A 111,824-nucleotide genomic window follows, 5' to 3' on the forward strand; every position below is an offset into this window, starting at 1 on the left:
TTAGTGCGCGATGCTTTAACGGCCCTCGCAAGAAAGCTTGCTCAAATGATTGTTCGCGATGGCGAGGGAGCAACTAAATTTATCACCATAGAAGTGGTGGGCGGCAAGACTGAATCTGAGTGCCGTTTGGTTGCTGAGGCGGTGGCTCATTCTCCGTTGGTAAAAACAGCGTTCTTTGCGAGTGATCCCAATTTAGGACGCATTTTAGCGGCCATCGGTTATGCCGGAATTACTGACTTAGATGTGAATCATGTGCAGATGTGGCTCGGAGATGTTTGGGTCGCCAAGGATGGAGGTCGCAATCCTGACTATCAAGAGGCTGATGGGCAGCGTGTCATGCAGGCAGCAGAAATTACTGTCAAGATTGATTTGGGAAGGGGTAGCGCTCAACAAACAATGTGGACCTGCGATCTATCCCATGACTACGTTTCAATTAATGCCGATTACCGCTCGTAGAAAAAGAATATATGAATGAAAAACTAGAGCAACTCCTTAGCCACCTTGAGACCTTTTTACCGAAGGTGCTCACGGAAGAACAATGGCAATCTACGACTGCGTTTAGATGGCGTCGCCGCGATAGTATTTTTGGGAGCATCGGTTTTTTACAACCTGTAAAGCATGTCTCTGATATTACCTTCGATGACTTGCAAAATATTGATCGTCAGCGTGATGCGATTCGGGACAATACGCGCCAGTTCATACAGAGCAAGCCGGCAAATAATATTTTGCTCACTGGCGCTCGCGGCACTGGAAAGTCCTCATTAATTAAAGCTAGCTTGCATGAGTTTGCCAGTCAGGGCTTGCGTTTGGTTGAAGTGGAGAAGGAGCATTTAGCGGATTTAGCGGATATAACCGAGCTCTTGGCTGATCGTCCCGAACATTTCATCATCTTTTGTGATGACCTTTCTTTTGAGGATGGCGAATCAGGCTACAAGGCTATGAAATCCGCTCTCGATGGATCGGTATCGGCACAGGTTGATAATATTTTAATTTATGCCACTTCAAATCGCCGCCACTTACTACCCGAGTATATGAAAGACAACGAGGGGTATGTCCATAGTGACGATGGTGAAATTCATCCAGGAGAAGTGGTTGAAGAGAAGATTTCGCTTTCTGAGCGCTTTGGATTGTGGCTCTCTTTTTACCCACCAAAGCAAGATGAATACTTGCATATCGTTGCGCATTGGTTACGCCATTTTGGCTTAAGTGATTCACAAATCGAAGCCGCTCGAGCGGAGGCTTTAGTCTGGGCCTTAGAGCGCGGCTCACGTTCGGGCCGAGTAGCATGGCAGTTTGCAAAGCACTGGGCTGGCACCAATTCTTAACTTGGTACATTGCAGATGAGTGAATCAAAACGACCAGTAGTTGAGGTCGCCGCCGGAATTCTGCTCGATGCACAGAATCGGTATCTTCTGGGGCAACGTCCAGAAGGGAAGCCCTATGCAGGTTACTGGGAAGTTCCCGGAGGCAAAATCGAATCTGGTGAAAGCGTATTTGCCGCATTAAAACGTGAGCTGCAAGAAGAGCTCGGCATCACGATTGATTCAAGTGAAGAGCTTACCGTGTTGGAACATGATTATCCTCACGCTTATGTAAGACTTCATGTCAGTATTGTGCGCTCTTGGCATGGCACTCCAATGGGGTGCGAGGGCCAACAACTTTCTTGGCAAGTGCTTTCAGATGATGGCCCTACAGTAACGCCCTTATTGCCCGCAGCCTGGCCAATGCTAGATGAACTTAAAGCTTTTCTTAGTTAAAGCTGACAAAGAGTAAGCCTGAAGGGCATATTCTCTGTAATGACTTGAGGTTTTTTGTCACGATCGGCTTTCATTAGACGAATCGATAGGAGATATTTATTTGCGCTGATTTCGGCGTAAATAGTATCGTCTTCTAACTCAATACGCATGAGTTGATATGTTTTGCCGGACGGTGCCTGCTGAAATGCGCCTTGATGTGCCAAAACGTCTCTGGGTTCTCCGGATTGACGAAGTAAACGCAAAAAGATTTGACATGCCTGGTGCCATGGCAAGAGGGGTGCAACGTAATTTTCCAGCAGTTCCCTACGCTGGGTAGAAGGACTATTTTTCCAGGCATGATAGCTTGGCAAATCAATCGGGCTTGTGCCCCCAGGAATATTTAAACGGGTTCGAATGGCATTGAGCCAGTCACTCTCAGTAATGATGGCATTCGGCTTGCCAACGGATTGGTTGATGCTAGCCGCCGCCGCGTCAATTTGCGACAGTGTGAGCGCAAGCGCCTCCTGATCCACCTTCTGTGAAGACTTTAAGCCATTTAAAGTGTATTTTTGCCTCTCAAACTCTTTGAGTAGCAACGATTTAATGTCGCCTCGCGAACCAATGTCGCCCAAATCAAACAATACCGCAATGGCATTGTGGTGGAGTTCAGGGTCGTCCGAGCGTAGAAAGTGATTAAAGCGGGCGAATAAATACTCCAGCCGAAGCATGCTTCGAACTAATTCATTGAAGGGATATTCGTAAACAATCACAAGACCATATTCTATGACGAACCGATCAGGTCTTCATGAATCTTCAGTAATTTTTGGTGTAACTGTAGGATTTGTGGCTCTAGATCCGCCACAGAGCCCTGATTATTAATGATGACATCCGCTGCCTCTAGGCGCACTTCTCGACTAGTTTGTGCCCGCAAAATACTTTCAACCTCTGCTTTACTGAGCTTGTTTCGCTGCATAACCCTTTGTATCTGGACCTCAACAGGGCAATCAACCACCACAATCAGGTCAAAGTGCTTTCGCCATACATCTGATTCCATGAGCAAAGGCACAACCACTATAAGGTAAGGCACCTTAGTTTCCGCTAAAGCCAAGGCCTGCTTCAAGGCCTCTTGCCTAATCAAGGGATGGACAATTCGCTCTAAAATTTGACGGCTTTCTGGGTTGTCAAAGACTAGATTGCGCATCTTCGCCCTATTCATCGCACCATCTGCCTCAATCAGCTCGGACCCAAAATTCTCCTTAATTTCTGGAATGGCGCTGCCACCCGATGCCGTAATTTGGTGGGAGATAAGATCCGTATCAATGACGCCTGCACCCAATTCAGATAGCAAATTGCTTGCGGCAGTTTTGCCCGAGCCAATGCCACCAGTCAAACCTATCAAGAGTAACTTACCCTTTAATGCACTGAAATCAGGCTGATCGACAGGAAGGGGGGAATGATTTGAGAACATAACAACTCAATAATGCCAGCAATAGCGAGAAAAGGTCCAAATGGAAAGGCCTGCTTGTAATTTTTTTTATTCAGTTTGAGCCAAAGAATGCCGCCTAATAAACCAATAATAGAGGCAAGAAAAAGAATTCTGGGCAGTGCAAGCCAGCCAAGCCACGCCCCTAGGCCCGCTAACAGCTTGGCGTCTCCCATGCCAATGCCATCCTGTTGCTTAAGTAAACGAAAGAGCTTATTTAATAGCCAGATAAAAGCGTATCCGAGGCTAGCGCCTAAAAGCGCAGCATCCAAGTCAGTTAGGCGGTAAGGCGAGAGGTAGTTAAAACTAATACCAGTTCCAATGAGGGGTATTGTCATTCGATCCGGCAGGCGAAAAGTACGCAAGTCTACGTAAGCTAGATAAGCCAATAAGGTAACCAAGAAAATGGCCGCTAGGAGTGCAGGGTATGGCAAGCCCATTAAACAATTTGCCCTAAATTAAAGATAGGAAGATACAAGATAATCACAATACTGCCAATAATCATCCCAACCAGCAGAATTAATAATGGCTCAAGGGTTTGGCTTAAGGTGTTGAGTTGATTACTCAGCTGTGAGCCCAAAATATCAGCCCGCTTGCAAAGCATGTCAGGCAAGGTGCCACTTTCTGAGCCAATAGATAGTAATTGTAGGGTTTCAATATCGAAGAGTTGATGAGCGGGGTCCACTCTAATAAGGGCCTCTCCAAATGGCCAGCCTCGAGTAAGTTGCTTAAAGATTTCAGCGCTAAAGTCATGACTCAGCCAATGATTTGAAGACTGTGCCGTCACCCTTAAGGCATCTGGAAGCGCTAGACCTGAATGCAGTAAGTGACCAAGGGTACGACACCAGTGGGTCAATGTAGCCATTCGTAATAAATTGCCCAAAATAGGAATGCGCAGACTAAAACGATCACACCTTTTTTGGAGCTGGTTTGATTTAGTCCATACAACAATAAAAAGGCCAAAACTGATTACCATGATCATAAGCATCTCCAAAAACCAGTGTTCAATCATGGTTGAGAAGGCAATCAAAATCTTTGTCGGCGTAGGCAGTTCAGCCTGAAATTGGCTAAAGACTTCTTTGAACACGGGCACGACCCACAACATCATGACGATCACTAGCAGGAAGGAGGTGCTCAGTGTAATGAGGGGATAGGCTAAAGCTTGTTGAATCTTTCGTTTCATCTCAATTTGCGCTTCTAATTGCTGACAGATCGTTCTTAGTGCGGAGATTAGATCACCAGTGCGTTCGCTAACCCTGATCAGATTAATTACTTCTGCGGAAAATTGATTTTGTGAGGCGCTCAGGCAATAAGAAAACCCATATCCTTTTTTTAGCAGGTCAAGCAAGCTCAGAAGCCAAGGTTGCCAAGAATTGGGTGCTGATTGAGTAAGCAAATTAAGTGCGTTCATTAAAGGAAGCCCAGCACGCATCAGAGAGAGTAGTTGCTGTGAAAAATGCAATTGCTCGACCGCACTTAGACTTCTTGAAGGTAAGAATGACTTTAGGAATGCCACGTACAAACCTCAGCCTCAAGCGAAACTTGATCAATTAAGCCGGTGGCTACGTAGCGCATCCCGGCCGAGTGCATATCAACAAAGTGCGAGTTTGCATTTAAGAATTGCTGTCTAGTCAGGACTTCATGAACGCCTATACGACCTTGATATTTTGATCCTTGGCAGTGGGTACAATGCCTATTGCTTGAGAGGGTACTGCAGGCGCTACAGCGTTTACGCACCAGTCGTTGAGAGCTTACGCAGAGTAGACAAGAGTCCAAGGCTTCATCATCAACTCCTAAGCTTTTTAAGCGCGCAAATGCTCCCATAGCATTTCTGGTGTGAAGCGTACTGAGAACAAGATGCCCGGTTTGAGATGCCTGAATAGCTAGTTCGGCTGTTGCCCGATCTCTAATTTCGCCAATCATGATGACGTCAGGGTCCTGACGCAGAAGGGCGCGAATAATCATCGAAAAATCTAATCCAGCACGGGGATGGTAGGCTACTTGATTGACTCCGGGAAGTCGTATCTCTATAGGGTCTTCAATAGAGCAGAGATTGCGCTTGATGTGATTGAGTGATCTTAGACAGCTGTACAAGGTTCTCGTTTTTCCACTTCCGGTAGGGCCTGTCACCAACAGCAATCCGTTAGGCTGGTTGAGGGCTCTTTGAAATACATCTAATTGCTCTGGAAGAAGTCCAATGTGATCAAGAGCTAAGTCATCTATCTGACTTGGAAGAATACGAACGACGACTTTTTCACCATAAAGAGTGGGTAAAACAGAAACACGGCAATCAATACTTGGTTTACTAAAGTCATAGCCGATGGTTAAGCGGCCATCTTGTGGCAGGCGCTTCTCCGCTATATCTAAGCGTGACAATACCTTAATGCGTGTGATGAGGCGCTCATGCAACTCGAGAGGATGTTTTCCTTGTAGCCGCAATAATCCATCCACTCGGATGCGCACAACGGTTTCTTGAGGATGAGCCTCAATGTGGATATCCGAAGCCCGAGAATTTAAAGCATGGACCGCAATTTCATGCCAGGTTCGGATAATAAGTGATTCATCATTTGAATTAGTCAAGCTTCGATATCAGGGCTATGAGGCCGATAAAGTTTGACTGTTTTCACGCCTTGATCATCAAACTGGACTATCTCCATTACCACTCCAGCAATGCGGATGCTGACATCGTGATCTGGAATAGCTTCTAACTTTTCAAGGATAAGGCCATTTAATGTTCGCGGACCATCCAATGGCAAGTTTAAGTTAAGGAGACGATTTAAGTCCCGCAGGGACGCACCCCCCGAAGCTAAATAGGTGCCGTCGGCTAGCCAACGTGGATCATTTGAGAGGTTGGAAAGAGAGGTGGTGAATTCACCAATCAGCTCTTCAACAATATCTTCAAAGGTTACTAAACCCAATACTTCGCCATACTCATTTACAACCAAACTCAAGCGTTGTTGGTTGTCTTGAAAAAATTGCATCTGTTGCGAAATCGGAGTTCCACTCGGGATGAAATAAGGTTCACTTACCAAAGAGCGAAAGTCTTGATGTTGCAGTTCAGAATCACCTAATAAAGAGAGTGTTTTCTTAACCGATAAGATGCCCACAATACGTTCTGAATCTCCGTCACAGACCGGCAACTTATTGTGATAACAGGTTTCAAGCTGTTCGATGACCTCTTCAATGGGTCTGGAAAGATCCAAAATTTCTATTTTTGAACGAGGTGTCATAACGTCGTCCACCAGGATATTTTCTAAATTGAAAAGATTGAGCAAAATATCACGATGTTGGTTGGAGAAGAAGCGGTTGGACTCCAACACTAAACTTCTTAACTCTTCTTTACTCATGGCCTGATGTTCTTGCGAGGCGCGCAACCCTGAAATTGCCATCAAGCCAGAAACAAAGCTATTGATTAGCCACAACAAAGGTTTAAGAACCAAGATGAGCGGGAGAATGAACCAGCCGACAGTGGAGGCAATTCTCTCGGGAAATGCGGCGCCAATCACTTTCGGGGTAATTTCACTAAAAATAATAATTAATAGTGCAGCTACCAACGTTGCAATCGTGAGAACCAGTCCGCTATCCCCGAAAATATGTAAGGCGATACCAGTTACTAAGATGGAAAGTACGGTATTGATTAAGCTGTTGGAAATCAGTAAAACTGAAAGAAGGGAATCTAGCCGCTTCAAGAGTCTTTCTGCTAACGCTGCACCAGCATTACCGTGCTTGGCCATTGCGCGTAAGCGGTGGCGATTGGAGGACACCATGCTCGTTTCAGCCATCGAAAAAAAGCCAGCCACTGCAAGTAAAAATAGGACGAGAGCAACTTGACCATAAAAGGGCCAATTGTCAAAAAAGTTGTCCATTGAGTGCGCCTAGGAAGAATAAAGAAGAATCAATATAGCAAAGTGCGATTTCACAAGCCATAGTCTGGGGAAAATTAGCCGCCAATTCCTTCCTCAAATTATGTAAGAATCATCCGTATGACCTATTTGTACCCCTCGAAAACATCGATAAAAGATCATTATTGCGTGATAACCGCAGCAATTTTTTCACTCGGAATAACAACAGAAGTAGTAGATGGCAGTCTCATGTTGGCAAAAATCGATTACTTGCCAACCTCAATTCCACCCATTAGCCCGCAAAACGCACTAGCTCAAGAAATTGCCAGGCAATGCAATAAGTATTTCACCGATTCCTCTCACATATTTGACCTGCCCTTAAAGCCAGTAGGCACACTCCACCAGCAAAAAGTGTGGAGAGCCATTGAGGCGATTCCAGTAGGGTCTACTCAAACCTATGGGGAGCTTGCCAAATACATTCGGAGTGGGGCTCAGGCGGTCGGCACGGCTTGCGGCGCAAATCCATATCCCCTGATAACACCTTGCCATCGTGTAGTTTCATCCCAAGGAATAGGTGGTTTTATGCAAGAAGACGCGCCAGGGCTTTTTCGCCAAATTAAACTATGGCTCTTGCAACATGAAGGAGCACTTCAATAAGGTCGTTTTTTAGAGTCTTCTTAAGTTTGAAGAGAAGGCATAAAAAAAGGATGAGACGAGCAAGTTGCTGCCAGCGCTAAGCTTTGTCCAAAGGTAAAAAGCCTCAACTGTTTTTCTGGTGAGCTTTACTTCTGAGTTATCAGGGGAAGACAGGTTGTGAGCCAACTTATTTAAGTTCAAGGTTGATAGACCAAAGGCCAAGAAACAAAATCGCCGAATCCCTATTTCTTCTTTGGGAATTAGCAAGATATAGGCTAAGGCATCTTGGAGTTTTTGATAGGCAATTTGGAGCAATTCTTTTTGGGAGAGTTGGGCTGGTTTCCAAGAGACGCCTCTAGCTTTGTCTTCTTCGGCATCCTTGAGAATATTAGTCATTTGTAATGCCTGACCAAAGGAGATGGCAAGCTGTTCATGGCCCTGAATACGCTGTTTAAATGCTGGTGAATAAGCGCTAAAAATCGCTGTCAATAACTCGCCAACAACGCCTGCCACGACATAGCAGTATTTTTCAAACTCCCGTAAATCTTCTAGCCCCTCTCGACCTTGCTTGCCATGAAAATAAGACATACCGGTCGACATGATGGTGATGCAGCGGTATACGGCAGCTTGCTCTTCGAGAGAGCAGCTATACAAAATCCTCAGAACTGTTGGAGTGTGCGCAATAAGATCAAGCTCATCTTGATTGGTGTGGTGCTTTAAAGACTGCAAACAAGTTTCTACAAATGCTTGATCAGGGCGCTTTGCTAGAACAGTATCCAAAAATAACTGCGAGAGATCTTGTTTTTCTGAGGGCGTTAATTCGGTAGCATCTTCGATCGTATCAATCGTGCGACAAAGCAAGTAAGTGTTGCCAATGACCTTTTCGATTTGCGGCGGCAATAAGGGAATCGTCAGGGCAAAAGTGCGAGATACAGAACTCAAAATGGCTTTTTGGTACGCCAAATCTGCGGTGGAGTCTGTTATTGAGGGTTTCACCGCTGAATTATCTCAGACCAGTCAACATAAAAGCGACTCCGATCCCTATATTGCTAGCGTAGATAGCCTTTAGCGAGGGTCTAAACGGGATGATCGCAGGACGGTAAATAATTTGTTGCACTGCAAAATAATCTCCTCTAATATGACAGTAATATATAAATAAATATTCTTTTAGGTGAGATTTCTATGAAAGTTTGCGTGATTGGTGGCGGTGGAGCTATCGGGGGTTATCTAGCGGTGATGTTGGCACGCGCCGGCAATGAAGTCACCATTGTGGCGCGTGGTGCAACGCTCGCTGCCGTGAAAGAGCGTGGACTTGCGCTGATCATGAGCGATCAACCCGAGCCTTTAGTAGCTCAGGTCAAGGCGGTTGGAAGTATTGCGGAAGCAGAGACCCCAGACGTCGTGATTTTGGCCGTTAAAGCCCATCAAGTCGAGCCGATTATTGATGAGTTGGCGGCCATCATGGGCCCTGAAACAATTCTGATTCCGATGCAAAACGGGATTCCATGGTGGTATTTCCAAAAACTCGCTGGTCAATATCAAGATCATGTAGTGGAAACAGTTGATGCTGGCGGACTTGCTAAGAAGGCCATTAATCCAGACAACATTATTGGATGCGTTGTTTATCCCGCAACCTACACTCAGGCCCCTGGCATCATTCGCCATGTGGAAGGCAATCGCTTTCCATTAGGCGAATTAGATGGCAGCACAAGTGAAAGAATTCAGAAGGTTTCTGAAATGATGAACACGGCTGGGTTTAAATCCCCCGTCCTAGAAGATATTCGCTCGGAAATTTGGTTAAAGCTTTGGGGCAACATGACCTTTAATCCGATTAGCTCTCTTACGCATGGCACTCTGGAAGGTATTTGCCAATATCCGCTGACTAAAGAATTGGCACGCAGCATGATGGCTGAAGCGCAAACGGTCGCTGAGAAATTGGGAGTGACATTTCGAGTGGATATCGAGCGTCGTATCGCTGGCGCAGAAAAAGTGGGCAAGCATAAGACATCCATGCTTCAAGACTTAGAGGCGGGCCGAAGTTTAGAGATTGATGCCTTATTGGGATCCGTGATTGAGCTGGGAAAAATTACCCAAACTCCGACACCTTGTTTAAATACAGTCTTCGCTCTGACAAAGTACTTAGATGAAAATGTACAAGCTGCAAAGAGCAGCTTGTCCTTGCCATCGGTGTCGGGTTACTAATAGTCTTTAAGTTTTATTCAAAGCGGTTATCAAGGCGTCCCACGCCTTCGATAACAATGCTGACCTGACTACCTGGTTTCATGGACCCTACGCCAACGGAAGTGCCGCAAGCAATAATGTCGCCTGCTTCAAGTGGCACGTCTTGCGAGATGAGGCTGACTAACTTGGCTGGCGGAAAAATCATGTCTGCTACAGGATAGTTCTGCCGCTCTTGATCATTCAAGATAGTTTTAATTACGAGTTTGCTTGGGTCAATATCAGTCGCAATATACGGGCCGAACACACCAAAGGTATCAAAGCTCTTTGAGCGAGTCCATTGCGGATACCCAGGATCACGATTAAGAATTTCAATTGCGGTGACATCATTAATGCAGGTGTAGCCAAAAATCGCTTCAGCCGCTTCTGCTTCGCTTGCTTCATGACAACGCTTACCAATCACGATACCCAATTCACCTTCGTAGACAATCTTTCCGGCATAAGACTTGGGTGTGCGAATAACTTGATTGGCGGCCAAGAAGGAATTATTTCCTTTTAAGAAGTACAGGGGTTCCGCGGGAACGGCATGTTCGAGTTTCGTTACCAAGGCATGAAAGTTATCTACCATGGCAATCATCTTTGAGGGGGTGCAGGGTGTATCTAAAGTGATCTCTGCCAAGTTGATGGTTTCACCGGTCGGCTGTGGACTGGCGAACAACTCGCCAGAATAAACTGCTACTTGCTCGTCATGAACCTGCCCAAAACCAGATTTACCTTGATGCTCAAATCGTACCCACTGTGCCATGAAATAATCTCCTAAAAATGAATTTTGTAGCTTAACTCGTTTTGATCGGTAAGACTTGGTCGGAATGAGAGAATTCGAACCTCCGACCCCCTCGTCCCGAACGAGGTACGCTACCGGGCTGCGCTACATTCCGCTTGCACCACTTTAGCAATGTTTAGGTCTGCCTAGCAAGAGAGTATTCGCATAAAGCGTGGAGCGCAGAGGTAGCACTATTTTGCGGAAAATCCTGAATGCATTCCAAAGCCAAAGCTACTTCCTTTTGCGCTGCGGTCTGAGTGTATTCAAGTGCGCCTGAGGTGTGCACCGCACTGAGGATTTGCGCAAACATATCCTCTGGCAAATCCTGACTTTGTTCAATTGCCATTCTGACGATCAGTCGTTCTTCAGGGCTGCCATGCTCTAAAAGATAAATGAGTGGCAAGGTGGGCTTACCTTCGCGCAAGTCATCCCCGGCATTCTTACCCATTTGAGCCGCGTCAGCGGTGTAATCCAGTAAATCATCCATCAACTGAAAAGCAGTGCCAATATGCCGGCCAAAAGCAGCTGCCTTTGCCCTTTGGGTATCTGTCGCCTCTGCCATGATGGCGCCTAACTCAGTAGAGGCCTCAAATAACTTCGCGGTTTTGTAGCGAATCACTTGTAGGTAGCTGGCCTCATCCACTTCGGGGTCATTTAAATTGAGCAGTTGCAGTACCTCGCCTTCGGCGATGGTATTGGTAGCGTCTGAGAGGATTTGCATCACCCGTAAATCTTGGGGCGCGGTCATCATCTGGAATGCACGTGAATATAGAAAATCCCCAACCAATACGCTGGCGGCATTACCAAAAGCAGCATTTGCAGTTTCTCGGCCGCGTCTCAAGCTGGATTCATCAACAACGTCGTCATGGAGCAGGGTTGCCGTATGGATAAATTCCACTACTGCTGCCAACTCTAAAGCATGAGGGGTTTCTTTACCCTGAGCAAGCGCTTTTGCTACCAGCATTAAGAGGGCGGGTCTGACCCGTTTTCCGCCAGCTTGGATGATATAAGTGGAGATTTGATCAATTAAAGCAACTTTTGAGGCCAGTCGAAGGCGAATAAGCGCGTCTAAGGCCTTGAAATCTAAGGAAATTGGGGCCAAAATTTGGCTTAACTGATAGTTTTTGACAGTGTCGGTCATGCAATATATAATAATGGGCTTGGCCTATCCACGGTGGATAAGCTTAAATGTAGACTTAAATTGAGGTTTCACACCATGTACGCGGTCATAAAAACCGGTGGCAAACAGTATAAAGTTGCTGCAGGCGAAAAATTGAAAATAGAACAGATACCAGCGGAAATCGGCAGCGAAATCACACTTGACCAAGTCCTCGCCGTAGGCGAAGGCGCGTCACTCGTTTTGGGTGAACCTTTGGTTAATGGTGCCGCTGTGATGGCCACTGTCATCTCCCAGGGACGTCACGATAAAGTGACAATCTTTAAGATGCGCCGTCGCAAGCATTATCAAAAGCACCAAGGCCATCGTCAGAATTTCACTGAAATTCTGATTAACACGATTAAAGCTTAATTCAGGCTTAAGGCTAATAGCAGGAGAAAGATATGGCACAGAAAAAAGGCGGCGGCTCAACACGAAATGGCCGCGACTCAGAATCGAAACGCTTAGGCGTTAAGGTATATGGCGGCGAGCAGATCAACGCTGGCAGCATCATTATTCGTCAACGTGGCACACGGGTTCACCCAGGTGCTAACGTTGGTATTGGTAAGGACCACACTTTGTTCGCTCTGATTGACGGACAAGTGGAATTTGGCGTCAAGGGTGCTTTGAAGAAGGCCCAGGTTTCAGTTTTGCCTCGTTCGTAAGGCGCCTGACTGAGACCCGTTTGATTCAGATTTTTTCCGAATTTAACTCTTAGGAACAGGCCTCGCTAGCGCGGGGCCTTTTTTATTCATGAAATTTATAGACGAAGCACGTATTGAAGTCATAGCCGGCCAAGGTGGCGCTGGAAGTGCGTCCATGCGTCGTGAAAAATTTATTGAATATGGTGGTCCCGATGGTGGGGACGGCGGTCGCGGCGGCAGCGTGTATGCGGTTGCGGATCGCAACATCAATACCTTAATTGACTATCGTTACGCTAAAACCCATACTGCAAAAAATGGCGAGCCTGGCCGTGGTGCTGACTGTTATGGCCGCGCAGGGGACGACATTGAATTGCGGATGCCTGTAGGCACGATCATCGCTGACTTTGATACAGGCGAACCGATTGCGGATTTAACAACGCACGGCGAGCGCCTTTGTTTGGCGCAAGGCGGAGTTGGTGGCTGGGGAAATATTCATTTCAAAAGCAGTACCAATCGCGCGCCACGTCAAAAGACCAACGGCAAGGATGGCGAGCGTCGCAAACTCAAGCTTGAGCTTAAAGTATTGGCAGATGTGGGTTTACTTGGAATGCCAAATGCAGGCAAGTCCACCTTAATCACCGCTGTTTCCAATGCGCGTCCAAAAATTGCAGACTATCCTTTCACCACTTTGCATCCCAATTTGGGTGTGGTACGTGTTGGTAGTGAACGCAGCTTTGTAATTGCTGATATTCCGGGGTTGATCGAAGGCGCGGCTGAAGGTGCCGGCTTAGGGCATCGCTTTTTAAGGCACTTACAGCGCACGGGTGTGTTGTTGCACCTAGTTGACATTGCTCCGTTTGATGCAAACGTAGACCCTGTTGCGGATGCTAAGGCGATCGTGAACGAGTTGCGTAAATATGATGAGGCTTTGGTTGAGAAGCCGCGTTGGTTAGTGCTCAATAAGATTGACATGATCCCTGAAGAGGATCGCAAAAAAGCAGTCGCGGACTTCATTAAGCAATTTAAGTGGAAAGGTCCCGTTTTTGAGATCTCCGCACTCACTGGTTTGGGTTGTAATCAACTTTGTTACGTATTACAAGATTATCTAGACTCAGTGCGTCGTGACCGCGATGACGCTGAAGAACGCGCCGCTGATCCGCGTTATCAGGATCAGGGTGAAGAGAAAAATCCCGACTAAATTATCTTGCCAGATGCATTAATTGAATATGAATTCTGATAAAGCAAAACGAATTGTTGTCAAAGTGGGTTCCAGTCTAGTCACCAATAACGGTGAGGGCTTGGATTACGCCGCCATTGCCCGCTGGGCGGAACAAATGGCGGGACTCTTGCATGCTGGACACGAGCTCTTGATGGTAAGCTCTGGCGCAATTGCTGAAGGGATGCAGCGCCTAGGTTGGACGCAGCGCCCGCAAGACATTCATCAGCTTCAGGCGGCGGCCGCAGTTGGTCAAATGGGTTTAGTCCAGGCTTATGAAAGCAGCTTCGCGCGTTTCCAGTTGCGTAGCGCGCAAATTCTTTTGACGAATGCAGACTTGGCTCATGCGGAGCGTAATGCCAACGCAAAGGGTACTCTTGAAACCTTGTTAAAGCTTGGTGTAGTGCCCATCATTAACGAGAATGACACCGTGGTCACCGATGAAATTAAATTTGGTGACAATGACAATCTAGCGGCTTTGGTAACCAATTTAATTCACGCGGACTTATTGATTATTCTCACCGACCAAGGCGGACTTTATACTGCCGATCCCCGCCATGATGCAGCAGCCACTTTGTTAGCTGATGCTGTTGCTGGTGATGCCTCTTTGGAGAAAATGGCAGGGGGTGCTGCTAGCCAGTTAAGTAAGGGCGGCATGCTCACCAAAGTGTTGGCTGCTAAAGTAGCCGCACAAACAGGTGCAGCTACTATCATTGCCTCTGGCCACGATGACAATGTGCTGACACGCCTCTTAAATGGCGAAAAACTGGGTACCTACCTGAGCGTTGCTTAAATCTACATTACGCCAAATGAATTAGTAGGTTTAGTTTGGCCGGTAAATCCATTGGGATTTAACGATTTCACAATAGCTTTGATACTTCTTTCCTGAGAATTAAAGTTACAAAGCGCTCCTTGAGCCAGTGCTGCCTGATAGCGATTGGCAGTGTTGTTTTTAATTTCGAGCCAAGTAGACAGCGGATTTTCTTTCCAAATGCCATTTTCAAGTGTGCCGTAAAGGCGCCATTGAAATGAATCGCAGCGGATTCCCTCATACTGAACCTGATCATTGCCATTCGGGCTGGTCAAAATCACGATGTACCGTGTTACACCATCTGCCCCTATCAGAATCGAGCTTGTGTCGATAGCAAACTTAAAAACCGTTTGCTGAGACACATAGAAGGGCACTGTTGTGGCTTTATTTGGTGGGTTTAAAGGCATAGTAGTTGCACCTTCCTTAAAGACGGATGGGGCAAATGGGTCTAACCCGCTCTGCATCTGATCACCTGCACAGGCCAATAAGACGCTACATGCACTCAAGACAAAAATATAGATGGCAATACGCTTGAATATCAGGGTCATCGAGTTATCTTAGCTAAGCTTTAGTTGTGGGTGATTTGTTATTGTGAGTGTCAGCCGTCATCAGGTCGAGAGGCGTACCCCACGCTGGAGTTTGCATGCGGAGATCGGTACATAAATACCGCGCCAATTCCGTGAGGGCAAGTTGATAGACCGCTTGCTTAAACTCAATCACTTCATCCAATGGTACCCAATATGGAATCCAACGCCAGTCGTCAAATTCAGGGTGTTCAGAGCTATCCAAGGAAATATCATGGTCCAAACCAACGAGACGCAGAAGAAACCAGATTTGTTTTTGGCCACGGTAACTGGGGCGGTGCACTCTGGTAGCGTGATGACGACGCAAGAACTCTTCTGGGACGTCGTAGCGCAACCAATCCCTAGTGCGTCCGATGATTTGGACGTGCTCTGGGTGTAAGCCCACTTCTTCGTGTAATTCGCGGAACATGGCCAACTCAGGACTTTCACCCTGCTGAATTCCACCCTGTGGAAACTGCCAAGAATGCTGCCCGACGCGCTTTCCCCAGAAAACCTCGTTTTGGCTATTCATGAGGATAATGCCGACATTAGATCTATACCCTTCACGGTCAAGCATGATCAAGCCTCAAATCCTTTAAAATCAATGATTTGATTATATCCATACATGAAAGCTTCACAATCATTTCTCGCCACGCTTAAAGAAGCCCCCGCTGATGCTGAGGTCGTCTCGCACAAACTCATGGTACGAGCCGGTTTAATTCGCAAACTTAGCGCGGGTATTTATAACTATTTACCGCTCGGTTTAAAGTCTATTCGCAAAGTAGAAAATATTATTCGCGAAGAAATGAATCGGGCGGGCGCAATCGAACTATTGATGCCGATGATTCAGCCGGCTGAGTTATGGCAAGAAACAGGCCGCTGGGAAAAAATGGGGCCTGAGTTACTTCGCATTAAAGATCGCCACGAGCGCGACTTTTTAATCCAGCCCACCTCTGAGGAAGTGGTGACGGATTTGGCGCGCAATGAAATTAAAAGTTACAAACAACTTCCCGTGAATTTTTATCAAATTCAGACGAAGTTTCGGGACGAGCGTCGTCCACGCTTTGGCATCATGCGGGGACGAGAGTTCAGCATGAAAGATGCGTACTCATTTGATCGTGACGTTGAAGGGATGAAGCAGTCTTACCAGATGATGTTTGATGCCTACACGCGCATCTTCAAGCGGATGGGTTTGAAATTTAGAGCCGTCACTGCGGATAACGGCGCTATTGGTGGTTCAGGTAGTCAAGAGTTTCATGTGATTGCAGATACAGGGGAAGATGCCATTGTGTATTGCCCTAACTCTGAGTACGCCGCAAACTTAGAGGCGGCGGAGTCGGCATCGGTCTTGGTCGAGCGCGGTGATGCTACTGAAGCGATGCAAAAAATCGCCACTCCCAATCAAACCAGTTGCGCTGACGTTGCCCAATTTCTCAATGTGTCCTTAGAAAAAACAGTGAAGTCATTGTTGTTTGCAGTGGATCAAGCGGAAGGACCTGCCAAGTTATTTATGCTGTTGATCCGCGGCGATCATGAGTTGAATGAAATCAAGGCAAGTAAGATACCGGGCATGGCTGAATCTCGATTTGCCACTGAGGCAGAAATTGTGCGTGCCTGCAATGCGCCAGCCGGTTATTTGGGCCCCGTAGGGCTGAGCGCTGAAGTCACAGTGGTTGCTGATCATACAGTTGCCAATATGGCAGATTTTGTCTGCGGCGCCAATGAAGCTGGTCACCACTTGACCGGTGTGAATTGGGTGCGGGACTTAGCAGAACCATTGGTAATGGATTTGCGTAATGCGATGGTGGGTGACCCCTCGCCTGATGGCAAAGGGTCTTTAGATATTTGTCGCGGGATTGAGGTTGGCCACGTCTTTCAATTGGGTACTCGCTACTCAGAAGCAATGGGCTGTACTTATTTAGACCAGCAGGGAAAATCACAGCCGATGGTGATGGGTTGTTACGGTATTGGCGTGACTCGATTATTGGGCGCTGCGATTGAGCAGGGTAATGATGAGCGGGGCATCGTTTGGCCTATTTCGATGGCACCGTTTGAAGTTGTCATTTGTCCGATGAACTACGATAAATCGGATGGTGTCAAAACTACTGCAGATCAATTACACGAGCAACTCATGGCCGCCGGTATAGACGTCGTGCTTGATGATCGCGGCGAGCGTCCAGGTGCGATGTTCGCCGATTGGGAGCTGATTGGCGTGCCTTTCAGAGTTGTCGTTGGTGATCGGGGGCTGGCTGACGGTCTGGTGGAATTCAAAGGCCGTACGGATGCGGAGTCACAAAATATTCCGCTGGCGCAAATTAAAGATAAGGTAATTGCTGAAGTCCAAAAGGCCAAGGAGCTCATGGCATAAAAGTTTTTACTTTTATCTTTGTGCCTTACTTTTTAAATAGCCCGCCGAGTCCTTTGGCCGCACCTTTTGCGGCCATGCTGGCCATGGTGCGCGCCATCTTGCCGCCTTTAAATTGCTTCATCATGGTTTGCATTTGATCGAATTGAGCTAACAGGCGGTTGACCTCTTGTACTTGCACTCCTGCGCCGGCGGCAATACGGCGCTTACGACTGGCTTTGAGTAATTCTGGTTTACTGCGCTCTCGGGGGGTCATGCTATCGATGATGCCCTGCATTCGCTTGGTCTGTTTATCCGCTGCGCTGAGATTCGTTTTGGATGCGGCTTGAGCCATATGGCTTGGTAATTTATCCATCAGGCTAGCCATGCCACCCATTTGCTGCATTTGCGACAACTGGTCTCTGAAGTCGCCAAGATCAAAACCACCTTTGGAGATCTTGCTTGCCAGTTTTTCAGCCTTAGCGACATCCACATTTTGGTGGGTTTGTTCGACTAAGGCCAGAATGTCGCCCATACCTAAAATACGGCTGGCCATGCGCTCGGCATCAAAGGCTTCAAGGCCATCCATTTTCTCGGCTACGCCAATAAATTTCAGGGGCACGCCGGTGATCTGACGAACCGAGAGAGCTGCACCGCCGCGAGAATCACCATCAAGCTTGGTCAGAATCACACCCGTGAGAGGAAGTGCCTCATGAAACGCCTTAGCGGTATTGACCGCATCTTGACCCAGCATGGCGTCAACCACGAACAAAGTTTCAATCGGGTGAAGACTGGCGTGTAAGGCCTGAATTTCTTCCATCAGCGCTGTATCGATACCAAGGCGTCCGGCTGTATCCACCAAGAGAACATCAAAGTAATGTCTGCGAGCCCAATCTAAAGCGGCTGCAGCGATTTCATTAGGCTTCTGATTAACGTTACTGGGGAAAAATTCTGCACCAACTTGTTTGGTTACCATTTCAAGTTGCTCAATGGCAGCAGGGCGGTACACGTCACAAGAAACCGTGAGCACTTTCTTTTTCTTTTTTTCTTGCAAGAATTTGGCGAGTTTACCGACCGACGTAGTTTTGCCCGCACCCTGTAGGCCAGCCATTAAAATTACGGCTGGGGGCTGGGTTGCAAGATTGAGTTCACCACTTTGGGCGGCATCACCCCGCATCACTTGTGCGAGCTCACGTTGCACAACACCAACCAAAGCTTGTCCTGGGCTAAGACTTCCAACCACGTCCTCACCAAGGGCTTTAAATTTAATTTGTTCTAGCAAGGACTTCACTACTGGAAGCGCGACATCGGCCTCCAGCAAGGCTAAACGGATCTCGCGCAGCATCTCCGCCGTATTACTTTCAGTAAGGCGAGCTTGGCCGCGCATCGTTTTAACTACACGAGATAGGCGATCGGTGAGGTTCTCTAGCATTTATCGATTAGACTTTCCACATGGATATTTTAGGTTACTCAAGCTATCGATGGCTGCCATCGACACTTTATCTGCTGCTTTTGCTGGTTTTGAGTCTCAAACCCAAGGCGCAAGAGGAGTCTTGGTCATTTACTGCCTTGGTTAAGGGGGTAGTATTTTTAATTTTGCTTGTGCATGGGGTAGTTTTATATGATTCCGTGTTTACTGAGCAAGGTTTTGTATTTGGCTTTGCGCAAGACCTCTCATTAGTTGCATGGGTTGGACTCACCTTTTATTGGTTTCAGTCTTGGTTTTTGCCTATTTCTAGTTTGCGTTGGTTGACCTTACTCTTTGCAATGATATGCGCCGTTTTGCCCTGCGTATTTTCTGGAGGGTTAATTTCTCCTAAAGCGGTTTCCGATCCCTGGTTCAAAGCGCATTTTGTCGTGGCGGCTGTTTCAGTAGGGCTGCTTAGCCTAGCTGCCATGCATGCTTTGCTCATGAGTCTGCAAGATAGCGCATTACACCGTCACCCATCCCAAGTTCCCACTGGCCGAGCTGCTCAATGGCTAGAAGAGTTACCGCCACTCATGACAATGGAAAGTCTTTTGTTTAATTTGTTGTACGCAGGCTTTACCCTATTAACTTTGACAGTCTTCTCCGGACTTTTCTTTTCACAGGCTTTATTTGATAGGCCGCTCGTATTCGATCACAAAACTATTTTTGCTTTAGTTTCCTGGTCTTTGTTCGCCGGACTTTTGGTGGCGCGCTGGCGCGTAGGTTTGCGCGGGCGCACAGCTTTGCGGTGGATTCTCAGTGCATATGTCGCCTTGCTCTTGGCATATGCAGGAAGTCGCTTCGTCATGGAAGTTATTCTGCACAGGACATAAAGTTTTGATTAAATGGCTTTTCTTAATCGTCGGCGCCTTCCTTTTTTATTATTGGCTGCAGGGAAAAAAACGGGTGAGTCAAAAAGCAGCAACTGCTCAGGTCAAAAAAAAGTCCGCGCAAATTGTTCGCTCTGAACCTATGGTGCAGTGTCAGGCCTGCCAGCTCCACTTGCCGCAATCGGCAGCGATTACCAGTGAGAATCGTTTTTATTGCTCCGAAGAACATCTACATGGCTTAGACAAGCAAGGTTGGCTAGGCTCAGCACAATGGCGTGTTTCACCAAACCAAGACCAGCGCCCAACAAGCGAGGTTCCGGATTTAGTGGTTTTACATCACATCAGCCTTCCTGCTGGGGGCTTTCAGAATGAGGATTGCACGCATTGGATCGTCGATTTCTTTCTAAATCAACTTAATCCCAATGCGCATCCGTATTTCAAAGAAATTGGGGGGCAGCGGGTATCAAGCCATTTTTTAATTTCGCGTAAGGGTCAGATCATTCAATTTGTATCCACGCAAAATAAGGCGTGGCATGCTGGCGCCTCATCCTTTTTCGGGCGCGAGAAATGCAATGACTTCTCTATCGGCATCGAGCTGGAGGGTGACAGTGACCATCCCTTTGAAGAAGTGCAGTACCAATCTTTGTTGCACTTAAACAACGCGCTTCGCACACTCAATCCCCATTTTCAATTTGCGGGTCATAGTGATATCGCGCCAAATCGGAAAACTGACCCAGGAATTCAATTTAATTGGTCTAAATTTCAGGCGGAAAGCGGAAATCCCGCAAATGATTTTCCCTACGGACTGAACTCGAGATAATCAATTTTTTAGTATGTAAGCGCTCGCTTATCTTCTTGTCATCCTGCTAGATGGAGGCAAAAGTCGTGCACCAAAACACCCCATTTTTGCATCAAAGCATAGGGAAAAATACTAATAAGAATTCATCAGAAATAACTTACTAAAGTCCCAATCTTTCCCTATACTTAGTATCAAATACACCTTTAGACACTAGATGTAGTGTTTGAAACGCGCTTTACCCTATTGTTTTACTTAAAATTTTTGTCCTAATAACTATATATAAGCAGGAAAAATATGACCTACGCCAACCCTCAGGCCCCTAACCAAGCTCTCGGAGCTGAAAACCTAGGTATGAGCCAAACTCCTTCTGCCGGTTTTATCGCCGGCGGTGTTGGTGGCGCGCAAGCCACCCAATTAACTGATTACAAAATCATTCGTCGTAACGGATCGGTAGTGTCCTTCGAGCCATCCAAAATTGCGATTGCGGTAACAAAAGCGTTTTTAGCGGTAAATGGCGGCCAGGGCGCGGCATCGGCACGGATCCGCGAGCAAGTTGAGCAATTAACGCATTCTGTAGTTCGCGCTTTATTGCGCAGTCGTCCCAACGGAGGAACATTCCACATTGAGGACATTCAAGATCAGGTTGAACTGGCTTTAATGCGTAGCGGTGAGCATAACGTTGCCCGCGCTTATGTTCTTTATCGTGAAAAGCGCAATCAAGAGCGTGCGGCTCAACATTCGGCTACACAGGAAGTAACTTCTTCAGCTCAAGCCACACAGTCGGGAATTAAAGTTACCGATAACGGTGTAGAGAAGTGGCTGGATATGGCTGCCTTACAAACTGTGATCGAAGCCGCATGTGAAGGATTGGGTAACCATATAGACGCAAGTCCAATCATTACCGAAACGATCAAAAATTTATACGATGGCGTGCCGATGGCTCAGGTTTACGATTCAGCCATTTTGGCTTCTCGTACATTAATTGAGAAAGATCCTGCTTATAGTCAAGTTACTGCGCGCATTTTGATGCACGTGATCCGCAAAGAAATTCTGGGTCATGAAGTCTTGCAAGGCAATATGCAGGCTGAGTACAGTACTTACTTCGCTAAATACATCAATGAGGGTATCGGCGCTGAACTGCTCGATCCCCGCATGCGTGAGTTTGATCTACCAAGATTAGCGGCAGCTTTGAATGCTAGTCGTGACTTGCAGTTCAACTATCTTGGACTGCAAACTCTGTATGACCGGTATTTTTTACACATCGAAGATCGCCGCATTGAAATGCCGCAGGCCTTCTTCATGCGCGTTGCCATGGGGTTGTCATTAAATGAGCTTGATCGGGAGCGTCGTGCGATTGAGTTTTATGAAATTCTGTCGACATTTGATTTCATGTCCAGCACGCCTACTTTGTTCAACTCGGCGACTACCCGTCCGCAGTTGTCCAGCTGCTACTTAACAACCGTAGCCGATGACCTAGATGGCATTTATGAGGCGCTCAAAGAGAATGCCTTGTTATCTAAATTTGCAGGTGGTTTAGGTAATGATTGGACTAATGTTCGCGCATTGGGAAGCCATATTAAGGGCACCAACGGCAAGTCACAGGGCGTAGTGCCCTTCTTAAAAGTGGTGAATGACACTGCTGTAGCAGTCAATCAAGGTGGTAAGCGTAAGGGTGCGGTTTGTGCGTATCTTGAAACATGGCACTTAGATATTGAGGAATTCTTAGAGTTGCGCAAGAACACCGGCGATGATCGCCGTCGCACGCACGATATGAATACTTCAAACTGGATTCCTGACTTGTTCATGAAGCGCGTGATGGAAGGTGCTGACTGGACTTTGTTCTCACCCTCAAATACGCCTGACTTACATGACAAGTATGGCAAAGCATTTGAAGAGGCTTATGTTGCTTATGAGCAAAAGGCAGACAGGGGTGAGTTAAAGCCTTTCCGCAGAATTCCTGCGCAACAACTCTGGCGCAAGATGCTGGGCATGTTGTTTGAAACAGGTCACCCATGGATCACATTTAAGGATCCTTGTAACATCCGCAGCCCACAACAGCATATCGGAGTTGTTCACTCCTCCAATTTATGTACTGAGATCACCCTCAATACCAATGAGGACGAAATTGCTGTCTGTAATTTGGGTTCAGTAAACCTTACGGCGCATATGACTACGGATGCTTCTGGAAAAATGATTCTGGATCATGAGAAGCTGCAAAAAACAGTTCGCACCGCAATGCGGATGCTGGACAACGTGATCGACATTAACTATTACGCAGTAGCTAAAGCACGTAATTCGAATTTGAAGCATCGTCCCGTTGGTATGGGCATCATGGGCTTTCAGGATTGCTTGCACATGCAGCGCATTCCCTATGCAAGCGATGAGGCAGTGAAATTTGCCGATTCTTCGATGGAGGCTGTTTGCTACTACGCCTACCAAGCATCTAATGAATTGGCTGAAGAGCGCGGTGTTTACAGTACCTATACAGGTTCATTATGGGATCGCGGCATTCTTCCACAGGACTCGGTACGCCTATTGGCAGAAGAGCGTGGCGGATATTTAGAAGTAGATAGCTCCTCCACAATGAACTGGGATGGTTTGCGCGCGCGCATTAAGCAATTCGGTATGCGCAACTCCAATTGCGTAGCTATCGCCCCTACCGCAACCATTTCCAACATTATTGGTGTGTCTGCCTGTATCGAACCCACTTTCCAGAATTTGTTTGTGAAATCCAATCTCTCTGGTGAGTTCACCGTGGTAAACGAGTACTTAGTGCGTGATTTGAAAGATCGCGGACTTTGGGATGAAGTGATGATTGCCGACTTGAAATACTTTGACGGCACCTTATCGAAGATTGATCGTGTGCCACAAGACTTACGAGATTTGTACGCCACCGCATTTGAAGTGGAACCAAGCTGGTTGGTTGAAGCAGCATCACGTCGTCAGAAATGGATTGATCAAGCTCAGTCACTCAATATTTACATGGGCGGAGCCTCGGGTAAAAAGTTAGATGACACTTACAAGCTCGCTTGGTTACGTGGCTTGAAGACCACTTATTACCTCCGCACTATGGCTGCAACCCACGTTGAGAAATCCACCGTAACAAGCAGCCAGTTAAACGCGGTATCGAGTGGCGGCGGTGTGAATGGCACAGATGCAGCCGCAGCCTCAGCGCAAGAAGCCGAAGGACCAGTTTGCACAATGCGTCCAGGCGATGATGGCTTTGAAGAATGTGAAGCATGTCAGTAAGTTTTTTCTTACTGATTTAAAATAAAGAGATTGAGGAGAATGTTATGTTGAATTGGGATGAAGAAGTTGCTCCGGCAATAGTGAAAGCGGGCCTTGCACCCCAACCCTTTCCTGTGGAGACACAACGTCCACAGCCAGAAGAAGTTGCAATGGCAACTCCGGTTGCTGCACCTGCACCATTAGAGGCTGCCAAGTTGACTGGTGGCGCTGCACTGCGTGTGAACGCAGCGGACAAGCGCGTAATTAATGCAAAGACTGATGTGAACCAGCTAGTTCCATTTAAATATAAGTGGGCGTGGGAGAAGTATTTAGCAGGTTGCGCAAACCATTGGATGCCACAAGAGATCAACATGAACCGCGATATCGCGCTTTGGAAAGATCCAAATGGTTTAACCGATGATGAGCGCAGAATCATTAAACGCAATCTGGGTTTCTTTACCACTGCGGATTCTTTAGCTGCAAATAACATTGTTTTGGGTACGTATCGTCACATTACTGCTCCAGAATGCCGTCAATATCTATTGCGTCAAGCTTTCGAAGAGGCAATTCATACGCACGCTTACCAATACATTGTTGAATCTTTGGGTTTAGACCAAAGCGAAATCTTCAATGCGTATAACGAAGTCGAGTCGATTCGCGCGAAGGACGAGTTCTTAATTCCTTACATCGACGTATTAACCAATCCTAATTTCAAGACTGGCACATTGGAGAGCGATCAAAAATTACTGCGCTCACTGATTGTTTTTGCTTGTGTGATGGAAGGTTTGTTCTTTTATGTTGGTTTTACGCAAATACTTGCAATGGGTCGCCAAAACAAAATGACGGGTGCTGCTGAGCAGTATCAATACATCTTGCGTGATGAGTCAATGCACTGTAATTTTGGTATCGATTTGATTAATCAAATTAAGCTGGAGAACCCGCAGTTATGGACTTCCGCGTTCAAAGACGAGATCAAATCCATCTTCGAAAAAGCAGTTGAATTAGAGTACCGTTATGCAGAAGATACGATGCCTCGCGGAGTACTCGGATTGAACGCGCCGATGTTCAAAGGTTACCTAAGATACATCTGTAATCGCAGATGTTTGCAAATAGGACTTGACGCCATGTTCCCAAATGAAGAGAATCCATTCCCATGGATGTCAGAAATGATTGATCTGAAAAAAGAACGTAACTTTTTTGAGACACGCGTTATTGAGTATCAAACTGGTGGTGCGCTAAGTTGGGAGTAATGCAGTAATCCAAAAGCGTGCGGCCGGCTAAATAGGAGATTAGACGGTTGGATAGTTTTAAAGGTCAGCAAAAACAGGCTCAAATTCGAAAACCCTTGCAAAAGGGCGCCTGGTCTACTCTCCCTGTTTTTTTCAGCAAATTTAAGAAGCCGTTGTCCTCTGGGACAACGGCTTTTTTTCCAAGATTCATTAGCGTGCAGCACTTAGCATCAAGCCGCGCGCCGATGAATGGCTCGCTCGTCGGATCCAACTCGTCGCAAGATGGGGTGGAAATGAATGGTCGGGTCTTCTTAATCGGAAGTTTGTACTAATCCTCACGTGAAGGAGCATTACTATGGCAATCGCCAAAAAGAAAGTTGCTGCAAAGAAGCCTGCTGCTAAAAAAGTAGCTGCTAAGAAGCCTGCTGCTAAAAAAGTAGCTGCTAAGAAGCCTGCTGCTAAGAAAGTTGCTGCTAAGAAGCCTGCTGCTAAGAAAGTTGCTGCTAAAAAGCCTGCTGCTAAAAAAGTAGCTGCTAAGAAGCCTGCTGCTAAGAAAGTTGCTGCTAAAAAGCCTGCTGCTAAAAAAGTAGCTGCTAAGAAGCGTCCTGCTGCAAAAAAAAAGTAAGTAAGCCTATTGCTAAGAAAGCGGGCCCTGCTGCTAAAAAGCCCGCGGCTAAAAAAGTAACTGCTTCAAAAACCTTGAATCCAGCTGCTGCTTGGCCCTTTCCAACAGGCACCCGTCCATAAGCTTTTAGTTATTGGCGAGTGGTTTGTAAAGGGGTCTCTCACGAGACCCCTTTTTTATTGCTTCATTCGGATTTCGGTGGGCTTGAGCGAGCCCTAAAAAGCAAAGCCAAACGCTGTCTTAAACTGATCAGCAATCTCTGTCTTGCTCACTTGATGATTTTGCGGCCCTTGATGGGTGATTTTGATGGAGCCCATTAAGCTTGCTAAGCGCCCAGTGGTCTCCCAATCCATATTGTTTTCTAATCCAAACAGTAGGCCCCCACGAAATGCATCACCGCAACCGGTAGGATCCTGAACCTTAGCTACTGAAACTGGTGGAATTGGAATGCACTTACCGTTAACGTAAATATCAGCCCCTTCGGCTCCTTTAGTAACAATTAAAGCTTTTACTCTCTCGGCAAGCTTCGACAGGCTCAAGCCAGTGCGTTGAGAAAGCATCTCGCCTTCATAGTCATTTACAGCGAGATAGGAGGCTAATTCAGTCAATTCAAGCAATTCTTCCCCATTAAACATGGGCAAACCTTGTCCCGGATCGAATACAAATGGAATGTGCGCTTCAGCAAGTTGGTGACAGTGCTCCCACATCCCTTGTCGACCATCTGGGGCAACGATTCCGAACTGAGCAAGTTTTTTATCGTTTTGAAGACGCTCTTCAACTACGGCGGAGACTAAATTGAGATGCGATTCATTCATAGCGCCAGGATGAAAGGCGGTAATTTGATTATTGGTTTGATCTGTAGTGATCATGGCTTGCGCTGTAAAGGCCTGATTAATTTGACGAATATGACTCACATCAATTTGAAGTTGCTGCAGTCTCGCCATGTATGGTGTGGCATCGCCACCAACGGTTGCCATGATGACGGGGTCACCGCCCAAGAGCTTGAGGTTGTAGGCAATATTGCCAGCACAGCCACCAAATTCACGACGCATCGTGGGAACTAAAAAGGCGACATTCAGTTTATGTATTTGCTCTGGAAGAATGTGATCAACAAATTGCCCCTCAAAATTCATGATGGTGTCGTAGGCTATAGAGCCACAAATCAAGCTGGACATAGATTGCTTTCTTTATAAAAAAGTAAATTAATTAATGAGAATAGAAGATTCTTACCCGATAGCCCGCAGTATTTTGGGGCATTACAAACGCTAGTTCCGAGTGAATACTTTCCCCAGACGGAGCACCTCGAAGTAAAAAAAGCGGATGCGAGTCTTGCCACGATATAGGCAACCACTCTTGCGGTGAAAATTGAATCGTTTTAATTTCTGATTCTTCCGCATCAGTAAGGGTAAGCTCTAGGTAAGGAAACAAAACAGGGATAGCTAGACGGTTTTGTATTTCAACTTGCAGCTTGGATTGATTTGCAGGGATTTTAAGGGGCTCTCCTGAGCTTTCTTGAGCAAGGCTGGCTGAGTTTATTTTCCAAGCAGTGAAATCGCTTACGGAGCGATTTATACACCTTAGTGAACGACAGAGTATTTCATCGGTTTTTTGTAATAAAGAAAAAGCACTGACTGCTATTGGAGATGATGTGCCATCAATTCGCGTTGCCAGCGTCGGCAATAAGGAATTTCTTGAGAGATGCTCGGCGAAAACTAGCAGCACAAGAAAAAAGAGACTGAGTAAAACTAACTTAAGTCTTTTTTTTTGAGGCGTAGCGATAGATTCAATATGGCTAGGGTTGCTTTGCTCGTTTGATATAGCTGAGAGAAGCTCACCGTGCAGACATACCCAACCTTCACTTTCTTGCCATACCGATAACTTTAGCCATTGGCTGTAAGTCGCAATCACTTCATCAGCCTGACGCGCAAGAACCCCTGATAGAACAATACGGCCACCAACGCGCATCTTATTCACTAGGGCTGGCGCAAGAACTTGAAGTGGATTAGCCAAAATATTGGCCATCACAATGTCGTACTTGGTATCCGCTGCCAGTTCAGGAGCATCTTCATTGGGCAAAATAAACTGAATCAGTGTGTGGTTGATTTCCGCGTTGCTGCGAGCGGCAACCATTGCTTGCGGATCGATATCGGTACCAACTACGGGATTGCAACCCAATTTAGCGGCAGCAATTGCCAAAATTCCAGAGCCGCAACCGTAGTCCAAGAGACTCTTATTTTCTAAATCACCATTTTGTTCGAGCCAAAGCAAGCAGAGATGCGTCGTGGGGTGACTGCCAGTGCCGAAAGCTAAACCCGGATCCACTGCCAGGCAAATGGCATTGGGATCGGTAGGTTTTTCATGCCAAGAGGGGACCACCCAAATGCGCTTCCCGATTTGAATCGGTGCAAACTGGCTTTGGGTAAGGCGCACCCAATCTTGCTCTTCAACTATTTTTTCACTGGGCTGAGCAAGATGAAAATCAGATTCTTTTAATGAGGCGAGTAATTCAGGGATGAAGTTAGCCTCACCTGAGTGATCTATTTCGGGATTAAACAGAGCGGTGACTGCAGATCGGTCCCATGCTTGCACCTCAGGAGAAAGCCCGGGTTCGCCATACAAAGGATTTTCATCGTAGCCGCCTGCCGCTGCATCCTCAACTGTGACGGATAGGGCACCCAATTCCAATAAAGCATCCCCGAGAGGTTCTGCGATTTCTGCGGGAACCGTGAAGATCAACTCACGATAAGACATATTGAATCCTATTGAAGTTAAACACGGCTTAGGCTTTGCCGCGAGTAAGGGCTTGAGCTTCTAAGCGCTGCTCTAAGTAGTGGATGCTAGTGCCGCCCTCAATAAATTTAGGGTCCATCATGAGTTCGCGATGCAAAGGGACATTGGTAGTAATGCCATCTATAGCTATTTCTGAAAGGGCAATTTGCATCCGTTTAATAGCCTGCTCACGAGTATTGCCATAAGCGATGAGTTTGCCGATCATGGAGTCATAATGGGCAGGAACCACATACCCACTGTAAGCGTGTGAATCCACGCGGATTCCGGGACCACCAGGCATATGCCACGAACCAATGCGACCCGGACTTGGAGTGAATTTGAAAGGGTCTTCAGCATTTAACCGGCACTCAATCGCATGGCCGCGGAAAATAATCTCTTTTTGGCGATAGGCAAGTTTTAAACCTGCGGCAATACGGATCTGTTCCTGAACGATATCGATGCCAGTGATCATTTCAGTAACAGGATGCTCAACTTGAACGCGAGTGTTCATTTCTATAAAGAAAAATTCACCATCTTCATACAAGAACTCAAATGTTCCAGCGCCTCGATAGCCAATTTTTCTGCAGGCTTCAGCACAGCGCTCACCAATCTTAGCGATCAAGCGTCGGTCAATTCCTGGGGCCGGAGCCTCTTCAATCACTTTTTGATGACGACGTTGCATGGAGCAATCTCTTTCGCCCAGCCAAACAGCATTGCCATGGGTATCAGCCAAAATCTGAATTTCTACATGGCGCGGCTTCTCAAGAAACTTCTCCATATAGACTTCAGGATTACCGAAGGCACGACCCGCCTCCTCTTTGGTCATATTGACCGCATTCAATAACGCTGCTTCGGTATGCACAACACGCATACCGCGACCACCACCACCTCCAGCAGCTTTAATGATGACGGGATAACCCACCCGTTTAGCGGTAGCGATGATCTCTTTGGGGTCATCGTTGGGTAATGCCCCTTCGGAGCCGGGTACACAAGGTACGCCTGCTTTGATCATGGCGCGTTTTGCAGACACCTTGTCACCCATGAGGCGAATGGACTCCGCTCTCGGGCCAATGAAAGCAAAGCCAGATTTTTCCACGCGTTCTGCAAAGTCCGCATTCTCAGAGAGAAATCCATAACCAGGATGAATTGCCTCCGCGTCAGTGACTTCAGCGGCAGAAATGATCGCGGGCATACTCAGGTAGCTCAGTGTGGAAGCAGGAGGGCCAATGCAAACGGCTTCATCGGCAAGCTTCACATATTTAGCTTCTTTATCGGCCGTAGAGTAAACCACCACGGTTTTAATCCCCATCTCGCGGCAAGCGCGTTGGATGCGAAGAGCAATTTCTCCCCGATTGGCAATCAGAATCTTAGTGAACATGGAGTAATTGCTTAAGTGATGATGAAAAGTGGCTGATCGTATTCAACACCTTGGCCGTTTTCACACAAGATTTGTTTAATGACACCCTCTTTTTCAGACTCAATTTCATTCAACAGCTTCATCGCTTCAATAATGCACAGCGTTTGACCAACTTCCACACTGTCGCCCACTTTGACAAAGTCGGGCGATTCGGGGTTGGGTGCCCGGTAGAAAGTGCCGACCATTGGGGAGCGCGCAATGAAGCCGGTTTCTTCAGTGGCAGCCGTTGCTGGAGCGAGAGTCGGAGGTGCTGAATCGTTCACTACGGCAGAATTTGGTGCCAAATTTTGTGTAGGGATTGGGTTGGCATAAAAGACTTGATTGCTCGATGCAGGGCCCGCATTAACAATGCGCACACGATCTTCCCCTTCATTCACTTCAAGTTCTGAAATTCCTGATTCTGAGACTAGGTCGATCAGTGTTTTAAGTTTTCTAAGATCCATGCGTAATACCTCTTTATATTCTTTTACAGTCTTTATTTATTCAGGCGGGCTGTGGCTGCTTCAAGTGCTAATTCATAACCCACAGGGCCTAAGCCGCAGATAACGCCTACCGCAATATCTGATAGATAGGAATGCTTGCGGAATTCTTCGCGTTGATGAATATTGGATAAATGTACTTCGATAAAGGGGATGGCGACACCAGCCAGTACATCTCGTAGCGCTACGCTCGTATGCGTGAAAGCGCCTGGATTGATGATGATGAAATCAACCATGTCTTGTTTGGCCTGCTGAATCCGGTCGATCAACTCACCCTCATGGTTACTTTGATAGGTGCTTAAATTGATTGATTGAGATTTGGCTAGCTCGCCCAGCTTTAGATGGATATCTTCCATAGTGGTGCTGCCATAAATCTGTGGCTCACGGCTGCCCAATAGATTCAGGTTAGGTCCCTGAATGACGAGAATTGAAATATTTTTTGACATAGTTCGATGTTTTTAGGGGCAGTTAGATGTTGTTGAAGAAGAAAGGCTTTTCTCTAAAACTGCTCATCGTGTGACGATATTCATCACTAAGCACCAGCAAAGTATACCCCTTGAAAGCTTTTAGGGAGGCTAAAAATAGATAAAATACCCACAAATTTCTGGGTTTTAAGCCTCTTTTAGCGACAATTGATGTTTATTAAATGGCGTCAAAATACTTTATAAAGCTGATTTAATAGCATTTCGTAGCTCATCTTCGCTTATTTCCCCTAACTTTGAGCTAATAACCTTGCCTTGAGGATTGATCACAACGGTATAGGGCAGCGCTCCTTGAGAATTTCCCAATAACTTCGAAATATTGCTGCCTTCAAGACCGCCAATCACAATGGGGTATGAAATAGGTGTTTTTTGTAAGAATTCGCGTATGTTAGTAGGTGAATCAATGCCAATGCCGACAAATATCACATTTTGCTGCTGATATTCTTTTTGCAAGAGATTCAATGTGGGCATCTCTTTCACACAGGGAGGGCACCAGGAAGCCCAAAAATTGACTACTAATAATTTGCCCTGCCATTCCTGTGTATTTGCTGAGTGACCGTCTGGCGTTTGCCACGAATTAGCAAAAAAGGCTTTTACGCCAGCTTCATCAACACGCTTCGCATTAGAAATCCATTGCGAGCTCAGCACCCCTGCAATGAGAGCCAAAAAGCTGATTCCAATAATGATGATCCATTGCTTGCGGTTCATTGCCACTCCTTCGTTAAAATTCATAGATGCATATTCATATCTTGGGCATTTGCGGTACTTTCATGGGCGGCATCGCTGCTATTGCTCGGCAGGCCGGACATCGTGTTTCTGGCTGTGATGCGAACGTCTATCCACCCATGAGTACACAGCTTGAATCCCAGGGTATTACGTTGATAGAGGGATTCTTGCCAGAACAATTATTGCAGTTTGAGACGATGCCTGATTTATTTGTCATTGGCAATGTCGTTTCTCGTGGCAATCCTTTGATGGAGGCGATTCTGAATCAAGGGTTGCCTTATATTTCTGGCCCCCAATGGCTTGGAGAGCAGGTGCTATTTGGTAGGCATGTATTGGCAGTGGCGGGTACGCATGGCAAAACAACTACCTGCGCTATGTTGACATGGATTTTAGAATTTAATGGCTTTAAACCAGGCTACCTCATCGGTGGAGTTCCACTCAATTTTTCAGTTTCAGCTCGCTTGGGTGAGGGCTCCTATTTTGTCATCGAGGCCGATGAATACGACACTGCGTTTTTTGATAAACGCAGTAAGTTTGTGCATTACCGTCCACGTACGGCCTTATTAAATAATTTGGAATTTGACCACGCCGATATTTTTAGTGATCTTGCTGCGATCGAAACACAATTTCATCACCTTGTGCGCACTGTGCCAAGTGAGGGCTTGCTTGTAGTTAATGGGGATGAGCCCGCCTTAGAGCGAGTAATTACTCGCGGCGTTTGGGCGCCTGTAGAGCAGTTTGGACAGAGCAAGGCAAATGCCTGGTCATTGATTGACCAAGAGGACGATGGTTTTATTGTGTTGCATCAAGGCAAAGAAGTGGCATCTGTAAAGTGGGCTCCAGATTCAGGGGTAATGGGCCGCCATAATCAACTCAATGCCTTGGCTGCGCTTGCGTGCGCGAATCATATTGGCATCTCTCCGATAGATGCAGCAAAGGCTTTGGGTGAATTCAAGAATGTGAAGCGTCGACTAGAAACCATTGGTATCGCCAATGGAGTCACGCTATACGATGACTTTGCACATCACCCCACTGCAATTACCACTACAGTAAACGGATTGAGACGCCGTGTGGGGAGGTCACGTATTTTGGCAGTGTTAGAGCCACGCTCTAACACGATGAAACTGGGCATTATGAAAGCGCAATTGCCGCAAAGCTTAATAGAAGCAGATAAGGTGTTTGCTTATGGCGCAAGTTCTGGCAAAGAGTCATTGGGCTGGGATTTGGCCGAGGTCCTCTCGCCCCTGAATGCTGACGAAGAAAACAAAGCGAGCGCCTTTGATATGCTCACTGCCTTAGTCGATGCCGTGGTCGCAGAAGCGCAAGCTGGAGACCATATTTTAGTGATGAGTAATGGTGGCTTCGGTGGGGTGCATCAAAAAATATTGACTGCACTTAAAGAAAAGGATGGCAGATGAGCAATAGATTGCAAGACAAGATTGCCCTCATTACTGGGGCGGCTAAGGGGATTGGTTTTGCCACTGCTCAACGTTTTTCCAAAGAGGGTGCCAAGGTAATGATTGCTGACCTTAGCAATGAAGCTGTCAATGCGGCAGTGGAGCAAGTTCCGAACGCCGAGGGTTGTGTCATGAATGTTACTGACCGCGCTAGTATTCAAATGGCGGTCGATCAAATTATGGAGCGCCACGGCCGCATCGATATTTTGATTAATAACGCTGGCATTACTAAGGATGCGCGTTTAATCAAGATGACAGAAGCGCAATTTGATGATGTGATCGATGTCAATCTCAAAGGTGTTTTTAATTGCACGCAATTGGTTGTACCTCATATGTTGACCGCGGGTTCTGGTGCCATAGTTAACGCTTCAAGCGTCGTGGGCATCTACGGAAATTTCGGCCAAACTAATTACTCTGCAACTAAATTTGGTGTCATTGGATTTACCAAAACATGGGCTCGAGAACTTGGTCCTAAAGGCATTCGGGTAAATGCGGTATGTCCTGGTTTTATCGCTACTGAAATGGTGACGGCAATGCCAGAAAATATTCTGCAAGAGATTGAGAAGCGCAGTTGGCTCGGCCGTCTTGGCACTCCAGCTGAAATAGCCAATGCCTATTTATTTTTAGCGAGCGATGAAGCTAGCTATGTCAACGGAATTGCCCTCGAGGCTAGTGGCGGGATCTCACTCTAAATATGCACCTTTTATATGAAGAAGGTGGCGACATCAAGATCGCTACAGTTCAGTCTGCATCAGGCTCAGGCGACACGGAATCATGGCAGGCTTCAAGCCTGACCGGAAAAAAGATTAAGCTCAAGGCCAAAGAGGTTTGGTTGCGCTTTGAGAAACCAGAGGCTCAACTCGTGATGGATGAGGGTCAAGTTTTATCTAAAGACATCGACTTGCAGTTGCTGTGGGACTGCGCTCCTGAAGAAGAGTTCAATTTGATAGAGGTTTCTCAAGAGTACTTTGGCGCTCAGGCCAGCATCACTCAACAAGTGGCTTTAGGAATTGCCTTGCAAGGTGCGCCCGTTTTTTTTCGTCGTAAGGGTCGGGGCCATTTTCAGAGGGCGCCATTAGAACAGCTACAAGCTGGTTTAGCCGCCTTAGAGCGCAAACAAAAAGAGCTCGAACAACAGGCCATTTGGCAACAAGAGCTGGTATCGGGCGTATTTCCAGCAACCCTTTTATCGAGCGCGCATCAACTCCTTTTTTCTCCCGATAAAAATACCTCCGCGTACAAGGCCCTGACCGCTGCTTGTAATGAAACAGGAGAATCACCAGCTCAATTGATGATTCGCTGTGGTGCGATTGAGTCGCCCTTGGCGTATCACCAAGGGATGTTTCTGAAGGCGCATTTTCCGCATGGAAGTGCCCACAGCGATGCAATTGGAGTGGAGCAGGGAGCCTACGATGCAGCGATTGCGGAACTCCCTTTGGCTGAGGTTGCGGCATTCTCAATCGATGACTCTGGAACCACAGAGATTGATGATGCGCTGTCAGTAACTGCTTTGGGAGAAGGTAAACATCGCATCGGCATCCACATTGCTGCTCCAGGTTTAGTGATTGCTAAGGATAATCCGCTGGATCACGTGGCACGCGCGCGCATGTCTACCGTGTATTTCCCTGGCAATAAAATCACTATGCTGCCGGACTCAGTAATCCAACAATTTTCTTTGGATGAAGGCCAGCCACGTCCAGCGCTCTCGATGTATGTTGATATTGATAGCGCAGGTCAGCTCGATCGGGAGTCAATCCAGTTGCGTGCAGAAATGGTGCCAATGGCAGCTAATTTACGCCTCGAAGATCTAGAGCACCAAGTAACTGAGGCGAGTTTGGCGGATGAAAACGCTAATTATGTTTATCGCCAGGAACTGAGTGTTTTATGGGCAGCAGCCAAGCTACTGCACGCCAGTCGCCAAGCGCAACGAGTTGTGAATGGCTTGCGGCCTGAGCAATTAGGGTTAACTGATCCGAATGCCCTAGCGAGGGATTTTCACTTTCAGATTAATGGTGCAGATGGTGAAGAGCGCGTGGAAATTACCCCTCGTCAGCGCGGATCGATTCTGGATACGATCGTGGCTGAGTGGATGATTTTTTGTAACAGTACTGCAGGCCGTATCTTGGCTGAGCAGGGTATACCTGGACTTTTCCGCACCCAAAAAGGTTGGGGTCCTTTGCGCACAAGGATGCAAACCACTCCTGGCCCGCATGAGGGTCTAGGCTTGGAGTTTTATGCTTGGAGCACTTCTCCATTGCGCCGTTATACCGATCTAGTAAATCAATGGCAGCTATTGGCCGTTGCTAAGCACGGTGTGACAGCCAAAATGGTGGCTCCGTTTCCGCCAAGGGATGCCACCTTAATGGGGATTGCTGCTGACTTTGAAAACGCGTACCAAGCTTATGGGGAATACCAAGATCGCTTAGAAAAATATTGGTGTTTGCGTTGGATAGCGCAAGACGGAGGTGCTAAAACGGTATTTGTCCGCCATTTAAAAGAAGGGATGTCGCGCGTTGAGCCTATTCCGCTGCAATTGCCCATCCCTGAATTAGCAAGTCATCCGCGCTTGACTCGAGCCGAAGTGAGTATTGCCGATGTCGATTTACTGCAATTAAGTGCTGGCGTGAGAGTGATACAAATTGAAGCAGCTGAAGTTGTTCAGACTGATGCAAGCCCTGACTAAATTTAAAGTAGCCCAACTGCAGCTTCAACAAGTTTGGCGGCGCCACCCATTTGCACTGGCATTGGGTGTTTCTTTGGTGCTGCACCTTATTTTTTTATCGATCCGCTGGGGAGTCGCTGAAGTGTCAAGCCGCAGACTCAATACTCCCTTGAGTGTGGTGCTGGTGAATGCCAGCAAGTCGACCCCTCCAAACAAGGCCAGTAAATTAGCGCAAGCTGACTTACAAGGTAGCGGCAATGTATCGACTCAAGATGCCACCGCAGTTCATCGTGCCAATTTAGGCGCTGAGGCTAGGCTAGAGCAACTAGAGAAGCAGCAAAAGCAATTGTTGACTCAGCTAGATGCCGCGGGCACTCTTGCTAAGGGGCGTAAAAGTGGGGAAGTCAACAAAACCCCTCCGCAGTTAAATTCGCTTGAGGCTGAATTGGCTAAACGTTTGCAGCAGATTGGCAAGGAGCCTAGGCGAAAAGTATTGACAGGCGCTAGCACTAAAGCGGTTGCATTTGCGAGTTACTACGATGCGATGCGCCAAAAAATCGAGGCCTATGGCAGCGCCTATTTTCCGCGTGCTAACAATCATCCTTTGTACGGCAGCTTGGTGATCGTGGTGAGTGTTGATGCGCAAGGCCGCATTGCGCGTAATTCACAAGGTAAGGATGGCCTGAGTATTGGCCGTAGTTCTGGTAATCCGGAATTAGACCGTCAAGCTATTGCCATTGTGCGAGCCTCAGCGCCTTTTGGAAATTTCCCGCCGCAAATGCGTGATCAAATTGATATTCTGGATTGGATTTCTACTTTTGAGTTCAGCCGTGAAGGCAGTGATCATCTTGAATTGCGACATTTACCCAATTAAAGAAATTCAAATATGAATTTCCCTTATCCTTGAGTCAATATGAGTCCATCCCCATCCCCCGAGTTCTTTACTGACCCACGTGACTTTCCGGGGTTAGATGTATATGCAGTTGCGGGCAATCCTATCGCCCATAGCAAGTCACCAACGATTCATCAGCTTTTTGCTAAACAGGCCGAGCAAAAAATGCATTACGGGCGCCTACAAATTGACTTGAATCATTTTGCAAATGCCGCCCAATCTTTTTTTGCTGCGGGTGGCAAGGGTATGAATGTAACTGTGCCGTTTAAATTAGATGCGCGGGATTTTGCGGATCTTCTATCACCGCGCGCGCAATTAGCCGGTGCTGTGAATACCTTAAGTATTCAAGAGGGCAAAATCTACGGTGACAATACCGATGGTGCTGGTCTAGTAAGGGATCTGCATGCACAGGGAATTGAGCTTCAGGGTAAACGCATTTTGATGTTGGGTGCAGGTGGCGCGGCTCGTGGGGTTTTGGGACCTTTGCTTGAGCAGTCACCCAAATGTATGACCGTAGCTAATCGCTCAAATGCTAAGGCTACTGAGCTTGTGGAGTTGTTTGGTGAGCTGGCAAAAAAATATCAAGTCACATTGGAATCTTGTACGCTAGCCCAATTGGAAGATTCTGGCACAACAAATTCGCCATGGGATCTGATTATTAATGCCACCGCGGCTAGCCTGGGTGATAGCTCGCCAATCGGCAGCCAAGCGGCCAGTAAGATTTTTTCGCCTGGCTCATTTGCCTATGACATGGTCTATGGCAAGCCCACTCTCTTTATGCAACAAGCCCTGCAAGGCGGCGCACGGGTTAGTGATGGTCTTGGCATGTTGGTGGAGCAAGCGGCAGATGCTTTTCTGATTTGGCGCGGTAGTAATCTAAGTCAAGCGATTGACCCCCGTGCCATACTGGTCGAACTGCGTAGCTAATTTCCGCATGTCTTGGCTTCGCTATTTTATAAAATGCTTACTTGGTGGCTTGCTCATCATGCAGGTGTATTTTGCGCTGCAAATTGCCCTATGGGCCACTGTAAATCCAAGTAGCACTGCATTTAAAAGAGCCGAGCAGTGGCGCCTATGCCACGGGCCAATTTCTTGCCTGACTCAGTCCCAATGGACTCCTTACCAGCAGATTACGAATAATCTTAAACGCGCGGTGCTGGTGAGTGAAGACGATATTTTTTTTCAGCATCGCGGTGTGCGAGTTGAGGATATGCAAAAAGCATGGGAAAAGAATCAAATAAAAAAGCATCAAACTGGGCGCACGACTAAAACGGCCTTACGGGGCGGCTCAACGATAACCCAACAGCTCGCTAAAAATTTGTTCTTATCCTCGGAGCAGAATTATTTACGTAAGGGTCAAGAGCTCGTTATTACCGGATTGCTCGAGGCTTTTTTGTCAAAGCAACGACTTTTTGAAATCTACCTTAATTCAGTGGAATGGGGAGAGGGTATCTTTGGGATTGGTGCAGCATCCAAACATTATTACGGCATTAGTCCTGCCGCTTTATCTAGAGAGCAGGCCGCGGCTTTGGCCTCGGCTTTGCCTGCGCCTAAATGTTTTGATAAAGCCTCTTATTGTCGCAAGGCTAATATTAATTTCCCGAACCGCCAAGAATTTATTTTGGAGAACTTGGACCGCGTCTCTTTACCACCAAGCCCTAAAAACACGCCCCATTAATTGAGCCACATACAAAATTATTTGAAGGCTGCCGCTCTTAATTGATCTCGGGTGACTTGAGCCACCTTTCTAGCGGCTTGCGCAAAATCACTTCCCGAGCTGGCATACAAAATCGCTCTGGAAGAGTTAATCATCATGCCGCTTCCCTGTTTTCCGGGAATGCTTCCAGCCTGCACTGTGGCTTCAATATCACCACCTTGAGCGCCAATACCTGGAATTAATAAGGGCATCTCGCCCACAATGGCCCTGACTTGGGCAATTTCTTCTGGAAAGGTAGCGCCAACAACCAAGCTAATTTGGCCCGTGGCATTCCATTGTTGGGCCGCCATTCTGGCAAGATGCAGATAGAGGGGTTCGCCACTGTGAGACACATTAAGCGACTGCAAATCTGAGCCGCCAGGATTCGAGGTGCGACAGAGAATAATTACCCCTTTTCCTTGGTGTTTTAGGTAGGGCTCAATCGAATCGAAGCCCATGTATGGATTGACAGTTACCGCATCAGCTCCGTAACGTTCAAAGGCTTCGGCGGCATATTGCTCGGCCGTGCTGCCAATATCGCCCCGCTTAGAATCCAATATCACCGGAAGATGGGGGTAAGTACTTTTAAGGTAGCCGATAAGCTTTTCTAACTGAGCTTCAGCCCGTTGGGCGGCAAAATAGGCAAATTGGGGTTTGAAGCAGCAGACTAAATCTGCTGTCGCATCGGCGATTTCCCGGCAGAATTCAAAAATACCGTCCGGCTTTCCTTGTAGTGCTTGGGGCAAGCGCTTGGAATCCGGATCAAAACCAACGCACAGTAGGCTGTCTTGAGAAGTCCATGCCAGTTGGATTTGCTGGTTAAAGCCATTGGTTTTTGTGTTCATTAGGTTTGAGCTTCATTTAGTGAAAATGTCATGATGCATAGGATAAACTAGCGCATTCCTTAGGAGTTCACCATGATCAACTTGTTCGTCCTGCAAAACGGCCGCCTCTCTCAAGAGCAAGTGGAAGATCGCAATGAATTATTGCAATATCAAAACCCGATCTGGATCGACGTTGTAGATCCCGAAGAGGAAGAGCTCATTTGGATTAAAGAGGCTTTTGGGGTCCTCCTACCTGAATTAGATGACTTAGGAGATTTAGAGGCGTCTGCCCGTTATTTTGAGGCTGACGACGGCCATCTGCACATCCGCACTGACTTTTTGCTGGATGAAGATGAAACCTCTCGTAACGTCCGAGTTGCGTTTGTCTTGACCAAGCAAGTTCTGTTCTCTATTCATGATGAAGATTTGCCAGTATTCCGCCTAGTGCGTTTAAGGGCGCGCTTGCGCCCTGGGTCAGTCAGCAATGCCAAAGATGTCTTGCTTGATCTGTACTCCACTGATGCTGAGTATTCTGCGGATGCCTTAGAAGAGGTATATGAAAATTTAGAGCAAGCAGGTAAACGCGTGCTATCCGATCAAATTACGGATGCGGATGCTGCCGAAGTACTGGAAACCATTGCCAAAGAGGAAGATACTAATGGGCGCATTCGTCGTAATGTGATGGATACACGCCGAGCCCTCTCTTTCTTGATGCGCAGCAAATTACTTTCGGATGAGCAACAAGAAGAGGCGCGGCAAATTTTGCGTGACATTGATTCTTTAGAGAACCACACCGCGTTTCTGTTCGATAAGATCAACTTTTTAATGGATGCGACTGTGGGTTTCATTAATTTGAATCAAAGTAAGATCATCAAGATCTTCTCCGTGGTTTCCGTTGCCTTAATGCCACCTACTTTGCTGGCTAGTATTTGGGGTATGAACTATCGCTACATGCCAGAATTGGACTGGGCTTGGGGTTATCCAATGGCAATTGTCATTATGGTTATTTCAGCCATTATTCCTTTGGGTTACTTCCGCCACAAAGGTTGGATGAATTAAGCTGTAATCATTATTTAACACTCTCAAGCAATGCAAGAAATTCAGAGAGCGCGTAATGACAAGCTTGCACTCTCACTGCTTGACGGTCTCCACCAAAGTGCATGGTTTTAGTCGTGGTGTTGACCGCGCTGCCATCGCCACTAACTGCCCAACCAAAACACACTGTCCCAACCGGTTTTTCTGGAGAGCCTCCAGTAGGTCCTGCCACACCGGTGATTGAAATTCCCGCGTTGACCGCGGCTTGCTCGCGGACACCCTCAGCCATCGCCCTGGCTACAGACTCGCTGACGGCACCAAATGATTCAATGAGCTCAACTGGCACGCCCAAGCACTCTGTCTTGGCTTGATTGCTGTAAGTAACATACCCCCGCTCAAACCAAGTGCTAGAGCCTGGCAAACCGGTCAAAGTTGCGCTGACTAGGCCGCCAGTACAGGATTCCGCTAAGGCAATAGTCCAGCCTTGCTTGATCAGTCTGCTGGCCACTTGCTCTGCCAAGTCGATGCTCACATCTGCGGGGTATTTCATAAGAAGGAGCTTATCAGCGTTTGTAAGAGAGCGATGCTCAGTAAGGTGAAAAAAGCGGCGGCAAGATCATCGGCAATGATGCCAAAACCACGCCATAGGATTTGCCTCAAACTTGACGGTGCAATTTCATCAATATTCTCGATTTGCTTAAAGTGGCGATCAATCATGCCAATAGGGCCAGGTTTGACGGCATCAAAAAAACGAAAGAGAGCAAACGCTAAAACTTGCAGAGGAATGTCTGCAGGCATGATGAAAATCAGTACAAGCCAGAAAGCGACGATTTCGTCCCACACAATTCCGCCATGATCTTTTTTACCCAATTCTTCGCTGACATGGCCGCAGATCCAGCAACCTAAAAGAATGCCACCGCCAATCATCCAAAAAATATCTTCGGTGGTAAGAAAAGACTCTGTGAGTAGGAATGCTGCCCAGGCCCAAAGGGTTCCTACGGTGCCAGGTGCTGTTGGGGCAAGCCCGCTGCCAAAGCCAAAGGCAACAATACGGCTCGCTTTGGCGAAAACCCATTTGAAGTTTGGGGTGACAGGCAGTGACTTAAGTGAGGAGGGGTTGTCTATAGGGTTCATGCAAAATGATCAAAAGATTGAAGTAACAATGCTGTCTGACTTTCATCGATAGGCATACCATCCGCGCTCAATACGGTCAAAACGGCTCTCTCGGATTGCATAGGCTTGATACGCCCAATTTGAGTTAAAGGTAACTGCAGAGTGCGACCGATCTCCTCAATTTTTGACCGAAGTCTTTGGGGTGCAGTAAAGCAGAGCTCGTAATCGTCGCCGCCGCTTGCGGCAAATTGATTTTGAAAGTGAATGGCTTGTTTTAAAAGAGTAGGAGACTTGGGTAGTCGATCTAAGTAAACCTCTGCATCTTTTTGAGAGCCTTCTAGGAGGTGCTTGAGGTCTCCTAATAAGCCATCCGAAATATCCAGTGCTGCATGGGCAACACCTCTCAAAGCAAGGCCTAGGGCAATTCTCGGGCTTGGCTGATGCATGCGATGTTGGATCGCTTCTAAATCCTGCGGATTTAAATCAAGCTCATGACGCAATGCAGCAAGAGTGAGGCGCGCATCACCTACGGTTCCAGATACCCAAATGTCATCTTCGACCTGGGCACCCGATCTTTTAATGGCGAGGCCCTTTGGAACGTTACCAAAAGCAGTAATGCAAATATTTAAGGGGCCTGCAGTGGTGTCACCCCCAACCAAGGGGCATTCAAAGGCTTGGGCAGCCGCGAAGAGCCCTTTAGAAAAAGACTGAAGCCAGTTAGCATCAGCCTCTGGCAGGGCGAGTGCGAGTGTAAACCCTAGGGGCTTAGCCCCCATTGCAGCTAAGTCTGATAGGTTGACGGCTAAGGCTTTATAGCCCAACCACTCTGGGTTGGCGTCGACAAAAAAATGCCTGCCCTCCACCAACATATCGCTAGTGATAGCCAGTTCATCTATCGGGGAAACCCTGAGTAGTGCGCAGTCATCTCCAATGCCCAGCGCCACTGAGTGAGGCTGCGCAGCAAGCATCGCTTCCGACGCCTCTTTGAAAAAGCGACCAATTAATGCGAATTCTCCGAGGGGGGTAACTGGGGATTTCATGCCTCATTTTATGGCTCTTGGAGATCTGTCACTCGAGAGGACTAGAATTATGTCTTTAATGCCTCTTAGTGATGAATTTAACCATGAGCAAACCAAGCGATAACAACAAAGAACAGCAAGCAGCAGATCTAAGAGCGGCTGCTCTCCACTATCACGAATTTCCTGTTCCGGGAAAGATTGAAATTGCGCCAACTAAGCAATTAATCAATCAGCGTGATTTAGCGCTTGCCTACACTCCTGGAGTCGCAGCGGCTTGCGAAGAAATCGCTAAAGATCCCGCGAATTCATTTCGCTATACGGCTAGAGGAAATCTAGTTGGCGTTATCACCAACGGTACCGCGGTATTGGGTTTAGGAAACATTGGGCCGCTCGCCAGTAAGCCAGTGATGGAAGGCAAGGCTGTTCTGTTTAAGAAATTTGCTGGTATTGATGTATTTGATATTGAGATTAATGAGAGCGATCCAGAAAAGTTAGTAGAAATCATTGCCTCTCTAGAGCCTACCTTTGGTGGCATCAACTTAGAAGATATTAAGGCGCCGGATTGTTTCTTGGTGGAACGCAAGCTACAAGCCCGTATGAAAATCCCTGTCTTCCATGATGATCAACATGGAACGGCAATTGTGGTGGCCGCAGCGATTCTGAACGGCTTGAAGGTGGTTGGCAAAACGGTATCGAATGTGAAGTTAGTGACTTCGGGAGCTGGCGCAGCTGCCTTGGCTTGCTTGGATTTGCTAGTCGACCTAGGCATACCTCGCAAAAATATTTGGGTTACCGATTTAGCAGGCGTGGCATACAAAGGTCGTACGGAATTAATGGATCCAGAAAAGGAGCCATTTTGCCAAGAGACCAATTTAAGAACCTTGGATGAAGCCATCGAAGGTGCGGACATTTTCTTGGGCCTTTCTGCAGGCGGCGTCCTCAAGCAAAGCATGGTCAAAAAGATGGCGCCTAAGCCATTGGTATTTGCTTTAGCGAACCCTACGCCAGAGATTCTTCCTGAAGAAGTAAAGGAAGTGCGTCCTGATGCCGTGATGGCGACTGGCCGAACAGATTACCCAAATCAGGTGAATAACGTCTTGTGCTTCCCCTTTATATTCCGTGGCGCCTTGGATGTTGGAGCCACGACGATTACGCGCGGCATGGAAGTGGCGGCCGTGAACGCGGTGGCCGAGCTGGCTCAAGCTGAGCAGAGTGAGGTGGTTACTTCTGTATACGGTATTGAGAATGTTTCGTTTGGCCCTGAATACCTCATCCCTAAACCATTTGATCCACGCTTAATTACGGTGATAGCACCTGCCGTTGCTAAAGCGGCGATGGAGGATGGTGTTGCGCTTCGTCCAATCAAAGACTTTGATGCGTACCGCAATCAACTCCAGCAATTTGTATATCACTCTGGTGCTTTGATGAAGCCCTTGTTTGCCATTGCGCAACAGGCGCCCGCCGAGCAGAAGCGCATTGTTTTTGCCGAGGGTGAAGATGAGCGTGTTCTACGCGCTGTTCAAATCATCATCGATGAACGTTTGGCCACTCCAATCTTGATTGGTCGCCCCGCCGTGATTGAGCATCGTATTGAGAAGTTCGGCTTGCGTATGCAAATAGCGAAGGACTTTGAGGTAGTGAATCCAGAGAACGATGAGCGCTTCCGTGACTTTTGGCAATCTTACGCAGCTCTCATGGAGCGCAAGGGTGTAACTGAGGCTTTTGCTAAGTTGGAAATGCGCCGTCGCAATACCTTGATTGGCGCGATGCTGATCAAAAAAGGAATGGCCGACGGTATGGTTTGCGGCACAGTCGGTAATCCGCTGACTCATCTGAAATACATTGACGAAGTGGTGGGTCACAAGTCTAGTGCTAATGTGTACGGCGCTATGTCCGGCTTAATCTTGCCAGGGCGCCAAGTGTTCTTAGTTGATACCCATATCAACATTGACCCTACTGCTTCAGAATTAGCAGAAATCACGCTGATGGCTGCGAGTGAAATGCGTAAATTGGGCTTTGTTCCTAAGGTCGCACTAGTATCTCACTCAAATTTTGGTTCTAGCAACGCGCCATCTGCTGTCAAGATGCGGGAAGTCTTGGCCTTAATACAGGCGGCTGATCCTGCACTCGAGGTGGATGGTGAGATGCATGGTGATAGCGCTTTGGATGCATCCATTCGGGCGGGCGCCGTAACATCGTCGCCATTGAAGGGCGACGCAAATTTACTGGTATTGCCTAATATTGATGCCGCCAATATTTCTTATAACTTGCTTAAAACCGCTGCAGGTAATGGCATCGCCATTGGGCCTCTGCTATTGGGTGTTGCCAAGCCGATTCATATCATTACCCCAGCGGCAACCGTTCGGCGCATTGTGAATGTGACGACCTTGGCGGTGGTTGAGGCGGTCAGTAATGCGCGTGGAGTAGCCTAAATCCGATTAAAATGAAGTTAGTTAGCGTTCACTACTATATATTAATCCTATAGATATCAATAGCTTGGGTAAAACAGGCTATTTTTGGGCTTGATTTGATGTCACGTTAGGGGTAATCTAGCTCCCATCATGAATAATCGCTCTGAAAATACCAGTACAGGAAGCTTTGACGAACATAGTCGCGCTGAAAGTTGGGATAGCAATGATCGACTCGAAACCGAATCATCTGCAGCCAATGTTTATGCCCAAGGCGGTTTGTCACATTTACAAAACTACGCAGCGAATCAAGTTTCCGGCAAGAAGGTAACATCCTCTTGGCGCGCAGCTTTAGCAGTGCGTGATGCTGGACCCCCTGCGATGTTGCGCAGTGTGCGCCCTAATATTGTGCAATCGATTCGGGCATTTCGTACTCCAGATCTGCAGGAAGCTGCCACCGAACTTGGTCAGCACTTCATTTATGCGCAATGCGCAAATGCTGTCACCAAAGGTGAGGTTCTCGAGTCTATTGCGATTGCTTACAGCTTTACTAAGCAGCAAGCAAAAAACTACGATCCTCTTTTAGATGCTTTGACAACCATGATGGACAAAGCTGGCTCACAGCCTGGATTTGTAGTGGTTCTTGAAGGCTTGCCTTGTACTCAAAAGTTTGACAAAGAAGCTCGCGAAACGCTTTTAGATGTGTTCCGCGACGCCGTAGATTTTTGGGCTGAACGTAGAACACCTTACCGCGTGTTCTACTCATTTGCTTAACTCGCTACATGCTTAAAAAAATCGCCTCTACTTGAGGCGATTTTGCATTTCTGGGTTCCAAATACTGTGTACCGCAGTAATAGCTACAACTCCTGCCGTCTCTGTGCGCAATACTCGCTCACCCAAGGAAACCAATTGATATCCGGCAGCTTCCGCTTGGGCCTCTTCCTCTGGAGTGTGACCACCTTCAGGTCCAATCATCAACTCGATGGCTTGAGGACTATTTTCAAGAAGTACTGAATAGAGGCTTTTGCCAGTATCAGGAGTCAAAAGCAATTTAAGCTTCACATCATTTGGTTCGCTAAGGTATTGAGCGAAAGTTAGCACGGGTAGCACTTGAGCCAAAACAGTGCGATCACATTGCTCGCAGGCCGCCTGAACAATGCCCTGCCAATGCAATACTCGCTTTTGGGCGCGCTCCATATCGCTTGAACGAGTGAGTTTTAAGACAGAGCGCTCGCATTGCAGGGGAATAATCCTCTGCGCACCTGTTTCAATGGCTTTTTCTACCACCCAATCCATTTTGTCGCCACCAGCAAGCCCTTGCGCCAAGGTAATGGCATAGGAGGTCTCACGATGGGTGTCTGTGCGAATCTCGCTGAGTTGGACCTGCCCAGCTTTTCCTGAAAAAGAGTGGAGATTGGCTGATGCAACTTGGCCATTTCCATCGAAAACGGGGAAGATTTCACCCACTTGGACCCGGCGAACGCGCAAATGATGGGCGAGCTCGGGTGGAATGGAAGTTGGCTTTTGGGAATCCCACGGCCCGGGAAGATAAAATTGAGGCATTACCGAAATATAGCGAATTTATTTTCCCCGAGAGCAAAAATTAATATGTCGAATCTTCAAAGTAGGATGGCTAACGCCATTCGTGCCCTATCCATGGACGCTGTTCAACAAGCGAACTCTGGACATCCCGGTATGCCAATGGGTATGGCCGACATTGCTGTGGGTCTTTGGAATGAGCATTTGCAACACAATCCGACCGATCCCCATTGGGTCAATCGCGATCGCTTCGTTTTATCGAACGGCCATGGTTCCATGTTGTTGTATTCACTCTTACATCTGACTGGCTACGATTTGCCGATGGAAGAATTAAAAAATTTCCGTCAATTACATAGCAAGACTGCAGGTCACCCTGAATACGGAATTACTCCCGGGGTAGAAACTACTACTGGCCCGCTGGGTCAGGGCATTGCGAATGCTGTTGGCATGGCCTTGGCTGAAAAATTATTGGCCGAAGAATTTAATCGCCCCGGCTTCGATCTGGTGAATCACTTCACCTATGTTTTTATGGGCGATGGCTGTTTGATGGAAGGTATTAGCCATGAAGTTTGTTCTTTAGCTGGTACTTTAAAGCTTAATAAGCTGATTGCTTTATGGGATGACAACGGGATTTCAATTGACGGCAAGATTGTGTCTTGGTTTAACGAAGATACGCCAAAACGTTTTGAGGCATACGGATGGAACGTCATTCGCGCTGTGGACGGACACGATGCTAATGCGGTATCCAAGGCAATTGCCAGCGCAAAACAAAGCGATAAACCCACCTTGATTTGTTGCAAGACGGCTATTGGTCAAGGCTCGCCGAATATGGCTGGTAGCGATAAGGTACATGGCTCACCACTTGGAGCTGCTGAGATTGCCGCGACACGTGTTGCATTGAATTGGCCATATGCCCCGTTTGAAATTCCGAGCGATGTCTATGAGGCTTGGGATTTTAAGAAGCGTGGACAGGCTGCTGAAAATGCATGGGATGCGAAATATCAGGCATACCAAAAGCAATACCCTCAGTTAGCTTCAGAATTAGTACGCCGCATGCGCGGTGAGTTATCGCAAGACTTTACGTCTACTCTAAATACTCTCTTGAAGACATGCCAATCTAAAGCGGAAACGATTGCTACACGTAAGGCAAGTCAAAATGCGATTGAAGCTTTAGCTCCCGCCTTGCCAGAATTTATGGGCGGTTCTGCAGATCTAACGGGTTCAAACTTAACGAATTGGTCAACCTGCAAAGCGGTCCGCTCTAATCAATGGGGCAATCATATTAACTATGGTGTCCGCGAGTTTGGTATGAGCGCCATCATGAATGGCATTGCACTCCACGGCGGCTATATTCCCTTTGGTGGAACATTCTTAACTTTTTCTGATTACAGTCGCAATGCCTTGCGTATGGCAGCTTTAATGAAATTACGCAGCATTTATGTCTTTACTCATGACTCTATTGGTTTAGGTGAGGACGGACCAACACATCAATCCGTCGAACAGATAGCTAGCTTACGACTCATTCCTAATATGACAGTTTGGCGTCCGTGCGATACCACTGAGAGTGCGGTAGCTTGGGGCGCCGCCGTGCAGCGCCAGAATGGCCCGAGCGCATTAATTTTTAGTCGCCAAAACTGTCCTTTTGTTTCTCGTAGCGAAAAACAGATACAAGATATTGCGCGAGGCGGATACGTTTTGCGAGAATCCAAAAAGTCGAAAATGGATGCCGTCATTATGGCCACAGGCTCTGAAATTGCCTTGGCTTTGCAATCGGCCGAACAGTTAGAAAAAGAGGGCTTAAGTATTCGGGTGGTGTCGATTCCTTCAACTACTGTATTTGACCAACAAGACGCGAAATATAAAGCAAGCATCTTGCCTGCCAAGGTCCCACGCATTGCAGTGGAAGCTGGAGTAACTGATTTTTGGTGGAAGTATGGTTGCGCAGCGGTGCATGGAGTTGATACCTTTGGTGAGTCTGCGCCCGCTCCCGTGCTTTATGACTACTTTGGCTTAACACCAGAGCAGATTTCGAAAACCGTTCGGCAATGTATTGCCAATTCATAATCAACGCCAGATGAAACACTCAACATTAGCAAGGAAAATGCCATGACAATTCGCGTAGCAATCAATGGTTACGGCCGTATTGGCCGCATGGTTTTGCGGGCCTTATATGAGGATCAGGTCAATGGCAAGCCACGGCGGGATATCCAGATTGTGGCGATTAATGCCATGGGCGATATCGATATCAACGCACACCTGACTCAATACGATTCCGCGCACGGAAGATTTCCTGCAGAAGTAAGGGTAGATGGCGACTGCATGGTGGTCAACGGTGACCGCATTAAAATGTTTTCCACTCGCAATCCTTTGGAAATTCCTTGGGGCGAACTGGGCGTTGATTTGGTATTGGAATGTACTGGGAAATTTACCTCAAAAGAAAAGGCTCTAGTTCACATCGCCCAGGGCGCTAAAAAAGTATTGATTTCTGCCCCTGGCGACAAAGATGTCGATGCAACCATCGTTTACGGCGTCAATCAGCAGGTTCTTAAGCCTAGTGATGTGGTTGTGTCCAATGCTAGTTGCACAACCAACTGTCTAGCACCACTAGTTAAGCCCTTACTCGAGCATATCGGGATTGAGTCTGGGTTAATGACAACAATCCATGCTTTTACGAACGATCAAGTCTTAACCGATGTGTATCACCAAGATATGCGTCGCGCTCGCTCCGCTGTCATGAGTATGATTCCCACAAAAACTGGGGCGGCCAAAGCCATAGGCTTGGTTTTGCCGGAATTACTGGGGCGTTTTGATGGATTTGCGATGCGCGTTCCTTTAATTAACGTCTCAGTGGTTGATTTAACCTTTGTACCCAGTCGCGCTACCAGCGTTAACGAAATCAATACCCTTTTGAAGGCAGCCAGTGAAGGTGAGCTCAAGGGCATCTTGGGCTTTAACACCTTGCCCTTAGTCTCTATTGACTTCAATCATGACCCACGTCCAAGTATTTATGACGCCTCTCAAACCCGAGTATCCGCAGATGGTAAGTTGGTAAAGGTGCTCTCTTGGTACGACAACGAGTGGGGTTATTCAGTGCAAATGCTGAATGCGGCTGAGGCTTTGATGGCAGTAAATTAAGTAAAAGCGCTCAAAATTCGCCAACTTACTGGAAAAGACCTCAATTGAGGTCTTTTTTCATTAAAAGAGTTTGCATCGCGGTGTTAAGCTTTTTTATTGCGACAGTTCTTCTTTTGGCACTGGCCGTACATTGCTAAGGTGTGTTCTTGTAGCTTAAAACCGAGACTTTTAGCAATTTCTCGCTGTCTTTTCTCAATAGCTTCATCCACAAACTCTTCAACATGACCGCAATCTAAGCAAACCAAGTGGTCATGGTGTTGACCTTCATTTAGTTCGTAAATTGCCCTGCTATCCCCTTTGCTGGACTCAAAATGACTGCGCAGCAACAGCCCGGCCTGCTCAAATTGGGTAAGCACCCGATAAACAGTGGCCAAGCCAATTTCTTGATCATCCTTGGCAAGGGCTACAAAGACATCTTCAGCGCTAAAGTGAGTCCCGCCATTTTGATGAAAAAAATCAAGAATTTTCATTCGAGGGCCAGTTGCCTTCAGGCCAATATCGCGTAAATCGGCAGGAGTAGGGTTTTGGTTCATATTCATGGGTTTGCAAGCTAAAATCAAGGTCTTAATGATACGGCCAGCCATGCAAAATTGTCCCTCAGTTTTTTCCTACTTTTTGAACCCGATTTCAAAAACAATGCACTTTGCCAGATTGGGCTTAACGCTCGCCATGTTTGGTGGGCTAATTGCCATTTCGGGTTGCACCACTTCCGTTGACGAAACGCAACGAGCTTGGATGAATCAAATTTTTAGGCCGTACGTTCCCGACGTTGTGCAAGGAAATTTTATTTCTAGCGAGCAGTACTCCAAATTGCAATTGGGCATGAGTCGCGAGCAGGTTCGGCAAATTCTTGGAACGCCATTGTTGGCCGATTACTTTCACGTCAATCGCTGGGACTATATTTTTGAGTTCAAGCGTGCCGGCCAAACTTTAGGAAAAGAGCGTCGTGTCACTATTTTCTTCGAGGGCGACAAGGTCACGAAATTTGACGGCGATGCCCTGCCAACCGAAGTGGAATTAGTGGCTGAAATTGATAACTACGCTAAACAAAAACGTTCTTTCTGGCAAATTATTACTGGAACTGGCAAAGGTCCTGTAACCCCAAAGTTACAACAACCAGAGTTACTGGTGCCTAGCCCGACCGATAATGCTCCACCAGTCACAAGTAGTCAGACCGTAACCACGAAATAATTCCCTTTATTACCAAGTGATGAATTCAATGATGAAGATTGCAATTGCAGGCGCCACTGGGCGCATGGGAAAAATGCTGATTGAGGCTGTTCTCAAAGAACCAAATGCAAAACTGGTAGGGGCCCTCGAATATAGCGGTTCTCCACAGCTAGGGGAAGATGCTGGAGCGTTCTTGGGAAAAAAAACTGGCGTCATTATTACCTCAGATATTGCGCAGGCGCTTCAAGATGCTGAGTATTTAATCGACTTCACAAGGCCAGAGGGCACGATGGCGCATTTAGCTGTTGCTGAAAAAACGGCTACAAAAATGATTATTGGAACAACGGGATTAGATTCTCAACAGATTGCTCAACTGCAAAAGGCTGCGGAAAATTTAGCAGTGGTTTTCGCCCCCAATATGAGCGTCGGCGTCAATGTCACATTGAAGCTCTTGGAGGTTGCAGCAAAGATGTTGAGCCAAGGTTACGACATTGAAATTATTGAGGCTCATCACCGTCATAAAGTAGACGCGCCTTCAGGCACTGCCTTGAAGATGGGTGAGGTGATTGCAACAGCTCTAGGCGAGAATTTAGATGACCTCGCTGTATACGCAAGAGAAGGCCACACCGGTGAACGTCAGCAAGGCTCCATTGGTTTCGCTACTATCCGTGGCGGAGATATCGTGGGTGACCACACCGTCTTATTTGCGGGTGAGGGCGAGCGAATTGAAATTAGTCATAAATCGTCTAGCCGTCAGTCCTATGCGCAAGGCGCCTTACGTGCAGCCCAGTTTTTACAAAATCAGCAAGCGGGTTTATTCGACATGCAAGATGTTCTCGGCTTGCGACATTAAAAAAATATCAAGACCTAACAGGGTCATTTTCAAACAGAATAAGAAGAAAAGAGTTGCAGGCAATGAGTAAGGATTACGACCACCGCGCGATTGAAGCGGCCGCACAAGCCGAGTGGGATAAAAAACAGGTTTACTTGGTTGACGAAAATGTTACCAATGCTTCAGGCAAGCTGAAGCCAAAATACTATGCCTGCTCAATGCTCCCTTACCCATCAGGTAAGTTGCACATGGGCCACGTACGAAATTACACAATCAACGACGTCATGGCTAGGCAACTGCGGATGCAGGGTTTCAATGTCCTAATGCCAATGGGTTGGGACGCGTTTGGTATGCCTGCGGAAAACGCGGCGATTCAGAATAAAGTACCTCCTGCAAAGTGGACTTACGACAATATTGCTTATATGAAAAAGCAAATGTCTGCGATGGGCTTGGCAATTGACTGGTCTCGAGAGATTGCTACTTGCAGTCCTGATTACTATCGCTGGAATCAATGGCTCTTTTTAAAGATGTTGGAAAAAGGGATTGCTTACCGTAAAACCCAAATTGTGAACTGGGATCCAATTGATCAAACTGTGCTTGCTAACGAGCAGGTGATCGATGGTCGCGGCTGGCGCTCCGGCGCGCTTGTAGAAAAGCGCGAAATTCCAGGCTATTACTTCAATATCACCGCCTATGCAGAGCAATTATTGACGGGCTTAGATTCTTTAGGTTGGCCGGAGCGGGTCAAGACCATGCAGGAAAACTGGATTGGTAAGAGCCGCGGTGTACGGTTTGCCTTTAAGCATGATATTGCGGATGCCGCAGGTAAATTTATCCAAGATGGTTTGCTATATGTATTTACTACCCGTGCTGACACCATTATGGGCGTGACTTTTTGCGCGGTGGCAGCTGAACATCCCATCGCTACCCATGCTGCTTTAAGTAATCCAGCCTTAGCGGCTTTTATTGAGAAATGCAAAACAGGCAGCGTGATAGAAGCCGATTTAGCTACTCAAGAAAAAGAGGGCATGTTTACAGGCTTATATGTCACGCATCCTTTAAGTAAGGAGCCTGTGCCAGTTTGGGTTGGTAACTATGTACTGATGTCTTATGGCGATGGCGCAGTCATGGGTGTACCAGCGCATGACGAACGCGACTTTGCTTTTGCACTGAAATACGATTTACCGATCAAGCAGGTTGTTGCCTTGCGCACTCCCTCTGAAATGTTTAATCCAACTCGCTGGCAAGATTGGTACGCCCAAAAAGAAGACGTCCAGTGCCTCAACAGCGGAAAATTTGACGGTATGCCGTTCGATGAAGCAGTGAGCGCAGTCGCCAAGGATTTACAGGCGATGGGTATCGGTGAGATTAAAACGACCTATCGTTTGCGTGACTGGGGCATTTCGCGGCAGCGATATTGGGGTACCCCTATTCCGATTATTCATTGTGGCGATGAAAATCATCCTGGTTGTGGCGCAGTTCCGGTTCCGGAAGTCGATTTGCCGGTTGTACTCCCTGAGGATTGTGTGCCTGATGGAAGCGGTAATCCATTGAATAAACGTGCAGACTTTTTGAACGTTCCCTGTCCAAAGTGCGGCAAACCAGCGCGACGTGAAACAGACACGATGGATACCTTTGTGGATTCATCTTGGTATTTCATGCGCTATACCGGACCGAATGCCGCCACGATGGTGGATGCACGTAATGAGTACTGGATGCCAATGGATCAATACATTGGCGGCATTGAGCATGCGATTTTGCATTTACTCTACGCTCGCTTTTGGACTAAAGTGATGCGCGACCTCAATCTCATTACCTTCGACGAGCCTTTCCAGAACTTGTTAACTCAAGGAATGGTTCTCAACGAAACGTATTACACAGAAGAAGCCTCGGGTAAGAAAACCTGGCTCAATCCACTGGACGTTGAATTAGATTTAGATGAAAAAGGTCGACCCTTAGGCGCAAAACTGAAAGGCGACAGTACTAATGCGCCAGTCATTATTGGCGGCGTTGAAAAGATGTCCAAGAGTAAAAATAATGGCGTCGATCCGCAGGCGTTGATCGACGAATACGGCGCAGATACCGCACGATTATTTGTGATGTTTGCTGCACATCCGGAGCAACAGCTAGAGTGGTCAGGCGCAGGTGTTGATGGTGCCTCCCGTTTTTTGCGACGGGTTTGGATGTATTCGAGTAGCCAAGCAGAGGCGCTGCGGGCAGCAAGTGAACTCTTGCCACCAGAATTAAATGCAGCTGAGAAGGCGCTGCGTCTGGAAGTGCATTCCATCCTCAAGCAAGCAAATTTTGACTATCAGCGTCGTCAGTACAACACCGTTGTATCTGCGGCAATGAAAATGCTCAATGTACTGGAGCCCGTGAAACTGGAAGAGGGTAGTACTATTAGCCCGCCAGTGTTACGAGAGTGCCTCGGTATTTTATTAAGAGTACTCTATCCAGTAGTACCGCATCTCACGCATACGCTTTGGAACACCATTGCATTTGACCTTTCCATGGGCTCCATTTTAGATGCACCTTGGCCATTGGTAGACGAAGCCGCATTAATCCAAACAGAGCTAACGATCATGTTGCAAATTAATGGTAAGTTGCGCGGTGAGATTCTTGTTCCTGCAGAGGCATCCAAAGATCAAATAGAAGCGTTAGCCCTGCAAAGTGAACCAGCACTTAAAGCATTAAATGGAAACGCACCTAAAAAAGTCATTGTGGTTCCTGGGCGTCTAGTTAATATTGTGGCTTAATTGTTCAAATACGAATCTTATAAAAGTCAAAAAATGCACACAGGCTTGAGAATGAATCCACTCAAAAGAAGATGGTTGCTGATCTGTGTGCTTACTTGTGCAAGCAGCCTTTTGGCCTGTGGCTATCAATTACGCGGAATGGTTCAGCTGCCTTATAAGGCAATTGCGATTACTGGCGTTCCAACACCCCCCATGCGGGCTGATTTGCAAACGGTTATTTTGACGGGAACCAATTTAAAGATAGCCATTAGTCCAAAAGATGCTGATCTCATTTTAGAAATTACGAGCGATGTATCTGGTCGTGAGATTTTGGCTTACAACTCCAACGGCCAGATTTCTGCATATCGACTGAATATTCGCGTTGGGTTTAGGGCGTTTGATCTTTCAGGGGCGGAGGTGGTGCCAGAGTCTGAAATTTACTTAACCCGTGATTTAGACTTTTCTAACTCAACCGTTTTGGCAACGGACGTTCAGCAAGCGCAATTCTTATCGCAGATGCGTAAGGACCTCTCTGTGCAAATCTTACGTCGCGTTAGCGCTTCGGCAGGCTCTTTAAAAGCAACCCGTTTTTAAAGAATGATGAAATATTGGCATGGTTAAAAGTGACGCCCTTGCAGTTCATATTAAGTCACTGAGTTCAGCGGCCTCGCTAAAGCCCCTGTATGTTTTTAGTGGGGATGAACCACTTTTAATGATGGAGGCCATGGATCAGCTCCGGGGCTCTGCCAGAAAATTAGGGTATACCGATCGTGAAGTGCTGTTGCAAGAACGGGGCTTCGATTGGAGCGCACTTCTCAGCGCCGGTCAGACCATGTCTTTATTTGGAGATAAGCGCTGGGTAGAGTTGCGCATACCGACAGGAAAGCCGGGTAAGGATGGGGCTGAGGCGCTAAAACAATTTTCTAAACAAATGGAATCTCAAGCCTTAGGTTCAGATGGTCCCGATACTGTTGTTTGTATTATTTTGCCAAAGCTAGATGGAAAAACTAAAACTTCAGCTTGGTTCAGCGCGCTTGAAGAGGCAGGCATGGCAATCCAACTGGACTCTCCAGATCGTGCGCAGTTGCCGCAGTGGATAGCTGGGCGCATGAAAAGGCAGGGGCAAGAAGTTGAGCCAGGGGTTGCTGGGCAGCGCGCCTTGCAATTTATAGCCGACCAGGTGGAGGGTAATCTGATTGCGGCCCATCAAGAAATTATCAAATTAGGCTTATTACATCCCGCTGGCGCACTTACTGAAGAGCAGATTCGAGCGGCGATTTTGAAGGTCGCACGCTATAACGTGTTTGAGCTCACTGAGGCCATGTTGGCAGGGGATTTATCGCGCTTGAATAGTATGCTCGATGGCTTAAAGGGCGAAGGTGAGCCCTTAGTGCTCATACTTTGGAGCGTTACCGAAGAGCTTAGGCTACTATCGAAGTTAAAGGCGGCGAATGATGCTGGCGAGTCTGTCCAGCAGCTGATGCGTGCTCATCGCATATGGGGCAATAAAGAACGCTTGTATCCCGCTGCGTTGAAACGCATCCAGCCTCTTAGACTGCGCCGCGCTATTCAAGTCGCAGCTGGCTTGGATCGACAGGCTAAAGGCCTATCCGCGGCGGAGTTGCCAACAGATCCTTGGGATGGCTTGCGTTTGGTGGGAAATTTATTGCGTTAAGCGCAAAATACAGATAGACATAGTTAAATACAGTCATAGGCGAACAGTAAGTCAGAAAAATGAGCACTTCTATTAAACAAATGATGCAGGAGATTGGTCAGCGCGCAAGGGCTGCGTCACGTGCTATGGCACGTGCTTCAAGCGAGCAAAAAAATCACGCACTGCTGCATATCGCGCAACTGATTCGTCAGCAAGTAAGTGATATTGAGCAAGTAAATCGCGGGGACGTGGAGCGTGCTAAGGCGAGCGGTCATGATGCCGCATTTATTGATCGACTCACCATGACCCCAAAGACAATTGAGTCAATGGCCTTAGGGTTGGAGCAGATTGTGTCGTTAGATGATCCCATTGGAAAAATCTCCGCATTACAAAAGCAAACCTCTGGTATTGAAATTGGTCAAATGCGCGTTCCTCTAGGCGTCATCGGCATCATTTATGAGTCACGCCCTAATGTCACCATTGATGCAGCGGCACTTTGCTTAAAGTCAGGTAACGCAGTAATTTTGCGCGGTGGTTCAGAGGCGATTGACTCTAATACTTTATTAGCAAAACTCATTCAAGCGGGTTTAACGGCTGCGGGTTTGCCAATGGATGCTGTGCAGGTGGTAAGCACCACTGATCGCGAAGCCGTTGGTGAAATGATCACCATGACGGAATATATCGATGTCATCGTGCCACGCGGTGGTAAAAGTCTGATTGCCCGTTTAATGGCCGAAGCCCGCGTGCCGATGATTAAGCATTTAGATGGCATATGCCATACTTATATCGACGTTGATGCCGATGTAGCAATGGCAATCAGAGTGTGTGATAACGCCAAGACTCAGCGCTATGCTCCTTGCAATGCGATGGAAACTTTATTGGTTAATGCCGATATTGCTCCAAAGGTTCTTCCTGAGTTATGCAAAATTTACCAAGCTAAAGGAGTCGAGCTACGTGTTGATAGTGCCACTCGGCATACGTTAGAGTCAGCAGGTTTAAAAGATCTGGTGACTGCAAGCGAAGCGGATTGGCAGACTGAATATCTGGCCCCAATTTTGTCCATTAAAACGGTAGCGGATATGGATGAAGCAATGAATCACATAGAGCAATATGGCAGCAAACACACCGATGCCATTATTACCAATAATCAGGATCGAGCTAAGCGTTTCTTGCGCGAAGTTGATAGCGCTAGCGTAATGGTCAATGCCAGCACGCGTTTTGCCGATGGTTTTGAATATGGTCTCGGCGCTGAAATTGGTATTTCCAATGACAAATTACACGCGCGCGGTCCAGTTGGTTTAGAGGGTCTAACTTCTCTCAAATACATCGTCATGGGTCATGGCGAGATTCGTACTTAATTAAAAGGGATTAATACAAAATGGATAACGCCTATCTCTGGACTAAGACATTCCACTTAGTTTTGATCACTTCTTGGTTTGCTGGACTTTTTTATCTCCCAAGAATTTTCGTCAATTTAGCCGAAGAAAAAAATGTTGATGCTTATGCCCGCTTGTTGGGAATGGCCGATCGTCTATTTCGGTTTATGACAATTTTGGCGGTGCCGGCAATATTGCTCGGCGTTATTTTGCTGGCGTACTTCAAAATTGGCTCGGGTCAAGGGTGGATGCATGCCAAACTGCTCTTTGTCCTGTTGGTGATTGGCTATCATCACGCATGCTGGAGTTTGTTGAAAAAATTTCGTAAGGGTATGAACACGCGCAGCGGAGTTTGGTTTCGCTGGTTTAATGAAGTGCCAGTAGTACTTCTCATTGTGATCACTGCCCTAGTTATCATCAAACCCTAATTTTTTTCTTTAAATCATTACCCATTATTTTTTAGATTGTTAGCCTCATGAGATTTTTTGTTGTTTGCCCCGGCGGACTTGAAGTGCCACTTGCCAAAGAGCTTGCGGCAATTGCTCAGCGAGCAGACTCTCAGGCATTAGGCGCTTGGGTCATTGATCCAACCCCGACTAGCCCCACCGGCGGTGTCGGGCTAGCGGCACCTCTCTCTGCTGCAATGGCACTAAATTTGCATTCCCGCATTGCTAGTCGTGTGTTACTGCAGATGGCGGAGTCCCCTTATCGTCAAGAGGAGGATTTGTATAAGCTCGCTAGCGGCTTGGCTTGGGAGGAGTGGTTTTCTTCTGAGCAAACTTTGCGGGTAGATGTCACAGCGCATCGCTCCCCACTCAAAAGTTTGAATTTCGCAACTCTCAAGATTAAAGATGCCATCGTTGATCGTTTACGTGATGTTACCGGTGATCGCCCAAGTATTGATACTGCCTTCCCGGATGTTCGAGTGCAGGCCCATTTAACCGCTACCCACGTAACGATCTATTTGGATACCTCAGGCGAGGCTTTGTTTAAGCGTGGCTGGCGTGATGAAAAGGGGGATGCGCCCTTAAAAGAAAATCTAGCTGCTGGCATCTTGTCAATTACTGGTTGGCAAGCAGGGCAAACCTTGTTTGATCCGATGTGCGGTAGTGGAACCTTTTTGATTGAAGCTGCCCAAATAGCCTTGGCCATTCCACCGGGAGCGATTCGTGCAGGTCTTTATGGCGACGATGCTAAACCGAGTAAATTGGCTTATCGTCCCTTAGTCACATCAGCTCATGGTTTTGGTTTTCAGCGCTTAAAGCCGTTTCAGACTGGTGCTGAAGAGAAGCGTTGGACAGCGCTTAAGGAAGCGGTTTTACGCGACATGCTTGAGCAGCGTAAACACTATCCCGATGCAGCCTCTTTAAGAATTAGTGGTGGCGACATTAATGAGAAATTGGTTGCAATGTTTAAAGGCAATTGGCAGCGCGCACAGTTGCCCGACCAGCCTCTCACACGCCAAGTCGATGCATTAGCTTGCAAACCACCCGCCAATAGCCAAGCTGGAGTGATGCTATTAAATCCTCCTTATGGCGAACGCTTGGTAATTAAAGGCGGTCGCGGTCGAGAGCGTGATTCTGAAAACATAGGTGATGACTACATTGGTCCTGAGTCAGATGACGTAGAAGATCGTTTTGCGCACAACCTAGAAACAGGCCGCCAAAGTGCAAAGCGTTCTAGCAGAGAGTCTTTAAAGAAGCTTCAAGCACAGGAAGAGCAGGATCCTAAATTTATTGAGTTTCTACAGCAATTTGGCCAGCACCTCAAAGAAGCTTTCGGCGGATGGAATGTGTTCGTTTTAACTGCCGACATGGCCTTACCAGGGCAACTGCGGATTAAAGAATCTAAGCGCACCCCATTGTTTAATGGCCCCTTAGAGTGCAGGCTGTTTAAATTTGAGATGCATCAAAAACGAGACCCTGCTGTAGCAACTGATTAGACAGCAGAGTAATCATTAAGCGGAAAGAATAGAGCAATGGAATTTAAAACATATATGTGCCTCATTTGCGGCTGGGTCTACGATGAAGCTGCTGGCTATCCTGAAGATGGCATAGCTCCCGGCACTCTTTGGAGTGATGTGCCCATGAATTGGACTTGCCCCGAGTGCGGCGCCCGCAAGGAAGATTTTGAAATGATGGCGATCTAAGGCGCTTCTATTGGCAATGTCTAAGCAGCAAATAGCAGTAAAGGAAAAGTATCTTGGGAAAAAATGAAGACTTATTTATACGGGCGCAAAAAACGATACCCGGTGGAGTGAATTCTCCAGTACGAGCGTTTCGTCAGGTTGGTGGTATACCCCGTTTTGTATCTAGAGCCAAAGGGCCTTACTTTTGGGATGCAGAAGACAAGCGTTATATTGATTTAATTATGTCTTGGGGTCCGATGATCGTCGGTCATGCCAATCCAGAGGTAGTGGAGGCAGTGCAAAGAGCTGCTGCAACCAGCTTTAGTTATGGCGCCCCCACAGAAGGTGAAATTGAATTAGCTGAACGCATCTGTCACTTAATGCCCAGCGTAGAACAGGTTCGCATGGTGTCCAGTGGTACAGAGGCAACCATGAGCGCCTTACGCTTAGCCCGTGGTTACACGGGGCGTGATTTGATTATTAAATTTGAGGGTTGTTATCACGGTCACGCGGATAGCCTTTTGGTAAAAGCGGGTTCAGGCTTACTGACTTTTGCGGACTCCACCCAAAATGCCCCTTCCTCTGGAGGTGTGCCTCAAGACCTAGTGAAACACACCTTAGTCCTGCCCTATAACGATATCGCAGCATTGGAAGAAGTATTTTTAAAGCAAGGCGAGCAGGTTGCCGCGGTCATCATTGAGCCGATTACAGGCAATATGAACTTAATTAAACCCCTCCCTGAATTTTTATCCACACTTCGCCAACTCACCAGTCAGCATGGCAGCGTGCTGATTTACGATGAAGTCATGACGGGGTTTCGGGTAGCCTTGGGTGGCGCTCAATCTTTACAGGGAATTACACCTGATTTAACTTGCCTGGGTAAGGTTATGGGTGGTGGCATGCCTATAGCAGCATTTGGCGGCAAAAAAGAAATTATGTCTAAGTTAGCCCCCTTAGGTAATGTCTACCAAGCAGGAACCCTCTCGGGTAATCCGGTGGCGGTCGCTTCTGGCTTAAAAACTTTAGAAATTGTGTCGCGCCCAGGATTTTATGAGCAACTCACCAGCCAAACAGAGCAATTGATGAAGGGCTTGAAGTTAGCAGCTGACACCTCTGGCGTGCCAGTTTCGGTCGACAGTGTGGGGGGTATGTTTGGGCTGTATTTTGCAGATCAGGTTCCCCGTTCTTTTGAAGAGGTCACTCAATCAAATATTGAGCATTTCAAACAATTCTTTCATGCGATGTTGAATGAAGGTATTTATTTAGCCCCATCAGCGTATGAAGCTGGCTTTACTTCCATTACACACGACTCTGAAGTAATAGAGGCAATCTTAGCTGCTGCACAAACTGCTTTTAAGCAGCTTGCGCGGGATCTTAAATAAGCAGAAACTACATCCGCATAGGGTGGTCATAACCACGGACCTGAATAATCTCTAAATCTTTTCGGCGCTTACCTGATTCTGGAATTTCCATGGCGGTGAGTTTGCCACCCCAAACGCAGCCGGTATCGAGTCCAATCACATTATGCTGCTGTAAAAGTCCCAAAGTAGACCAGTGCCCAAAGTAAATGAGAGCGTCCTTAGTCTTTCTTTTGGGAACTTTAAACCAAGGCAAATAGCCCTTAGGCCCAGCCTCTAGACCTTCCTTGCTCTCAAATTCCATTAACCCCGTTGGAGTGCAAAAACGCATGCGGGTTAAGGCGTTTGTGATTACCCGCAAGCGCTCATATCCCTTAAGAGAGTTACTCCATTTATTAGAGGTGTTGCCATACATATTGGCCAGAAAGTCTTTGTACGTTTTTTTACGCAGGGCCTTCTCGACCTCTTGCGCGCATTCAATCGTTTGACTGATATCCCACTGCGGCAAAACGCCAGCATGCACTGTGAGAACGTTGCCATTGTTTAACGCCAATGGTCTATGCCTGAGCCAATCAATCAGTTCTGCTCTATCGGGAGCCTTTAAGATTTTATCGACCGTGTCCAAGCCCCGGGTTTTGCGCAGACCCGCATCGATTGATAACAGGTGTAGGTCGTGGTTACCTAAAATACATTCAGCCCGCCCGCTTTCTTGTAGTTTTTTAAGGATGCGTAAAGACCCTAAAGAATCTGGTCCACGGTTCACTAAGTCCCCTAAAAAAATAATTTTAGATTTAGGGGGAAGTTTTTTTACCAGATTTTTAAGGGAGGGTGCACAACCTTGGATATCGCCAACGGCGTAAATCTTGCTCAAGTGCTTATCTTAAATCCTAAATACATTTAGCAATCAATTTACTCACTAATTAGTGCCGGTTTCTTCACAACGCTATAGCGCACCAAGGTATTTTTGCGGGCCTCATCATGGTTCACGATCGGTAATGGATAGTCCCGCCCCAAGACGATCCCTGCCGCCTCCAATTCGATGTGACCTACTTCCCAAGGCGCATGAATGGATTTTTTCGAGAGTTTTTCTAGTTGCGGCAAGTAACGGCGGATAAATTTCCCGTCAGGATCAAATTTTTCAGATTGAGTTACCGGGTTGAAGATTCTAAAATAGGGTTGCGCATCACATCCGGAGGAGGAGGCCCACTGCCACCCCCCATTGTTGGACGAGAACTCAAAATCATTGAGATGCTTTGCAAAGTACGTCTCGCCCCAGCGCCAATCAATTCCTAAGTCCTTCGTCAGAAAGCTGGCCACCACCATTCTTAAGCGGTTATGCATATAGCCACTTTGGTTAAGTTGATGCATGGCTGCATCTACTAAAGGATAGCCAGTTTTACCCTCACACCACGCTTTGAAGAGTTTCTTTGCATGGGGCCCAGCCTCCCATTGGATATTGTCATAGTCTGGTTTAAAGGCGACGCCGTCAGCCAGGCGCGGGTGGTTAGCCATAATCATGAAATAGAAATCACGCCAGATGAGTTCACTCAGCCAGGTAGTCGCTCCCATGCTGCCAGCAAGCATGCGGCGGTGTGCTTCACGTACTAGCCCCCGTATTGAAAGCATGCCAAAGCGCAAATGAGCCGATAGATAGCTAACCCCTTTAATTGCGGGAAAGTTTCTGCCGATTTGATATTGATCAATCCGAGTCAGAAAATCTTCCAGAAATTGCTGCCCAGCTTCTGAACCCGCTGGCAAGTAAGCCTCAATGCCGGTAGGACAAAAGCCCATCGACTCTAGCGAAGGAAAGGGCATCTCTAACTTTTTTGGAATGGCAGCAAATTGACCGGGCTTCGCTTCGCAGTCATTCGCAGCGATATCGCTTGTTTGGAGACGCTTAAGCCAATTATTTTTATAAGGCGTGAAGACTGAAAACACCGTTTGTGAGTTGGTTAAGACCTCTTTTTTCTCAAAAATGACCTGATCTTTGAAGTCCTCAAAGCCTATTCCTAACTTGGCTAAAGCTGCTTGTACCTTGGCATCCCTTGCGATGGCACTGGGTTCGTAATCACGGTTCGTAAAGACAGTTTCAACTCCAAGCTCCTGCGCAATAAGGGGTATGTGTTCAATTGGTTTGCCAAAGCGCACAATCAAACCACCTCCTTGACTGCGCAATTCAGCATCAATAAGTTCGAGACCTTGCCAAATGAAGTCAACTCGACGATCGGGTGTAAGCCCATCCTGAGTAGATTCACTTTCAAGCAAGGGGGTAAGGATGTCCGTATCAAAGATAAAGGCCAGCCAGACTTGAGCGCTATTTTTTAGCGCGTGATGAAGTGCTGCTTGATCATAGAGACGAAGATCGCGACGGAGCCAAACGAGTGCTTTTTGCATAGCCCCTATATTAGGGCTATTTTCAGGCTAGTGCAGTGCTTGCGGGTTAAGATTAAGCGCAAATATGGATACGATCTTTTTCATAGTCTCAAAGTTAGTGCAATTTTGCATTGAGCCCCTCAGCTGGGTGATCGTTTTTGTTGTGTTAAGCCTGTTATTTTTGCAGTTGAGAAAGCCCCAGCTATGTAGACGCTTTTTAATGCTGGCGTTGCTCGATTTATTGCTCATCGGCTGGTTGCCAACCTCTGAAGTTCTTTTGAGGGCCTTGGAAGATAAGGTGGCTCAGACTGACCTCGCCCAGATCAAGATTCAAGACGTAGGGGGCATCATGATTTTAGGCGGTGCGGTGGAAGGGGGTCAGATCGCCCGGGATCGTGGTGAGGTCTCGATTTACTCCGCTGCTGAACGTGTTACCAAGGCTTTTGAGCTCATACGCAAATATCCTCATTTACCTTTCATTTATAGCGGATTCTCCGGGCGACTGTCTCCCACGGGCAAGTCAGAATCGGAAGGATTCCAACAATTGATAAATGAGTAGGGCCTAGCTGACAGACCCGCTTACTATGAGAATCAATCACGTAACACCTATGAGAACGTGCTCTATGCCAAGCCCATGATTGTGCAAATTGGCGATAAAAGGCTAGACGGAACGCCTAAGCCTTGGCTTTTAATCACCTCCGCAAGCCATATCTATCGCTCAATAGGGATTTTTCAGAAGCAAGGCATTGAAGTGATTCCCGTGCCAGTAGATTATCAAACGGGGCATCAACTCCGGTGGCGCTCGTTTGATCTGGAGGAGGGTGTTCAGAATTGGAATCGCCTGAATCATGAAGTAGTTGGTTTAATCGCCTACTGGATTACCGGAAAGATCTAGTAATTCGGTAAAATGGGCTCATATGAGCGCGTCTAAAAAAGCCCTAGAGGGTCAAGCCGTTTTTCCTCCTCAAACCGAAGCGAGTGGGTCCGCGTTCTCTTATTCCGCAGACCATTTGGCTAATCAGTTTTTAATTGCGATGCCGGGAATGCAAGATCCTACTTTTGCCGGCACCGTTATTTACTTGTTTGAGCATAACGAACGGGGGGCAATGGGTTTAGTGGTCAACAGACCCACTGAAGTTAATTTGGCGACTCTATTTGAGAAGATCGAGCTCAAACTCGAAATCGCCCCCTTGTTAACTAGTCCAGTCTACTATGGCGGTCCAGTGCAGGCTGAGCGGGGTTTTGTGATGCATGAATCCGCATTAAATAGCAGCTACAGCTCTTCCTTAGTGGTGCCAGGAGGGCTCACTATGACTACTTCAAAGGATGTACTAGAGGCTGTCGCGCTGGGTACGGGCCCCGAGAAATTTCTAATTACCCTTGGCTATGCGGGCTGGGGCGCTGGGCAACTTGAGGAGGAAATTACCTCTAATGGTTGGATGAATGTCCCGGTCTCGCAAGAGCAAATGGCCAATATTATTTTTGATACCCCCTCTACGAAACGATACGAGCTGACCATGAGTCACTTAGGCTTTGACTTATCTCATCTCTCAGGTGAAGCAGGGCATGCATAAACCAGACGAGGTGTTTACGGTCATGGCTTTTGACTTTGGCACTCGCAGAATTGGCGTTGCAGTTGGAAATACAATTACTCGCGCAGGTCAGGCGCTGAAAGTAGTTGCTGAGGCTGTCGAAGAGAGGCGTTTTAAGGTGATAGAGGGGCTCCTCAAGGAATGGGAGCCTGCGCAACTGGTGGTGGGTTTACCTTGCCATCCTGATGGCGCAGAGCATGAAATGACCGCTAAGGCCAAGCGTTTTGGTAATCAGCTACATGGCCGCTTTCATTTGCCAGTAGCTTGGGTGGATGAGCGTTATACCTCGGCTGTTTTGGAGGGCGATGCGAATATGCGGGACAATTTAGACGCTCAGAGTGCTGCATTAATTTTGGAGCAATATTTTCTTGAAAAGAATGGGATGAATTGAGATGAGTGCCGAACAGTCCTATCTAAAATTATTAGCGGTATTGCTCAAGCGCAAACAGTCTGGCGAGTTATTGGAATTAGCTGGTTTAGCTATGGGCGGTGCTTGGATTGCGGAACGCTTAGCGAAAGATCTTGCACTCGCACACTTCGGCATTATTAATGTGGCGTTTCATCGGGACGATTACGCTGAGAAGGGCATGACTGCTTTGCGAACTGCAAGCACCACGCCAACCGACTTGCCTTTCGAAGTGACAGGGGCAAATGTCATCCTGATCGATGACGTGTTGTTCACTGGTAGAACCGTACGCGCAGCACTCAATGAGCTATTTGATTTTGGCAGGCCCGCACGCGTGGAGTTAATGGTCCTAGCGGATCGCGGCCACCGTGAACTACCTATCAGTGCAGATTTTGTGGGTGAGCAAGTGGATGTACCCGATGAACAAATTTTAGTATTAGAAAAAGACGAGGCTGGCATGTTCTCATTTCAACTTGAGGAGCGTGCGTCATGAGCGCAATAGATCAACAATTTAACCAATTTAATGCAGCCGGAGAGCTTACTCATCTATTGACGCTAGAGGGCTTATCTAAAGAGCACCTTGTTCATATTTTGGATACTGCTAAGCAATTCGTAAGTGTCACTGACCCCGCTCGAGAGGTGAAGAAAGTGCCCCTATTGCGTGGCAAAAGTGTCTTCAATCTTTTCTTTGAGAACTCCACGCGTACTCGTACAACCTTTGAGATTGCCGCTAAGCGTTTATCTGCCGATGTCATCAACTTAGATATTTCTACCTCATCCACCGCTAAAGGTGAGAGTCTGTTGGACACCATCGATAATTTGGTTGCCATGCAAGCAGACATCTTTGTAGTGCGCCATAGCGTTTCTAAAGCGCCGATTGAGATTGCAGAGCATGTTCCTGCGCACGTTCACGTGGTGAACGCTGGTGACGGTAGTAATCAGCACCCCACGCAAGGCTTGCTCGATATGTATACGATGCGCCACTTTAAGCAAGATTTTCGGGGCTTGAGGGTAGCGATTGTGGGTGACATTGTCCACAGTCGAGTCGCTAAATCCAATATTCACGCTTTAACGACTTTGGGATGCGAGGATATTCGTGCTATCGGCCCTGAGAGCCTCTTACCAAATGACCTCAATATGCTGGGCGTAAAAGTCTTTCACAATATGGAAGAGGGTTTAAAAGATGTCGACGTGGTGATGACCTTGCGTATTCAAAAAGAACGTATGGCAGCAGGACATGTTCCCGAGGGTGCGGCCTTTTTTAAACAGTACGGCCTCACGCCTGAGCGACTGGCGATAGCGAAGTCCGGTGCAATTGTGATGCATCCTGGCCCCATGAACCGTGGCGTAGAGATTGACTCAGCAGTTGCGGATGGTCCTCAATCTGTGATTCTCAACCAAGTTACTTTTGGCATCGCAGTGCGGATGGCTGTGATGTCGATTGTTGCCGGTAATTAAATCAATAGTGACGAGATAGGTCCAGTCAATGTCATTAGGTAAACGCTGGTTAATCTTGTCACACGGTTTCAATATGGATGGTAGGGCGGCCAGTCAAACTATTACCGATAAAATTCCCTATTTGCTAGAAGCTGGAATTAAGCCCACAGTATTTAGTGCGATTACTGGTATCAAAGATCGGCGATTTCCACATCAGCAATTTTTAGCTTGGGGCCCTGCGGCTTTTCGTTTCGACTTTCGGCATTGGATTGCGAACCAATATGGGCGCGGTATTTTTTATAAAGTGACGACAGGTTTAGTTTCTTTATTTCTTGCGCCTTTCATCGCTCTAGAAAAGTTGTGCCTAGGGTATTCAAGCCAATGGTCTTGGGCGATGCCCGCCTTCGTTAATGGACTTAAGCTGATTAAAAATCAAGAGATTGACGTCATCTATTCAACAGGTGGCGCATGGTCTGCCCACCTTGCCGGTCTGTGGCTTAAGAAGAAGACAGGTCTGCCGTGGATTGCTGAAATTCATGACCCCTTGGTGATTCGTCATCATCCTCAAGATCAGGGCTTTGATAAACCCTCTAATCGAGATGCACAATTTAGAAAGTATTTAGAGCGACAGATCTGTAAATATGCTGATGACGTCTGGTGGTTTACTGATGGAGCATTGCATTACGCTCGGACTCGCAACCCTGTCTTGAATACTTTGGGGGGTGCGCGTGGATTTATGGTGCTACCCGGTGCAGAACCCCCGGGAGGCTTGTATGCTGCTAAACCGCACACTTACTCTGACAAACTTAATCTCTGCCATTTCGGTTCCTTGGCGAATAATCGCTCTCTTTCCACAATTCTGAATGCATTAACGCCTCTACTCAAGAAATATCCAGAAGCAAGACAGTTCATGCGTGTGCATGCTTATGGAGCGCCATTAGACTCCTTAACGATAGCCGCCCAAAGCAGTTTTGGGTTTGAGGAAGTTTTAATAGCGCACGGGCGCCTTGAAAAAGATCCCTTGACAGGAAAGTCAGGTCGAGAGCAGGTGCTCGAAAGAATGCAGGCTGCAGATGTCTTGATTTTGTTACATGGGGACGAAGAGTGGTGCGCTGAATATATCCCATCCAAGTTTTACGAATACCTCTGGACGGGGCGACCCATTTGGGCAATTACGCACCGTAATGACCAGCTCGACAAAATGCTTCAGGAGCGAGGGGCGTATCTTAGTGCTGAAGGCGATACGAATAGTGTTGCCAAGGCCTTAGAGGCGATTTGGCTTGATTGGCAAAGTAAACAATTAATTGAGCCCAAGTGGTTACCCATCGGCGTAGACCAGGCTGTGAAGCAAATCTTGAATGATATTGATTTTAATCAACAGGAGCGCCAGTGAAGGATCTAGTTCTCTATTGCAAGTCGTATCGCCGCGATTTTTTACGTCTCAAACGTTTGCTCAATTCCATCAAAAAATATAATGTGGATCAGATTCCTTTTTATATTTCTTGCCCACAAGAGCAGTATGCTGAACTTATTAAAATAATGGGTTCGGAAGAGAGCTTTCACTGGGTGTCGGATGAGGCGATTATTGCCTCTAATCCACGAGTGGCAGCTGGCATTGAAAAAACAAGATCGGGTGGTTTGAGTCAACAGGCTATCAAGTCTGAATTCTGGCGTTTAGGTATCTCTGAGAATTACGTTTGTCTTGACTCGGATTGTATTTTTATTAAAGACTTTGGTGTCAGCGACTTCTTAGCCTCAGATGGCAATCCCTATACCGTCATTTATCAAAATAAAGAGTTTTTCCAACTCGCCATTAATCGTGGTGAGAATCAGGTAACAACCAACTTAAAAAAAGAGGGTGATCTCGTCAAAGCCTTATTTGACAGGAAGGGCCCGAATTACTATTGCCCATGCCCCCCATTTATTTGGTCTGCAAAAGTGTGGCGTTCATTGGATGAATCATATTTGCAACCAAGAAATATGTCTTTTTGGGATATATCAACCGGAGCACATCCTGAATCGTTGCTGTACTTAGAAGCCTTGTTAAATTTCAGGGCGATTCCTCTGTACCCCATTGAACAACTCTTCAGAATTTATTATTACTCTTGGCAATACTATCTACTCAAAAGAGTGGGTGAAAATCAGGAGAAGATAGCGGAGAATTATCTAGGAGTGATTTACCAGTCTAATTGGGATTCTGGCATGGATTATGGAGTCTCTCAGAAACCTTTCTTATCTAGAATACTTAAAAAAATAAAAAGTTTTTTACGTTACTTGCAAAGTTTTACTTAGAGTTTCATCTCAAGGAAAAATATGATCTTAGTCACTGGTGGTGCTGGGTTTATCGGCGGTAATTTCATTTTGGATTGGCTCAGTGAGTCTGGTGCTGAAGGTATTGTCAATTTAGATAAATTAACTTACGCCGGTAATTTGGCAACCTTAGATTCGTTGAAGAATGATTCTCGGCATATTTTTGTGCATGGGGATATTGGCGATCAAGAGCTGGTTACGCAACTGCTACGTGATCATCAACCTCGTGCCATCATTAACTTCGCTGCAGAGAGTCATGTAGATCGTTCGATTCTTGGGCCAGCGGAGTTTGTGCAGACCAATGTACTGGGCACCTTCAACTTATTAGAATGTGCCAAACAGTACTGGAGCAATTTAGATAGTGCTGCAAAAGAACGTTTTCGCTTCCATCATGTCTCGACCGATGAAGTGTATGGATCTTTATCCGCAACGGATCCGGCTTTTACAGAAGAACATCCTTATGAGCCAAATAGTCCCTATTCTGCATCCAAGGCGGGTTCTGACCACTTAGTGCGTGCTTGGTTTCACACTTATGGCTTACCAGTAGTCACCACCAATTGTTCCAATAATTACGGTCCTTATCACTTTCCAGAAAAACTGATTCCTTTAGTTATCCTAAACGCGCTAAATAATAAGCCCCTGCCGATTTATGGTGATGGCCAGCAAGTGCGCGATTGGTTATATGTAGGCGATCACTGCTCAGCAATTCGTGAAGTGCTTGCAAAAGGACGGTTGGGAGAAACTTACAATATTGGTGGCTGGAATGAAAAGGCCAATCTTGATGTGGTGAAGACTATCTGTAGCATCTTGGATGAGCTCAAGCCAAGAGACGATGGCAAATCCTATGTAGAGCAGATTACCTTCGTTAAAGATCGCCCTGGTCATGACCGTCGTTATGCCATTGACGCCAGTAAAGTAGAGCGTGAACTTGGCTGGCGACCAGCTGAAACTTTTGATACAGGCATTCGTAAGACAGTGCAGTGGTATTTGAGTAACTCTAAATGGATTGACGGAGTGCTGAGCGGTTCTTATCGTGACTGGCTACAAAAGCAATATACCTAAAGAACAGTTCATTCATGCGCATAATCATTTTCGGTAAAGATGGCCAGCTTGGTAAAGCTTTTGAGGCCTTATTTGATACTGCCGCGCCAAGATTGCCGAAGTCCATAATCATTCAATATATTGGGCGCGCTCAATATGATCTGAGCGATCAAGAGAAGCTCGCAGATGTTTTAAAACAATTTGCGCCTCATCTCATTATTAATGCATCAGCTTACACCGCAGTTGATAAGGCGGAGACTGAAATAGACTTGGCTTACGCAGTCAATGCCTTGGCACCTGAGATCATGGCGCAGTATGCCGCCCAGAACAGCGCCACTCTTTTGCATTACTCAACAGATTACGTTTTCGATGGTGAAAAATACGGCTTTTACCTTGAGGATGATATGCGTAATCCTTTAGGGATCTACGGCAAAAGTAAAGCCGCTGGGGAAGAGGCAATTATTAAAGCATTTAGTGCAGGCACTTCGGGTCAATATGCTATTTTTCGGACAAGTTGGGTCTACGGAGTGGGAGGTAACTTTATTCGCACTATTTTGCGTTTGGCAAAAGAACGAGATGAGCTTAAGGTAATTCATGATCAACATGGAGTGCCTACCAGCGCGGCCTGGCTAGCTGGCGTTAGTCTAGATCTTGTACTGAATCAAGATGGGGAACTTAAGACATTTCCGTCGGGCATCTATCATGCAGTGCCAGCTGGAGAAACGACTTGGTACGGTTTGGCATCATTTGCCGTACAGGTGGCCGCAGAGGTAGGCGCAACATTAAAAGTCACCTCAATTAAACCCATTCCAGCAACGGACTATCCTCTGCCTGCACCGCGCCCTAAAAACTCTCGAATGGCAACTGATAAATTGCAAGCCGTTCTGACCCATTCCAAGAATTACTTCAGTGACATTTCAATTTCTTATAATGATTTAAATGGTCTGTCCAGTTTTCCGCACTGGGAAGTGATGGTGCAGGATTACGTAAAGAAGTTGGTGTTGGATGCGTCAACGCAAAATCAATCAAATTAAGTTAGGGTAGCAATGACCGCAAACCAAGGGATAAATCGCAAAGGCATTATTTTGGCGGGTGGCTCGGGTACTCGGTTGTATCCAGTAACCCAAGCCGTCTCAAAGCAGTTAATGCCCGTCTATGACAAGCCAATGGTGTACTACCCATTGAGTACGCTTATGTTGGCTGGTATCCGCGACATTTTATTAATTTCGACACCGCAAGATACCCCCCGATTTGCCGAGCTCTTGAAAGATGGCTCCCAATGGGGTTTGAATATTGAATATTGTGTTCAGCCCTCCCCAGATGGTTTGGCGCAGGCATTTACTTTGGGTAAACAGTTTGTTGGCAATCATCCGAGCGCCTTGGTATTAGGAGATAATATTTTTTACGGTCATGAATTGGTTGCTCAGCTTAATAGTGCAAATGATCGACAACAAGGCGCTTCCGTATTTGCTTATCATGTGACTGATCCAGAGCGGTATGGTGTAGTGGAGTTTGACAAAACTTACAAGGCACTCTCGATTGAGGAAAAGCCTCTAAAGCCAAGAAGTAACTATGCTGTGACTGGTTTGTATTTTTATGACAATCAAGTTTGTGATATTGCTCAATCAATTAAGCCCAGCCCACGTGGTGAATTAGAAATCACGGATATTAATCGCATCTACCTCGAGAAAAACGAACTGAGCGTAGAAATTATGGGCCGCGGATTTGCTTGGTTGGATACGGGTACCCACGATTCTTTACTCGATGCTGCCGGATTTATTGCCACCTTGCAAAAGCGTCAAGGACTGATGGTGGCCTGTCCTGAGGAAATTGCATTTCGCCAAGGCTGGATCTCTGCAGAGCTTGTGCAAAAAGTAGCTTCACAACTGAGTAAAAACAGTTATGGTCAGTATTTGACTAAAATTTTGCATGAGCTCAAAACTTCCGAGCTCCCCATCTCTTTGACTTCGAAAAAACCTGATTGATGACTGCCTCCTCAAAAATACAAGTTCAACCCACGGCTATTCATGATGTCTTAATCATTGAGCCTAAGGTCTTTGGCGATGAGCGTGGTTGGTTTAGCGAATCCTTTAACGCTGAGGATTTTTCATCCGCCACGGGTTTAAATGTGGAGTTTGTGCAAGATAATCACTCCTTTTCTCGCCAATGGACTCTAAGAGGTCTTCACTACCAACTAGAAAAGACGCAAGGCAAACTCGTACGAGTCATTTCTGGAAGCGTATTTGATGTTACTTTAGATATTCGTCAAGACTCACCCACCTTCGGAAAATGGGTCGGCGTTGAACTCAGCGCGACCAATCACAGACAATTGTGGGTTCCGCCACAACTAGCTCATGGTTTCTTAGTCTTATCTGAAACGGCAGAGTTTTTGTATAAAACGACTGACTACTATCATCCACAGAGTGAGGCTTGTTTAGCCTGGAACGATCCGACGGTCGATATCGAGTGGCCGCTACCAATCGGGATAATGCCTAATATGAATGCGAAAGACTCGGCTGGGCTAGCATGGGATGTTGCGCCTAAGTTCTAAGCCTATGGCCTAAAAGATAAGATAATGCTCCTATGAGTGATTTATCTGATTGGGAAACTACAACATCCCCTAAAATCCTGCTGATCAAACTCTCCTCTTTGGGGGATGTATTGCACAATCTTCCTATTGTTTGGGATATTCGTAGACAGCTTCCAAACGCTCAAATAGATTGGGTGGTTGAAGAGGCTTACGTTCATCTTCTTGCGCCTCTTTTATCAAAAGAGAGTTTTAAGGGCATTGATCGCATCATTCCTTTTAGCCTGCGTCGCTGGAAGAAAAATCTGGGCAAGCTCAATACCTGGAAGCAGTTTTTTGCCTTCAGAAAAGAGCTTCGCGCCAGCACTTATGACGTCATCATAGAAACACAAGGACTCATTAAATCAGCGGTGGTGTGCGGTCTAGCTACAAAAAGCGCCAATGCAGTGATTGCGGGTTTGGCTAATGCAACGCAGTTTTCAGGATACGAGCCACTCGCCCGAAGCTTTTACAGCAAATCTGTGGCAGTACCTGTTCAGTGTCATGCGATCGATCGCTCGCGTCGAATCCTGTCTGCCGCGCTAAAGTGGCCGGCAATTGAGCGATCTGTTACTCCACTTTTTTACCCTGAGCAATTCCTAGCTAGCATTCCTGCGCACAACATTCCTGGAATAACCGCTCCTTATATGCTCTTTTTTCATTCCACAGCGCGTGAGGCAAAGCGTTGGTCAGACTCGCATTGGATCGCTTTGGGAAATGCCCTAGCAGAGTTGGGTTATCAAATTGTCTTGCCATGGGGAAATACCGCTGAGCAAAGACTTAGCATGGCGCTTGCCAAGCAGATTCGGGGATCGTTTGTGCCACCTGCATTTTCTATTGAGGAAGCGTTCCCTCTGATTGTGGGGGCCACTTTAACTGTTGGGGTAGATACTGGATTGACGCATCTCGCAGCAGTGTTGAATAAGCCTACGGTAGAGATCTACTGTGACTCCCCGCGATGGAAAACCGAGGGGTATTGGTCGCAGAGAATTACTAATGTAGGGGATATGCAAACCCCCCCTTCTGTTGAAGAGGTGCTCAAAGCTTGTAAATCTTCGCTCAGCGAAAAGAATGTCTAAGCAAGGGGTATCTCAGGTTGCCAGCCACTTTGTCAAAACAATAAGTTTGAACCTCAACTCGCTATAAACTTAAGCCTATGGAACTGATCTTGTTATTAAAAGCGCTTATTCTCGGCGTAGTCGAAGGCTTAACTGAGTTTTTGCCTATATCTAGTACTGGCCACCTGATTTTGGTGGGCGATCTGCTTAATTTCAACGATGAGCGCGGTAAAGCATTTGAAGTCATTATTCAGTTTGGAGCAATTCTAGCGGTGTGCTGGGAGTTTCGCGAGAAACTGTGGAAAGTAACGACTTCATTCGGGACAAGCCCTGTAGCTCGCCACTTTGCCCTTAATTTAGTGATTGCTTCGATTCCAGCCCTCGGCTTGGCATTTATTTTTGGAAAATATATCAAATCCTTACTATTTGCGCCGATACCCGTAGCCATGGCTTTTATCGTCGGCGCCCTGGTGATTTTTTGGGCCGAACGTCGTCAAAAGCAATTTCAAGACACAAACCATAAAACATACATTCATTCGGTAGATGATCTTAGTTATCTCGACGCTTTTAAGGTGGGTTTAGCTCAATGTGCTGCCTTGATTCCCGGTACCTCACGCTCTGGCGCAACGATTATTGGGGGGATGCTCTTTGGCATTCCACGTGCAGTCGCAACCGAGTTCTCTTTTTTTCTGGCAATCCCTGTCATTGGCGCCGCCACTGCTTATGAGTCGCTCAAACTTTGGCAATCACCAATAGCTATCTCGGGTGAATATGGCTTAGCTATTCTCCTAGGATTTGTTGCTGCTTTTTTCTCCGCATTCATTTGTGTGCGTTGGTTGTTGCATTATGTCGCCAGTCATACATTCATTCCCTTCGCTTGGTACCGTATTATTTTCGGCTTACTAGTACTCATTAGCGCTTACAGTGGACTAGTTTCTTGGTCTCATTAAATGTTTCTTAAACTTCATTATTCTTTATTGGGATTCGTATGGATGTATCGATAGACGCAATTACCAATAATATTCAGTTGGCATTAGCCCCAGTGTTCTTACTCACTGCGATTGCGACTTTGCTCAATGCAATTTCAACTCGACTGGCCAGATCCGTCGATCGTATGCGAGCGATTCAGCACAGAATTCATGATGGAAGCGTGATTAATGAGGCGGCAAGACTGCATATGATTTTGGAGGCTGATGAAGCGAAGATTCGTGGCCGCTTGTGTACTGCAGCTATTTTCTTTGATGTACTGAGTGGAGTTTTTATCTCACTCACAGTACTCGAGTTATTTTTCTTTCAGGCTGGTGCGGTTCGCTCTTTGCAAACCTCATTCGTCATATGGACATTTGTTATGGGGCTCATTTCTTTTATGACCTCGTTATTAATTATTTTATTAGAAGTCATCTACGCCTACCGTTCGGCGGGTTGGTTTGATCCGCATCACTAATTTTTATTATCTTGAATAGACTAACTATATGAATAAAATCCTCATCACTGGCGGCGCTGGCTTCTTAGGCTCTCACCTGACCGAAAAATTACTCAAAGAGGGTAATGATGTTTTAGTGGTCGATAACTACTTCACTGGCTCCAAGCAAAACGTCGCCCATTTGCTCTCCAATCCCCATTTAGAGTTAATGCGTCATGATGTCACTTTCCCTTTGTATGTTGAAACTAATCAAATATACAACCTAGCCTGTCCTGCATCGCCAGTGCACTATCAATACGATCCAGTCCAAACTACGAAGACTAGCGTACACGGTGCCATTAATATGCTGGGTCTTGCTAAAAGAACTAGGGCCCGTATCTTGCAGGCCTCTACTAGTGAAGTGTACGGCGATCCAGAGGTGCATCCCCAGCCAGAATCCTACTGGGGGAAAGTGAATCCTATCGGCATTCGTTCTTGCTATGACGAAGGTAAGCGTTGCGCAGAAACTTTATTCTTTGATTACCATCGCCAGCACCAGCTCGATATTAAGGTTGTGCGCATCTTTAATACCTATGGGCCGCGTATGAATCCCCATGACGGTCGGGTTGTGAGCAACTTTATTGTGCAAGCTTTACAAGGCAAAGACATTACTATCTACGGCGATGGTCAACAAACCCGCAGCTTTTGCTATGTCGATGACCTTATTGAAGCTATGGTGCGGATGATGAATTCTGAAAATGGCTTCACTGGCCCTGTAAATATTGGTAATCCCAATGAGTTCACGATGCTAGAGCTCGCAGAAAAGATTCTGCAACTTTCGGGAAGTAAATCGAAGTTGGTTTTCGAGCCTTTACCATCTGATGATCCAAAGCAGCGTCAACCCAATATTGCATTGGCTAAAGACAAGCTAGCTTGGGAGCCTCGAGTGCAGTTAGAGGATGGTCTCAAAGAAACCATCGCTTACTTTAAGAAAGTGGTGGGGTAGTTTGGAGCAGGATAAATCTGAAGATAAGATAAGCAAACAACTTACCCGAATTCGTTCATTCGTTCTGAGGGCTGGCAGAATCACTGCTGGTCAACAGCGGGCCATGGATGAGCTGGGCCCTCAATTTCTAGTGCCGTATCAGCAGTCAAAGGTAGATTTATCAGCCCTGTTTGAGGGCTCACGAAAACCCAAAATACTTGAGATTGGTTTTGGTATGGGCGAGAGCACTGCTAAGATTGCCGCTCTGAGACCAGAAGATGATTTTCTGGCAATTGAGGTGCATTTACCTGGCGTCGGGGCGCTACTCAAACTCATAGGTGAGCAGCAACTGACTAATCTACGCCTAATACGCCATGATGCAGTAGAAGTATTAGAAACCATGATTGCACCCGATTCGCTTGATGGAATTCATATTTACTTTGCTGATCCTTGGCATAAAACACGCCACCATAAGAGAAGGCTGATTCAGGCAGAATTCGTCAGGCTATTAGTGTCGCGTTTAAAAACGGGCGCTTACTTACATCTGGCTACAGACTGGCATAACTATGCTGAGCAAATGTTATTGGTGCTCAACGCTGAGCCTGCCTTGATCAATACCTCTACAGAGCAGGTCGAGATAGCGACCTTTAATGAAAAAGATATTTCAGAGGCGAGTGAGCTCACTAATGAATTTCAGCCTACTTTAGCGCAATTAAATGTAACCCATCTTGGCTACGTAGATAGGCCAGCTTACCGCCCCATTACCAAATTTGAAAACCGAGGTCTTAAATTAGGTCATGGTGTATGGGATTTGGTGTACAAAAAAAGATAGGCTCTTTTTTATAAGCCAAGGCAAACGTACTTCAGCTCTAAGTACTCATCGATTCCATAAATACTACCTTCGCGTCCCAAGCCAGATTGCTTGACACCACCAAAGGGGGCAACTTCATTGGAAATGATGCCGGTATTGACGCCAACGATCCCATAATCAAGCGCTTCCGCTACTTTCCAAATCCGGCCAATATCTCTGCTGTAAAAATACGATGCCAAGCCATATTGACTATCGTTCGCCAGCTGAACAACTTCCGCATCATCATCAAAGGGAATGATCGGGGCAACGGGGCCAAATGTTTCTTCGTAGCTGATCAGCATATCTGCGCTGACATTACTTAAAACAGTCGGCTCATAAAAGGTACCGCCTAAGTGAGAACGCTTGCCACCAACAACCAACATAGCTCCCTTGCTTAGCGCATCGGCTACATGCTTCTCAACTTTTTCTAAGGCGGATTGCTCAATGAGAGGACCCTGATTAATATTCGCCTCCATGCCGTTGCCTACTTTAATAGCCCGCACAGCCCTGGCAAATTTCTCTACAAAGGCATCTTGCACTTTGCGGTGAATGTAGAAGCGATTAGCGCAGACGCAGGTTTGACCAGAATTACGAAACTTGGAAGCAACCGCGCCAGCTACCGCAGCATCAATGTCGGCATCTTCAAACACAATAAAGGGCGCATGGCCGCCGAGTTCGAGTGCCAATTTTTTGACTGTGGGTGCGCACTGAGCCATCAAAATACGACCTACTTCAGTTGAGCCAGTAAATGACAGATGTCGCACTATCGGCGAGGCGCAAAATACTTTCCCTAAAGCAATAGACTGCTCAGCGTCTGCAGTCAAAATGTTGATGACACCAGCTGGTACACCTGCACGCGAGGCTAATTCAGCTAGGGCGAGTGCAGATAGTGGCGTAAGTTCTGCTGGCTTAATGACTATCGTGCAACCCGCTGCCATGGCAGGCGCTATCTTGCGCGTAATCATCGCAATTGGAAAGTTCCAAGGGGTAATGGCGACACACACCCCAATGGGCTGCTTGAGTACAAGTAAGCGTTTATCACTCCAAGTGGTGCTCGGTATTAATCCAGCGACACGCTTTGCCTCTTCAGCAAACCACTCAATAAAGGATGCCCCGTAAGCAACCTCACCAGCAGCTTCTGCTAGCGGCTTACCTTGCTCTAAGGTCATGAGTGTTGCCAAATCATGGGTATTTTCGACAATGAGGTCAAACCATTTGCGCATCACAATGGCGCGCTCTTTACCGGTTTTACTTTTCCAGCCCTCTAGAGCGTTTTCCGCTGACTGGATGGCAAGCTCAGCATTTTCAGTACTGGTATTACCCACTTCTGCAATGAGCTCTGCCGTCGCAGGGTTATGCACTGGAAAGCGACTATCGGGGCCCATCTTCAGCCATTGACCGTTAATGTAGGCATCCTCTTTAAAAAGACTGGGATCCTTTAATAAACCCCGAATATCTATTTTTTTCATAGCGCTTCTCAGTTAATAAATTGGTTAACTGATTTTATCCCCGATAAGGGATCAAGGAGGTGATGGGATCCTGACTAGCTCGCTGCGAGCTCAGTAGCCCTGAGTTTTTTTGCTAATAGATCCAATACGCCGTTTACGTACTTATGACCATCGGTACCACCAAAGGTCTTTGCTAACTCAACGGCTTCATTAATAGCCACTTTATAAGGGACGGAGAGGTCGAGAGCCAATTCATAGGTGCCGATTAATAAAGCTGCGTGTTCAACGGGCGAGAGTTCATTGATTGGGCGATCTAAGGCCGGAGTGATGATGCCTTCCAACTCGTCTGTGCGTTCCAACACGCCCTCGAAAATGCCATTAAATAAATCGAGCTGACAGCGCCGAAATCCGGGGTCTTCAGCAAGTTGTTTAGCAATCGCTGAAGCATTAGGCAAGCTTCCGGCTCGACGCATGACTAGGCTTTGGTAAACGCCTTGCAGGGCGTATTCCCGAGCGCGTCGACGCGGCGTCAAAGAACGTTTGGGCGCACTAGATGCAGTTGTTGTTTTAATGGACAGTGCGTTGGGGGGCAGATTAGACATGATGTAATTATTCTTGAATATGATGAATATCGATGTCGATATCCGGTGTGAGTGCTAAGGCTAAATTAGCCATTTCTATAACGGTTCTAGCGCAGTCAGCCCCTTTGATCTGCACCCGCTCTTCGGCCTGCTCATCCGTATCGCAGGTCAGAACACCGTTAGCAATTGGCAGTTTAGAGTCTAATGAAATGCGCGTAATGCCCGCTGCGGACTCGTTTGAGACCAATTCAAAGTGATAGGTTTCACCACGGATCACTGCACCTAAGGCGATCAGACCATCAAACTCACCGGTCTCAACCAGTAGTTGCAGTGCAAATGGAATCTCTAGCGCACCTGGAACGGTGATCACTTTAATATCCTCATGCAGTACCCCCAATTGAACCAACTCAGCAATGCAAGCATCCCTTAGGGCAACGCAATGATCTTCATTGAAGCGGGCCTGTACGACGCCAATATGCAAGCCCTTACCAGCTAGATCGGCCCCTAAAACACCAACAGCAACATCAGAATGGGAAATAGTCATAAGGTCTGTAGAAGAAAAATATTAAGCAATAAAAGGAGTGTAGCCAGTAATTTCTAGGTGGTACCCAGACATACTTGGAATAGGATTGGGATTGGCGAGTAAGCGCATTTTGCCAACACCGAGATCTTTTAAGATTTGGGCGCCAATGCCATAACTGCGGAAATCAGTTTTGCGCGCCAACGGCGCTGCAGTTTTACCTGCGTCAATACTATTGAGTTTTTGAAACTGTGCCAACCAATCCACATCATTCGGTGCAGCCATTCCAGAGGCATTCAGTAAAACAGCTACACCCACAGGTGAGGCAGCTAATGTTTGCAAAGCTTGGGATAGGGGCCAAGAATGCGTACTGATATTGGTATCGAGGAAGTCCAGCGCCGTTAAGGGCTCATGCACTCTTACTAAAGTCTCCGTGGTTTCAGAGGGAGTCCCTTTGACTAGGGCGATGTGGATACAGGAGCTAGGTGTATCCCGATAGACCACCCCATGAAACTTCCCCCAAGGAGTATTGAACTCACGCTCACCCTCGCGAACCACAATACTTTCGTGCTGGCTACGATATTGAATCAAGTCAGCAATACTGCCTATTTTTAATTGGTGCTCTTGGGCGAACTCCAGCAAGTCTGGCAAGCGAGCCATACTGCCATCGTCTTTCATGATTTCACAAATCACTGAGGTTGGTGAGCAACCAGCCAAAGCGGCTAAGTCGCAACCCGCCTCAGTATGTCCAGAGCGAATGAGTACTCCGCCAGGCTGAGCCATCAAAGGAAAAATATGCCCAGGCTGTACCAAGTCATCTGGTTTGGCTTTGGACGCAACTGCGGTTTTGATGGTGTGAGCACGATCGGCTGCAGAAATGCCAGTCGTAACACCGTTAGCAGCTTCAATCGAAACTGTAAAGTTGGTGCCCATGGAGGTGCCATTATCTTTGACCATTAAAGGAAGATTGAGCTGCTGGCAGCGCTCACGGGTCAGCGTCAGGCAAATCAGCCCCCGACCAAACTTGGCCATAAAGTTGACCGCCTCCGGTGTGACGTGATCGGCTGCCAAAACTAAGTCGCCTTCGTTCTCGCGATCCTCTTCATCGACTAGGATGACCATTCTGCCTGCGCGCAACTCGGCAACGATTTCTTCAGTACTGGCGAGTGTATTTTGCATAGCCTTCTATTTTAAGCTGATGGGGCGTTTGTCGTTCTTTAGTTCTCCGGCTTTCGTTGCTATATCCGCCGTTTCAGACAAGCAAAAAGGAATTCATGGATTTTTTTCTGAGCCCAATGCCTAGAAAATGGGCTTATGGCTCTAAATACCAACCCTAAAGAGGGCTTTATTTTGCTTGAGGCATTGATCGCAATGACTCTGGTAGTGACCAGCTGGGTGGGTTTATCCCACGCTTACCAAGGGCTTGCATTGAGATTTGGACAGTTGCAAGAGAAAAGAGTGCAAATCGGAAAGGAATCAGATCAATTTGAAATACATATACATAGCCTCAACAATGCCCAGCAGGGGTCAGTAAATGAGCCTTCTCGATTGCTTCATAGGGCTAGCCCTGAGCTTGATGCTGGTAAGTCCGTTACTAAAAACCAGCGCAGAACTGGCAGCAAAACAAATTGAGTATGAGAAAGTGCAGTCACTAACCGCAGAAGCGGAACGTGCACTAGAGTTGATCGGGCGCGCCATTCGCATGGCTGGATTTCGCAATACCCAATCATTGAGCGCTAGTAGCAAAAAAATCTCATCTTCTGCCCCATTTATTTCTCTACAGAAAGGGAAGGGTTTTAGAGGTTCAGATTCTTTCTTAATTCGCCATGAGCTTTCTGATGGAGTTGATCTGGATTGCGTCGGTAATGTGCTCACCAAAGAGCGTACTAAGGGTCATTGGGCTCAACAGGGCTTTTTAGTGGAGAGACAGGCTACTGCACCCAAAGGGTTTAAGGTGAATGGCGGCTCATTGATTTGCCAGTCACTAGATCGCCATGGCAGAATGCAAAACACCACCGTAATGAACGGCGTTAATCAATTATCTATTGATGAGTCATCAACATTATTAGGCAATGCAAACAGATCGAATAGCGGCAGTCGGTTATTCGTGGTCAAACTGCAGATGACCGATGGTAAGGCCTTGCAACGAGAATTCAGCCGCACCTTTGCCACCCGCAATCCCCAATGATTCTTGCCTGGGTTTTCTCTTTATTGGTGTTACTTTCTTCTTTGCTAGCCTCCATTGAGCGAATGAGTGCGCTAGAGGTGGTGGGGGTCAATACCCTAGTTGATGCCCAAGCAAGATTCATTCTGGCTGAAAATAAGGTCTCAGGCTGTGAAAGCGATCTCGCCAATCTTCTGATTCAGCAAAATCCTGCATGCGACATTTTTGCCGCAGGAAAGCAGCGTTGGATCATCGCCAATAAAGAAGTGCCTTACCTTGAGGTGTTAGTTTCTCTGGACCCTAAAACGGGCGCAACACACCGTTTGCATTGGCGCCAAGACTTTGAATAAAGAAACGGGCAGCACCCTCCTCGAGTTGATGGTCGTTGTTTTAATTATCGCCATCATGGCCGCATCTTCCATGCCCATGTTGCAACGGCAAATCGCCGCAAGAGAAATCGATACGATTGCACGACGCTTTATTTTGCATGCCCAATTTGCACGCCAACAAGCTTTGCGATTGGGTAGCTCAGTTCAAATAGCTCCTGTTCATGGCAATTTGTGGGAGGAGGGTTGGGTTGTAAAAAGTGTTTGTTTAGCCAATCAATCCACCGCAACCTGTATTGAGCGTAACTGGTTTTCTCAAGGGGATATTAGCCCCGCTTACTTTAAGGGAGGGGGGAAGCAATTTATTGATCCTCACACCTCTAAAAGAGGCATCACCTTCAATCCCGCCGGAGCGGCGAAGACGCGTCATGGGGGATTTGTTGCCAATCGGTTAATTTTGGGTCATGAGCATGTCCCCAGTCTAGAACGTCAACTCATTATGGGAAGTGGCGGTCGTTGGCGCATTTGCGACCCTAAGGCAGACCCCAAAGCCTGTAAGTAAGCCCCTTAAATATCTGCAAAATTGTAAATTTTGTCTTTGCCGCTCACAATCGGTTTTAATAGACCCATGTACAGCGATGATGACCACCAGTGGATGAGCCAGGCCTTAGCCCAAGCCAAAAATGCCCTCTACTTATCCAATCCAAACCCCCGTGTGGGATGTGTCATCGTCAAAGATGGTCAGCTTATTGGCAAAGGCTTTACTCAACAGGTTGGCGGTCCTCATGCTGAAATCCAAGCCTTAGCTGACGCTAGGGCGCAGGGTTTTGATCCAGCTGGTTCAGATATCTATGTCACTTTAGAGCCATGCAACCACACTGGTAAAACGCCCCCATGCGTAAATGCATTGATTGCTGCGCAGCCAGCGCGTGTGATTGTGGCAATGATCGATCCCAATCCCCTCGTGGCTGGTAAAGGGCTAGAGCGTTTAAAGCAGGCCGGAATTGATGTGCACTGTAGCCTCATGGAGGAAGATGCTGAAAAACTGAATCCTGGATTTATCTCTAGGATGACGCGCGGCTTACCTTGGGTGCGACTCAAAATGGCTGCCAGTTTAGATGGTAAGACAGCTTTATCAAATGGCCAGAGTCAATGGATTACGGGGCCGCTCGCTCGAGCTGATGGGCATCACTGGCGTGCGCAAGCGTGTGCCATTCTGTCGGGCGTGGGTACGGTAAAAGAAGATGACCCTAGTCTCAATGTTAGAGAAGTCCAAACCCAGCGCCAGCCCTGGAAGATCATTGTCGACTCCCATTTAGAGACTCCGCCGGATGCTAAGTTACTTAAACAGATTGATCAATCAGGAGTGCTGGTGGTTTGTGCTTCTCTTGAATCTGCGGAAGCGCAAGCAAGAGCTAGGCGCTTGGAGTCAGGCGGAGCGGAGATCATTGCTATGGCAAATCCAAATGGTAAGGTGGATCTACCTCGATTATTTAGCTACCTTGCGCAAGAGCGGCATATGAATGAAATTCATGTGGAGGCGGGTTGTAAACTCAATGGATCCTTACTGAGAGAAGATTGTGTCGATGAGCTGCTGTTGTACTATGCGCCGTTTTTTATTGGTGAAGGTGTTGGAATGGCTAATGTATCCCCACTCGTAGAATTGCAGCACCGCCAAAATTGGAGCATTATCGAACACACAAGTTTTGGACCAGACCTGCGTGTGCGTTTATTAAAAAGTTAAAATCAATCTATGTTTACAGGAATTATTACTGCCGTAGGGCACATCAAAAACGCACAAGCTAAAGGCGATGGCTTGCATCTCACTATCGAGACGCCCGCTCACTATTTAGAGGATGTGGTTCTTGGGGATAGTATTGCAATTCAGGGGGCGTGCATGACGGCAACGCAGCTTGATGGCAATACCTTTAGCTTTGATATCTCACGCGAGTCTCTAAATAAAACAGTGGGGCTCGATCAGGTAGGGCCAGTAAATTTAGAAAAAGCGCTGCGTTTAAATGATCGCTTGGGTGGACATTTAGTGAGCGGCCACGTGGATGGAGTCGGTAAGGTTGCGCATTTTTCTGAAGTAGCCCAAGATACTTATGGCTCTTGGCTTCTGCAGATCGAAGCCCCAAAAGAGCTGGCACCATTTTTGGCATACAAAGGCTCGATAGTAGTGAATGGCGTCTCACTCACGGTAAATAAAACAACCGATACCCACACAAGTTGCTTGGTAGATATCAATATCATTCCACATACATTAGAAAATACGACCTTAGGCCATCTCAAGCAAGGAGATGTAGTCAATCTAGAGGTTGATCTGATCGCGCGTTACGTTGCGCGGATGCTTGAGACTCAGGTTAAATAAAAGCTGGAGCTTGAGGAATAGATTACTTACGGTAGCGAGTTGGATCAACTAACTTTGCGTTTTTAAAGCCGACCTGTCTGAGACGACAGGATTCACACTCACCACAAGCTTCACCCAAATCGTTGGCTTGGTAACAAGACACTGTCTGAGAGTAATCTACTCCGAGTGTGTTGCCTAGTGCAATGATCTCAGCCTTGCTCATGCTGATGATGGGAGCGTGAACTCTAAAACGATTGTCATTATTGACGGCCTCTACGCCAGCTTTGGTCGCTAGATTGGCCATGGTTTCAAATGAGGCCACATATTCAGGGCGGCAGTCCGGATAGCCGGAGTAGTCCACCGCATTAGCACCATAAAAAATATCTAGACCACCAAGTGATTCAGCCCAGCCTAAGGCCAGTGACAATAAGATGGTGTTGCGCGCCGGGACGTAAGTGATGGGGATCTCATGCTCCCCTCCTGGGCTCGTAGGTAATTCTATAGAGGCATCGGTAAGCGCAGATCCACCAAAGCGAGTGAGATCTAAGTTAATCACTTCATGACGTTTCACCCCCATCTTTTTGGCAATGTGTTTTGCGGCTGCCAATTCAGAAGAGTGGCGTTGGCCATAGCCTACAGATAGCACATAAGGCGCATAACCTAAGTCTTTGGCAAGCGCCAAGATCGTGGTTGAATCTAAGCCGCCTGAAAATAAAATAACGGCTGGCGCATTCGGTTTTCTAGGGGAGAACTGCGTAAATTCTGCAGAGAGTGGTGTCATTACTTGGTAGCGGTGAGGAGTTGCTGGGCTTTGCTTGCTGTATCGGTATCGGGAAACTTACTGATGATCTCGCTGAAGGTTTTTTTGGCCGCTACTTTACTACCGCTCTCAAGCTGTGCATTACCTAAGGTCAACATGGCTGCAGGGATGCGAGGGTGCTCAGGAAACCGTTTAATCATGCCTTGAAGTTGCGCAATCGCTCCAGAATAGTCTTTATTGGCGTACTTGCTATTGCCGCTCCAGAAAAGTGCTAAAGGGATGTATGGGCTTTTGGGATAGCGAGTAATGAACGCAGAAAAACCATCCTCAGCCTTTTTAAGATTGCCAGACTGAAATGCACTCAAAGCGTCGTCATAGGCCTTTTTTTCACCGGGCTGCATAACACCAGTGACACCCTCAATGGTTACGGTGCGGGGCTCAAAATTTCCCAAACGATTATCGAGATCTTGATAGTAGGTTTTCTGAGATGTATTAATCTCTTCGCCCTGCTTCTCAAGTTCCTCAACCTTACCGCGAAGCTTGGCATTTTCTGTTTTGAGCGCGTCAATTTGATTTTGCAAGTCGAGTTGAGTCGTGGCGAGTGATTTGCGTAAATCGAGTATGGCTTTGCGCGCCTCATCATCAGAAAAGAGGGCCCAAGCGCTATTAGATGAGCATAAGCAAACCAGAGCCGCACTTAAACAAAACGCTCGTGAGAGCGTTTGTTTGCATGAGTAAAAAAACGACTTCATCAGTTGGTGATGTAAACAATGTCAGCGCGGCGATTTTCTGCCCAAGCCGCCTCGTTGTCGCCTTCGGCTTTTGGTTTTTCTTTACCAAAGCTCACCGCTTCCATCTGATTATCTGTAACACCCATTAAGTTCAATGCCTTGCGCACTGCGTCCGAACGTCTTTGACCTAAAGCAAGGTTATATTCAGCGGTACCACGATCATCCGTGTTGCCTTGAATAATGATCTTTTGATTAGGGTGCCCCTTTAAAAAGCTCGCGTGAGCGGACAACTGCGCTTGGTACTTGGTTTGTACCGTGTATTCGTTTAAGTCAAAATAGACGCTACGTTGGTAGAGTGGGCTGCTAGGATCGTTCCAAGGCTGCGATGCGAAGTTGCCGCCGCTCCCACCATTGGCGCCATCGCCATTTACATCGTCTAATTTAACGCTTGAGCAGGCTGCCATCAATAATGCTGCCGCTCCCACAATGGCAAATGTTGCCAACCTACGTGCACTTGAAATCTTCATGATCTATCCTTTATCCCGCAAACGAAGTAACTTAAGCTACCAATATTCATCATTATGCCCCCGCACGCAGTAAAAGTGGTTAATTCAAAGTAGCGGGCAGGGGCTTTCCGAGGCGTATGGGGTATTAATCCATAAATGGTCCCCAGGATGGCTGACGTACATCAGATCCTGGAATGCTTAACACCTGCTTCGAATTTCCATCGACTGAAACGGCTGCCAATACCCGCTTGCCGCCCACCTTAGTTGAATAAAGTACATAACGGCCGTTTGCCGCAAAGGAGGGGGATTCATCACTACTGCCGTCAGTTAAAGCCCTGGATTCTCCGGTAGCCAAGTTAAGAATATAGAGACGGAATGCGCCACCAAGGTTGGCAATGTAGGCCAAGTACTTACCATCTGGTGAAATTCGCGGCGAGGTTACAAAGCCTTGTTTAAACGTAACGCGCTTAGCGCCGTCAGCTTGCTCACCCTCTGCGCTCATGCGATAGATTTGGGGATTGCCACCCCGATCGCTAGTGAAATAAATATATCGTCCGTCTGGTGAATATTGTGGTTCCGTATCAATCGTATTACCGCGAGTTAAGCGTTGCAGGCCAGTACCGTCCGCATTGATGCTGTAAATTTGCGTGTTGCCATCCTTCGATAGAGAGATGGCTAATTTTTTTCCGTCTGCAGACCAAGCTGGCGCACTGTTATTACCCTTTTGGTTAGAAAGTGAAATACGTCGACCTGTAGCTAACTCGTGAACATAAATCACTGGCTTACGATCTTCAAATGAAACGTAAGCTACTTTTTTGCCGTCTGGTGACCATGATGGAGAAATCACAGGTTCCCCACTACTCAATGCATTACGCATGTTTTGACCATCTGCATCTGAAATCACGAGGCGATATCGTTTCCCTTCTTTCACCACATAAGAAAGGCGAGTAGAGAAGATACCGCGCTCACCGAGTAATTTGAAAATAATGTCATCAGAAATTTTATGGGCTACCGCGCGCAAATTATCTGCGCTGGAGTTGAGATTGAGGCCACCCAAGCTTTGTGACTTCCGAATATCGAACAGTTTGTAACGAATCTCAAACTGGTTGTTTGTTGTTTGAACAACAGAACCTACTACCAGAGCATCTGCACCGCGAGCCGCCCAGGATTTAAAGTTAGGCGTGCCTTCATCGCTTTCGCTGGCGTTACCATTTTCCGTGTTTTTAAAGTAGCCGCTGTGCGCTAAGTCTTGACGAATGATTTCGGTAATGTTGACGGGGAGTTTGTTTTCGTCCTTAAAGCGCATTACAGCAATCGGATAAAGCGCTTGACCAACCCCGGTAATTTCAATACTCATTTGCGCAAAGCTAGGACCGCTAAATACGCAAGCAGTCAGCGCGGTAATGAGCACTAGGGTTTTGAGAACTGAGCGTGAGATCAATGTGGTCATGGTGTTTAATTTACTTGGGTTTGAGTTTAAGTTCAGGAGTGAGTGTCGGGAATTGACCATTGTCATCCTTGGGTAAAGTTTGTGTTGCTTCAATTGCGCTTAAGACTGCCTGATCCCAATTGGCATCACCGCTGCTCGACGTCATTACTTTAGTCAGAATAGCGCCATCCGGGGCAAGCTTTACTTGAATCACCGTTTGTTTATTGCCCTTAAAGGTATCAGCATTAAACGTAATATTGGCGCGTACCTTCTTAATCACTTTATCGCTCCAACCTGGAGGCGCATTACCACCACCGCCCACACCGCTGCCGACGGTACCTCCAGTGCCCCCATCGTTTGCTGCCAAACCACGCAAACTAGCAATATTCGCAGCGCGTCTTTTATCGGCTTCAGCTTCGGCTTTAATTTGAGCTGGAGTTAGAGCGGGCTTAGGAGTTTCCTTCGGAGCCTCTGCTTTTTTAGGGGTTTCCTTTGGCACGATCTTGGGCACTTCTTTGGGGGGGATTACTTTGACTGGAGGTGTGGGTTTTATTACCTCTTTGGCCGCTACTTTTTTAGGCGGCTCAGGTGCTACCACTTTTTTCTTCACGGCAATGTCAGCAGCCTCTTCCTTGAATGCAGATTTGAGTTCTGGTGCAGGAGGAGGAATTTCCGCTGGCGGTGTCGCATCCCACAGTTCTACTTCAACCCCTGCAGGTGTACTAGTTTTCCAATTGATGCCGATGACTAAAAACGCAATCAAGCCTAAATGAACGAATAAGGACAAACTAAAAGCGCGCTTGGTACTCTCGCTTTTGCTGAGGCGACCGCGTGAGAATTCTAGGGATAAATTAGGCGCGGTATTCATAAGCAAAGGTTGTGATGCAATAGTGAATTATTGGCTTTTCACTGCCAGACCAACCCGCTTCACACCATTTTCTTTAAGCTTTGACATCACCGTCATGACAACTTCATACTTGATCGACTTGTCAGCAGCCAACACTACTGGCTGATCTGCGGATTTCTCCGCTTGTGATCGCGCAAAAGCACCTAGCTCGAAAGTATTCAGCGTCTGTGTTGGTTCACCGTCTTTACGCACGATAATTTTTTCATCGGCATCAATGGTTAAAAAAACAGGGGGTAAGGCCTGTACTTTTGCCCCACCAACCGTTGGCAAATTGACCACTCCAGGGTTGACCATGGGGGCTGTGACCATGAAGATTACTAACAGCACCAGCATGACGTCGATATAAGGCACCACATTAATGTCGGCCATGGCTCGACGCTTAGTTGATCGCTTGAGTGAACCCGCCATGATTATTTACCGGCAACTTGGCGTTGCAAGATGTTGGTGAACTCTTCTATAAAGGTTTCAAAACGAATTGCGAGGCGATCTACTTCAGTAGTAGTGCGGTTATAAGCCACCACGGCAGGAATAGCGGCAAATAAGCCAATAGCTGTAGCAACTAAAGCCTCTGCAATGCCTGGTGCAACTGCTGAAAGGGTGGCGTTTTGTACGTTGGCAAGTCCACGGAAGGAATGCATGATGCCCCACACGGTACCAAAAAGACCAATATAAGGGGAAACTGAGCCAACGGAAGCTAAAAAGGGCAGATTGGCTTCCAGCAGATCCATTTCTCGTTGATAGGTGGCTTTCATGGCGCGTCGGGCTGCGTCGATTTCACGCACTTTCATGAACTCTTGCATGCCGGCCTCAAAAATATGCTCCAAGACGGCATCACTGCGGGTATTGCGTTGCGCAGACTCCAGCAAGGTGTGCAGGTCGCCGCCAGACCAAAAATCACGCTCAAAGCGCTCAGTGTCTTTTCTGACGCCACTCAAAATGGCCGTTTTCTTGAAGATGATGGTCCAAGAAGCGAGAGACATACCCAGTAATAACAACATTACCAGCTGTACTAATAGGCTTGCATTCAGGACGAGAGAGAGAAATGAGAGGTCTTCTGTAGGATTCATGAGGGATTTTGTATGATGTAGGTAGATTTTACTTAAGCAAGACAACTACATTAGGATTATCACCATGTTTGACCGTCAAAAGACCTTAGCCAAAACCGACCCAGAGTTATGGGCTTCCATTGTGCAGGAAAATCAACGTCAAGAAGACCATATTGAGCTGATTGCCTCCGAAAACTATACTTCTCCAGCCGTTATGGAGGCGCAAGGCTCGCAGTTAACCAATAAGTATGCAGAAGGGTATCCAGGCAAGCGTTATTACGGTGGCTGCGAGTTTGTGGACGTTGCTGAACGATTAGCCATTGAGCGTGTTAAGGAATTGTTTGGGGCCGAAGCAGCTAATGTCCAACCTCACTGTGGGGCTTCTGCTAATCAAGCCGTTTTCTTGGCATTCTTAAAGCCAGGCGATACCTTTATGGGAATGAGCTTGGCTGAGGGCGGACACCTTACTCACGGCATGGCTTTGAATATGAGTGGTAAATGGTTTAACCCAATTGCTTATGGCCTGGATGAAAATGAAGTGATTGATTACGAGCAAATGGAGCGCTTAGCTCGTGAGCACAAGCCTAAGTTGATCATTGCTGGTGCATCCGCCTATTCCTTGCAGATCGATTTTGAGCGCATCGGTAAATTGTGTAAAGAAATCGGTGCCATTTTTATGGTGGACATGGCGCACTATGCTGGCTTGATTGCTGCTGGCGTGTATCCCAATCCTGTTCCGCATGCAGACGTAGTGACCTCGACAACGCACAAAGGTTTGCGTGGTCCACGCGGTGGAATTATTTTAATGAAGGCAGAGCACGAGAAAGCAATTAATTCTGCCGTCTTTCCTGGTCTGCAAGGCGGCCCATTAATGCATGTGATTGCTGGTAAGGCAACAGCCTTTAAAGAGGCGCTGGAGCCCGGCTTTAAGGATTACCAAACACAGGTGATCGCTAACGCAAAAGCATTAGCTGAAACCTTGATTGATCGGGGTCTGCGCATCGTCTCTGGCAAAACCGAGTCACACGTCATGCTGGTAGATTTACGCGCTAAGAAGATGACTGGTAAAGAGGCTGAGCGTGTATTAGGCGAAGCGCATATTACCTGCAACAAGAACGGCATTCCGAACGATCCAGAAAAAGCAATGGTGACCAGCGGCATTCGTTTGGGATCACCGGCGATGACTACAAGAGGTTTTAAAGAGGCTGAGGCAAGGCAAGTAGGGCATTTTATTGCTGATGTTTTAGATAATCCGAACGATGCTGAGAATATTGCTAAGGTACGCGCTCAGGTGCATGAGCTGACCAAACGTTTTCCAGTCTACGGTTAATTGATATAAGACTAACGAGAGCCTCTATTGCGTTGCCCTTTCTGTCATAACGACGATACCCAGGTACTCGATACCCGGGTATCGGATGAGGGCGATACCATTCGTCGACGTCGACGCTGCGCTAAGTGCGACAAGCGCTTTACAACCTACGAACGCGTCGAATTAGCACTCCCATCTATTGTTAAAAAGAATGGCAGCCGCGTGGATTACAGCCACGATAAGTTGGCAAGCTCAATCAAGCTAGCGCTGCGTAAACGACCTGTGTCTGCGGATTCAGTCGATGAATCGATTGCCCGCATTGAAGAAAAGCTCTTAAGCCTAGGCGAGAAAGAAGTACCGAGTGAGCGCGTCGGCGAATTGGTGATGCGCGAACTCAAGCGTTTAGACAAAGTTGCTTATATTCGCTTCGCCTCTGTTTACAGAAGCTTTGCTGATATTGAATCCTTTGAGAGCGCGCTCAAAGAGCTCAAATAGATTTCAGCGCTTAAGTCTTTAGCTCACCTTCCCATTTGCTGACCACTGCAGTAGCCAAGGCATTCCCTAAGACGTTGGTTGCGGAGCGCGCCATATCTAAAAAGTGATCTACACCTAAGATTAATAAAATTCCCGCTTCAGGCAAATTGAATTGCGAGAGGGTGGCGGCGATAACTACCAAAGAGGCACGCGGCACGCCGGCGATACCCTTCGAGGTGATCATCAAAACGAGCAGCATGAGGAGTTGCTGCGCAATGGACATTTCAATACCGTATACCTGCGCGATAAAGAGTGCTGCAAAAGTACAGTACATCATCGAGCCATCCAAATTAAATGAATAGCCTACTGGCAACACAAAAGAGGCAATCTTATTGGAGCAGCCAAAACGTTCGAGTTGCTCCAAGGTTTTAGGATAGGCTGCCTCTGAACTCGCAGTGGAGAAGGCCAGCAAGATAGGTTGGCGTAGCAAGGACACTAAATGGAAAACTCGCTTTTTCAAGACGACCGAACTAATGAGGATGATTACCAGCCATAGCATCAAAATAGCGGCATAAAAGCTGAGCATGAACTTGCCATAGGTCATAAGTATGCCAAGTCCGTTTTGAGCGATAGCGGCGGACACTGCAGCAAATACAGCAAAGGGCGCGAACTTCATGACTGCGGTGGTGATTTTCAACATGATGTGGGACAGCATGTCGAGGTTTCTTAAAAACTCCTCAGCGCGTGAGCCCATACCGGCTGCGGCGACACCAAAAAAGACGGAAAAGACTACGATTTGCAAAATCTCATTTTTAGACATGGCATCGAGGATGCTAGTCGGAAAAATATGCCTGACAAAATCAACCAGATTAAGACTGTTTTTGTTGAGTCCAGTTGAGGCGGTTAGCTCTGGCAAGGTGAGATTGAGGCCGCTACCCGGTTGCAATAAGTTCACCATGACTAGCCCTAAAAGTAGGGATATCAATGACATGGAGATGAACCAAGAAAATGTTTTTAAGCCCACGCGACCAATCGTGGAGGCATCGCCCATGCGTGCAATGCCGACGGCCAACGTTGAAAAGACTAACGGTGCAATGATCATCTTGATGAGACGCAAAAATACATCTGTCAAAATAGAAATGTAAGTCACATACTCTGTTGCAAATCCAGAGTCTCCACTGATGGAGTGAATGCCAATACCGGTTAGGATGCCCAGTACCATTGCGCCGACAATAAATTTTGTGAGATTGTTAGATGTCATAGAGTGTGCTTTTATCTTCAGTAAATCATACCTGCAAATAAAGACAGAAGCGGTTTTTGGAGCAGACTAATTCAAGGACAATTCAATAAAAAAAACCTGCACACTTCGCTAGTGAGCAGGCTTTAATTCAGCGAGTGGTAACTTATTTGAGTTCTTCTAAGATCGCACTGGTAATGCCTTCAACACTTCCGGTGCCACTGACCTTGCGATAGGCGGGTGCCTCGACTTTGTCGGTGGGGACGCCATGGGTTGCCCAGCTTGAATAATATTCAATGAGTGGGCGCGTTTGTTCGTTATAGACTTGCAAACGTTTGCGTACGGTGTCTTCTTTGTCATCGTCACGCTGAATTAAATCTTCACCAGTGACGTCATCTTTGCCAGCTACCTTAGGCGGATTAAATTTAACGTGATAAGTACGTCCGGAAGCAGGATGCACACGGCGACCACTCATACGCTCAATAATGGCATCAAATGGCACGTCGATTTCTAGAACGAAATCAATTGGGACGGCAGCATCACGCATAGCTTGCGCTTGCGGAATCGTTCTTGGAAAACCATCGAACAAGTACCCTTTATTGCAATCTGGATGGGTTAGGCGTTCTTTAACGAGGCCGATAATAATTTCATCGGAAACAAGTGCGCCAGAGTCCATAATCTTTTTCGCCGCAATACCTAGCTCCGTGCCTGCTTTGACAGCGGCGCGCAGCATATCCCCAGTGGAAATCTGTGGAATCGCAAACTTTTCGCAAATATATTGGGCTTGTGTGCCTTTACCAGCACCCGGTGCACCGAGCAGAATTAACCGCATTGTTATCCCCTTAGAAGACTGTCCATTTTCCCGTATTTTTTCGGGATCTCTTAAATTGCATTCCTAGGATTATCCCCGAGAAGGGATGTGAAGCCCGATTACTTAATCATTGGCTAAAATTTGCCGCACCCTTTCCAAGTCCTCAGGGGTATCAACCCCAGCCGGCGGGGCGTTAGAGGTGGTGTGCACTGCAATACGATAGCCATTCCAAAGCGCCCTCAGTTGTTCGAGCGCCTCTGCCTTTTCGGGGGGAGCCACTTCAAGCCCGGCATAAGTCCGCAGAAAATCCGTACGGTAGGCGTAAATACCCAAATGACGCAGGTAAGTGACGGCGGCTCCAGCGCCTAGGTCACGTGCAAACGGGATGGCCGCTCTAGAAAAATAAAGGGCCTCCCCTAAATGATTTAAAACCACCTTGACTACATTTGGGTTGTTAATTTCTAGTATTTCAGTAATGGGCACTGCTACCGTAGAAATGGCGCAAGTGGGGCTGTCGGCTAAGGTTTGGGCAACCTGATTAATAAGTTCGGGTGGGATTAAAGGCTCGTCCCCTTGGACATTCACTATCAGGGTGTTGGCAGGCAATTGCAATTGCTCGGCAACCTCGGCAATGCGATCGGTACCAGTAGGGTGATCTGCGCGGGTAAGGGCGCAGTCAATATGATGCGCAACACATGCCGCCTGAATTTCTTCAGAATCAGTGGCAACGAGCACCTGCTTGGCTGAGGAGAGTTTCGCGCGCTCTGCAACATGAACAATCATTGGCTTACCGCCAATATCTGCTAGTGGCTTTCTTGGGAGGCGCGTAGATCCTAGCCTAGCAGGAATTACAACTAAAAAATCGGGCAACTGATGACTCACAGAGCTTAACGAATTTCTTCGGCAGTCAGAGTGCGGGCTTCATCAATCAACATCACTGGTATGTCATTTTGAATGGGATAAGCCAAACGATCCAAATTACAAATCAGCTCTTGTTTATCTTCAGCCAATTGCAATGATCCTTTGCACAAGGGGCAGACTAATATTTCGAGTAAACGCTTGTCCATGTTGTTCCGTGATGAGGGGCTATTAAAAATAAATTTATTGAGATGGTTGATGTGGATCTGGTCTTGCCAAAATCGCTTGCATCCATTGGCTTAATGTATCAGGTATTGCTAGAGTCATGGGGACAACCCAAATGCGTTCGTCTTGAATGTGAGCGCATTTGACGGCGTCTTTTTCAGTAATCAAAATACATTCGGCGTTGATAGAGTCAAAAAAGCTGGCGTGAAAAGTGCTGTGATCAGGTAGCGCAATACCGCTGGCGCAAATCCCCTGAGTCTGCAAATCATCAAAAAACCGCTGCGGGTTACCAATTGCGGCAACTGCAGTCATCTTAGCGGGCAGGTATTGCGTGGCAATGTCTGCTAGGGATAGGGTGGTGTGCGGATGATGAAGTTGAAAGGCAGCCCCCAACTGACTAGTTAAGTTAAAGGCACGTTGGCCTAAAAAATATCCGTCGGGATAGACTTCAGCTTTCTGCGACCCCATGATTAAGGTCGCATCGCGCTCCCGAGTGGCAGGCTCGCGCAAGGGGCCGGCAGGAAGTAAAAAAGAATTGCCCTCGCCGCGCGCATCGCGCACGACAAACTCGATATCCCGCCCACCCTCCCGCGCCGGCCAGCGACTCAGTCCAGCATGCTGCAAACCATCATCACTTACTATGACATTGACTTCGGGATTCTGTTTCAACAGGGCAGCAATACTTTGGCTGCGTTGCGGAAATACCCAGATAGGAAAGTTGTCGTGAGTGAGCTTAGCAATTAAGACGGGTTCGTCGCCTACAAGAGCGGGATCAGAATCACTGCGCACTTGCAGAGGGATGATTTGGGTCTTGGCGCCGTAACCGCGACTGATGATTCCGGGCTTCCAGCCTAATTGGGCTAACTGCTGTGCAACGGCGATCACGATCGGCGTTTTCCCAGTACCACCCACACGAATATTACCCACGATGATGACGGGCACGGAGACGGGTTTTCCAACCCAAAGGCCCAAGTCTTGGAACAGTTTACGTATCTGCAGTACCGCGCTATAAATAAGGGATAGAGGCCAAAGAATGAAACTGATCGGGCCACGTTTTTCCCAGAATGCCGGTGCTTTACGAAACATGAATATCTGAACTATTTTTTGGTTTGACTACTAAACACAATATTCGATAAATTCGCATCACGTGCAGCCTCTAGTGCGCCCATGACCGCCTGATGAGGGGCGCGGGCATCCGCATCGATGTTGATTTGCATAGAGGCATTATTACTCCGATTGCTTGATGTGAGCTCAAGCAGTGCCGGAGTTAATTGGATGCGGTCTGTGATCTTGCCATTCAGCGCGTAACGTCCATCGCGACTCACTGCAATATGAATTTGCTTTTGCTCGGTTTGAATGTCAGAACCATTGGCATTCGGTAGGGTGATGGCTAATTCTTGATAGCGTGTGAAGGTGGTGGAGATCATCAAGAAAATCAAGACCACCAAGAGGACATCAATAAAGGGGATGAGATTGATTTCTGGTTCAACTGGGGCGGGCATGGCGCCCAAGGAGAATCTTCTTCTGGAGTGAAGATTGTGCTCAATCCAATTCATGTTGGGTTGGCCGATTGTGGGTAGAGCTTTTTAAATAACTGGCGCGTGAATTCCTCGCACTCATGGCGGCGTTGGTTCGCCATGGCTCGCAATCCTCGCCAAGCCACCAATGCAGGAATAGCAATCATGAGGCCAAATGCCGTGTTGTATAAAGCTACCGAAATTCCATGGGCTAATTGCTGTGGGCTGCCTACAGCGCCATTGATGGCTCCTTGACTACCGAAGATCTCAATCATGCCCACTACCGTGCCGAATAAGCCTAGCAAGGGGGCAACCGTGGCAATTGTGGCCAAGGCAGCCAAATAGCGATCCAGTTTGATCCAGGTCGTCAAAGCGGTCGCCTGAAGCTCTTCTAGGGCATCGGCGGCATTGCTACCATTTGCCTTTTCATGAAGGGCGCAGGCAAAAAGCGGCCCAACAGGAAATAGCTGACCAATAGCCGTAATTTCTTCGTTGGAAACCATTTTTTGCTGCGAAAGGAGGTTGGCGATTCCAAAGGTGGTTTCAAGGCTATTTTTGGGAAAAATATGAATTTGCCGTAAAAACCAAAGACGCTCTAAAACGATTGCTAAGCCGATAATAGAGATGAGCAACAAGGGCCAAATGGGCCAACCGGCAGATAGTAAGATGGTGTACATAAGGTCAACACTTTAGCTGAATTGAAAACCCGCTTTACGAAAGTCTACCTGTGGATAAGTCTGTGCAGAACTTTTAGAAAGCGGGCTTGTAAGTGATTGATTTACCGTAAAAGTGCTTTTTTTAAGGGTAATTTAGATTTCCAAGCGGAATTATTTAATTAGCATTATCAAGGACTTATAATTGGAGTGTTGGATTTATCGGACGTTTAGGGTCAGTAATTACTTACATCGAACCGTTTCCACAAAGGCAAAGGCTTGCCTGTGGATAGTTATCTCCCGCAAACCCTGATGCCCCTGTAAAAAAAGAGAAAAAATGTCGGAAATATCAAGGGAAGTACTGAGTGTTGGCGATCTAAACCGCGCCATTGCAGCCTCTTTGGAGGCGCGCTTCGATAGCATCTGGGTTAGCGGGGAGATATCGAACTTCAAGGCTTATGACAGCGGGCACTGGTACTTTTCTTTAAAGGATGAGGAAGGTCAGATTCGCTGCGTGATGTTCCGTGGTCGCAATGGGCAGGTAGGTTTTATGCCCCAATCGGGTGATTTAGTGGAGGTGAGTGCTAGTTTGGGTCTTTATGTCCCCAGAGGCGATATTCAGCTCACCATTCAAACGCTCAGGCGTGCCGGTATGGGAGGGCTCTATGAGGCTTTTCTCAAGCTGAAAGCTAAGCTTGCTAAAGAAGGTCTTTTTGATGTGGAGCGTAAACGGGACATCCCAACTCATCCTAGAGCGATTGGCATTGTTACCTCACCACAGGCTGCTGCCTTAAAAGACGTTCTGAGTACGCTAGCGAGGAGGGCGCCGCACATTCCGATTGTGATCTATCCCACTCTTGTTCAAGGTCCTGATGCGCCGGCCGGAATTATTGCTGCGCTCAATGCTGCGCAACAAGAAAAAGCAGTTGATGTCATCTTGCTAGTTCGAGGGGGAGGTAGCATTGAAGATCTGTGGGCATTTAATGATGAGCAATTAGCCTATGCCATTGCTGCATGCGCCATTCCGGTGGTCAGTGGCGTTGGACATGAAACCGATATCACCATTGCGGATTTTGTGGCTGATCTGCGTGCACCAACTCCAACAGGTGCGGCGGAACTCGCGGCACCACGTAAAGATCAGATGCTGCAAGAGTTAGCGGCTATTCAGCAGGCCCTATTGCAAAGAGTGAACCAACGTGTAGAGCGTGAAGCGCAAACTTTAGATCAGTTAGCATTGCGTTTAAGTCATGCACTGCCTAACCCTGAGCGGATGCGCGAGCAAATCTCAGCTTGGCAACAGCGTTTAATACAGGCTTGGTCTGTAAGGGTAGACAGTTGGCAACGCAATCAAAAGCACTATCAGTCGCAACTGGAGATGCTTAACCCGCAGCGCACACTAGAGCGCGGTTATGCAGTCATCTTAGGTAAAGCAGGGCACTCGATGCAGGCCGTGCGGGATCCCAAGCAACTCAATACCAAAGAGGCATTTGAGGTGCGTTTGGCTAAAGGACAGATTGAGGTTGAATTCTCGAAAATTAAACAGAACCCTGAAACCCAGTCAATTTAATTAATGGACCCTTTTAAAGAAGGCGCCAGCAGAAATCTTGTCACACTCTTGATGAGTCAGAGCCGCTTTTATGTAACAAGTTTGCCTATCAAACTGAAGGTAAATAGTCAGTCGATACTTGTTCACGCAAATATTAAAAACGTATAAATCCCGTACTTTGTCTGCCGAAGAAAATACTCGTTTGAAACCTTAGTGCAGTTTTGGGCAATACATCACCTCAAAACTTTCGGCTATCGACGAGAGATGTTTATCGAGTGTCCAAAGCTCTGCACCAGGAGTGATTAGTGTGGATGCCAACAAAATCATATCTACAATTCCACATCCTTGACCATACAGCTTCTCTCGCTCGATGAAGTCCATAACCTCGGGCAAGCTTGGTAGCTGCGGTTGCTGCAGCGCTGCTAAGTCGGATAAGGTGCTCTGACGTGCCGGCGGGGTGCCGCATCCAATCTCCGCCATCACCATGGGATGAACAAGAACGCTGTCGTAGTCCAGTAGATCAATCAGCCCCTGATTACTGTTGCGGAAATGGCTAACCCATACTGAAGTATCTACTAGAACGCCACTCATTAAGCAGCACCACGCCGCCGCGGAATACCAACCATTTTAGGTGTGGATCCACCCAAGGCAGTTAAGCGCTGAGATGCGCGAATCCGGATGAAGGTCTTCACCGCCTCCCTGAACAGATCAGCCTTGTCCATAGAGGGGTCGGCTACCTCTAAAGCTTTTTCATACAAGGCATCTTCAATTGTTACGGTGGTTCGCATAGTGGACACCATTGGCATCAAATAAAACATCATTTTACATCAAATATATCATCATAGGCAATAGGTTTATTAGGGGCTACAGAGCACTTTTTTACAAAATGTTTGGCTCAATAGTCAAGTGAACGCCAAAGGTGTCATGTACTTTGTCCTGAATAGTTTTAGCTATATTCATGATGTCTTGTGCAGTCCCATTGCCGTAATGAACGATCACCAAGGCTTGGTGTTTGTAGACCCCCACTGGTCCAAGGGTCAGCCCCTTAAACCCGCAATGATCAATGAGCCAGCCAGCGCCTAGCTTACGTTTTCCAGGGGTAGCCGGATAAGAAATGATTTCTGGAAACTGTTTAATCAGCGATTCATAGTGAGCTATGTCAATCAAGGGATTTTGGAAAAAACTCCCTGCGTTGCCAATCACTTTGGGGTCAGGTAACTTTTGGTTGCGAATCTGACAGACGGCTGCAAAAATAGCTTTTGGTGTGGGCGCGGCAGTCGCGTCAGAAAATTGCTTGGTTAAGTCAGCATAGGAAATGCGAGCAGACCATGCTTTAGGTATTTGAAGAATTACCCGAGTCACAATAAATCGATTGGGATACTGCTTAAAGAGACTATCGCGATAGGCGAACTGACATTCATCTCGAGTGAGGGTGACAAAAGCATGGGCTTCGGAATCAAAGGCTTCAATGCTGTCAATATATTCACCAATTTCCACACCATAGGCTCCAATATTTTGGATGGGCGCGGCACCGACAGTGCCCGGGATTAAGGCAAGATTTTCGAGCCCAGGCAGCCCTTGATCTAGCGTCCAGGTTACAAAGGTGTGCCAATTTTCACCAGCGCCTACCGAAACGAATGTACTCTTTTCATCTACATTCTCAATGGCTTGACCAGTGATATTCATTAAGAGCGTGGCACCTAGAAGGTGGGTAGGCAAGATGACATTGCTACCTCCGCCTAAGACCCGCCAAGAGATTGCTTGCTCCTTAAGCGCCTGTAGTAAAGGCGGAATCTGCTCTGCTGTAGTGATCTCATAGGCAAACTCCGCACGAGAATCAAGCCCAAAGGTATTCCGATCCTTGAGGGCTTTGTTTGGGGTCAATTTTGCTGGTGGCGACCCATTTTTTTTGGAGTTCATGACACAATCTTATATGACGGAAACTATTTAAGGAGTTTTGATGCCCTCATTTGACGTGGTTTGCGAACCAGACATGATTGAATTAAAGAATGCGATTGAGCAGTCCAATAAAGAAATTACCAATCGCTTTGATTTCAAGGGATCCGATAGTCGCGTTGAGCAAAAAGACGAAACCCTGATCCTATTTGGCGACGATGACTTTAAATTAGGTCAAGTACGTGACGTGCTGTTTAGCAAAATGGCTAAACGAAACGTGGACATCCGCTATCTTAAAGACGACAAAAAAGAAACCATCGGTAGTGATAAGCGTAAGCAAACGATGAAGATTCAAAAAGGCATCACTACAGAGCTAGCCAAGAAAGTCGTGCGCATTATTAAAGACAGTAAGGTTAAGGTGCAGGCGAGTATTCAGGGGGATGCAGTAAGGGTTACGGGTGCAAAACGTGATGACTTACAAGAAACCATGGCACTGCTCAAAAAGGAAGTATCTGAAGCGCCTTTGGGTTTTAATAACTTTCGAGATTAGATGTACAGCTAGATTGACTAAAAATATTAGATAAATACTGTTTCATAAACATGGTCTTGTATATTATAGTAATATACAAAAATGGTTGATTTAAAATTAATTGTTGGGTTCGACTGGGACTCTGGAAATGCTTATAAGAGCCATGATAAGCATGGGGTTTCTCAGGGGGAGGCAGAGGAGATTTTCTTTAATCAGCCTTTGTTGATAGTTTCGGATAAAAAACATAGCGAAGAGGAGTTGAGGTTTCTCGCCTTGGGTTCAACGAGGTTAGCGCGGTGTCTCTCCATCATTTTTACCCTACGAAATCAGGGCAAGTTAATTAGAATAGTTTCGGCAAGGCCTATGAGCAAAAAAGAAAGGGCGTTTTATGAAAAAGCCTAATAAATTGTTAATCCCTACCTTTAAAAGCGAAAAAGAAGAGCGCATTTTTTGGGAAGAAAATGATGCTTCTGACTACTTCGATTTGACGAAGGTTGAGCGAGTGACAATGCCAAACTTAAAGCCAAGCACATCGTCAATATCCTTGCGTTTGCCTCAAAGTTTTTTAGAGGGAGTTAAATTGCAAGCCAATAAGATAGATGTTCCCTATCAGTCTTTGATGAAAATTTGGCTAGCCGAAAAGTTGGAAGAAGCAACAAAATAACTCTGTGACTAAAACCGAGATCCATCAAGCTAGCGAAGAGGCAATCGAACGGTTTTGTGATGCCTGCTGGCTTGAAGATGGGCTAGCAAAAAATAGTTTGTCTGCCTACAGACGTGATTTATTGTTATTGGCTCAATGGCTTTATCGAGATTCAGGTCTTGATCTTTACGGCGTGACTGAAAAAGATCTGACTGCCTACATTGCTTCTCGTCGTGCTGACAAGGCCACTACAGCAAATCGCCGCCTCACCGTATTTAAGCGCTTCTATCGCCATGCCTTGCGCATGAATTTGGTCAAGCACGACCCTTGCATCGGACTGCGCGCCGCCAAGCAGGCAATGCGTTTCCCAAAGACTTTGAGTGAGGAGCAAATTACCGCTTTACTCGGCGCTCCAAATGTGGAGACTGCCTTGGGCTTGCGAGATCGCACCATGCTGGAGTTGATGTATGCCAGCGGTCTGCGCGTCTCGGAGATTGTCTCCCTAAAGACTGTTGCACTAGGTTTAAACGAAGGCGTTGTCAGAATTGTGAATGGCAAAGGCGGTAAAGAACGGCTAGTGCCTTTCGGTGGCGAGGCGGGTCAGTGGTTGAGGCGCTATCTTGCTGAGGCCAGAACATCCTTGCTCGAGGGTAAAACTAGTGATGCCGTATTTGTGGGTCGTCATACTGGCACGGGACTGACACGTCAGGCCTTTTGGGCGCTGATTAAGCGTTACGCGACGATTGCTAATATTGCTGTAGCCCTTTCCCCCCACACATTGCGCCATGCCTTTGCAACCCATTTGCTCAATCATGGTGCCGATTTAAGAGTGGTGCAACTCTTGTTGGGGCATGCGGATATCTCCACAACGCAAATTTATACCCATGTTGCACGAGAGCGCCTCAAATCCATTCACCAGCAACACCATCCCCGTGGGTCTTAGAGGGCTTTGCATCCATTACACGATAAGTGTTTAAGATAACGCCATGAATTTCTATTTAGCCCTGCTTCTTATCCCTGCCGCTTACCTGATTGGTTCTATCTCATTTGCGGTGGTAGTGAGTCAATGCATGAGCCTGCCTGATCCGCATTCTTATGGTTCTGGCAATCCTGGTGCCACCAATGTATTGCGTACCGGCAATAAACTTGCGGCGGGCTTAACGCTGCTGGGGGATGGCCTCAAGGGGTATATCGCCGTAGCATTAGTGAAGATCATTTTGACTAATGCTGCCGTCAGCCCGGCAGAAACTGCGTGGCTTCTCTGTGGCGTGGTGGTGGCAGTATTTTTGGGGCATCTCTTTCCGATCTTTCATCGCTTTAAAGGCGGCAAAGGGGTTGCTACCGCTTGCGGTATTTTGTTCGGCATTAACCTCATATTGGGCTTAGCTTGTCTAAGTACCTGGATCATCGTGGCCGTGTTTTTGCGCTATTCCTCACTAGCGGCTTTAGCTACCGCAGTCTTTGCCCCCATTTACTTTGTATTCTTATTTGGCTTTCAACCCTTGAGCCTGGCCCTAGTGATTTTGTGCGTGCTTTTACTGTGGCGACATCGTAGCAATATCCGTAATTTACTCAATGGCAGCGAATCCCGTATCGGATCAAAAAAGAAAGTCTCTTCATGACAATTGCCTATGCTTGTGTGTTGTTTATGGGATTGTTTCCCTATGTCGCTACCGGAATCGCAAAGAAGGGCTTTGATGGCTATGACAATGCCATGCCAAGGCAGTGGCTGGCAAAGCAAACGGGGTTTAGGGCTAGAGCAAATGCCGCGCAAGCCAATCTTTTTGAGTCTTTACCTTTCTTTTATGCTGCTGTCATCATTGCCTCTCTTGCAAAAGCCCCTCAAGAGCGCTTAGATCTTCTCGCCGCATGCTTTGTGCTTGCACGTGTGATTTATCTCATTTGCTATGTTGCCAACTGGTCTAACACAAGGTCGATTGCTTGGTTTGCTGGCATCGTTTGTGTGGTGGCGATTTTTTGCCAAATCTAAGGTTTCTTTAGTTTGTTCATGGTAAATAATGCCAATGTAATATATCATTGCTATATTACATCTCATGCCCCACTGGAGGTCTAATGAGCGACATTGCTAAATTATTTATGAGTGGTCGAAGCCAGGCCATTCGTTTGCCAGCCAAATTGCGGTTTCAGACAAGTCAGGTCCGCATTGAACAAGTGGGCAATGCCTTATGGGTTGTCCCGGATGAGCCCCAAGAGCAAAATTTGGGCAAATGGCTGAGCCATTTTTATCTGCAAAATGAATCCTTACCAGATGATTTTTTAAGTAATCGCAACGATCTACCTGCGCAAGAAAGAGACTGGGATTGATTTGAGCAAAAAGCAGAAAACATTTGACACGAATATTTGTAGCTATGTGCTCCGAAAGCATCCTCAAAATATGCTGGAGCGCTTTGCGAAGCTTGATCGGGACGAGGTATGGCTATCGGCAATCGTTGCGGCTGAATTGCGCTTTGGTGTCGCGAAACTAGCTGTCCCCAAATTTAGCGGTGTGGTCGAGTCGTGGTTAGCTGGTTTTGAAATTCGGCCTTGGCCAGTAAAGGCCGCCCATCACTATGCGCAAACCCGCAATCAATTGGAGAGGATAGGTCGTCCTATTGGCGGCATGGATTTAATGATCGCAGCACACGTGCAATCAGAAGACAGTATTCTCATCACTAACAATGCCAAAGAGTTTCTCCGAGTACCGGATCTCATCGTAGAAGAATGGCAGATTTAGTTTTATGCAATCTACCCGAATTTATTTTTAAAGAAAAAGTATGTCTAATAAAAAAAGCCTCACCCCTAAAGTAGCAACTAAGAAAGCTGCTCCAATTAAAAAGCCGGTAAAAACTAGCCCAATTAAGCAAGTATCTAGTCCAGAAAACGAGACGGGCACTCCCTTATCCGTCATTATCCGTCGCCGTATTGAGGCAAAAAAAGCCCGTTTCCATGCTAACGACAATATCTCTGCTTTTATTAAACCGGGTGAAGTAGACCTGTTGATCGAAGAAGTAGCAGAAAAAATGCAGGCAGTTTTAGAGAGCTTGGTGATTGATACCGTGAGTGATCACAATACCCAAAATACCAGCCGCCGAGTGGCAAAGATGTACCTTAAGGAAGTGTTTAATGGGCGCTATACCGAACAGCCGGCCTTAACGAAGTTCCCAAATATCAGTCAGCTCAATGAGTTAATGATCATCGGGCCAATCACCGTTCGCAGTGCCTGCTCTCATCATTTCTGCCCCATCATGGGCCGTATTTGGATTGGTGTTTTGCCAAGCAAAGAATCCGCTCTCATTGGCTTATCTAAGTATTCACGTTTGACCGAGTGGGTAATGTGTCGTCCGCAGATCCAAGAAGAGGCGGTGGTGGAATTAGCCGATATGCTCGAGAAAAAGATTAAACCAATTGGGGTGGCCATCGTCATGGATGCAGATCACTTTTGCATGCAATGGCGTGGCGTTAAAGATCGTGACTCCAAAATGGTCAACAGCGTAATGCGGGGCGCCTTCTTAAAGGATCCCAATTTGCGCCGCGAATTTCTGTCCTTGCTTGATAAAAGATAAGCATCGTCATCAGTATGCGATCAGCCTTAAACGCTTTTATTGGCCTATCTTTAGTGGGGATCATGTTTGGCTGCTCCAGCTATCCTGACGTCAATCAAGACCCCGCTAAGAACAATCTACAAACCTTTCAGCGAGACGCTGTTGATTGCGCGCAATCCTATCCAGAGTCGGGATCGGGAGCTCATGTGAAGGAGCGCATTAGCTGTATGAACCTCAAGGGCTGGCATTAGCCTGACGGGTAATTAACAATTGAGAATAATTCTCAACTAAATTATTAATAGAATCAGACACTTATACGATTGATGGTGGCGCAATTTCTTCTGTTCTATGATCGGATCAGTTGCAGTTTCTGTTCCCATCTACTCTCTGGAGATCGTATGAAAAATAGTCGTCGCCAATTTATGATTTTGTCCGCTGCTGGTGCCTGTACTTTGGCTTTGAACGGCACAGCTCAAGCTCAAGCTATGGTTGCTGAGACCGATCCTCAGGCTGTTGCTTTGGGTTACAAGGCTGATGCCTCTAAAGTAGATAAAGCCAAATTTCCTAAGTATGCTGCTGGACAGCTTTGTGGTAACTGTGCACTGTATCAAGGCGCTGCTGGTTCTGCAGCTGGTGGTTGTGCAATATTTGCTGGTAAGCAGGTGGCTAGCAAAGGCTGGTGCTCTGCTTATGCCAAGAAAGCAGCTTAATACAGTCTTAACAGGCTATGAATGATAATGCCGCTCATATTGAGCGGCATTTTTTATGCTTCGAAAGCAATAAAGAGCAAGGAAGGCTGTTAAATAAAGTGGGCGTCAAAGTCATTACTGCCTTTCTAACCCTTCTAAAAAACACCTGCCTAACTATTTACTTTGCTTTGGAGGCTGCAATAGAGGCAATGCAATCCTGAATGCTGTAATTCTGATACTTGCCTGCGTTTTCCTTTTTCAAGGATTGAGCGCACTCAGCGACAGAGTTGCGAACATGAATTTTTGGGGGGTTGCTCATAAGGTGAATTCTCCTAAAGTTATTTACTGGGGCCGGAGGCCAGCCCCTTATCTTATTCTAATCAGTTCCGTAGTTTAACTGACCTCACTTTGGGTTAAAACGCTCTACAACATAGTTTGAGGTGTAAGTGGTTAAGTGCCCCCCATCAAAGCTAGATAGCTTATCAGCCGTATCGCCAAATCTAGTAATACATCCCTCAGGATTACACAATATATCTACTATGGATAAGTAGTGAACCCCTAATTTCTGAGCTAACTGCCTCATTTCAGGTTCAATTTGGAAAAAGTTTTGTTTAAGCCCAAATTTCATTCGATACGGCACCTGATAATTGTCACCCTCTTGGCTTCGATTGAATGCGTAATGCAAATAAAGTTGCTTGTAGAGGGTATCTTTCCATTGTGGGGCAGGACCTACCAAGGTGATTTTTGTGTATCCGTTTTCCTGAAGTAATGAAATTGTTTTTGAAACATCCATCCAATTGGGATAGTCCGTCCAATTGGCAGCCAAAATTAATTGTGCGGGACGCTCCTTTAGTACTCGGGCAAAGTTGATTTCAGCCCATTGAGGGCAGTTTTTTCGATTTGATAATTCGGTATTAAAAAGCGCAGGACACCCGCTTCCAAGCTCAACTATTTCAAACTTTTGGCCAAACTGCTCCTTATATCCGGCTACGAGATGACCTGCGTAGGAGTCACCCCATAAAAAAATTGCAGGGCGATTAGTTTCGATCGCTTTACTTTTTGCGATTGCAATAGGTTCGGCTGGTTTTTCTGGATTTATGCTCAAGGCCAATAATTCTGGCGGTAATCTAAATTGCAAATGCTTTAGTCTAAATACATAGCCATCACGATGGTAAGTATTGAACCCTTGATAGCCAATGAAAATCATAAGAATTAACAAAATGATAGATTTAACACCTTTGTGCGCCCCAAAGCGAATCGGCCTTTCAATTAGGTAATAAGTGCAGGCGGCCAAAGCAACCGATAGGGCTACAGTAATAAGGCGTATTAAGATAGATTCAGCCTCTCCGTGAAGAATATATTCGAATGAGAGCAGGGGCCAATGCCATAAGTAAAGTGGGTAGCTAATCAATCCAATCCACACGAGCACTTTTTGCTTCAGTATTAAGCGGTTGCAAAGTGCATTTGGACCCGCAGCAATTAAAGCTGCGCTACCAAGGGCGGGCATAAGAGCCCAAAATCCAGGAAAAGCGTTAAATCTACTAATAACAATTGCGCAGATGATAATGAGGCTCAACCCAACTATGGAAAGCCAGTCACACTTACGTAAAGACATGCTTTCTAATTGTTTATTGTGGGCAAAGTAGGCCAAAATTGCACCTATCATTAGCTCCCAAAAACGCGCTTGAGGTAAGTAAAAAGCGGCGGCTGGATTTGAATTTGTAAATACGATAAAGATATTGATCGCAAAGGTTAAAAGTGCGATTGCAATAGCAGTTTTTAGGACTGATATCTTCCACCTTAAACATAGTCCCACAAGAAATGGCCAAATTAAGTAGAACTGCTCTTCGATTCCGAGTGACCACAAATGTAGTAGCGGCTTGGCGTCTGACGATCGATCAAAGTAACCACTTTCGTTCCATAAAACCCAATTAGAAATAAAACCTGCCCCTGAAGAAATATGCTTACCAAGTAACTTAAATTCATCGGCCAGTAAATTGAACCACCCAAATGCATAGCAGCTAAGCATTACTACAATAAGTGCTGGAAAAATTCGATTGATACGGTGTATGTAAAAGCGGGTAATGCTAAATTTTTCTTGAGCATATTCTTGAAAAAGAATGCGCGATATTAGGTAGCCAGAAATAACAAAGAAAACATCAACCCCAATGAAGCCACCAGTCAGAAAATCAGGGAAGGCATGAAAAATGACTACCAAGCTAACTGCTATAGCCCGTAGACCATCGATATCCGGTCTATAGGCTAGTTTTTTATCATCTATTGCTACTGCGGTCATTTTGGTGCCTTTGGCATGTACTGGAGTTCCTTCAAATTGTGTGTAGCATTAAACGCTCACTTTGCTTGATAATTTACCTCAGATACTTTTTTATCAGCAGCTACAAAGCTTAGCCTGCCCTAAGCTGTTTGTTAAGCTGGGGTTACGTTGGCCGTAAAGCCTTTTGTATGACACTAAAATGTATAGCGTGTGTTTTAAGGTAGTTCAACGAAATTAACCCATTTACATCAAGAGCGAAGCCCCTTTGAGAAATTTACAGACCCTAGTGATATCCATGTTGCGATCTCCAGACCGCCGTGCGCGTGCGTCTGAGGAACTGGAGAAAACGAGCTTAGACTGGCGGTTTTTAGATGGCGTTGATGGCCAGCTTTTGGTATTTCCAATACCCGAATACGATGCCAAGAAAGTAGAAAAACTACTTGGCCACCCACTCACGCTGGGCGAGATTGGCGTTTTTTTGTCGCATAAAGCAGCTTGGCAGTCTTGCGTGGATCAAAATAAGCCAACCTTGATCTTGGAGGATGACTTTATTTTATTGCCGCAATTTGAGAAAACGATTGATGCTTTGCTGAGCTATCCAAGCGACTGGGATATGTTCAGATTGCAAGGCTTAAAGAGCGCAGATCATATTCTGCTGCAAAAGCTTGGTGATCTCTCAGTGGTTTATAACAAAAGCGATGCATTGGGCCTCACTGCCTCGCTGGTACATCCACGGGCGGCACAAAAATTACTCAATTATTCTCAAAAAATATATGAGCCAGTAGATCATTTTATGGAGCATCGAGCTAGACATGGTCTTCAATTCTTAGCAGTTAACCCTTATCCATGTGAAATTTCACAGGCACCCACCACAATTGATCACCCCGATCGCCAGCCCATACGCGGGGGTCAGAAAATCAAACGCTCAGTTTGGCGCTGGCTTGATCGCAAATTTAGTCAAGATCCCTGGTTTCCTCGCTAAGGGGCGGGGCGTTACAGCGCTCTTTTGATCATCTCAGCAATAAATTGCTTTGCGTGTTCGAGAGTGGGGGTATTAAGAAGTAAGGGTTGGTCACAAAACTGACTCAGATACTCCGTTGAATCTAAAAGTTCAGCCAATGGAGCATAGTTTTCATACGCCATTGGTTCAAGATTAATGAAGGCAGCTGGATTAAAGTCAGCGCAAACATTACTATCTGTCCAAGTGATGGGTAGTGCACCAGCCTGAAATGCTTCAGGTATTTTTTCGGTGTAATAGCCTGGATAAAGCGAGTTCTCGGGGCAGAGGTTAAAGGCATATTTCTGCAACTCATCTATTTTGACGAAATGGCTTTGATGGTGATTTTTGATAGATCGATCAAAGTGGGAACCTAAGCCCTCCACTGGAATTGATCTACTGACCGCGGCAAAAAGAGATTTGCGGGGTTCTTGCAAATGCGATGTGATCATGCATGCTGCGCGCTGCCTTTTAAGGAAAGCGTCACCCAGGTTTTGCTTAAGGCGGGTTAGAGAGAGCAACTCTCCATAGCGAGGGTTGGTATTGCCGGTAATACCTTCATGAGACCAGTCCACTACGTCATACCAATAGGGTAGACGCAGGTGATCAGAACTTGTAATGCCTAGATCAAACGTAATAGAAAAGTCAGTAGGCAGTGCATATGGTCTTTTATTCTCGCAAGTATGAAAAAGACTAATGGGGGGCGTGGATCGAGCGCTTATTAATGGCTCTAAAGACGCTTGCATCTTTGAGACCATGGGACGCAACGGTTTTGGAACCCATGCATGCGCCTTACGGGGAGAAAAAAAAGCACCATAAATGAGAATGTCGCATTGCTGTGGTTTTACCCAGGCAAGTGAATAACCCAATTGTTGAATAAGGAGTGGCAAAACGCCAGTGTGATAGTCACGCTGGCAGCCTAACAGGGCAATTTTGATAGTTTTCATCACTGAATATGTCGGAAATAATATGAAGTCGGAATATAAGGCGACAGCCTATAATACTTCTTAGTTTGTTCCTGTCGGCGCTTAAGATCAAAAAAATAATGTTGCTCACTAAATAAAGTTTAATGCAGCGTTTTCAAAATTACTCGCAATCATCTAATTAGATCTACTGACCTTACTCGAGAAAATTATTTGAAGCCCCATATCGACCAACTAATCTCTGTTTGTTCTAAAAAAGATGCTGCTACTTGGAAAATAGCTTCCCCGTATATAGCAAAAAATATTTCATCCAGCATTTATAGTGTGATTGTTCCTGAAGATGAAATTGAGTTTTTTAAAAATATATCGCCATCGTCATTTAACGTAATTGGTGAATCGCTTTTAGCGGATCAATTCTCTGGTGAAATTAAAAGTCGTCTGTCTGAAAAGACAAAAAGTCAATATGGTTGGTATTTGCAGCAATTTCTTAAGCTGGCAGCGGCAAATGATTGCTTGCCAAACGAAACAGTGTTGATATGGGATGCTGATACTATTCCATTAAAACCACTGACATTTATGGACGAGAAATCCCGCTTGATTTTTTATCAAAGTGATGAGTATCATCAACCGTACTTTGATTTCATATCCCGTTTATTGGGTTTGGAAAAAAAAGTGGCTTTTTCTTTCATTGCGCAGTGCTTTGTAATGAAGGCAGCTTGGCTGCAGCAGTTTTGTAATGAACTTGAGATTAAATATCAAAAGCCTTGGATAAAAGTACTGCTCGAAAATATTAATTTTGACGAGGGTAATGGCTTTTCAGAGTATGAAACATTAGGAACTTACTTTTCATACCATTACGCAGATTCCATAGCCTTTACGAAAAATAAATGGTTAAGACTGGGGAACTCAACAGTGGGCAGCGCAGTTTTCTTGAGTCCAAAATTAATCAAGAAAAAGTTGAGCCTCTATGATTTTGTAAGTTTTGAGAAATGGGATAAAGCCAAGCCTTATTTTTTGAAGGTTACAGCCCCCTTTTTCCTTAAGGTCTTTTTGCCTTCCTTATTTAAATTTAACTCAAAAACTTGAGACGCTATATGGGTGAGCTAATTAATAAAAATATCGCATCAATCTTATTTGTTCATGCTGGTGAAAGTAAGCATCCAATCTACTTAGTAGATACACTTGCGATCACACTGAAAATTGCCAAAAAAAGCCAAATATTTTTATTAACTAATCAATTACACATTCCATCAGTTGAAGAGGGTCTCGCAAAACTATCTCAAACTGAATTAGAGAGAATTACTTTTGTAGCAATCGAGAGCATTCCTCAGGGCGCTCTAACGAAGAACTTCCAGCTAAATGCAAAATTGGATCGTAATTTTAGAGACGGGTTTTGGTTTGCGGCGTCCTATCGCTTTTTTGTCATTGCAGACTTCATGCTTTATTTGGGGATGGAAAATTGCATCCATCTTGAAAACGACGTGATTTGTTATTTTGATCCCACTGACAAATTGAAGGAGTTTAGAAGTTTTTCACGGTTTTCGGTGCCACTCGATCGTGTTCGTGCAATTCCCAGCATTGTCTGGTTTCAGGATGCGGCTATTGCCTCCAAATTAGCAAGCTTTATTGCAGATCATTCAGATCAAAATGATATGGATACGCTGGGGGCATTTTGTACAAATCTTGGCTCAGATATTCGGCCTTTGCCAACGGTGCCCCTTAGCTATGCTGACTCAAAAGGGATGGCTGCAGATCGCTACTGTCAGGGTGAAGATCTTTTTGGCGGAATATTTGATGCAGCTGCAATTGGGCAGTACATCGGCGGGGTTCATTGGATGAATGACCCTTCCGATACACGTTTCTTTGAAAACGAAAGTAGCGATTTCCATATTAAAGACTGCAAATTGGGGTGGGAATATCAAGGCCACTTTCGCTCTCCTTTTTTGAGCTTTAACGGCGTTTCCACCAAGGTATTGGTATTGCATGTGCACTCCAAGGATTTGTTAGGATTGTCCCCATTTAATTCAGGGGTACCGAGTGATCCGAGTGAGATTCTGACGGGAGAGAGAATTCAAGGATTGGCGGATTTAACCATCAGCTCTAATGAAGTAACGTTATTTCACGGGCGAGATAATATAATCACGAAAAAAATCTTAGAGATTCCGCAAAAAGAAGCAACCAGCTGGTTTAAAAAGAAAAAATATGACGAGCCTCCGAATTTGAGTTTTTTAGCCGAATGTCAAAACGTTAAATCTATTTTCGTCTACACCCATTTATTGCCTTATTTTCAAAAATTTATTGCGCCTCGCTTGCATGATCCTTACGTACTGGTAACCCATAACTCTGATCACGGAGTCTCCCTCGATCAATTGGATTTATTAAATCATCCTAAGCT

123 protein-coding genes, 1 tRNA gene and 4 pseudogenes (2 of these 128 only partly in view) are annotated in these 111,824 nt (G+C 46.7%); 75 read left to right on the forward strand and 53 right to left on the reverse strand.

Annotated elements, in window-relative coordinates:
• The 3 genes in view from argJ to CP950_RS06560 are tightly spaced (at most 15 nt apart) and all read left to right on the forward strand, a layout consistent with a single transcriptional unit that may run on beyond the window.
• Positions 1-456: the 3' portion of a bifunctional glutamate N-acetyltransferase/amino-acid acetyltransferase ArgJ gene (argJ, locus tag CP950_RS06550; RefSeq protein WP_096673526.1), read on the forward strand. Its footprint begins 780 nt before the window's first position; 456 of the gene's 1,236 nt are visible here — the last part of the coding sequence; its start codon lies off the left edge, out of view; its stop codon occupies positions 454-456.
• A gap of 11 nt (positions 457-467) precedes the next feature.
• Positions 468-1,325 carry an ATP-binding protein gene (locus CP950_RS06555; RefSeq protein WP_096673528.1) on the forward strand — a complete coding sequence of 286 codons (858 nt, stop codon included), beginning with the start codon at positions 468-470 and terminating at the stop codon, positions 1,323-1,325.
• Positions 1,326-1,340: 15 nt separating this feature from the next.
• Positions 1,341-1,757, forward strand: coding sequence for an NUDIX domain-containing protein (locus CP950_RS06560; RefSeq protein WP_096673530.1), 417 nt, complete (start codon positions 1,341-1,343; stop codon positions 1,755-1,757).
• Here CP950_RS06560 and zapD read toward each other — a convergent pair.
• The 6 genes from zapD to CP950_RS06590 form a co-directional block, all read right to left on the reverse strand.
• On the reverse strand, positions 1,754-2,506 hold the full coding sequence (gene zapD, locus CP950_RS06565) for a cell division protein ZapD (protein ID WP_096673532.1): 753 nt from the start codon (positions 2,504-2,506) through the stop codon (positions 1,754-1,756). The genes CP950_RS06560 and zapD overlap by 4 nt on opposite strands.
• An 11-nt stretch (positions 2,507-2,517) precedes the next feature.
• Complete coding sequence (gene coaE, locus CP950_RS06570) at positions 2,518-3,204, reverse strand: dephospho-CoA kinase (protein WP_096673534.1); 687 nt, start codon at positions 3,202-3,204, stop codon at positions 2,518-2,520.
• Positions 3,150-3,659 (reverse strand): prepilin peptidase, encoded by a 510-nt coding sequence (locus CP950_RS06575; RefSeq protein WP_096673536.1) that lies wholly within the window; start codon positions 3,657-3,659, stop codon positions 3,150-3,152. Before CP950_RS06575 ends, coaE begins: the two co-directional genes overlap by 55 nt.
• Complete coding sequence (locus CP950_RS06580) at positions 3,659-4,630, reverse strand: type II secretion system F family protein (RefSeq protein ID WP_243391938.1); 972 nt, start codon at positions 4,628-4,630, stop codon at positions 3,659-3,661. Before CP950_RS06580 ends, CP950_RS06575 begins: the two co-directional genes overlap by 1 nt.
• Before the next feature lie 92 nt (positions 4,631-4,722).
• Complete coding sequence (locus CP950_RS06585; protein ID WP_096673540.1) at positions 4,723-5,799, reverse strand: GspE/PulE family protein; 1,077 nt, start codon at positions 5,797-5,799, stop codon at positions 4,723-4,725.
• Positions 5,796-7,085 carry an HlyC/CorC family transporter gene (locus CP950_RS06590; protein WP_096673542.1) on the reverse strand — a complete coding sequence of 430 codons (1,290 nt, stop codon included), beginning with the start codon at positions 7,083-7,085 and terminating at the stop codon, positions 5,796-5,798. The genes CP950_RS06585 and CP950_RS06590 overlap by 4 nt, the downstream gene beginning before the upstream one ends.
• A 165-nt stretch (positions 7,086-7,250) precedes the next feature.
• Between CP950_RS06590 and CP950_RS06595 the strand changes: the two genes are divergently transcribed.
• Positions 7,251-7,718, forward strand: coding sequence for a methylated-DNA--[protein]-cysteine S-methyltransferase (locus CP950_RS06595; RefSeq protein WP_243391939.1), 468 nt, complete (start codon positions 7,251-7,253; stop codon positions 7,716-7,718).
• A gap of 9 nt (positions 7,719-7,727) precedes the next feature.
• On the opposite strand, the gene CP950_RS06600 is transcribed toward CP950_RS06595, so the two are convergent.
• Entirely contained in the window at positions 7,728-8,693 is a 966-nt protein-coding gene (locus CP950_RS06600; RefSeq protein WP_207760226.1) for a squalene/phytoene synthase family protein, read from the reverse strand.
• A 186-nt stretch (positions 8,694-8,879) separates the two neighbouring features.
• On the opposite strand from CP950_RS06600, the gene CP950_RS06605 reads away from it, so the two are divergent.
• On the forward strand, positions 8,880-9,899 hold the full coding sequence (locus CP950_RS06605; protein WP_096673546.1) for a 2-dehydropantoate 2-reductase: 1,020 nt from the start codon (positions 8,880-8,882) through the stop codon (positions 9,897-9,899).
• A gap of 13 nt (positions 9,900-9,912) precedes the next feature.
• On the opposite strand, the gene CP950_RS06610 is transcribed toward CP950_RS06605, so the two are convergent.
• The 3 genes from CP950_RS06610 to CP950_RS06620 all read right to left on the reverse strand — a co-directional run bounded on the left by CP950_RS06610 (position 9,913) and on the right by CP950_RS06620 (position 11,839).
• Positions 9,913-10,680: a fumarylacetoacetate hydrolase family protein gene (locus tag CP950_RS06610; protein ID WP_096673548.1), complete on the reverse strand. Its 768-nt coding sequence runs from the start codon at positions 10,678-10,680 to the stop codon at positions 9,913-9,915.
• A gap of 56 nt (positions 10,681-10,736) precedes the next feature.
• Positions 10,737-10,813: transfer RNA gene (locus CP950_RS06615), tRNA-Pro, on the reverse strand.
• A gap of 21 nt (positions 10,814-10,834) precedes the next feature.
• Positions 10,835-11,839, reverse strand: coding sequence for a polyprenyl synthetase family protein (locus tag CP950_RS06620; protein WP_096673550.1), 1,005 nt, complete (start codon positions 11,837-11,839; stop codon positions 10,835-10,837).
• Between the two features lie 75 nt (positions 11,840-11,914).
• Here CP950_RS06620 and rplU point away from each other — a divergent pair, with 75 nt between their 5' ends.
• The 4 genes and pseudogenes from rplU to proB all read left to right on the forward strand — a co-directional run.
• Positions 11,915-12,226 carry a 50S ribosomal protein L21 gene (rplU, locus tag CP950_RS06625; RefSeq protein ID WP_096673552.1) on the forward strand — a complete coding sequence of 104 codons (312 nt, stop codon included), beginning with the start codon at positions 11,915-11,917 and terminating at the stop codon, positions 12,224-12,226.
• Between the two features lie 32 nt (positions 12,227-12,258).
• Entirely contained in the window at positions 12,259-12,519 is a 261-nt protein-coding gene (gene rpmA / locus CP950_RS06630; protein ID WP_096673554.1) for a 50S ribosomal protein L27, read from the forward strand.
• Positions 12,520-12,607: 88 nt separating this feature from the next.
• Positions 12,608-13,696 carry a GTPase ObgE gene (obgE, locus tag CP950_RS06635; protein WP_096673556.1) on the forward strand — a complete coding sequence of 363 codons (1,089 nt, stop codon included), beginning with the start codon at positions 12,608-12,610 and terminating at the stop codon, positions 13,694-13,696.
• Between the two features lie 28 nt (positions 13,697-13,724).
• Positions 13,725-14,495, forward strand: a pseudogene (gene proB, locus CP950_RS06640) (glutamate 5-kinase); the annotation flags it as partial.
• 14 nt (positions 14,496-14,509) lie between these two features.
• On the opposite strand, the gene CP950_RS06645 reads toward proB, so the two are convergent.
• Positions 14,510-15,073, reverse strand: a complete 564-nt coding sequence (locus CP950_RS06645; RefSeq protein WP_096673560.1) for a CNP1-like family protein — start codon at positions 15,071-15,073, stop codon at positions 14,510-14,512.
• A gap of 13 nt (positions 15,074-15,086) precedes the next feature.
• Positions 15,087-15,665, reverse strand: a complete 579-nt coding sequence (locus CP950_RS06650) for an RNA pyrophosphohydrolase (RefSeq protein ID WP_096673562.1) — start codon at positions 15,663-15,665, stop codon at positions 15,087-15,089.
• A 48-nt stretch (positions 15,666-15,713) separates the two neighbouring features.
• Between CP950_RS06650 and CP950_RS06655 the strand changes: the two genes are divergently transcribed.
• The gene (locus tag CP950_RS06655; RefSeq protein ID WP_096673564.1) at positions 15,714-17,456 is read left to right on the forward strand and encodes a proline--tRNA ligase; all 1,743 of its coding nucleotides are present in this window, start codon (positions 15,714-15,716) and stop codon (positions 17,454-17,456) included.
• A gap of 25 nt (positions 17,457-17,481) precedes the next feature.
• Here CP950_RS06655 and ffh read toward each other — a convergent pair whose 3' ends face one another.
• Positions 17,482-18,864, reverse strand: coding sequence for a signal recognition particle protein (ffh, locus tag CP950_RS06660; protein ID WP_096673566.1), 1,383 nt, complete (start codon positions 18,862-18,864; stop codon positions 17,482-17,484).
• 20 nt (positions 18,865-18,884) lie between these two features.
• On the opposite strand from ffh, the gene CP950_RS06665 reads away from it, so the two are divergent.
• The 5 genes from CP950_RS06665 to CP950_RS06690 all read left to right on the forward strand — a co-directional run bounded on the left by CP950_RS06665 (position 18,885) and on the right by CP950_RS06690 (position 25,611).
• Positions 18,885-19,733 (forward strand): cytochrome C assembly family protein, encoded by an 849-nt coding sequence (locus CP950_RS06665; RefSeq protein ID WP_096673568.1) that lies wholly within the window; start codon positions 18,885-18,887, stop codon positions 19,731-19,733.
• Between the two features lie 4 nt (positions 19,734-19,737).
• The gene (gene ampD, locus CP950_RS06670) at positions 19,738-20,550 is read left to right on the forward strand and encodes a 1,6-anhydro-N-acetylmuramyl-L-alanine amidase AmpD (RefSeq protein WP_336437098.1); all 813 of its coding nucleotides are present in this window, start codon (positions 19,738-19,740) and stop codon (positions 20,548-20,550) included.
• Between the two features lie 273 nt (positions 20,551-20,823).
• Positions 20,824-23,778 (forward strand): ribonucleoside-diphosphate reductase subunit alpha, encoded by a 2,955-nt coding sequence (locus tag CP950_RS06675; RefSeq protein ID WP_096673570.1) that lies wholly within the window; start codon positions 20,824-20,826, stop codon positions 23,776-23,778.
• Positions 23,779-23,822: 44 nt separating this feature from the next.
• On the forward strand, positions 23,823-25,007 hold the full coding sequence (locus tag CP950_RS06680; protein WP_096673572.1) for a ribonucleotide-diphosphate reductase subunit beta: 1,185 nt from the start codon (positions 23,823-23,825) through the stop codon (positions 25,005-25,007).
• Between the two features lie 334 nt (positions 25,008-25,341).
• Positions 25,342-25,611 (forward strand): histone H1-like repetitive region-containing protein, encoded by a 270-nt coding sequence (locus CP950_RS06690; protein ID WP_096673576.1) that lies wholly within the window; start codon positions 25,342-25,344, stop codon positions 25,609-25,611.
• Between the two features lie 215 nt (positions 25,612-25,826).
• Here the strand turns inward: CP950_RS06690 and CP950_RS06695 are convergent, their stop codons facing one another.
• From CP950_RS06695 to CP950_RS06720, 7 genes and pseudogenes are all read right to left on the reverse strand, one after another.
• Complete coding sequence (locus CP950_RS06695) at positions 25,827-26,786, reverse strand: carbohydrate kinase family protein (RefSeq protein ID WP_096673578.1); 960 nt, start codon at positions 26,784-26,786, stop codon at positions 25,827-25,829.
• Between the two features lie 31 nt (positions 26,787-26,817).
• Positions 26,818-27,333 carry a DUF3426 domain-containing protein gene (locus CP950_RS10085; RefSeq protein WP_243391946.1) on the reverse strand — a complete coding sequence of 172 codons (516 nt, stop codon included), beginning with the start codon at positions 27,331-27,333 and terminating at the stop codon, positions 26,818-26,820.
• Between the two features lie 111 nt (positions 27,334-27,444).
• Positions 27,445-28,362 (reverse strand): annotated as a pseudogene (prmA, locus tag CP950_RS10090) (50S ribosomal protein L11 methyltransferase); the annotation flags it as partial.
• A gap of 28 nt (positions 28,363-28,390) precedes the next feature.
• Positions 28,391-29,758 (reverse strand): acetyl-CoA carboxylase biotin carboxylase subunit, encoded by a 1,368-nt coding sequence (accC, locus tag CP950_RS06705; RefSeq protein ID WP_096673582.1) that lies wholly within the window; start codon positions 29,756-29,758, stop codon positions 28,391-28,393.
• Between the two features lie 11 nt (positions 29,759-29,769).
• Positions 29,770-30,240, reverse strand: coding sequence for an acetyl-CoA carboxylase biotin carboxyl carrier protein (gene accB, locus CP950_RS06710; RefSeq protein WP_096673584.1), 471 nt, complete (start codon positions 30,238-30,240; stop codon positions 29,770-29,772).
• Between the two features lie 32 nt (positions 30,241-30,272).
• Positions 30,273-30,722, reverse strand: coding sequence for a type II 3-dehydroquinate dehydratase (aroQ, locus tag CP950_RS06715; protein ID WP_096673586.1), 450 nt, complete (start codon positions 30,720-30,722; stop codon positions 30,273-30,275).
• Between the two features lie 216 nt (positions 30,723-30,938).
• The gene (locus CP950_RS06720) at positions 30,939-31,466 is read right to left on the reverse strand and encodes a TlpA family protein disulfide reductase (RefSeq protein WP_096673888.1); all 528 of its coding nucleotides are present in this window, start codon (positions 31,464-31,466) and stop codon (positions 30,939-30,941) included.
• A gap of 26 nt (positions 31,467-31,492) precedes the next feature.
• On the opposite strand from CP950_RS06720, the gene mpl reads away from it, so the two are divergent.
• Genes mpl through mtgA form a run of 6 tightly spaced genes read left to right on the forward strand, consistent with a single transcriptional unit; the run spans position 31,493 to position 38,173 of the window.
• Positions 31,493-32,902, forward strand: coding sequence for a UDP-N-acetylmuramate:L-alanyl-gamma-D-glutamyl-meso-diaminopimelate ligase (gene mpl / locus CP950_RS06725; protein WP_096673588.1), 1,410 nt, complete (start codon positions 31,493-31,495; stop codon positions 32,900-32,902).
• A complete protein-coding gene (locus CP950_RS06730; protein WP_096673590.1) occupies positions 32,899-33,633 on the forward strand; it encodes a beta-ketoacyl-ACP reductase in 735 nt (244 codons plus the stop codon). The genes mpl and CP950_RS06730 overlap by 4 nt, the downstream gene beginning before the upstream one ends.
• A gap of 2 nt (positions 33,634-33,635) precedes the next feature.
• Positions 33,636-35,624: a ribonuclease catalytic domain-containing protein gene (locus tag CP950_RS06735; RefSeq protein WP_096673592.1), complete on the forward strand. Its 1,989-nt coding sequence runs from the start codon at positions 33,636-33,638 to the stop codon at positions 35,622-35,624.
• Complete coding sequence (locus CP950_RS06740) at positions 35,596-36,477, forward strand: energy transducer TonB family protein (protein ID WP_243391940.1); 882 nt, start codon at positions 35,596-35,598, stop codon at positions 36,475-36,477. Before CP950_RS06735 ends, CP950_RS06740 begins: the two co-directional genes overlap by 29 nt.
• Before the next feature lie 39 nt (positions 36,478-36,516).
• Positions 36,517-37,422: a shikimate dehydrogenase gene (aroE, locus tag CP950_RS06745; RefSeq protein WP_096673596.1), complete on the forward strand. Its 906-nt coding sequence runs from the start codon at positions 36,517-36,519 to the stop codon at positions 37,420-37,422.
• Positions 37,423-37,429: 7 nt separating this feature from the next.
• Positions 37,430-38,173 carry a monofunctional biosynthetic peptidoglycan transglycosylase gene (gene mtgA / locus CP950_RS06750; protein ID WP_096673598.1) on the forward strand — a complete coding sequence of 248 codons (744 nt, stop codon included), beginning with the start codon at positions 37,430-37,432 and terminating at the stop codon, positions 38,171-38,173.
• 17 nt (positions 38,174-38,190) lie between these two features.
• On the opposite strand, the gene pyrF is transcribed toward mtgA, so the two are convergent.
• Entirely contained in the window at positions 38,191-39,036 is an 846-nt protein-coding gene (gene pyrF, locus CP950_RS06755; protein WP_096673600.1) for an orotidine-5'-phosphate decarboxylase, read from the reverse strand.
• A gap of 72 nt (positions 39,037-39,108) precedes the next feature.
• On the opposite strand from pyrF, the gene corA reads away from it, so the two are divergent.
• Positions 39,109-40,074: a magnesium/cobalt transporter CorA gene (corA, locus tag CP950_RS06760; RefSeq protein WP_096673602.1), complete on the forward strand. Its 966-nt coding sequence runs from the start codon at positions 39,109-39,111 to the stop codon at positions 40,072-40,074.
• 10 nt (positions 40,075-40,084) lie between these two features.
• Here the strand turns inward: corA and CP950_RS06765 are convergent, their stop codons facing one another.
• The 3 genes from CP950_RS06765 to thiL are packed head-to-tail and all read right to left on the reverse strand — an operon-like array spanning position 40,085 to position 42,203.
• Positions 40,085-40,600, reverse strand: a complete 516-nt coding sequence (locus CP950_RS06765; protein WP_096673605.1) for a CinA family protein — start codon at positions 40,598-40,600, stop codon at positions 40,085-40,087.
• A complete protein-coding gene (locus CP950_RS06770; RefSeq protein WP_096673607.1) occupies positions 40,597-41,184 on the reverse strand; it encodes a phosphatidylglycerophosphatase A family protein in 588 nt (195 codons plus the stop codon). Before CP950_RS06770 ends, CP950_RS06765 begins: the two co-directional genes overlap by 4 nt.
• Positions 41,181-42,203 carry a thiamine-phosphate kinase gene (thiL, locus tag CP950_RS06775; RefSeq protein ID WP_096673609.1) on the reverse strand — a complete coding sequence of 341 codons (1,023 nt, stop codon included), beginning with the start codon at positions 42,201-42,203 and terminating at the stop codon, positions 41,181-41,183. Before thiL ends, CP950_RS06770 begins: the two co-directional genes overlap by 4 nt.
• Positions 42,204-42,274: 71 nt before the next feature.
• Between thiL and CP950_RS06780 the strand changes: the two genes are divergently transcribed.
• Positions 42,275-44,614: an NADP-dependent malic enzyme gene (locus CP950_RS06780; protein WP_207760227.1), complete on the forward strand. Its 2,340-nt coding sequence runs from the start codon at positions 42,275-42,277 to the stop codon at positions 44,612-44,614.
• Between the two features lie 129 nt (positions 44,615-44,743).
• Positions 44,744-45,364: a barstar family protein gene (locus CP950_RS06785; RefSeq protein ID WP_096673611.1), complete on the forward strand. Its 621-nt coding sequence runs from the start codon at positions 44,744-44,746 to the stop codon at positions 45,362-45,364.
• A 27-nt stretch (positions 45,365-45,391) separates the two neighbouring features.
• Here the strand turns inward: CP950_RS06785 and CP950_RS06790 are convergent, their stop codons facing one another.
• A complete protein-coding gene (locus tag CP950_RS06790) occupies positions 45,392-46,153 on the reverse strand; it encodes a 16S rRNA (uracil(1498)-N(3))-methyltransferase (RefSeq protein WP_096673613.1) in 762 nt (253 codons plus the stop codon).
• 45 nt (positions 46,154-46,198) lie between these two features.
• Here CP950_RS06790 and tkt point away from each other — a divergent pair, with 45 nt between their 5' ends.
• Both tkt and gap read left to right on the forward strand, forming a co-directional pair.
• Positions 46,199-48,193 (forward strand): transketolase, encoded by a 1,995-nt coding sequence (gene tkt / locus CP950_RS06795; protein ID WP_419185580.1) that lies wholly within the window; start codon positions 46,199-46,201, stop codon positions 48,191-48,193.
• Between the two features lie 42 nt (positions 48,194-48,235).
• Positions 48,236-49,264, forward strand: a complete 1,029-nt coding sequence (gene gap, locus CP950_RS06800; RefSeq protein WP_096673615.1) for a type I glyceraldehyde-3-phosphate dehydrogenase — start codon at positions 48,236-48,238, stop codon at positions 49,262-49,264.
• Between the two features lie 83 nt (positions 49,265-49,347).
• Here the strand turns inward: gap and fur are convergent, their stop codons facing one another.
• A complete protein-coding gene (gene fur, locus CP950_RS06805; RefSeq protein ID WP_165766429.1) occupies positions 49,348-49,797 on the reverse strand; it encodes a ferric iron uptake transcriptional regulator in 450 nt (149 codons plus the stop codon).
• A 103-nt stretch (positions 49,798-49,900) separates the two neighbouring features.
• Here fur and CP950_RS06810 point away from each other — a divergent pair, with 103 nt between their 5' ends.
• From CP950_RS06810 to hemL, 10 genes are all read left to right on the forward strand, one after another.
• Positions 49,901-50,455, forward strand: a complete 555-nt coding sequence (locus CP950_RS06810) for an outer membrane protein assembly factor BamE (protein WP_243391941.1) — start codon at positions 49,901-49,903, stop codon at positions 50,453-50,455.
• 31 nt (positions 50,456-50,486) lie between these two features.
• Positions 50,487-51,287: a 4-hydroxy-tetrahydrodipicolinate reductase gene (gene dapB, locus CP950_RS06815; protein ID WP_096673897.1), complete on the forward strand. Its 801-nt coding sequence runs from the start codon at positions 50,487-50,489 to the stop codon at positions 51,285-51,287.
• A 62-nt stretch (positions 51,288-51,349) separates the two neighbouring features.
• A complete protein-coding gene (gene leuS, locus CP950_RS06820) occupies positions 51,350-54,022 on the forward strand; it encodes a leucine--tRNA ligase (RefSeq protein ID WP_096673621.1) in 2,673 nt (890 codons plus the stop codon).
• A gap of 51 nt (positions 54,023-54,073) precedes the next feature.
• Entirely contained in the window at positions 54,074-54,595 is a 522-nt protein-coding gene (locus CP950_RS06825; RefSeq protein ID WP_096673623.1) for an LPS-assembly lipoprotein LptE, read from the forward strand.
• Between the two features lie 19 nt (positions 54,596-54,614).
• A complete protein-coding gene (holA, locus tag CP950_RS06830; RefSeq protein ID WP_096673625.1) occupies positions 54,615-55,676 on the forward strand; it encodes a DNA polymerase III subunit delta in 1,062 nt (353 codons plus the stop codon).
• 59 nt (positions 55,677-55,735) lie between these two features.
• Positions 55,736-57,013, forward strand: coding sequence for a glutamate-5-semialdehyde dehydrogenase (locus CP950_RS06835; RefSeq protein ID WP_096673627.1), 1,278 nt, complete (start codon positions 55,736-55,738; stop codon positions 57,011-57,013).
• A 20-nt stretch (positions 57,014-57,033) separates the two neighbouring features.
• Positions 57,034-57,459, forward strand: a complete 426-nt coding sequence (locus CP950_RS06840; protein WP_096673630.1) for a CopD family protein — start codon at positions 57,034-57,036, stop codon at positions 57,457-57,459.
• 47 nt (positions 57,460-57,506) lie between these two features.
• A complete protein-coding gene (locus CP950_RS06845; protein WP_096673632.1) occupies positions 57,507-58,973 on the forward strand; it encodes a THUMP domain-containing class I SAM-dependent RNA methyltransferase in 1,467 nt (488 codons plus the stop codon).
• A gap of 36 nt (positions 58,974-59,009) precedes the next feature.
• On the forward strand, positions 59,010-59,180 hold the full coding sequence (locus CP950_RS06850) for a rubredoxin (protein WP_096673634.1): 171 nt from the start codon (positions 59,010-59,012) through the stop codon (positions 59,178-59,180).
• Between the two features lie 53 nt (positions 59,181-59,233).
• Positions 59,234-60,541 carry a glutamate-1-semialdehyde 2,1-aminomutase gene (hemL, locus tag CP950_RS06855; protein WP_096673636.1) on the forward strand — a complete coding sequence of 436 codons (1,308 nt, stop codon included), beginning with the start codon at positions 59,234-59,236 and terminating at the stop codon, positions 60,539-60,541.
• 7 nt (positions 60,542-60,548) lie between these two features.
• On the opposite strand, the gene CP950_RS06860 is transcribed toward hemL, so the two are convergent.
• Together CP950_RS06860 and CP950_RS06865 are read right to left on the reverse strand one after the other, a co-directional pair.
• The gene (locus tag CP950_RS06860) at positions 60,549-61,388 is read right to left on the reverse strand and encodes a symmetrical bis(5'-nucleosyl)-tetraphosphatase (RefSeq protein ID WP_096673638.1); all 840 of its coding nucleotides are present in this window, start codon (positions 61,386-61,388) and stop codon (positions 60,549-60,551) included.
• Between the two features lie 38 nt (positions 61,389-61,426).
• Entirely contained in the window at positions 61,427-62,911 is a 1,485-nt protein-coding gene (locus CP950_RS06865; protein ID WP_096673640.1) for a cryptochrome/photolyase family protein, read from the reverse strand.
• 64 nt (positions 62,912-62,975) lie between these two features.
• On the opposite strand from CP950_RS06865, the gene CP950_RS10020 reads away from it, so the two are divergent.
• The 17 genes and pseudogenes from CP950_RS10020 (at position 62,976) to trmB (ending at position 76,519) form a co-directional block, all read left to right on the forward strand.
• Positions 62,976-63,449, forward strand: a complete 474-nt coding sequence (locus tag CP950_RS10020; RefSeq protein ID WP_207760229.1) for a hypothetical protein — start codon at positions 62,976-62,978, stop codon at positions 63,447-63,449.
• Between the two features lie 33 nt (positions 63,450-63,482).
• Positions 63,483-63,785 (forward strand): annotated as a pseudogene (locus CP950_RS10025) (YdcF family protein); the annotation flags it as partial.
• Between the two features lie 139 nt (positions 63,786-63,924).
• Positions 63,925-64,464, forward strand: coding sequence for a YqgE/AlgH family protein (locus CP950_RS06875; RefSeq protein ID WP_243391947.1), 540 nt, complete (start codon positions 63,925-63,927; stop codon positions 64,462-64,464).
• Entirely contained in the window at positions 64,457-64,873 is a 417-nt protein-coding gene (gene ruvX / locus CP950_RS06880) for a Holliday junction resolvase RuvX (RefSeq protein WP_096673644.1), read from the forward strand. Before CP950_RS06875 ends, ruvX begins: the two co-directional genes overlap by 8 nt.
• A gap of 1 nt (position 64,874) precedes the next feature.
• On the forward strand, positions 64,875-65,381 hold the full coding sequence (gene pyrR, locus CP950_RS06885; protein ID WP_096673646.1) for a bifunctional pyr operon transcriptional regulator/uracil phosphoribosyltransferase PyrR: 507 nt from the start codon (positions 64,875-64,877) through the stop codon (positions 65,379-65,381).
• Positions 65,378-66,346, forward strand: coding sequence for an aspartate carbamoyltransferase catalytic subunit (locus CP950_RS06890; protein WP_096673648.1), 969 nt, complete (start codon positions 65,378-65,380; stop codon positions 66,344-66,346). Before pyrR ends, CP950_RS06890 begins: the two co-directional genes overlap by 4 nt.
• 28 nt (positions 66,347-66,374) lie before the next feature.
• On the forward strand, positions 66,375-67,718 hold the full coding sequence (locus tag CP950_RS06895; RefSeq protein ID WP_096673650.1) for a glycosyltransferase family protein: 1,344 nt from the start codon (positions 66,375-66,377) through the stop codon (positions 67,716-67,718).
• Complete coding sequence (locus CP950_RS06900; protein ID WP_096673652.1) at positions 67,715-68,617, forward strand: DUF6492 family protein; 903 nt, start codon at positions 67,715-67,717, stop codon at positions 68,615-68,617. The genes CP950_RS06895 and CP950_RS06900 overlap by 4 nt, the downstream gene beginning before the upstream one ends.
• Before the next feature lie 21 nt (positions 68,618-68,638).
• The gene (gene rfbB / locus CP950_RS06905) at positions 68,639-69,697 is read left to right on the forward strand and encodes a dTDP-glucose 4,6-dehydratase (protein WP_096673654.1); all 1,059 of its coding nucleotides are present in this window, start codon (positions 68,639-68,641) and stop codon (positions 69,695-69,697) included.
• 14 nt (positions 69,698-69,711) lie between these two features.
• On the forward strand, positions 69,712-70,710 hold the full coding sequence (gene rfbD / locus CP950_RS06910; RefSeq protein WP_096673656.1) for a dTDP-4-dehydrorhamnose reductase: 999 nt from the start codon (positions 69,712-69,714) through the stop codon (positions 70,708-70,710).
• A 30-nt stretch (positions 70,711-70,740) separates the two neighbouring features.
• On the forward strand, positions 70,741-71,661 hold the full coding sequence (rfbA, locus tag CP950_RS06915; protein ID WP_096673900.1) for a glucose-1-phosphate thymidylyltransferase RfbA: 921 nt from the start codon (positions 70,741-70,743) through the stop codon (positions 71,659-71,661).
• Positions 71,661-72,227: a dTDP-4-dehydrorhamnose 3,5-epimerase gene (gene rfbC / locus CP950_RS06920; protein WP_207760231.1), complete on the forward strand. Its 567-nt coding sequence runs from the start codon at positions 71,661-71,663 to the stop codon at positions 72,225-72,227. The genes rfbA and rfbC overlap by 1 nt, the downstream gene beginning before the upstream one ends.
• A gap of 32 nt (positions 72,228-72,259) precedes the next feature.
• The gene (waaC, locus tag CP950_RS06925; protein WP_096673658.1) at positions 72,260-73,321 is read left to right on the forward strand and encodes a lipopolysaccharide heptosyltransferase I; all 1,062 of its coding nucleotides are present in this window, start codon (positions 72,260-72,262) and stop codon (positions 73,319-73,321) included.
• Between the two features lie 77 nt (positions 73,322-73,398).
• A complete protein-coding gene (locus CP950_RS06930; protein WP_096673660.1) occupies positions 73,399-74,250 on the forward strand; it encodes an undecaprenyl-diphosphate phosphatase in 852 nt (283 codons plus the stop codon).
• A gap of 38 nt (positions 74,251-74,288) precedes the next feature.
• Positions 74,289-74,744 carry a DUF2721 domain-containing protein gene (locus CP950_RS06935; protein WP_096673662.1) on the forward strand — a complete coding sequence of 152 codons (456 nt, stop codon included), beginning with the start codon at positions 74,289-74,291 and terminating at the stop codon, positions 74,742-74,744.
• 28 nt (positions 74,745-74,772) lie between these two features.
• Positions 74,773-75,708 (forward strand): UDP-glucuronic acid decarboxylase family protein, encoded by a 936-nt coding sequence (locus CP950_RS06940; RefSeq protein ID WP_096673664.1) that lies wholly within the window; start codon positions 74,773-74,775, stop codon positions 75,706-75,708.
• Position 75,709: 1 nt separating this feature from the next.
• Positions 75,710-76,519 (forward strand): tRNA (guanosine(46)-N7)-methyltransferase TrmB, encoded by an 810-nt coding sequence (gene trmB, locus CP950_RS06945; RefSeq protein ID WP_243391943.1) that lies wholly within the window; start codon positions 75,710-75,712, stop codon positions 76,517-76,519.
• An 8-nt stretch (positions 76,520-76,527) separates the two neighbouring features.
• On the opposite strand, the gene CP950_RS06950 is transcribed toward trmB, so the two are convergent.
• From CP950_RS06950 to ribBA, 4 genes are all read right to left on the reverse strand, one after another.
• The gene (locus tag CP950_RS06950; RefSeq protein WP_096673668.1) at positions 76,528-78,006 is read right to left on the reverse strand and encodes an NAD-dependent succinate-semialdehyde dehydrogenase; all 1,479 of its coding nucleotides are present in this window, start codon (positions 78,004-78,006) and stop codon (positions 76,528-76,530) included.
• Between the two features lie 74 nt (positions 78,007-78,080).
• Positions 78,081-78,587, reverse strand: coding sequence for a transcription antitermination factor NusB (gene nusB / locus CP950_RS06955; RefSeq protein WP_096673670.1), 507 nt, complete (start codon positions 78,585-78,587; stop codon positions 78,081-78,083).
• Between the two features lie 7 nt (positions 78,588-78,594).
• The gene (gene ribH, locus CP950_RS06960; protein WP_096673672.1) at positions 78,595-79,110 is read right to left on the reverse strand and encodes a 6,7-dimethyl-8-ribityllumazine synthase; all 516 of its coding nucleotides are present in this window, start codon (positions 79,108-79,110) and stop codon (positions 78,595-78,597) included.
• 21 nt (positions 79,111-79,131) lie between these two features.
• Positions 79,132-80,265, reverse strand: coding sequence for a bifunctional 3,4-dihydroxy-2-butanone-4-phosphate synthase/GTP cyclohydrolase II (gene ribBA, locus CP950_RS06965; protein ID WP_096673674.1), 1,134 nt, complete (start codon positions 80,263-80,265; stop codon positions 79,132-79,134).
• Positions 80,266-80,620: 355 nt separating this feature from the next.
• On the opposite strand from ribBA, the gene CP950_RS06970 reads away from it, so the two are divergent.
• From CP950_RS06970 to CP950_RS06990, 5 genes are all read left to right on the forward strand, one after another.
• The gene (locus CP950_RS06970; protein ID WP_096673676.1) at positions 80,621-81,274 is read left to right on the forward strand and encodes a hypothetical protein; all 654 of its coding nucleotides are present in this window, start codon (positions 80,621-80,623) and stop codon (positions 81,272-81,274) included.
• Complete coding sequence (locus CP950_RS06975) at positions 81,271-81,600, forward strand: hypothetical protein (protein WP_096673678.1); 330 nt, start codon at positions 81,271-81,273, stop codon at positions 81,598-81,600. The genes CP950_RS06970 and CP950_RS06975 overlap by 4 nt, the downstream gene beginning before the upstream one ends.
• Positions 81,593-82,138 (forward strand): pilus assembly FimT family protein, encoded by a 546-nt coding sequence (locus CP950_RS06980; protein WP_243391944.1) that lies wholly within the window; start codon positions 81,593-81,595, stop codon positions 82,136-82,138. Before CP950_RS06975 ends, CP950_RS06980 begins: the two co-directional genes overlap by 8 nt.
• Before the next feature lie 66 nt (positions 82,139-82,204).
• Positions 82,205-83,320 carry a bifunctional diaminohydroxyphosphoribosylaminopyrimidine deaminase/5-amino-6-(5-phosphoribosylamino)uracil reductase RibD gene (ribD, locus tag CP950_RS06985; RefSeq protein ID WP_096673680.1) on the forward strand — a complete coding sequence of 372 codons (1,116 nt, stop codon included), beginning with the start codon at positions 82,205-82,207 and terminating at the stop codon, positions 83,318-83,320.
• 9 nt (positions 83,321-83,329) lie between these two features.
• Positions 83,330-83,947: a riboflavin synthase gene (locus CP950_RS06990; RefSeq protein WP_096673682.1), complete on the forward strand. Its 618-nt coding sequence runs from the start codon at positions 83,330-83,332 to the stop codon at positions 83,945-83,947.
• 22 nt (positions 83,948-83,969) lie between these two features.
• On the opposite strand, the gene queC is transcribed toward CP950_RS06990, so the two are convergent.
• From queC to tolQ, 7 genes are all read right to left on the reverse strand, one after another.
• A complete protein-coding gene (queC, locus tag CP950_RS06995) occupies positions 83,970-84,707 on the reverse strand; it encodes a 7-cyano-7-deazaguanine synthase QueC (protein ID WP_096673684.1) in 738 nt (245 codons plus the stop codon).
• Positions 84,707-85,438, reverse strand: a complete 732-nt coding sequence (gene ybgF, locus CP950_RS07000; protein WP_096673686.1) for a tol-pal system protein YbgF — start codon at positions 85,436-85,438, stop codon at positions 84,707-84,709. Before ybgF ends, queC begins: the two co-directional genes overlap by 1 nt.
• The gene (gene pal, locus CP950_RS07005) at positions 85,438-85,944 is read right to left on the reverse strand and encodes a peptidoglycan-associated lipoprotein Pal (protein WP_096673688.1); all 507 of its coding nucleotides are present in this window, start codon (positions 85,942-85,944) and stop codon (positions 85,438-85,440) included. Before pal ends, ybgF begins: the two co-directional genes overlap by 1 nt.
• 124 nt (positions 85,945-86,068) lie before the next feature.
• On the reverse strand, positions 86,069-87,373 hold the full coding sequence (tolB, locus tag CP950_RS07010; RefSeq protein WP_096673690.1) for a Tol-Pal system beta propeller repeat protein TolB: 1,305 nt from the start codon (positions 87,371-87,373) through the stop codon (positions 86,069-86,071).
• A gap of 10 nt (positions 87,374-87,383) precedes the next feature.
• The gene (locus CP950_RS07015; protein ID WP_096673692.1) at positions 87,384-88,220 is read right to left on the reverse strand and encodes an energy transducer TonB; all 837 of its coding nucleotides are present in this window, start codon (positions 88,218-88,220) and stop codon (positions 87,384-87,386) included.
• 27 nt (positions 88,221-88,247) lie between these two features.
• The gene (gene tolR / locus CP950_RS07020; RefSeq protein WP_096673694.1) at positions 88,248-88,667 is read right to left on the reverse strand and encodes a protein TolR; all 420 of its coding nucleotides are present in this window, start codon (positions 88,665-88,667) and stop codon (positions 88,248-88,250) included.
• Between the two features lie 2 nt (positions 88,668-88,669).
• Positions 88,670-89,326, reverse strand: a complete 657-nt coding sequence (gene tolQ, locus CP950_RS07025) for a protein TolQ (RefSeq protein WP_096673696.1) — start codon at positions 89,324-89,326, stop codon at positions 88,670-88,672.
• A gap of 64 nt (positions 89,327-89,390) precedes the next feature.
• On the opposite strand from tolQ, the gene glyA reads away from it, so the two are divergent.
• Complete coding sequence (gene glyA, locus CP950_RS07030; protein WP_096673699.1) at positions 89,391-90,635, forward strand: serine hydroxymethyltransferase; 1,245 nt, start codon at positions 89,391-89,393, stop codon at positions 90,633-90,635.
• Positions 90,636-90,662: 27 nt separating this feature from the next.
• Complete coding sequence (gene nrdR, locus CP950_RS07035; protein WP_096673702.1) at positions 90,663-91,109, forward strand: transcriptional regulator NrdR; 447 nt, start codon at positions 90,663-90,665, stop codon at positions 91,107-91,109.
• A 10-nt stretch (positions 91,110-91,119) separates the two neighbouring features.
• On the opposite strand, the gene CP950_RS07040 is transcribed toward nrdR, so the two are convergent.
• From CP950_RS07040 to CP950_RS07070, 7 genes are all read right to left on the reverse strand, one after another.
• Complete coding sequence (locus CP950_RS07040; protein ID WP_096673704.1) at positions 91,120-92,349, reverse strand: dicarboxylate/amino acid:cation symporter; 1,230 nt, start codon at positions 92,347-92,349, stop codon at positions 91,120-91,122.
• 142 nt (positions 92,350-92,491) lie between these two features.
• Positions 92,492-93,157, reverse strand: a complete 666-nt coding sequence (adk, locus tag CP950_RS07045) for an adenylate kinase (RefSeq protein ID WP_096673707.1) — start codon at positions 93,155-93,157, stop codon at positions 92,492-92,494.
• A gap of 102 nt (positions 93,158-93,259) precedes the next feature.
• The gene (gene kdsB / locus CP950_RS07050) at positions 93,260-94,018 is read right to left on the reverse strand and encodes a 3-deoxy-manno-octulosonate cytidylyltransferase (protein ID WP_096673710.1); all 759 of its coding nucleotides are present in this window, start codon (positions 94,016-94,018) and stop codon (positions 93,260-93,262) included.
• 5 nt (positions 94,019-94,023) lie between these two features.
• The gene (locus CP950_RS07055; protein ID WP_096673713.1) at positions 94,024-94,203 is read right to left on the reverse strand and encodes a Trm112 family protein; all 180 of its coding nucleotides are present in this window, start codon (positions 94,201-94,203) and stop codon (positions 94,024-94,026) included.
• Positions 94,204-94,237: 34 nt separating this feature from the next.
• The gene (gene lpxK, locus CP950_RS07060) at positions 94,238-95,305 is read right to left on the reverse strand and encodes a tetraacyldisaccharide 4'-kinase (RefSeq protein ID WP_096673716.1); all 1,068 of its coding nucleotides are present in this window, start codon (positions 95,303-95,305) and stop codon (positions 94,238-94,240) included.
• A gap of 11 nt (positions 95,306-95,316) precedes the next feature.
• On the reverse strand, positions 95,317-95,775 hold the full coding sequence (locus tag CP950_RS07065; RefSeq protein ID WP_096673719.1) for an ExbD/TolR family protein: 459 nt from the start codon (positions 95,773-95,775) through the stop codon (positions 95,317-95,319).
• Positions 95,772-96,413: a MotA/TolQ/ExbB proton channel family protein gene (locus tag CP950_RS07070; RefSeq protein ID WP_096673722.1), complete on the reverse strand. Its 642-nt coding sequence runs from the start codon at positions 96,411-96,413 to the stop codon at positions 95,772-95,774. Before CP950_RS07070 ends, CP950_RS07065 begins: the two co-directional genes overlap by 4 nt.
• Positions 96,414-96,726: 313 nt before the next feature.
• On the opposite strand from CP950_RS07070, the gene xseA reads away from it, so the two are divergent.
• Positions 96,727-97,956 (forward strand): exodeoxyribonuclease VII large subunit, encoded by a 1,230-nt coding sequence (gene xseA / locus CP950_RS07075; protein ID WP_096673725.1) that lies wholly within the window; start codon positions 96,727-96,729, stop codon positions 97,954-97,956.
• Here xseA and CP950_RS10150 read toward each other — a convergent pair.
• From CP950_RS10150 to murB, 4 genes and pseudogenes are all read right to left on the reverse strand, one after another.
• Positions 97,957-98,127 (reverse strand): annotated as a pseudogene (locus CP950_RS10150) (type II toxin-antitoxin system HigB family toxin); the annotation flags it as partial.
• 18 nt (positions 98,128-98,145) lie between these two features.
• Positions 98,146-98,526, reverse strand: a complete 381-nt coding sequence (locus CP950_RS07085; protein WP_096673730.1) for a PIN domain-containing protein — start codon at positions 98,524-98,526, stop codon at positions 98,146-98,148.
• Positions 98,526-98,723, reverse strand: a complete 198-nt coding sequence (locus CP950_RS07090; RefSeq protein ID WP_096673907.1) for a type II toxin-antitoxin system VapB family antitoxin — start codon at positions 98,721-98,723, stop codon at positions 98,526-98,528. Before CP950_RS07090 ends, CP950_RS07085 begins: the two co-directional genes overlap by 1 nt.
• Positions 98,724-98,814: 91 nt before the next feature.
• Entirely contained in the window at positions 98,815-99,855 is a 1,041-nt protein-coding gene (gene murB, locus CP950_RS07095; protein ID WP_096673732.1) for a UDP-N-acetylmuramate dehydrogenase, read from the reverse strand.
• Between the two features lie 40 nt (positions 99,856-99,895).
• Between murB and CP950_RS07100 the strand changes: the two genes are divergently transcribed.
• The 11 genes from CP950_RS07100 to CP950_RS07150 all read left to right on the forward strand — a co-directional run bounded on the left by CP950_RS07100 (position 99,896) and on the right by CP950_RS07150 (position 105,255).
• Positions 99,896-100,381, forward strand: a complete 486-nt coding sequence (locus tag CP950_RS07100) for a YajQ family cyclic di-GMP-binding protein (RefSeq protein ID WP_096673734.1) — start codon at positions 99,896-99,898, stop codon at positions 100,379-100,381.
• Positions 100,382-100,462: 81 nt separating this feature from the next.
• Complete coding sequence (locus tag CP950_RS07105) at positions 100,463-100,762, forward strand: BrnT family toxin (RefSeq protein WP_096673736.1); 300 nt, start codon at positions 100,463-100,465, stop codon at positions 100,760-100,762.
• The gene (locus CP950_RS07110; protein WP_096673738.1) at positions 100,749-101,024 is read left to right on the forward strand and encodes a BrnA antitoxin family protein; all 276 of its coding nucleotides are present in this window, start codon (positions 100,749-100,751) and stop codon (positions 101,022-101,024) included. The genes CP950_RS07105 and CP950_RS07110 overlap by 14 nt, the downstream gene beginning before the upstream one ends.
• 4 nt (positions 101,025-101,028) lie before the next feature.
• Positions 101,029-101,946: a site-specific tyrosine recombinase XerD gene (gene xerD, locus CP950_RS07115; protein ID WP_096673741.1), complete on the forward strand. Its 918-nt coding sequence runs from the start codon at positions 101,029-101,031 to the stop codon at positions 101,944-101,946.
• A gap of 43 nt (positions 101,947-101,989) precedes the next feature.
• Positions 101,990-102,625: a glycerol-3-phosphate 1-O-acyltransferase PlsY gene (plsY, locus tag CP950_RS07120; protein ID WP_096673744.1), complete on the forward strand. Its 636-nt coding sequence runs from the start codon at positions 101,990-101,992 to the stop codon at positions 102,623-102,625.
• The gene (locus CP950_RS07125) at positions 102,622-102,993 is read left to right on the forward strand and encodes an MAPEG family protein (protein ID WP_096673748.1); all 372 of its coding nucleotides are present in this window, start codon (positions 102,622-102,624) and stop codon (positions 102,991-102,993) included. The genes plsY and CP950_RS07125 overlap by 4 nt, the downstream gene beginning before the upstream one ends.
• Before the next feature lie 83 nt (positions 102,994-103,076).
• Entirely contained in the window at positions 103,077-103,328 is a 252-nt protein-coding gene (locus tag CP950_RS07130; protein WP_096673751.1) for an antitoxin, read from the forward strand.
• Between the two features lies 1 nt (position 103,329).
• Positions 103,330-103,737: a type II toxin-antitoxin system VapC family toxin gene (locus tag CP950_RS07135; RefSeq protein WP_096673754.1), complete on the forward strand. Its 408-nt coding sequence runs from the start codon at positions 103,330-103,332 to the stop codon at positions 103,735-103,737.
• A 40-nt stretch (positions 103,738-103,777) separates the two neighbouring features.
• Positions 103,778-104,566, forward strand: coding sequence for a GTP cyclohydrolase I (gene folE, locus CP950_RS07140; RefSeq protein ID WP_096673757.1), 789 nt, complete (start codon positions 103,778-103,780; stop codon positions 104,564-104,566).
• A 14-nt stretch (positions 104,567-104,580) separates the two neighbouring features.
• Positions 104,581-104,796, forward strand: coding sequence for a hypothetical protein (locus tag CP950_RS07145; protein WP_096673760.1), 216 nt, complete (start codon positions 104,581-104,583; stop codon positions 104,794-104,796).
• Between the two features lie 147 nt (positions 104,797-104,943).
• Positions 104,944-105,255, forward strand: a complete 312-nt coding sequence (locus CP950_RS07150; protein ID WP_096673762.1) for a high-potential iron-sulfur protein — start codon at positions 104,944-104,946, stop codon at positions 105,253-105,255.
• A 157-nt stretch (positions 105,256-105,412) separates the two neighbouring features.
• Here the strand turns inward: CP950_RS07150 and CP950_RS09965 are convergent, their stop codons facing one another.
• Both CP950_RS09965 and CP950_RS07160 read right to left on the reverse strand, forming a co-directional pair.
• Positions 105,413-105,553, reverse strand: coding sequence for a hypothetical protein (locus tag CP950_RS09965; protein ID WP_165766421.1), 141 nt, complete (start codon positions 105,551-105,553; stop codon positions 105,413-105,415).
• Positions 105,554-105,637: 84 nt separating this feature from the next.
• On the reverse strand, positions 105,638-107,530 hold the full coding sequence (locus CP950_RS07160; RefSeq protein WP_096673768.1) for an acyltransferase family protein: 1,893 nt from the start codon (positions 107,528-107,530) through the stop codon (positions 105,638-105,640).
• Between the two features lie 265 nt (positions 107,531-107,795).
• On the opposite strand from CP950_RS07160, the gene CP950_RS07165 reads away from it, so the two are divergent.
• Complete coding sequence (locus CP950_RS07165; RefSeq protein ID WP_272867612.1) at positions 107,796-108,491, forward strand: glycosyltransferase family 25 protein; 696 nt, start codon at positions 107,796-107,798, stop codon at positions 108,489-108,491.
• Between the two features lie 11 nt (positions 108,492-108,502).
• On the opposite strand, the gene CP950_RS07170 is transcribed toward CP950_RS07165, so the two are convergent.
• A complete protein-coding gene (locus CP950_RS07170; RefSeq protein WP_096673774.1) occupies positions 108,503-109,453 on the reverse strand; it encodes a glycosyltransferase family 10 domain-containing protein in 951 nt (316 codons plus the stop codon).
• A 189-nt stretch (positions 109,454-109,642) separates the two neighbouring features.
• Here CP950_RS07170 and CP950_RS07175 point away from each other — a divergent pair, with 189 nt between their 5' ends.
• Both CP950_RS07175 and CP950_RS07180 read left to right on the forward strand, forming a co-directional pair.
• A complete protein-coding gene (locus tag CP950_RS07175; RefSeq protein ID WP_096673776.1) occupies positions 109,643-110,515 on the forward strand; it encodes a DUF6492 family protein in 873 nt (290 codons plus the stop codon).
• Positions 110,516-110,523: 8 nt separating this feature from the next.
• Positions 110,524-111,824, forward strand: the 5' portion of a protein-coding gene (locus tag CP950_RS07180) for a hypothetical protein (RefSeq protein ID WP_096673779.1). Its footprint extends 529 nt past the window's final position; only the first 1,301 of its 1,830 coding nucleotides appear in the window; the start codon lies at positions 110,524-110,526; its stop codon lies beyond the right edge, outside the window.

The sequence above is a fragment of the Polynucleobacter meluiroseus genome, from assembly GCF_900205755.1.
Taxonomy (GTDB): domain Bacteria; phylum Pseudomonadota; class Gammaproteobacteria; order Burkholderiales; family Burkholderiaceae; genus Polynucleobacter; species Polynucleobacter meluiroseus.

Excerpts from the sequence above, each read along its gene's own strand:
- aroQ (WP_096673586.1), bottom strand. The coding sequence starts at position 30,722 with ATGTCAAAAAATATTTCAATTCTCGTCATTCAGGGACCTAACCTGAAT.
- CP950_RS07145 (WP_096673760.1), top strand. The coding sequence starts at position 104,581 with ATGCGATCAGCCTTAAACGCTTTTATTGGCCTATCTTTAGTGGGGATC.
- CP950_RS06810 (WP_243391941.1), top strand. The coding sequence starts at position 49,901 with ATGCACTTTGCCAGATTGGGCTTAACGCTCGCCATGTTTGGTGGGCTA.
- pyrR (WP_096673646.1), top strand. The coding sequence starts at position 64,875 with ATGAGTGCCGAACAGTCCTATCTAAAATTATTAGCGGTATTGCTCAAG.
- CP950_RS06990 (WP_096673682.1), top strand. The coding sequence starts at position 83,330 with ATGTTTACAGGAATTATTACTGCCGTAGGGCACATCAAAAACGCACAA.
- CP950_RS06790 (WP_096673613.1), bottom strand. The coding sequence starts at position 46,153 with ATGCCTCAATTTTATCTTCCCGGGCCGTGGGATTCCCAAAAGCCAACT.
- adk (WP_096673707.1), bottom strand. The coding sequence starts at position 93,157 with ATGCGGTTAATTCTGCTCGGTGCACCGGGTGCTGGTAAAGGCACACAA.
- lpxK (WP_096673716.1), bottom strand. The coding sequence starts at position 95,305 with ATGTTTCGTAAAGCACCGGCATTCTGGGAAAAACGTGGCCCGATCAGT.
- tolQ (WP_096673696.1), bottom strand. The coding sequence starts at position 89,326 with ATGAATCCTACAGAAGACCTCTCATTTCTCTCTCTCGTCCTGAATGCA.
- CP950_RS06765 (WP_096673605.1), bottom strand. The coding sequence starts at position 40,600 with ATGAAATACCCCGCAGATGTGAGCATCGACTTGGCAGAGCAAGTGGCC.
- CP950_RS10020 (WP_207760229.1), top strand. The coding sequence starts at position 62,976 with ATGGATACGATCTTTTTCATAGTCTCAAAGTTAGTGCAATTTTGCATT.
- leuS (WP_096673621.1), top strand. The coding sequence starts at position 51,350 with ATGAGTAAGGATTACGACCACCGCGCGATTGAAGCGGCCGCACAAGCC.
- rpmA (WP_096673554.1), top strand. The coding sequence starts at position 12,259 with ATGGCACAGAAAAAAGGCGGCGGCTCAACACGAAATGGCCGCGACTCA.
- CP950_RS07100 (WP_096673734.1), top strand. The coding sequence starts at position 99,896 with ATGCCCTCATTTGACGTGGTTTGCGAACCAGACATGATTGAATTAAAG.
- CP950_RS07150 (WP_096673762.1), top strand. The coding sequence starts at position 104,944 with ATGAAAAATAGTCGTCGCCAATTTATGATTTTGTCCGCTGCTGGTGCC.
- coaE (WP_096673534.1), bottom strand. The coding sequence starts at position 3,204 with ATGTTCTCAAATCATTCCCCCCTTCCTGTCGATCAGCCTGATTTCAGT.
- pyrF (WP_096673600.1), bottom strand. The coding sequence starts at position 39,036 with ATGAACACAAAAACCAATGGCTTTAACCAGCAAATCCAACTGGCATGG.
- CP950_RS06580 (WP_243391938.1), bottom strand. The coding sequence starts at position 4,630 with ATGAACGCACTTAATTTGCTTACTCAATCAGCACCCAATTCTTGGCAA.
- CP950_RS06650 (WP_096673562.1), bottom strand. The coding sequence starts at position 15,665 with ATGCTTGACCGTGAAGGGTATAGATCTAATGTCGGCATTATCCTCATG.
- CP950_RS07055 (WP_096673713.1), bottom strand. The coding sequence starts at position 94,203 with ATGGACAAGCGTTTACTCGAAATATTAGTCTGCCCCTTGTGCAAAGGA.
- CP950_RS07015 (WP_096673692.1), bottom strand. The coding sequence starts at position 88,220 with ATGAATACCGCGCCTAATTTATCCCTAGAATTCTCACGCGGTCGCCTC.
- holA (WP_096673625.1), top strand. The coding sequence starts at position 54,615 with ATGGTTAAAAGTGACGCCCTTGCAGTTCATATTAAGTCACTGAGTTCA.
- CP950_RS06890 (WP_096673648.1), top strand. The coding sequence starts at position 65,378 with ATGAGCGCAATAGATCAACAATTTAACCAATTTAATGCAGCCGGAGAG.
- CP950_RS06675 (WP_096673570.1), top strand. The coding sequence starts at position 20,824 with ATGACCTACGCCAACCCTCAGGCCCCTAACCAAGCTCTCGGAGCTGAA.
- CP950_RS06895 (WP_096673650.1), top strand. The coding sequence starts at position 66,375 with ATGTCATTAGGTAAACGCTGGTTAATCTTGTCACACGGTTTCAATATG.
- pal (WP_096673688.1), bottom strand. The coding sequence starts at position 85,944 with ATGAAGATTTCAAGTGCACGTAGGTTGGCAACATTTGCCATTGTGGGA.
- queC (WP_096673684.1), bottom strand. The coding sequence starts at position 84,707 with ATGACACCACTCTCTGCAGAATTTACGCAGTTCTCCCCTAGAAAACCG.
- CP950_RS06730 (WP_096673590.1), top strand. The coding sequence starts at position 32,899 with ATGAGCAATAGATTGCAAGACAAGATTGCCCTCATTACTGGGGCGGCT.
- CP950_RS06575 (WP_096673536.1), bottom strand. The coding sequence starts at position 3,659 with ATGGGCTTGCCATACCCTGCACTCCTAGCGGCCATTTTCTTGGTTACC.
- CP950_RS07110 (WP_096673738.1), top strand. The coding sequence starts at position 100,749 with ATGAAAAAGCCTAATAAATTGTTAATCCCTACCTTTAAAAGCGAAAAA.
- CP950_RS06720 (WP_096673888.1), bottom strand. The coding sequence starts at position 31,466 with ATGAACCGCAAGCAATGGATCATCATTATTGGAATCAGCTTTTTGGCT.
- CP950_RS06930 (WP_096673660.1), top strand. The coding sequence starts at position 73,399 with ATGGAACTGATCTTGTTATTAAAAGCGCTTATTCTCGGCGTAGTCGAA.
- waaC (WP_096673658.1), top strand. The coding sequence starts at position 72,260 with ATGAGTGATTTATCTGATTGGGAAACTACAACATCCCCTAAAATCCTG.
- CP950_RS06735 (WP_096673592.1), top strand. The coding sequence starts at position 33,636 with ATGCACCTTTTATATGAAGAAGGTGGCGACATCAAGATCGCTACAGTT.
- CP950_RS07125 (WP_096673748.1), top strand. The coding sequence starts at position 102,622 with ATGACAATTGCCTATGCTTGTGTGTTGTTTATGGGATTGTTTCCCTAT.
- CP950_RS06785 (WP_096673611.1), top strand. The coding sequence starts at position 44,744 with ATGAATAATCGCTCTGAAAATACCAGTACAGGAAGCTTTGACGAACAT.
- CP950_RS06975 (WP_096673678.1), top strand. The coding sequence starts at position 81,271 with ATGATTCTTGCCTGGGTTTTCTCTTTATTGGTGTTACTTTCTTCTTTG.
- CP950_RS09965 (WP_165766421.1), bottom strand. The coding sequence starts at position 105,553 with ATGAGCAACCCCCCAAAAATTCATGTTCGCAACTCTGTCGCTGAGTGC.
- aroE (WP_096673596.1), top strand. The coding sequence starts at position 36,517 with ATGAGTCCATCCCCATCCCCCGAGTTCTTTACTGACCCACGTGACTTT.
- CP950_RS06610 (WP_096673548.1), bottom strand. The coding sequence starts at position 10,680 with ATGGCACAGTGGGTACGATTTGAGCATCAAGGTAAATCTGGTTTTGGG.
- CP950_RS06780 (WP_207760227.1), top strand. The coding sequence starts at position 42,275 with ATGAATTTAACCATGAGCAAACCAAGCGATAACAACAAAGAACAGCAA.
- CP950_RS06940 (WP_096673664.1), top strand. The coding sequence starts at position 74,773 with ATGAATAAAATCCTCATCACTGGCGGCGCTGGCTTCTTAGGCTCTCAC.
- glyA (WP_096673699.1), top strand. The coding sequence starts at position 89,391 with ATGTTTGACCGTCAAAAGACCTTAGCCAAAACCGACCCAGAGTTATGG.
- CP950_RS07105 (WP_096673736.1), top strand. The coding sequence starts at position 100,463 with ATGGTTGATTTAAAATTAATTGTTGGGTTCGACTGGGACTCTGGAAAT.
- ribBA (WP_096673674.1), bottom strand. The coding sequence starts at position 80,265 with ATGCAAAATACACTCGCCAGTACTGAAGAAATCGTTGCCGAGTTGCGC.
- CP950_RS06850 (WP_096673634.1), top strand. The coding sequence starts at position 59,010 with ATGGAATTTAAAACATATATGTGCCTCATTTGCGGCTGGGTCTACGAT.
- plsY (WP_096673744.1), top strand. The coding sequence starts at position 101,990 with ATGAATTTCTATTTAGCCCTGCTTCTTATCCCTGCCGCTTACCTGATT.
- tkt (WP_419185580.1), top strand. The coding sequence starts at position 46,199 with ATGTCGAATCTTCAAAGTAGGATGGCTAACGCCATTCGTGCCCTATCC.
- rfbB (WP_096673654.1), top strand. The coding sequence starts at position 68,639 with ATGATCTTAGTCACTGGTGGTGCTGGGTTTATCGGCGGTAATTTCATT.
- gap (WP_096673615.1), top strand. The coding sequence starts at position 48,236 with ATGACAATTCGCGTAGCAATCAATGGTTACGGCCGTATTGGCCGCATG.
- folE (WP_096673757.1), top strand. The coding sequence starts at position 103,778 with ATGTCTAATAAAAAAAGCCTCACCCCTAAAGTAGCAACTAAGAAAGCT.
- CP950_RS06695 (WP_096673578.1), bottom strand. The coding sequence starts at position 26,786 with ATGTCCAGCTTGATTTGTGGCTCTATAGCCTACGACACCATCATGAAT.
- ruvX (WP_096673644.1), top strand. The coding sequence starts at position 64,457 with ATGCATAAACCAGACGAGGTGTTTACGGTCATGGCTTTTGACTTTGGC.
- CP950_RS06970 (WP_096673676.1), top strand. The coding sequence starts at position 80,621 with ATGAGCCTTCTCGATTGCTTCATAGGGCTAGCCCTGAGCTTGATGCTG.
- rfbC (WP_207760231.1), top strand. The coding sequence starts at position 71,661 with ATGACTGCCTCCTCAAAAATACAAGTTCAACCCACGGCTATTCATGAT.
- xseA (WP_096673725.1), top strand. The coding sequence starts at position 96,727 with ATGTCGGAAATATCAAGGGAAGTACTGAGTGTTGGCGATCTAAACCGC.
- ribH (WP_096673672.1), bottom strand. The coding sequence starts at position 79,110 with ATGACTATTTCCCATTCTGATGTTGCTGTTGGTGTTTTAGGGGCCGAT.
- rplU (WP_096673552.1), top strand. The coding sequence starts at position 11,915 with ATGTACGCGGTCATAAAAACCGGTGGCAAACAGTATAAAGTTGCTGCA.
- tolB (WP_096673690.1), bottom strand. The coding sequence starts at position 87,373 with ATGACCACATTGATCTCACGCTCAGTTCTCAAAACCCTAGTGCTCATT.
- accB (WP_096673584.1), bottom strand. The coding sequence starts at position 30,240 with ATGGATCTTAGAAAACTTAAAACACTGATCGACCTAGTCTCAGAATCA.
- CP950_RS06555 (WP_096673528.1), top strand. The coding sequence starts at position 468 with ATGAATGAAAAACTAGAGCAACTCCTTAGCCACCTTGAGACCTTTTTA.
- CP950_RS06680 (WP_096673572.1), top strand. The coding sequence starts at position 23,823 with ATGTTGAATTGGGATGAAGAAGTTGCTCCGGCAATAGTGAAAGCGGGC.
- mtgA (WP_096673598.1), top strand. The coding sequence starts at position 37,430 with ATGTCTTGGCTTCGCTATTTTATAAAATGCTTACTTGGTGGCTTGCTC.
- CP950_RS06590 (WP_096673542.1), bottom strand. The coding sequence starts at position 7,085 with ATGGACAACTTTTTTGACAATTGGCCCTTTTATGGTCAAGTTGCTCTC.
- CP950_RS06840 (WP_096673630.1), top strand. The coding sequence starts at position 57,034 with ATGGATAACGCCTATCTCTGGACTAAGACATTCCACTTAGTTTTGATC.
- obgE (WP_096673556.1), top strand. The coding sequence starts at position 12,608 with ATGAAATTTATAGACGAAGCACGTATTGAAGTCATAGCCGGCCAAGGT.
- rfbD (WP_096673656.1), top strand. The coding sequence starts at position 69,712 with ATGCGCATAATCATTTTCGGTAAAGATGGCCAGCTTGGTAAAGCTTTT.
- CP950_RS07085 (WP_096673730.1), bottom strand. The coding sequence starts at position 98,526 with ATGAGTGGCGTTCTAGTAGATACTTCAGTATGGGTTAGCCATTTCCGC.
- CP950_RS06605 (WP_096673546.1), top strand. The coding sequence starts at position 8,880 with ATGAAAGTTTGCGTGATTGGTGGCGGTGGAGCTATCGGGGGTTATCTA.
- CP950_RS06770 (WP_096673607.1), bottom strand. The coding sequence starts at position 41,184 with ATGAACCCTATAGACAACCCCTCCTCACTTAAGTCACTGCCTGTCACC.
- CP950_RS06865 (WP_096673640.1), bottom strand. The coding sequence starts at position 62,911 with ATGCAAAAAGCACTCGTTTGGCTCCGTCGCGATCTTCGTCTCTATGAT.
- ribD (WP_096673680.1), top strand. The coding sequence starts at position 82,205 with ATGTACAGCGATGATGACCACCAGTGGATGAGCCAGGCCTTAGCCCAA.
- corA (WP_096673602.1), top strand. The coding sequence starts at position 39,109 with ATGATCAACTTGTTCGTCCTGCAAAACGGCCGCCTCTCTCAAGAGCAA.
- mpl (WP_096673588.1), top strand. The coding sequence starts at position 31,493 with ATGCATATTCATATCTTGGGCATTTGCGGTACTTTCATGGGCGGCATC.
- CP950_RS06935 (WP_096673662.1), top strand. The coding sequence starts at position 74,289 with ATGGATGTATCGATAGACGCAATTACCAATAATATTCAGTTGGCATTA.
- CP950_RS07070 (WP_096673722.1), bottom strand. The coding sequence starts at position 96,413 with ATGTACACCATCTTACTATCTGCCGGTTGGCCCATTTGGCCCTTGTTG.
- ybgF (WP_096673686.1), bottom strand. The coding sequence starts at position 85,438 with ATGAAGTCGTTTTTTTACTCATGCAAACAAACGCTCTCACGAGCGTTT.
- CP950_RS06835 (WP_096673627.1), top strand. The coding sequence starts at position 55,736 with ATGAGCACTTCTATTAAACAAATGATGCAGGAGATTGGTCAGCGCGCA.
- murB (WP_096673732.1), bottom strand. The coding sequence starts at position 99,855 with ATGAACTCCAAAAAAAATGGGTCGCCACCAGCAAAATTGACCCCAAAC.
- CP950_RS06560 (WP_096673530.1), top strand. The coding sequence starts at position 1,341 with ATGAGTGAATCAAAACGACCAGTAGTTGAGGTCGCCGCCGGAATTCTG.
- CP950_RS06825 (WP_096673623.1), top strand. The coding sequence starts at position 54,074 with ATGAATCCACTCAAAAGAAGATGGTTGCTGATCTGTGTGCTTACTTGT.
- thiL (WP_096673609.1), bottom strand. The coding sequence starts at position 42,203 with ATGAAATCCCCAGTTACCCCCCTCGGAGAATTCGCATTAATTGGTCGC.
- CP950_RS07065 (WP_096673719.1), bottom strand. The coding sequence starts at position 95,775 with ATGAATTGGATTGAGCACAATCTTCACTCCAGAAGAAGATTCTCCTTG.
- CP950_RS06950 (WP_096673668.1), bottom strand. The coding sequence starts at position 78,006 with ATGAAAAAAATAGATATTCGGGGTTTATTAAAGGATCCCAGTCTTTTT.
- CP950_RS06875 (WP_243391947.1), top strand. The coding sequence starts at position 63,925 with ATGCCGGGAATGCAAGATCCTACTTTTGCCGGCACCGTTATTTACTTG.
- CP950_RS07170 (WP_096673774.1), bottom strand. The coding sequence starts at position 109,453 with ATGAAAACTATCAAAATTGCCCTGTTAGGCTGCCAGCGTGACTATCAC.
- CP950_RS06645 (WP_096673560.1), bottom strand. The coding sequence starts at position 15,073 with ATGACCCTGATATTCAAGCGTATTGCCATCTATATTTTTGTCTTGAGT.
- CP950_RS07090 (WP_096673907.1), bottom strand. The coding sequence starts at position 98,723 with ATGCGAACCACCGTAACAATTGAAGATGCCTTGTATGAAAAAGCTTTA.
- tolR (WP_096673694.1), bottom strand. The coding sequence starts at position 88,667 with ATGGCGGGTTCACTCAAGCGATCAACTAAGCGTCGAGCCATGGCCGAC.
- fur (WP_165766429.1), bottom strand. The coding sequence starts at position 49,797 with ATGAACCAAAACCCTACTCCTGCCGATTTACGCGATATTGGCCTGAAG.
- CP950_RS06655 (WP_096673564.1), top strand. The coding sequence starts at position 15,714 with ATGAAAGCTTCACAATCATTTCTCGCCACGCTTAAAGAAGCCCCCGCT.
- CP950_RS07040 (WP_096673704.1), bottom strand. The coding sequence starts at position 92,349 with ATGACATCTAACAATCTCACAAAATTTATTGTCGGCGCAATGGTACTG.
- CP950_RS07130 (WP_096673751.1), top strand. The coding sequence starts at position 103,077 with ATGAGCGACATTGCTAAATTATTTATGAGTGGTCGAAGCCAGGCCATT.
- CP950_RS06690 (WP_096673576.1), top strand. The coding sequence starts at position 25,342 with ATGGCAATCGCCAAAAAGAAAGTTGCTGCAAAGAAGCCTGCTGCTAAA.
- dapB (WP_096673897.1), top strand. The coding sequence starts at position 50,487 with ATGAAGATTGCAATTGCAGGCGCCACTGGGCGCATGGGAAAAATGCTG.
- CP950_RS06845 (WP_096673632.1), top strand. The coding sequence starts at position 57,507 with ATGAGATTTTTTGTTGTTTGCCCCGGCGGACTTGAAGTGCCACTTGCC.
- CP950_RS07160 (WP_096673768.1), bottom strand. The coding sequence starts at position 107,530 with ATGACCGCAGTAGCAATAGATGATAAAAAACTAGCCTATAGACCGGAT.
- CP950_RS06620 (WP_096673550.1), bottom strand. The coding sequence starts at position 11,839 with ATGACCGACACTGTCAAAAACTATCAGTTAAGCCAAATTTTGGCCCCA.
- nusB (WP_096673670.1), bottom strand. The coding sequence starts at position 78,587 with ATGTCTAATCTGCCCCCCAACGCACTGTCCATTAAAACAACAACTGCA.
- ffh (WP_096673566.1), bottom strand. The coding sequence starts at position 18,864 with ATGCTAGAGAACCTCACCGATCGCCTATCTCGTGTAGTTAAAACGATG.
- accC (WP_096673582.1), bottom strand. The coding sequence starts at position 29,758 with ATGTTCACTAAGATTCTGATTGCCAATCGGGGAGAAATTGCTCTTCGC.
- CP950_RS06665 (WP_096673568.1), top strand. The coding sequence starts at position 18,885 with ATGGATATTTTAGGTTACTCAAGCTATCGATGGCTGCCATCGACACTT.